Annotated in this window: 101 protein-coding genes, 4 tRNA genes, 1 pseudogene and 1 riboswitch (1 of these 107 only partly in view); of the genes and pseudogenes, 43 read left to right on the top strand and 63 right to left on the bottom strand. The window is 71.3% G+C overall.

Annotated features, from left to right (window positions below; all coding sequences use genetic code 11):
• Positions 1–963, bottom strand: partial view of a septum site-determining protein Ssd gene (gene ssd, locus F9C41_RS20170; protein WP_155388395.1) — the 5' portion only. Its footprint begins 138 nt before the window's first position; the window shows 963 of its 1,101 coding nt (coding positions 1–963); it begins with the start codon at positions 961–963; the stop codon falls past the left edge of the window.
• Between the two features lie 476 nt (positions 964–1,439).
• On the opposite strand from ssd, the gene F9C41_RS20165 reads away from it, so the two are divergent.
• Positions 1,440–2,243, top strand: a complete 804-nt coding sequence (locus tag F9C41_RS20165; protein WP_155388394.1) for an HAD family hydrolase — start codon at positions 1,440–1,442, stop codon at positions 2,241–2,243.
• Positions 2,244–2,541: 298 nt separating this feature from the next.
• Here F9C41_RS20165 and F9C41_RS20160 read toward each other — a convergent pair whose 3' ends face one another.
• The gene (locus F9C41_RS20160) at positions 2,542–3,282 is read right to left on the bottom strand and encodes a Fic family protein (RefSeq protein ID WP_155388393.1); all 741 of its coding nucleotides are present in this window, start codon (positions 3,280–3,282) and stop codon (positions 2,542–2,544) included.
• Positions 3,283–3,424: 142 nt separating this feature from the next.
• On the opposite strand from F9C41_RS20160, the gene acs reads away from it, so the two are divergent.
• The 5 genes from acs to F9C41_RS20135 all read left to right on the top strand — a co-directional run bounded on the left by acs (position 3,425) and on the right by F9C41_RS20135 (position 8,942).
• Positions 3,425–5,377, top strand: coding sequence for an acetate--CoA ligase (gene acs / locus F9C41_RS20155; protein ID WP_155388392.1), 1,953 nt, complete (start codon positions 3,425–3,427; stop codon positions 5,375–5,377).
• Between the two features lie 778 nt (positions 5,378–6,155).
• The gene (locus F9C41_RS20150) at positions 6,156–6,386 is read left to right on the top strand and encodes a helix-turn-helix domain-containing protein (protein WP_155388391.1); all 231 of its coding nucleotides are present in this window, start codon (positions 6,156–6,158) and stop codon (positions 6,384–6,386) included.
• 194 nt (positions 6,387–6,580) lie between these two features.
• A complete protein-coding gene (locus F9C41_RS20145) occupies positions 6,581–7,636 on the top strand; it encodes a helix-turn-helix domain-containing protein (RefSeq protein ID WP_155388390.1) in 1,056 nt (351 codons plus the stop codon).
• 33 nt (positions 7,637–7,669) lie between these two features.
• Positions 7,670–8,299 carry a hypothetical protein gene (locus F9C41_RS20140; protein WP_230689781.1) on the top strand — a complete coding sequence of 210 codons (630 nt, stop codon included), beginning with the start codon at positions 7,670–7,672 and terminating at the stop codon, positions 8,297–8,299.
• A gap of 76 nt (positions 8,300–8,375) precedes the next feature.
• Positions 8,376–8,942 (top strand): hypothetical protein, encoded by a 567-nt coding sequence (locus F9C41_RS20135; RefSeq protein WP_155388388.1) that lies wholly within the window; start codon positions 8,376–8,378, stop codon positions 8,940–8,942.
• Between the two features lie 182 nt (positions 8,943–9,124).
• Here the strand turns inward: F9C41_RS20135 and F9C41_RS20130 are convergent, their stop codons facing one another.
• Complete coding sequence (locus F9C41_RS20130; RefSeq protein WP_230689780.1) at positions 9,125–11,413, bottom strand: immune inhibitor A domain-containing protein; 2,289 nt, start codon at positions 11,411–11,413, stop codon at positions 9,125–9,127.
• A 148-nt stretch (positions 11,414–11,561) separates the two neighbouring features.
• Complete coding sequence (locus F9C41_RS20125; RefSeq protein ID WP_155388386.1) at positions 11,562–12,668, bottom strand: C45 family autoproteolytic acyltransferase/hydolase; 1,107 nt, start codon at positions 12,666–12,668, stop codon at positions 11,562–11,564.
• Between the two features lie 117 nt (positions 12,669–12,785).
• On the opposite strand from F9C41_RS20125, the gene nhaA reads away from it, so the two are divergent.
• The 3 genes from nhaA to F9C41_RS20110 are packed head-to-tail and all read left to right on the top strand — an operon-like array spanning position 12,786 to position 15,115.
• Positions 12,786–14,033, top strand: coding sequence for a Na+/H+ antiporter NhaA (gene nhaA / locus F9C41_RS20120; protein ID WP_155388385.1), 1,248 nt, complete (start codon positions 12,786–12,788; stop codon positions 14,031–14,033).
• 9 nt (positions 14,034–14,042) lie between these two features.
• Positions 14,043–14,189 carry a hypothetical protein gene (locus F9C41_RS20115; RefSeq protein ID WP_155388384.1) on the top strand — a complete coding sequence of 49 codons (147 nt, stop codon included), beginning with the start codon at positions 14,043–14,045 and terminating at the stop codon, positions 14,187–14,189.
• Positions 14,186–15,115 carry an alpha/beta fold hydrolase gene (locus tag F9C41_RS20110; RefSeq protein WP_155388383.1) on the top strand — a complete coding sequence of 310 codons (930 nt, stop codon included), beginning with the start codon at positions 14,186–14,188 and terminating at the stop codon, positions 15,113–15,115. The genes F9C41_RS20115 and F9C41_RS20110 overlap by 4 nt, the downstream gene beginning before the upstream one ends.
• A gap of 13 nt (positions 15,116–15,128) precedes the next feature.
• Here F9C41_RS20110 and F9C41_RS20105 read toward each other — a convergent pair whose 3' ends face one another.
• Together F9C41_RS20105 and F9C41_RS20100 are read right to left on the bottom strand one after the other, a co-directional pair.
• Positions 15,129–15,494 (bottom strand): hypothetical protein, encoded by a 366-nt coding sequence (locus F9C41_RS20105; RefSeq protein WP_155388382.1) that lies wholly within the window; start codon positions 15,492–15,494, stop codon positions 15,129–15,131.
• Positions 15,491–17,566, bottom strand: coding sequence for an SseB family protein (locus F9C41_RS20100; protein WP_407924711.1), 2,076 nt, complete (start codon positions 17,564–17,566; stop codon positions 15,491–15,493). The genes F9C41_RS20105 and F9C41_RS20100 overlap by 4 nt, the downstream gene beginning before the upstream one ends.
• Positions 17,567–17,772: 206 nt before the next feature.
• On the opposite strand from F9C41_RS20100, the gene mycP reads away from it, so the two are divergent.
• Complete coding sequence (gene mycP / locus F9C41_RS20095; RefSeq protein ID WP_155388380.1) at positions 17,773–19,008, top strand: type VII secretion-associated serine protease mycosin; 1,236 nt, start codon at positions 17,773–17,775, stop codon at positions 19,006–19,008.
• Positions 19,009–19,134: 126 nt separating this feature from the next.
• Here the strand turns inward: mycP and F9C41_RS20090 are convergent, their stop codons facing one another.
• From F9C41_RS20090 to eccB, 3 genes are all read right to left on the bottom strand, one after another.
• The gene (locus F9C41_RS20090) at positions 19,135–19,431 is read right to left on the bottom strand and encodes a WXG100 family type VII secretion target (RefSeq protein WP_155388379.1); all 297 of its coding nucleotides are present in this window, start codon (positions 19,429–19,431) and stop codon (positions 19,135–19,137) included.
• A 37-nt stretch (positions 19,432–19,468) separates the two neighbouring features.
• On the bottom strand, positions 19,469–19,759 hold the full coding sequence (locus F9C41_RS20085) for a WXG100 family type VII secretion target (protein ID WP_230689779.1): 291 nt from the start codon (positions 19,757–19,759) through the stop codon (positions 19,469–19,471).
• Between the two features lie 185 nt (positions 19,760–19,944).
• Positions 19,945–21,321, bottom strand: a complete 1,377-nt coding sequence (gene eccB / locus F9C41_RS20080) for a type VII secretion protein EccB (RefSeq protein WP_196279852.1) — start codon at positions 21,319–21,321, stop codon at positions 19,945–19,947.
• 142 nt (positions 21,322–21,463) lie between these two features.
• On the opposite strand from eccB, the gene eccE reads away from it, so the two are divergent.
• The 5 genes from eccE to F9C41_RS20055 all read left to right on the top strand — a co-directional run bounded on the left by eccE (position 21,464) and on the right by F9C41_RS20055 (position 27,538).
• Positions 21,464–23,308, top strand: coding sequence for a type VII secretion protein EccE (eccE, locus tag F9C41_RS20075; RefSeq protein WP_196279851.1), 1,845 nt, complete (start codon positions 21,464–21,466; stop codon positions 23,306–23,308).
• A 138-nt stretch (positions 23,309–23,446) separates the two neighbouring features.
• On the top strand, positions 23,447–23,818 hold the full coding sequence (locus tag F9C41_RS20070; RefSeq protein ID WP_155388376.1) for a phage holin family protein: 372 nt from the start codon (positions 23,447–23,449) through the stop codon (positions 23,816–23,818).
• A 69-nt stretch (positions 23,819–23,887) separates the two neighbouring features.
• The gene (rarD, locus tag F9C41_RS20065) at positions 23,888–24,823 is read left to right on the top strand and encodes an EamA family transporter RarD (RefSeq protein WP_155388375.1); all 936 of its coding nucleotides are present in this window, start codon (positions 23,888–23,890) and stop codon (positions 24,821–24,823) included.
• Positions 24,824–24,951: 128 nt separating this feature from the next.
• Positions 24,952–27,087: a PhoX family protein gene (locus tag F9C41_RS20060; RefSeq protein ID WP_155388374.1), complete on the top strand. Its 2,136-nt coding sequence runs from the start codon at positions 24,952–24,954 to the stop codon at positions 27,085–27,087.
• Between the two features lie 67 nt (positions 27,088–27,154).
• A complete protein-coding gene (locus tag F9C41_RS20055; protein WP_155388373.1) occupies positions 27,155–27,538 on the top strand; it encodes a VOC family protein in 384 nt (127 codons plus the stop codon).
• A 71-nt stretch (positions 27,539–27,609) separates the two neighbouring features.
• Here F9C41_RS20055 and F9C41_RS20050 read toward each other — a convergent pair whose 3' ends face one another.
• From F9C41_RS20050 to paaA, 26 genes and pseudogenes are all read right to left on the bottom strand, one after another.
• Complete coding sequence (locus F9C41_RS20050; RefSeq protein WP_407924710.1) at positions 27,610–28,419, bottom strand: IclR family transcriptional regulator; 810 nt, start codon at positions 28,417–28,419, stop codon at positions 27,610–27,612.
• Between the two features lie 289 nt (positions 28,420–28,708).
• On the bottom strand, positions 28,709–29,749 hold the full coding sequence (locus F9C41_RS20045) for a polyprenyl synthetase family protein (protein ID WP_155388372.1): 1,041 nt from the start codon (positions 29,747–29,749) through the stop codon (positions 28,709–28,711).
• 72 nt (positions 29,750–29,821) lie between these two features.
• Positions 29,822–31,372, bottom strand: a complete 1,551-nt coding sequence (gene nuoN / locus F9C41_RS20040; protein WP_155388371.1) for an NADH-quinone oxidoreductase subunit NuoN — start codon at positions 31,370–31,372, stop codon at positions 29,822–29,824.
• Positions 31,373–31,374: 2 nt separating this feature from the next.
• A complete protein-coding gene (locus F9C41_RS20035) occupies positions 31,375–32,916 on the bottom strand; it encodes an NADH-quinone oxidoreductase subunit M (RefSeq protein ID WP_155388370.1) in 1,542 nt (513 codons plus the stop codon).
• Between the two features lie 2 nt (positions 32,917–32,918).
• Positions 32,919–34,880 (bottom strand): NADH-quinone oxidoreductase subunit L, encoded by a 1,962-nt coding sequence (nuoL, locus tag F9C41_RS20030; protein WP_155388369.1) that lies wholly within the window; start codon positions 34,878–34,880, stop codon positions 32,919–32,921.
• 7 nt (positions 34,881–34,887) lie between these two features.
• Entirely contained in the window at positions 34,888–35,187 is a 300-nt protein-coding gene (nuoK, locus tag F9C41_RS20025; RefSeq protein ID WP_120317851.1) for an NADH-quinone oxidoreductase subunit NuoK, read from the bottom strand.
• Positions 35,188–35,191: 4 nt separating this feature from the next.
• The gene (locus F9C41_RS20020; RefSeq protein ID WP_155388368.1) at positions 35,192–35,980 is read right to left on the bottom strand and encodes an NADH-quinone oxidoreductase subunit J; all 789 of its coding nucleotides are present in this window, start codon (positions 35,978–35,980) and stop codon (positions 35,192–35,194) included.
• The gene (nuoI, locus tag F9C41_RS20015) at positions 35,977–36,504 is read right to left on the bottom strand and encodes an NADH-quinone oxidoreductase subunit NuoI (RefSeq protein WP_373311795.1); all 528 of its coding nucleotides are present in this window, start codon (positions 36,502–36,504) and stop codon (positions 35,977–35,979) included. Before nuoI ends, F9C41_RS20020 begins: the two co-directional genes overlap by 4 nt.
• A 10-nt stretch (positions 36,505–36,514) precedes the next feature.
• Positions 36,515–37,897, bottom strand: coding sequence for an NADH-quinone oxidoreductase subunit NuoH (nuoH, locus tag F9C41_RS20010; RefSeq protein WP_155388367.1), 1,383 nt, complete (start codon positions 37,895–37,897; stop codon positions 36,515–36,517).
• Positions 37,894–40,365, bottom strand: a complete 2,472-nt coding sequence (locus tag F9C41_RS20005) for an NADH-quinone oxidoreductase subunit G (protein WP_155388366.1) — start codon at positions 40,363–40,365, stop codon at positions 37,894–37,896. Before F9C41_RS20005 ends, nuoH begins: the two co-directional genes overlap by 4 nt.
• Before the next feature lie 2 nt (positions 40,366–40,367).
• On the bottom strand, positions 40,368–41,684 hold the full coding sequence (nuoF, locus tag F9C41_RS20000) for an NADH-quinone oxidoreductase subunit NuoF (protein ID WP_155388365.1): 1,317 nt from the start codon (positions 41,682–41,684) through the stop codon (positions 40,368–40,370).
• Positions 41,685–41,710: 26 nt separating this feature from the next.
• Positions 41,711–42,382, bottom strand: a pseudogene (nuoE, locus tag F9C41_RS19995) (NADH-quinone oxidoreductase subunit NuoE); the annotation flags it as partial.
• Positions 42,383–42,399: 17 nt separating this feature from the next.
• On the bottom strand, positions 42,400–43,725 hold the full coding sequence (locus tag F9C41_RS19990; RefSeq protein WP_155388364.1) for an NADH-quinone oxidoreductase subunit D: 1,326 nt from the start codon (positions 43,723–43,725) through the stop codon (positions 42,400–42,402).
• 55 nt (positions 43,726–43,780) lie between these two features.
• Entirely contained in the window at positions 43,781–44,419 is a 639-nt protein-coding gene (locus F9C41_RS19985) for an NADH-quinone oxidoreductase subunit C (protein ID WP_407924709.1), read from the bottom strand.
• Positions 44,416–45,072 (bottom strand): NuoB/complex I 20 kDa subunit family protein, encoded by a 657-nt coding sequence (locus F9C41_RS19980; protein WP_120317843.1) that lies wholly within the window; start codon positions 45,070–45,072, stop codon positions 44,416–44,418. The genes F9C41_RS19985 and F9C41_RS19980 overlap by 4 nt, the downstream gene beginning before the upstream one ends.
• Position 45,073: 1 nt before the next feature.
• Positions 45,074–45,442, bottom strand: a complete 369-nt coding sequence (locus F9C41_RS19975) for an NADH-quinone oxidoreductase subunit A (protein ID WP_155388362.1) — start codon at positions 45,440–45,442, stop codon at positions 45,074–45,076.
• A 79-nt stretch (positions 45,443–45,521) separates the two neighbouring features.
• Positions 45,522–46,790, bottom strand: a complete 1,269-nt coding sequence (locus F9C41_RS19970) for a geranylgeranyl reductase family protein (protein WP_155388361.1) — start codon at positions 46,788–46,790, stop codon at positions 45,522–45,524.
• A gap of 187 nt (positions 46,791–46,977) precedes the next feature.
• Positions 46,978–47,199, bottom strand: a complete 222-nt coding sequence (locus F9C41_RS19965) for a hypothetical protein (protein WP_155388360.1) — start codon at positions 47,197–47,199, stop codon at positions 46,978–46,980.
• A 49-nt stretch (positions 47,200–47,248) separates the two neighbouring features.
• The gene (locus F9C41_RS19960; RefSeq protein WP_155388359.1) at positions 47,249–47,944 is read right to left on the bottom strand and encodes a demethylmenaquinone methyltransferase; all 696 of its coding nucleotides are present in this window, start codon (positions 47,942–47,944) and stop codon (positions 47,249–47,251) included.
• A 54-nt stretch (positions 47,945–47,998) separates the two neighbouring features.
• Positions 47,999–48,808: a hypothetical protein gene (locus F9C41_RS19955; RefSeq protein ID WP_155388358.1), complete on the bottom strand. Its 810-nt coding sequence runs from the start codon at positions 48,806–48,808 to the stop codon at positions 47,999–48,001.
• Between the two features lie 162 nt (positions 48,809–48,970).
• On the bottom strand, positions 48,971–50,161 hold the full coding sequence (mqnC, locus tag F9C41_RS19950; RefSeq protein WP_155388357.1) for a cyclic dehypoxanthinyl futalosine synthase: 1,191 nt from the start codon (positions 50,159–50,161) through the stop codon (positions 48,971–48,973).
• A 62-nt stretch (positions 50,162–50,223) separates the two neighbouring features.
• Positions 50,224–51,273, bottom strand: coding sequence for a 2Fe-2S iron-sulfur cluster-binding protein (locus tag F9C41_RS19945; RefSeq protein WP_155388356.1), 1,050 nt, complete (start codon positions 51,271–51,273; stop codon positions 50,224–50,226).
• 10 nt (positions 51,274–51,283) lie between these two features.
• Entirely contained in the window at positions 51,284–51,754 is a 471-nt protein-coding gene (gene paaD, locus F9C41_RS19940) for a 1,2-phenylacetyl-CoA epoxidase subunit PaaD (RefSeq protein WP_155388355.1), read from the bottom strand.
• 47 nt (positions 51,755–51,801) lie between these two features.
• Positions 51,802–52,506 carry a 1,2-phenylacetyl-CoA epoxidase subunit PaaC gene (paaC, locus tag F9C41_RS19935; RefSeq protein WP_155388354.1) on the bottom strand — a complete coding sequence of 235 codons (705 nt, stop codon included), beginning with the start codon at positions 52,504–52,506 and terminating at the stop codon, positions 51,802–51,804.
• 64 nt (positions 52,507–52,570) lie between these two features.
• Entirely contained in the window at positions 52,571–52,855 is a 285-nt protein-coding gene (gene paaB, locus F9C41_RS19930; RefSeq protein ID WP_155388353.1) for a 1,2-phenylacetyl-CoA epoxidase subunit PaaB, read from the bottom strand.
• A gap of 55 nt (positions 52,856–52,910) precedes the next feature.
• A complete protein-coding gene (gene paaA, locus F9C41_RS19925; protein WP_155388352.1) occupies positions 52,911–53,933 on the bottom strand; it encodes a 1,2-phenylacetyl-CoA epoxidase subunit PaaA in 1,023 nt (340 codons plus the stop codon).
• Positions 53,934–54,156: 223 nt separating this feature from the next.
• On the opposite strand from paaA, the gene F9C41_RS19920 reads away from it, so the two are divergent.
• Both F9C41_RS19920 and F9C41_RS19915 read left to right on the top strand, forming a co-directional pair.
• The gene (locus F9C41_RS19920; RefSeq protein ID WP_155388351.1) at positions 54,157–55,173 is read left to right on the top strand and encodes a serine hydrolase; all 1,017 of its coding nucleotides are present in this window, start codon (positions 54,157–54,159) and stop codon (positions 55,171–55,173) included.
• Between the two features lie 51 nt (positions 55,174–55,224).
• Complete coding sequence (locus F9C41_RS19915; protein ID WP_155388350.1) at positions 55,225–56,169, top strand: serine hydrolase; 945 nt, start codon at positions 55,225–55,227, stop codon at positions 56,167–56,169.
• Between the two features lies 1 nt (position 56,170).
• Here the strand turns inward: F9C41_RS19915 and F9C41_RS19910 are convergent, their stop codons facing one another.
• On the bottom strand, positions 56,171–57,019 hold the full coding sequence (locus F9C41_RS19910; RefSeq protein ID WP_407924708.1) for a menaquinone biosynthetic enzyme MqnA/MqnD family protein: 849 nt from the start codon (positions 57,017–57,019) through the stop codon (positions 56,171–56,173).
• 75 nt (positions 57,020–57,094) lie between these two features.
• Positions 57,095–57,664 carry an ArsR/SmtB family transcription factor gene (locus F9C41_RS19905; RefSeq protein ID WP_230689774.1) on the bottom strand — a complete coding sequence of 190 codons (570 nt, stop codon included), beginning with the start codon at positions 57,662–57,664 and terminating at the stop codon, positions 57,095–57,097.
• 133 nt (positions 57,665–57,797) lie between these two features.
• Between F9C41_RS19905 and F9C41_RS19900 the strand changes: the two genes are divergently transcribed.
• Positions 57,798–59,885, top strand: coding sequence for a HelD family protein (locus F9C41_RS19900; protein WP_155388348.1), 2,088 nt, complete (start codon positions 57,798–57,800; stop codon positions 59,883–59,885).
• Between the two features lie 64 nt (positions 59,886–59,949).
• Here the strand turns inward: F9C41_RS19900 and F9C41_RS19895 are convergent, their stop codons facing one another.
• Positions 59,950–60,147 carry a hypothetical protein gene (locus F9C41_RS19895; RefSeq protein WP_155388347.1) on the bottom strand — a complete coding sequence of 66 codons (198 nt, stop codon included), beginning with the start codon at positions 60,145–60,147 and terminating at the stop codon, positions 59,950–59,952.
• 108 nt (positions 60,148–60,255) lie between these two features.
• Between F9C41_RS19895 and F9C41_RS19890 the strand changes: the two genes are divergently transcribed.
• Positions 60,256–61,575, top strand: coding sequence for an aminotransferase class V-fold PLP-dependent enzyme (locus F9C41_RS19890; protein ID WP_155388346.1), 1,320 nt, complete (start codon positions 60,256–60,258; stop codon positions 61,573–61,575).
• On the opposite strand, the gene F9C41_RS19885 is transcribed toward F9C41_RS19890, so the two are convergent.
• From F9C41_RS19885 to mqnE, 6 genes are all read right to left on the bottom strand, one after another.
• On the bottom strand, positions 61,568–62,335 hold the full coding sequence (locus F9C41_RS19885) for an ABC transporter ATP-binding protein (protein WP_155388345.1): 768 nt from the start codon (positions 62,333–62,335) through the stop codon (positions 61,568–61,570). The two genes, F9C41_RS19890 and F9C41_RS19885, sit on opposite strands and share 8 nt — an antisense overlap.
• Positions 62,335–63,363 carry a FecCD family ABC transporter permease gene (locus tag F9C41_RS19880; RefSeq protein ID WP_155388344.1) on the bottom strand — a complete coding sequence of 343 codons (1,029 nt, stop codon included), beginning with the start codon at positions 63,361–63,363 and terminating at the stop codon, positions 62,335–62,337. Before F9C41_RS19880 ends, F9C41_RS19885 begins: the two co-directional genes overlap by 1 nt.
• Before the next feature lies 1 nt (position 63,364).
• A complete protein-coding gene (locus F9C41_RS19875) occupies positions 63,365–64,297 on the bottom strand; it encodes an ABC transporter substrate-binding protein (protein ID WP_155388343.1) in 933 nt (310 codons plus the stop codon).
• 88 nt (positions 64,298–64,385) lie between these two features.
• A riboswitch (cobalamin riboswitch) is annotated at positions 64,386–64,531 on the bottom strand.
• A 29-nt stretch (positions 64,532–64,560) separates the two neighbouring features.
• Positions 64,561–64,863, bottom strand: coding sequence for a DUF4229 domain-containing protein (locus F9C41_RS19870; protein ID WP_155388342.1), 303 nt, complete (start codon positions 64,861–64,863; stop codon positions 64,561–64,563).
• 58 nt (positions 64,864–64,921) lie between these two features.
• Positions 64,922–65,353 (bottom strand): hypothetical protein, encoded by a 432-nt coding sequence (locus tag F9C41_RS19865; protein ID WP_155388341.1) that lies wholly within the window; start codon positions 65,351–65,353, stop codon positions 64,922–64,924.
• A 4-nt stretch (positions 65,354–65,357) separates the two neighbouring features.
• Positions 65,358–66,527 carry an aminofutalosine synthase MqnE gene (gene mqnE / locus F9C41_RS19860; RefSeq protein WP_155388340.1) on the bottom strand — a complete coding sequence of 390 codons (1,170 nt, stop codon included), beginning with the start codon at positions 66,525–66,527 and terminating at the stop codon, positions 65,358–65,360.
• 149 nt (positions 66,528–66,676) lie between these two features.
• Between mqnE and F9C41_RS19855 the strand changes: the two genes are divergently transcribed.
• Together F9C41_RS19855 and F9C41_RS19850 are read left to right on the top strand one after the other, a co-directional pair.
• The gene (locus F9C41_RS19855; RefSeq protein ID WP_155388339.1) at positions 66,677–68,077 is read left to right on the top strand and encodes a C40 family peptidase; all 1,401 of its coding nucleotides are present in this window, start codon (positions 66,677–66,679) and stop codon (positions 68,075–68,077) included.
• A 339-nt stretch (positions 68,078–68,416) separates the two neighbouring features.
• Positions 68,417–70,195 carry a DEAD/DEAH box helicase gene (locus F9C41_RS19850; protein WP_155388558.1) on the top strand — a complete coding sequence of 593 codons (1,779 nt, stop codon included), beginning with the start codon at positions 68,417–68,419 and terminating at the stop codon, positions 70,193–70,195.
• A 74-nt stretch (positions 70,196–70,269) separates the two neighbouring features.
• Here the strand turns inward: F9C41_RS19850 and cds1 are convergent, their stop codons facing one another.
• Positions 70,270–71,361: an L-cysteine desulfhydrase Cds1 gene (cds1, locus tag F9C41_RS19845; protein ID WP_155388338.1), complete on the bottom strand. Its 1,092-nt coding sequence runs from the start codon at positions 71,359–71,361 to the stop codon at positions 70,270–70,272.
• A gap of 30 nt (positions 71,362–71,391) precedes the next feature.
• Positions 71,392–71,841, bottom strand: coding sequence for an Lrp/AsnC family transcriptional regulator (locus tag F9C41_RS19840; protein WP_120317818.1), 450 nt, complete (start codon positions 71,839–71,841; stop codon positions 71,392–71,394).
• A 224-nt stretch (positions 71,842–72,065) separates the two neighbouring features.
• Between F9C41_RS19840 and F9C41_RS42040 the strand changes: the two genes are divergently transcribed.
• Both F9C41_RS42040 and F9C41_RS19830 read left to right on the top strand, forming a co-directional pair.
• Entirely contained in the window at positions 72,066–72,341 is a 276-nt protein-coding gene (locus tag F9C41_RS42040; protein WP_120317817.1) for a BldC family transcriptional regulator, read from the top strand.
• 204 nt (positions 72,342–72,545) lie between these two features.
• Complete coding sequence (locus F9C41_RS19830) at positions 72,546–73,862, top strand: hypothetical protein (protein ID WP_155388337.1); 1,317 nt, start codon at positions 72,546–72,548, stop codon at positions 73,860–73,862.
• Between the two features lie 15 nt (positions 73,863–73,877).
• Here the strand turns inward: F9C41_RS19830 and F9C41_RS19825 are convergent, their stop codons facing one another.
• On the bottom strand, positions 73,878–74,339 hold the full coding sequence (locus F9C41_RS19825; RefSeq protein WP_155388336.1) for an SRPBCC family protein: 462 nt from the start codon (positions 74,337–74,339) through the stop codon (positions 73,878–73,880).
• Between the two features lie 57 nt (positions 74,340–74,396).
• Here F9C41_RS19825 and F9C41_RS19820 point away from each other — a divergent pair, with 57 nt between their 5' ends.
• Complete coding sequence (locus F9C41_RS19820; protein WP_155388335.1) at positions 74,397–75,038, top strand: UbiX family flavin prenyltransferase; 642 nt, start codon at positions 74,397–74,399, stop codon at positions 75,036–75,038.
• Positions 75,039–75,052: 14 nt separating this feature from the next.
• Here the strand turns inward: F9C41_RS19820 and mqnP are convergent, their stop codons facing one another.
• Complete coding sequence (mqnP, locus tag F9C41_RS19815) at positions 75,053–75,979, bottom strand: menaquinone biosynthesis prenyltransferase MqnP (RefSeq protein WP_230689772.1); 927 nt, start codon at positions 75,977–75,979, stop codon at positions 75,053–75,055.
• Positions 75,976–77,469, bottom strand: coding sequence for a menaquinone biosynthesis decarboxylase (locus F9C41_RS19810; RefSeq protein ID WP_155388333.1), 1,494 nt, complete (start codon positions 77,467–77,469; stop codon positions 75,976–75,978). The genes mqnP and F9C41_RS19810 overlap by 4 nt, the downstream gene beginning before the upstream one ends.
• Positions 77,470–77,571: 102 nt before the next feature.
• Here F9C41_RS19810 and F9C41_RS19805 point away from each other — a divergent pair, with 102 nt between their 5' ends.
• Positions 77,572–78,402: a hypothetical protein gene (locus F9C41_RS19805; RefSeq protein ID WP_230689770.1), complete on the top strand. Its 831-nt coding sequence runs from the start codon at positions 77,572–77,574 to the stop codon at positions 78,400–78,402.
• 65 nt (positions 78,403–78,467) lie between these two features.
• On the opposite strand, the gene ccsB is transcribed toward F9C41_RS19805, so the two are convergent.
• The 7 genes from ccsB to F9C41_RS19770 all read right to left on the bottom strand — a co-directional run bounded on the left by ccsB (position 78,468) and on the right by F9C41_RS19770 (position 85,724).
• Positions 78,468–79,478 carry a c-type cytochrome biogenesis protein CcsB gene (ccsB, locus tag F9C41_RS19800; protein ID WP_155388332.1) on the bottom strand — a complete coding sequence of 337 codons (1,011 nt, stop codon included), beginning with the start codon at positions 79,476–79,478 and terminating at the stop codon, positions 78,468–78,470.
• Positions 79,478–81,031 (bottom strand): cytochrome c biogenesis protein ResB, encoded by a 1,554-nt coding sequence (resB, locus tag F9C41_RS19795; protein WP_155388331.1) that lies wholly within the window; start codon positions 81,029–81,031, stop codon positions 79,478–79,480. The genes ccsB and resB overlap by 1 nt, the downstream gene beginning before the upstream one ends.
• A 120-nt stretch (positions 81,032–81,151) precedes the next feature.
• Complete coding sequence (locus F9C41_RS19790; RefSeq protein ID WP_155388330.1) at positions 81,152–81,931, bottom strand: cytochrome c biogenesis CcdA family protein; 780 nt, start codon at positions 81,929–81,931, stop codon at positions 81,152–81,154.
• Positions 81,931–82,497, bottom strand: coding sequence for a TlpA family protein disulfide reductase (locus F9C41_RS19785; protein ID WP_230689768.1), 567 nt, complete (start codon positions 82,495–82,497; stop codon positions 81,931–81,933). Before F9C41_RS19785 ends, F9C41_RS19790 begins: the two co-directional genes overlap by 1 nt.
• Positions 82,498–82,505: 8 nt before the next feature.
• Complete coding sequence (locus F9C41_RS19780; protein WP_155388329.1) at positions 82,506–83,135, bottom strand: histidine phosphatase family protein; 630 nt, start codon at positions 83,133–83,135, stop codon at positions 82,506–82,508.
• Positions 83,136–83,203: 68 nt separating this feature from the next.
• Complete coding sequence (hemL, locus tag F9C41_RS19775; RefSeq protein WP_155388328.1) at positions 83,204–84,529, bottom strand: glutamate-1-semialdehyde 2,1-aminomutase; 1,326 nt, start codon at positions 84,527–84,529, stop codon at positions 83,204–83,206.
• A gap of 10 nt (positions 84,530–84,539) precedes the next feature.
• The gene (locus F9C41_RS19770; RefSeq protein WP_196279850.1) at positions 84,540–85,724 is read right to left on the bottom strand and encodes an FAD-binding oxidoreductase; all 1,185 of its coding nucleotides are present in this window, start codon (positions 85,722–85,724) and stop codon (positions 84,540–84,542) included.
• A 205-nt stretch (positions 85,725–85,929) separates the two neighbouring features.
• On the opposite strand from F9C41_RS19770, the gene F9C41_RS19765 reads away from it, so the two are divergent.
• On the top strand, positions 85,930–88,053 hold the full coding sequence (locus F9C41_RS19765) for a S9 family peptidase (protein ID WP_155388326.1): 2,124 nt from the start codon (positions 85,930–85,932) through the stop codon (positions 88,051–88,053).
• Between the two features lie 502 nt (positions 88,054–88,555).
• On the opposite strand, the gene F9C41_RS19760 is transcribed toward F9C41_RS19765, so the two are convergent.
• Positions 88,556–90,412 (bottom strand): glycoside hydrolase family 6 protein, encoded by a 1,857-nt coding sequence (locus F9C41_RS19760; protein WP_155388325.1) that lies wholly within the window; start codon positions 90,410–90,412, stop codon positions 88,556–88,558.
• Positions 90,413–90,840: 428 nt separating this feature from the next.
• Between F9C41_RS19760 and F9C41_RS19755 the strand changes: the two genes are divergently transcribed.
• Positions 90,841–90,915, top strand: a tRNA-Lys gene (locus F9C41_RS19755).
• A 48-nt stretch (positions 90,916–90,963) separates the two neighbouring features.
• On the opposite strand, the gene F9C41_RS19750 is transcribed toward F9C41_RS19755, so the two are convergent.
• The gene (locus tag F9C41_RS19750; RefSeq protein WP_155388324.1) at positions 90,964–91,686 is read right to left on the bottom strand and encodes a PP2C family protein-serine/threonine phosphatase; all 723 of its coding nucleotides are present in this window, start codon (positions 91,684–91,686) and stop codon (positions 90,964–90,966) included.
• Between the two features lie 349 nt (positions 91,687–92,035).
• On the opposite strand from F9C41_RS19750, the gene F9C41_RS19745 reads away from it, so the two are divergent.
• Together F9C41_RS19745 and F9C41_RS19740 are read left to right on the top strand one after the other, a co-directional pair.
• A complete protein-coding gene (locus tag F9C41_RS19745; protein WP_155388323.1) occupies positions 92,036–93,025 on the top strand; it encodes a LuxR C-terminal-related transcriptional regulator in 990 nt (329 codons plus the stop codon).
• A 92-nt stretch (positions 93,026–93,117) separates the two neighbouring features.
• Positions 93,118–93,321, top strand: coding sequence for a hypothetical protein (locus F9C41_RS19740; RefSeq protein WP_155388322.1), 204 nt, complete (start codon positions 93,118–93,120; stop codon positions 93,319–93,321).
• A 58-nt stretch (positions 93,322–93,379) separates the two neighbouring features.
• Here F9C41_RS19740 and F9C41_RS19735 read toward each other — a convergent pair whose 3' ends face one another.
• A complete protein-coding gene (locus F9C41_RS19735; protein WP_155388321.1) occupies positions 93,380–93,928 on the bottom strand; it encodes a hypothetical protein in 549 nt (182 codons plus the stop codon).
• Between the two features lie 346 nt (positions 93,929–94,274).
• On the opposite strand from F9C41_RS19735, the gene F9C41_RS19730 reads away from it, so the two are divergent.
• From F9C41_RS19730 to F9C41_RS19695, 8 genes are all read left to right on the top strand, one after another.
• Positions 94,275–97,016, top strand: coding sequence for a cellulose binding domain-containing protein (locus F9C41_RS19730; protein ID WP_155388320.1), 2,742 nt, complete (start codon positions 94,275–94,277; stop codon positions 97,014–97,016).
• Between the two features lie 71 nt (positions 97,017–97,087).
• On the top strand, positions 97,088–99,361 hold the full coding sequence (locus F9C41_RS19725; protein WP_155388319.1) for a WD40/YVTN/BNR-like repeat-containing protein: 2,274 nt from the start codon (positions 97,088–97,090) through the stop codon (positions 99,359–99,361).
• A gap of 168 nt (positions 99,362–99,529) precedes the next feature.
• Positions 99,530–100,957, top strand: coding sequence for a phytoene desaturase family protein (crtI, locus tag F9C41_RS19720; RefSeq protein WP_196279849.1), 1,428 nt, complete (start codon positions 99,530–99,532; stop codon positions 100,955–100,957).
• Positions 100,954–101,505 (top strand): isopentenyl-diphosphate Delta-isomerase, encoded by a 552-nt coding sequence (gene idi / locus F9C41_RS19715; protein ID WP_155388318.1) that lies wholly within the window; start codon positions 100,954–100,956, stop codon positions 101,503–101,505. The genes crtI and idi overlap by 4 nt, the downstream gene beginning before the upstream one ends.
• Before the next feature lie 84 nt (positions 101,506–101,589).
• The gene (locus tag F9C41_RS19710; RefSeq protein WP_155388317.1) at positions 101,590–102,429 is read left to right on the top strand and encodes a polysaccharide deacetylase family protein; all 840 of its coding nucleotides are present in this window, start codon (positions 101,590–101,592) and stop codon (positions 102,427–102,429) included.
• Between the two features lie 129 nt (positions 102,430–102,558).
• Positions 102,559–102,631: transfer RNA gene (locus F9C41_RS19705), tRNA-Glu, on the top strand.
• A gap of 54 nt (positions 102,632–102,685) precedes the next feature.
• Positions 102,686–102,762 (top strand) — tRNA-Asp (locus F9C41_RS19700).
• A gap of 26 nt (positions 102,763–102,788) precedes the next feature.
• Positions 102,789–102,865: transfer RNA gene (locus F9C41_RS19695), tRNA-Phe, on the top strand.
• Positions 102,866–103,010: 145 nt separating this feature from the next.
• On the opposite strand, the gene F9C41_RS19690 is transcribed toward F9C41_RS19695, so the two are convergent.
• On the bottom strand, positions 103,011–103,397 hold the full coding sequence (locus F9C41_RS19690) for a hypothetical protein (RefSeq protein ID WP_155388316.1): 387 nt from the start codon (positions 103,395–103,397) through the stop codon (positions 103,011–103,013).
• A gap of 104 nt (positions 103,398–103,501) precedes the next feature.
• On the opposite strand from F9C41_RS19690, the gene F9C41_RS19685 reads away from it, so the two are divergent.
• On the top strand, positions 103,502–104,029 hold the full coding sequence (locus F9C41_RS19685; protein WP_155388315.1) for a GNAT family N-acetyltransferase: 528 nt from the start codon (positions 103,502–103,504) through the stop codon (positions 104,027–104,029).
• A 45-nt stretch (positions 104,030–104,074) separates the two neighbouring features.
• Here F9C41_RS19685 and F9C41_RS19680 read toward each other — a convergent pair whose 3' ends face one another.
• Positions 104,075–104,464, bottom strand: a complete 390-nt coding sequence (locus tag F9C41_RS19680) for a hypothetical protein (RefSeq protein WP_155388314.1) — start codon at positions 104,462–104,464, stop codon at positions 104,075–104,077.
• Positions 104,465–104,592: 128 nt separating this feature from the next.
• On the opposite strand from F9C41_RS19680, the gene F9C41_RS19675 reads away from it, so the two are divergent.
• The gene (locus F9C41_RS19675) at positions 104,593–105,921 is read left to right on the top strand and encodes an ABC transporter substrate-binding protein (RefSeq protein ID WP_155388313.1); all 1,329 of its coding nucleotides are present in this window, start codon (positions 104,593–104,595) and stop codon (positions 105,919–105,921) included.
• Positions 105,922–105,955: 34 nt separating this feature from the next.
• A complete protein-coding gene (locus F9C41_RS19670; protein ID WP_155388312.1) occupies positions 105,956–106,192 on the top strand; it encodes a hypothetical protein in 237 nt (78 codons plus the stop codon).
• Between the two features lie 120 nt (positions 106,193–106,312).
• Here the strand turns inward: F9C41_RS19670 and F9C41_RS19665 are convergent, their stop codons facing one another.
• Positions 106,313–107,638 (bottom strand): PrsW family intramembrane metalloprotease, encoded by a 1,326-nt coding sequence (locus F9C41_RS19665; protein ID WP_155388311.1) that lies wholly within the window; start codon positions 107,636–107,638, stop codon positions 106,313–106,315.
• Positions 107,635–108,189 carry a hypothetical protein gene (locus tag F9C41_RS19660; protein WP_155388310.1) on the bottom strand — a complete coding sequence of 185 codons (555 nt, stop codon included), beginning with the start codon at positions 108,187–108,189 and terminating at the stop codon, positions 107,635–107,637. The genes F9C41_RS19665 and F9C41_RS19660 overlap by 4 nt, the downstream gene beginning before the upstream one ends.
• Before the next feature lie 107 nt (positions 108,190–108,296).
• Between F9C41_RS19660 and F9C41_RS19655 the strand changes: the two genes are divergently transcribed.
• The 3 genes from F9C41_RS19655 to F9C41_RS19645 form a co-directional block, all read left to right on the top strand.
• Positions 108,297–108,899: an acyl-CoA-like ligand-binding transcription factor gene (locus tag F9C41_RS19655; protein ID WP_155388309.1), complete on the top strand. Its 603-nt coding sequence runs from the start codon at positions 108,297–108,299 to the stop codon at positions 108,897–108,899.
• A gap of 119 nt (positions 108,900–109,018) precedes the next feature.
• Positions 109,019–112,273, top strand: coding sequence for an FtsX-like permease family protein (locus F9C41_RS19650; RefSeq protein ID WP_155388308.1), 3,255 nt, complete (start codon positions 109,019–109,021; stop codon positions 112,271–112,273).
• A partial coding sequence (locus F9C41_RS19645) for an FtsX-like permease family protein (protein WP_155388307.1) occupies positions 112,270–114,894 on the top strand: 2,625 nt, incomplete at its 3' end. The genes F9C41_RS19650 and F9C41_RS19645, both read left to right, overlap by 4 nt.

Raw genomic sequence — 114,894 nt, 5'->3', positions numbered from 1 at the left:
CAGTGCGCGGGCCAGCTCCTCGGGGCTGAGCCGGCCCGGCGCCGGGCCCCGGACGACCACGGACAGTTCCCGCCGGTATGCAGAGACGACGTCGACCACCCGTGCGGCCGCGGCGGCCGCGCGCAACTCGGCGGGCACGACGAGCAGCACCCGGTCGGCGGCCTGCAGCACCACGGCCGCCGCGTCGTCGAGGCGGCGGGGCAGGTCGACGACGATGAGGTCGCGACCGCGCCGTCCGGCGTCGAGCGCGGCGGCCATCGCGTCGGGTGGCAGCTCCGGTGAGCTCGGGGTCTCCTCGTCGGGTACGTCGCGGGCGCAGGACAGCACCACCAGGTCGCCGCGGCTCGGCAGCGCGTCGACGAACGCCGCCGGGTCGACGGGGCCACTGGCCCGGGCGAGTTGCGGCCAGCGCAGCCCGCGCATCTCCTCCCAGCCGAGCAGCAGGTCCGCGCCACCGCCGAGGGGGTCCGCGTCGACGAGCAGGGTGCGCAGCCGGGTGCGGCAGGCGGTGACGGCGAGGCCGGCGGCGAGCACGCTGGCGCCGGCGCCACCCCGGCCGCCGAGCACCGCCAGCACCCGTCCGGCTCCCCGGACCGGCGCGCGGCCGATCCCGGCGAGGCGCTCGACCAGCCAGGATTCGGCTGCGGGCAGCAGTGCGACGTGCTCGGCCCCGAGCGGTTGGGCGTAGTCCCAGGGCCGCGTGTCGGCGCTGTCGCGGCAGACCACGACGACGCCGGCCCGGTGCGGCAATCTGGCCCGTACGCAGCCGGGCACCATGTCGCCGCCGATCAGCACGAGCGGCGCGGGCCCGTAGCGCGGGCGCGCCGCGGGCAGGTCGTGGGCGACCTCGACCTCGGCGCCCGCGGCGGATCCCAGGCGCAGCAGGTCGTCGAGCAGGTCGGCGTCGGCGGTCACCAGCAGGACTCGGGTGGACGCGGGTGGGGCGGCGGGCGAACGGCTCATGCCGGGCACTGTGCGCCGTGACCGGGCCGACCGGACAGCGCCGGCGGGCCGCGCCTGTGGACGGACAGGCGCTTGTGGACAGTACGCCGACCACCGTGTGGATCTGTTATGGCGCAGGGCGGGCGCGTTCAGATGACGACGACCCCCGTCCGGGGAGACGGGGGTCGTCTTGGGGTCCGGCTCTCAGGGGGGATGGTGAGCCGGAGCCCGCTCAGCGGCTGCGGGGGGGGTGGCACCCGCTGAGGGCTGTTGGCGAAAGCATGCCTGACTTGACGGCACGCCGTCGAGAGGGATCGGGGCCGACACGCCACGACACGCCGTAGACCAACCCAAGATCCTACGCTGCGCAATCACTGAGTCGTCGCTCAGTTACCGTGTATTGCGGGCGTTCCCGCGCGCCGCGGTGCGCGCGTCTGCCGGTATCCGACCCACGGGCGGCCACCGCCGGGACGGCGGCCCGGCTACACTTTGCGACCGTGGGCCGTAGCGCCGCGTTTTTCGACCTGGACAAGACCGTCATCGCGACTTCGAGCGCGCTGGCATTCGGCAGACCGTTCTATCGTGACGGCCTGATCACTAAACGTGACGTCGTTAAGACGGCGTTCGCCCAGTTCATGTTCAAGCGTGGCGGGGCCGACGACCAGGCCATGGTGCGCACCCGCGACTACATGGCGGAGCTGGTCAAGGGCTGGCGGGTGGACCAGGTCCGCCAGATCGTCAACGAAACCCTGCACGAGCTGATCGACCCGTTCATCTACGCCGAGGCGGCGACCCTCATCGAGGAGCACCAGGCGGCCGGGCGCGACATCGTGCTGGTGTCGGCGTCAGGCGAGGAGATGGTGCAGCCCATCGGCGCGCAACTCGGCGTCACCGACGTCATCGCCACCCGGATGAAGGTCGCCGAAGGCCAGTACACCGGTGAGATCGAGTTCTACGCCGCGGGCCCGGCCAAGGTCGAGGCAGTGCGCAAACTCGCCGCCGAGCGCGGATACGACCTCGCCGAGTGCTACGCCTACTCGGACTCCATCTCCGACATCCCGCTGCTCGCCGCCGTCGGGCACCCCAGTGCCGTCAACCCCGACAAGGCGTTGCGCCGTGAGGCCAACGAGCGGCGCTGGCCGGTCCTGGAGTTCCGGCACCCGATCCCGCTGGGCCGGCGCCTGCGCAACCGACCGGCCGTTCCGGTCGCGGCCGCGCTCGGCATTGGGGTCGGCGTCGCCATCGGCATCGCGTGGTACGGGCGCCGCAAGCGTGCTCGCGCTGCGGCATCTGTCCTCTGACGGGTGATTTGGACGCCACAACAGCCCCACCTGTCACACATTCCGCCCGAAGTCTGGCCATCACCTTCAAACGGGCGTAGAAAAGTGGTTACGAAAGCATTCTGCAGCTGGAAGTAGCTGGCAGAAGCCGGCTTTCGGGCACGGCCTCCGGGCACCCACGCGCGATCTAGCCGTCGTGAAGGCAAAGTTCCGGTGTGACCCTCGGGTCCACCGTGGGCGGTTGTCCGCAGGTGCACGCCTGGTAACCCGGCGGGACGTGCGCGATGGCGCCGCGAACGTGCGGCGCCATCCATATGTCTCAGCCGACCGAGGCCAGCACGGCGTCACCGACGACGGCGACCTCGGCACAGCCCTGCTCGACCGCCGTGGCGTAGTGGCGCAACCAGGAACGCAGGCCGTCCGGGGTGCCGGTCGCGAACGCGCCGGCGGCGCCGATGTACTCGGGTTCCCGGGCCAGCTGAGCCAGTTCCACCGCGACCAGCCCGCGCGGGTCGAAGCCGCTGCCGACCAGGGTGAGCCGGGCGGCGGCGCGGGCCACGATCCCGTTCACGCCGGGGAACGGCTGTGCCGCCAGCAGTTCCCCGTGCACCACGGCCGCGCGGATCAGCGGGTTGCCCGCCTCGGCGGACACGATCTCCAGCAGGGTGTCCAGCCGGGCCGCGCTGTCCGGAGCGGGCCGGCCGAGCGAGTCGGCGGGCAGCACGCCGGTGCCGGCCAGCAGGTGCAGTTTCGCCAGCACCTGGCGGGGCGCGTGCTGCCATTGCCGGTGCAGGCCGGGCAGCGCCTCGGCGACCCGCAGTGCCCCCTGCAGCACCGCGTCCAGCACCGTGCCGCCGCGCACGTCGCTCAGTTCGTACCGGTGGCCCTCCAGCGCGGCGCTGGCCACCGCACAGCGCAGGCTGATCTCCGCGGCCACCATGCCGCCTTGGCGTCGCAGCGCGCGATGCCGGTACGCGCCGTCCACCGCAGCGCGTGCGCCATTCACCGCAGATTCGACGTCGGCCAGTTTCAACAGCGGTGCCAGCGGATCCATAGTCACAGCCAGAGCGTAACGAAACCGGCTGAGCCAGCCGGAGGAAAATAGTTAGGGACCCTTACTGTAAAGCCGGGTCACCGGCCCGTAACATCACCCGGAGACCCAGGTCACATGGCATGACCATCACCCCTAGGGAGGCGCTGTAGTGAGCGAGACCCTCGAAAACCTGCTGCACGAGTCGCGCCGGTTCCCACCCCCGGCGGAGATCGCCGCACAGGCGAACGTCACCGCCGAGGCTTACGCGCAGGCCGACGCCGACCGGCTGGCGTTCTGGGAGACCCAGGCCAAGCGGCTGGACTGGGCCCGGCCTTGGGACGAGGTACTGGACTGGTCCAACCCGCCGTTCGCGAAGTGGTTCGTCGGCGGGCAGCTCAACATCGCGTACAACTGCCTGGACCGGCACCTGGCCAACGGGCTGGGCGACCGGGTCGCCATCCACTGGGAGGGCGAGCCGGGCGACACCCGCACCATCACGTACGCCGACCTGCACGCCGAGGTGTGCCGGGCGGCCAACGCGCTGACCGACCTCGGGGTCGTCGCCGGTGACCGGGTCGCGATCTACCTGCCGATGATCCCCGAGGCGGCGGTCGCGATGCTGGCCTGCGCCCGCATCGGCGCGACCCACTCGGTGGTGTTCGGCGGCTTCAGCAAGGACGCGCTGGGCGGCCGCATCCAGGACGCCAGCGCGAAGGTCGTGATCACCGCCGACGGCGGTTACCGCCGGGGCGCGCCGAGCGCGCTCAAGCCGACCGTCGACGAGTCCGTGGCCGAGTGCCCGACCGTCGAGAAGGTCCTGGTGGTGCGCCGCACCGGCCAGGACGTCGCCTGGGACGACAGCCGTGACGTGTGGTGGCACGACGTGGTCGGCAACGCCAGCCCCGAGCACGAGGCGCAGCCGTTCGACGCCGAGCACCCGCTGTTCATCCTCTACACCTCCGGCACCACCGCGAAGCCCAAGGGCATCCTGCACACCACCGGCGGTTACCTGACCCAGACCTCGTACACCCACCACGCGGTGTTCGACCTGAAGCCGGAGACCGACGTCTACTGGTGCACCGCCGACATCGGCTGGGTCACCGGGCACAGCTACATCGTGTACGGCCCGCTGTCCAACGGCGCGACCCAGGTCATGTACGAGGGCACCCCGGACACCCCGCACCGCGGCCGGTTCTGGGAGATCGTGGAGAAGTACCGCGTCACGATCCTCTACACCGCACCCACCGCGATCCGCACGTTCGCCAAGTGGGGCGACGACATCCCGGCCCAGTTCGACCTCAGCTCGCTGCGGCTGCTCGGCTCGGTCGGCGAGCCGATCAACCCCGAGGCCTGGATGTGGTACCGCGAGCACATCGGCGGCAACCGGTGCCCCGTCGTGGACACCTGGTGGCAGACCGAGACCGGCGCGATCATGATCTCGCCGCTGCCGGGGGTGACCGACTGCAAGCCGGGCTCGGCGATGGGCCCGCTGCCGGGCATCAAGGCCGAGGTCGTCGCGGACGACGGCTCGATCGTGGGCAACGGCGGCGGCGGTTACCTGGCGCTGACCGCCCCGTGGCCGTCCATGCTGCGCACCATCTGGGGCGACGACAAGCGCTTCCTGGAGACGTACTGGTCGCGCTTCGCCGAGCAGGGCTTCTACTTCGCCGGCGACGGCGCCAAGCGCGACGAGGACGGGGCGATCTGGCTGCTCGGCCGGGTCGACGACGTGATGCTGGTGTCCGGCCACAACATCTCCACCACCGAGGTCGAGTCGGCGCTGGTCGCCCACCCGGCGGTGGCGGAGGCGGCGGTCGTCGGCGCCACCGACCCGACGACCGGTCAGGCCATCGTCGCCTTCGTGATCCTCAAGGGCGGGGCCGAGGTCGGCGTTCCGGAGCTGCGCGAGCACGTCGCCAAGACGCTGGGCCCGATCTGCAAACCGCGCCAGATCATGCTGGTGACCGAGCTGCCGAAGACCCGGTCCGGCAAGATCATGCGACGGCTGCTGCGTGACGTGGCGGAGAACCGCTCGCTCGGCGACGTCACCACGCTGCAGGATTCCGCGGTGATGAACCTGATCTCCGCGGGTATGCAGTCGAGCAAGTCCGACGAGGACTGACCCGGTACGACGACGCAGGGGCGGCAGCCGGTGGACACCGGCTGCCGCCCCTTTCCCGTGCCACGTGCACGCGGTCCCCCGTCACGGTCGGGCCGTCACCGGCCGAACTGTCACGCACGTGCGCCGTGTCTCGCGATGGCGCTGAGAAGAAGATAGAAGGCAGCCACCCGCGCAGCCAAGATCAAAACTGCCGGTTGCAGAAGTATGCAATCGCCGGCGGCCGCGACGCCCCCCGCGCGCGGCGCAGGAGTACGCCACCGCGGCCGGCCGCCGATCCCGCAGCAGCAAGAGAGGGCGACCGCCGTTCGGCGGTCGCCCTCTGTCTCTGTCGCCGGGACGTGGTCCCCCGTGCTTGCCGGAGCGCGACCGCTCCTGCTCGCACGCACGTGCGCGGCGACCCTCGGACGCGACCGCCGGACGGTGCGGACACCGCTGACCTGCTGCGCCTGGTGTTGGTGAGCCCCCTTGCGGGAACGGGCTCGTGCCATCGAGCCTAGGACCCGCCCGGTAGTCGCCAAAGATCGTCATCTTCGGTTGCAGAAAGGTGCAATCGCCCCCGAAGCACTGTTCCGTGCCGTGCGCCATGACTAGGTTTCTCATGTCCGGCCGGGCGTCGCCCCTGCCGGAACAGCTGCCACGGGGAGGCCAGCGCACCGGTCACGAACCCTGGCCTCGGCATGCCCGCCGAGGCCTGCCGGAACGTAGCGGGCGGGTTCACGGCCCTCTTCCCGCGGCGCTGGGACATCGCCGACGACCAGGGCCGTGATTGGACACACCGATGAACCTGACACCACGAGAGCGCATGATCGTGGTGCTGCTGGCCAAGGGCTACACCGACGCCGCCATCGCGGCGAAGCTCGACCTCAGCGTACGCACGATCGCCTACACACTTTCCTCGCTCATGGACCGGTTCGGCGTCTCCACGCGATTCCAGCTCGGCCTGCGACTGGGCGCCGAGGCGTCCACGCACCCGGACGACGAGGGACCGGACGACGACGAGCCCGAATAGCCCCTCCAGCCGAAGCGGACCGCGGTCAGGTGACCGATCGTCCCCCGTTCGGCGTCGACCATGATCGGTATCGCCGATTGCAGAAACATGCAATCGGACGGACGGTGCTGTCGCGGTTTGATCCCGCTGTCTAGGTTGCTCTTGTCGGGCAGGGATGATCCCTGCCGGAGCATGGCTGACACGGGGAGGCCATCATGCTGCAAACACAGTTCGTGCCCTCACTGATGAAGTGGGGCGTCTCGCCGCAGGCAGACCTCGTATACCGCACTCTCATCACCTTCGGGCCCTGGTCCGTGGACAGCATCAGCCGGTCGCTGGAGATGAAGACCCGGCAGGTGCTCAGCGCGCTCGACGAGCTGACCGCGCTCGGCGCCGCCCTTCCCGATCGCGCCGCCGAAGGCGACCAGCGCCTGTGGGCCAGTCGCACCCCTGCGCAGGTGCTGCCCGTGCTGCGGGACCGGCATCGCCGCACCCTGCTCGCCCGGCACCGGCTGCACCGCAGCCTCACCCGGTTGTCGCTGCCGAGCATCATGGCCGACGTCGCGCACTTCCCCCACGAAGGTGTCCGCACCTTCCCGAACCGGGCGGTGTCCCGGCTCAGGTACGCGGAACTGCTGGATTCGGAGCGGCACGAGCACCTCTCGATGAATCCGGACCCCGCCTTCGACAACGCCACGATCAAGCAGGCGGCACCGCTCAGCCGCAGGATGATGGCGCGCGGTGTGACCTCCCTGAGCCTGGGCGTGCCCGCCTCGGCCGAGGACGAGTCGGACTGGTTCGACGACGAGATGGTCAGCCTCGGCATGGAGTACCGCGAGCTGCCTGAGCTGCCCGGCAAGCTCACCATCTGCGACCGCACCACGGCCTATGTGCCCCCGGATCCCTCCGAGAGCTCACGCGGCGCCTGGGAGATCACCGATCCGCGGCTCGTCGCCGACCTCAGGGCGCTGTTCCTGCAGCACTGGGCGCTGGCCAAGGACCCCGGGCGGGACTGGACACCGCCACCGGGCCTGACTCCGCGCGAGAACACCATCGTGATGCTGCTGGCCAAGGGCCACACCGACGCCTCGATCGCGAACAAGCTGGACATCAGCGTGCGCACGATCGCCTACACCCTGTCCGGGCTCATGGAACGGTACGACGTCGTCAACCGGTTCCAGCTGGGACTGCGGCTGGGCGCCGAGGCGGCGCAGCACTCGCCCACCAGCGAGCAGGCACCCGACGGCCTCGACGGGGAGCAACACCAGTAACAGATTCACGCGGACGACGGTTGTCGCCGCTACGTGTCCCGCATACGGCGCCCCGGCAACGCGGCAGGCGCCCATTTCGGCAACCGTAGATTCGAAATCCGACAGGGAGCAGAACCAGTGAGAAGAATCAGGCAGGCGTTCACCGCCACCCTCATCGCGGCGGCCGCCATCCTCCCCGCCGCGCCGGCGGCGGCGGTGACGGATTACCAGTGGCTGTCCTGCCCGCCGGGCAGCACCACGGGGCACATCAGCACCGCTGGCATCCGCTACGACACCGCGAACGCGAGATACGTCGCCGAGCTCGGCGGCGTCCTTGACCTCTGCCGCAAGCCCTCGCCCATGATCGATATTTATGGGCTCGCCCGCTACGGCAGCGGCTCGGCGACGGGCCTCCGTTACTCCTTCGGCACCAACCCCACCCAGCATTACTTCTTCAACGCCGGCCTACCGATCGGGCCCGTCGACCAGGCCGTCTGCGTGGTCTCCGACACGAAGATCCGGGTGGCGTGCGTCTCGATCACCTGGTCCACGATCGACGGCAGCCTGCGACCCGATATCCAGGGCGCATTGCCGATTGACGACCCGGTGGTCAGTAACGAGGTGTACTTCCCCGGCTGGATCCCGCCGCACCTCGGCCCGGGATGCGCTAGCTGCGCAGGCTGAACAGGGCCGAAGGGACCCGGAGTTCGCCAGCAGGACGCACCGATGATCACTCGGCCTGACGGGGGAGAAGAACACGTTGAGAAGACTTCTACGCGCCACATCGGCGATTCTCACGGCGCTGGCGGTCACCGCTGCCGCCGTGCCCGCCCAAGCGGGCTACGAACCGCCGTCGTACCACCAGATCTACAAGTGGCTGCCGTGTGCGCAGGGCACCAGCACCATCGGGCAGATCGACGCTGTCAGCACATACACGGACCACAACGGCTGGCACAGCGTCACCGTGTCGGGCGGGATCGTGACGTGCCGACCGGTGTCGGCAACGGGATACGTGTACGGCCTGGCCGCGTACCACGGTGACTTCGCCCACGGCGAGCCCTTCCCGCACACGCCGAACCAACCGCAGCCGTCACCGTTCGCGAGACAGATCCAGATCTCCCCCGATGTCCACGCGGTGTGCCTCATCGCCGACGAGACGACTCGCCTCGGATGCGTGTCGATCGGCTGGGTGACGGTCGACGGCTTCGCGCTGCCGGTGGTCGAGGGTCCGCTGGCGGTCGAGTCACCACTGGTGGCCGCACCGGCCAGCACCGACATGATGGTGCGCGGCGCTGGCGGGCCCGGGTGTCCGGCCTGCGGCGGATGACGGCGCTCTGCGCCTGAATCGGGGCGGTCCGCTGTCGCGGACCGCCCCGATCCTGTTCAGCACGTGTCGATGCCGAGGATCGCTGTCAGGCTGCCGACCGGCGCGCGGCGAGCCAACGGAGACCGGCGCAACAAAGGGGCCTGCCCTCGCGGGCAGGCCCCTTTGTTGCGATGCGGAACGGGTCAGTTCTTGACCTGGATCAGAGCCACCGGCAGCGTGCCGGGGATCTCCAGCCAGACCGAGATCTTGACGCCGTTGCCGGCCACCTTGACCGAGTTCAGCGGGTTGGCGGCGTTCCAGTACGCGTCCGGGTTCGTGTCGTCGAACGTCGGGATCGCGGCCTGCGGCGCCACCGTCAGCGGAACGCTGTTGCGGTGGAACGTCACGGCGTCGGTCTTCTGCAGACCGAACGTGGCGTCCCACGGCTGGCGGCGGTTGGTGAGCTTGCCGCCGTCCGGCCACAGGGCAACCTGCGGACGGGCGTCGACCGGCAGGACCTCGCCGTGACCGGGGTGGGCAATGGTGTTGTTGTCCGGGTACGCGTAGTTGACGTACCACACCAGCAGACCATCCTGGTACGGGAACCGCTCCACCTTGTCCGGCGTCACGTTGTTGAAGCCGAACTGGTACGGACCGGTCTTGAGGTTCTTGTCGTAGCCGGTGTAAGACCGGTACTCCGCCAGGTAGAAGTGCGGGTAGGTGCCCGTGGTCGAACCACCCATGCGGGTGAAGCCGACCGCGGTCCAGCCGTTCGTCCCGCCCTCGACGTCATCGCTGAGGACGGTGGTGCCGTCCTTGACGATCTTGATGTCGTCGAAGAAGGCACCCTTCGGCGCGAAACCACCGTCGGTGGCGTAACGGAACCGCACGCTCACGGACTTGCCCGTGTACGCGCTCAGGTCCCAAGACACCGGCACCCAGCCGCCGCTCTCGTCCTGGAGGACGTCGCCGACCGAGGTCCAGCCGCTGCCGTCGTTGACCTCGAGGTACAGGTAGTCGTAGCCCGCCTCGATCTCGTACCACGACTGGGCCGACAGCGAGGCCGACGTGGCGCCGGTCAGGTCGACGGTCCGGGTCAGCGTGTTGTTGAGGTCGTCGCCGGAGCCGCTCCACCACTCGAACGAGCCGGAGAACGGCGTGTTGTAGTTCGTGGTGATGACCTGCTCGGGCAGTTCCACGAGGGCAGCCTGCGGCAGGCCCTGCGGCGTGGCCGCCGAGCCCAGCGAGACCATCTTGGTCTTGCCGTCCTTGACCGTCACGTAGTCGAGCCAGCCGAGGAACAGCTTCTCCCACGGGCCCATGTAGCCCGGCGAGGTGCCGATGCTGTTCGGGTCGTGGTTCAGCCACGAGCCGCCGGACATGACCGTCCAGAAGCCCGTGCCGTTGTCGCCGCCGGCGGTGTCGTACAGGTCCGGCAGACCGAGGTCGTGGCCGAACTCGTGCACGAACACGCCCAGGCCGCCGTTCTCGGGCTGGATCGTGTAGTCACCGATCCAGATGCCCGAGTCGCCGATCTGCGTGCCGCCGAGGAGGGCTCCGGCGGGGCCGGTCTTCTCCTTGTCGGTCAGGTACGCGTACCAGCGGTGCGACCAGATGGCGTCCTCGCCCTGCGCGCCGCCGCCGGCCTCTTCGCCCTCACCGGCGTGCACCGCCTGGAAGTGGTCGATGTAGCCGTCCGGCTCGTTGAAGTTGCCGTCGCCGTCCGCGTCGTAGCGGTCGTAGACGTCGAACTTCTTGAGGTACGTCGCGATCTCGGCGGCCGACTTGCCCGCCGCCACCTGCGAGGTGTACCACGCGTTGGCGGTGTCCCGGATGTACTGCCAGTACGTGTACCGGTCGTCCAGCGGGTCGCCGTTGGGGTCCTCGGCGTTCTCCGGGAAGTTGTGCCCGTAGCGCGCCTCGTTGTACGACAGCTTCACCCAGTCGGTGACCTCGGCCTTGGTCGAGTACTTGCCACCGGACTGGTCGTAGTAGAAGTCGGCGACCGACTCACTCTTCCCGTTGTACATCCGGTCGAAGTGGGCCTGGTTGAAGTCCGCCTCCCAGTACGTGGAGTTGTCCACGCTGCGGTCCGGCGCCGCGATCCCGTTGTGCACCGGGCCCGCGCCGCCACCGGTCAGCGGGTCCACCTGGTTGCCGAACTCGGACAGCACGACGAAGATCGGGTCGACCTTGTCGGCCTTCCGCTTCAGCTCCGACCACCGGTTCTTGCCGACCTGCACGACCGTCGATCCATTGCGCTCGACGGCCTTGGCCTTACCCGAGACGACGTCGGCGATGGCCTGCTTGCGCAGCCCGGACCGAGACTCGTCGAGGGGGTTGGGCAGGTTGTCGGGCCGGCTGACCCCCGCCGTCGGCTCCTGCGGGTTGACCGCCTGCTGGGGCGCACCGCTCGCGGGTGCACCCGAGAGACTGGCGGCAACCAGTGCAGCGGTGATCCCGACTGCGCTGCCAATTCTGCGGATTCGCAAAGGGTCCTCCCTCCCTTTGACGGAAACGACCCCGGGCAGCGCACGGCAGGGTGGGCCGGCGGCCCGGGTCGTCAATTGTGAAAGCAGCCTTGCATAACTGAACGTCGCTGTCATCACCTTGCGCCGCACGAGATTTCGGGCGTCCACATCAGAGGGAATAAGTCATGCCTTCTCCGCCCGTACAAGGCGGGCCGGGCACGAGACGGACAAACCGTTCATCCAAATCCATGAAAACGGTCCAAATCGTCTCCGAGCGATCCTCGATCGCATCGCGTTCATCGGCATGACGACAGATGGAGACCGGATGGCTGTGGTGGTCCTGCAGCACCGCCCGCAGATCGGCCGGCGCGAGTGGCCTGGGCACGGCGTCCAGCAGCCGGCGTGCCCGCGCGGACCGGAACAGCGACGAGCCGCCCCAGTCCTTGATGGTGTCGTACACCGGCAGGCCCGTCTCGAAGTGGTTGGCGTGCACCAGCATCCCGTCCACCGGGTGCAGCCAGCCCGCGTCGCCGGGCACCAGCTCCAGGTCGATCAGCTCACCACCGGCCGGATCCGCCTGCCCGATGAGCAGGTTGATCGAGGCCGAGCGCGGCACGCGCATCGCGTTGCGGATCGCCCAGGACAGCGAGTCCGCCTCCAGCACCGACCGCAGCAGCACGTGGTACGGCACCCCGCCGGGCCGGCCGTCACGGTCGCAGCCGAGCAGGTTGACGCAGACCCCGACCCCGGCCGAGTTGAGCCCGGTCTTGGCGAGCATGCCCGCCTCGGTCAGCGTCAGCACCTCGTGACCGCGCTCGTCCCGGGTGATCAGCAGTACGTTGTAGTCGCGGTGGTCGGGGTGCCAGTCCCAGTTCTGCGCGAGCAGGGTGCGCCCGCCCTCGCTGCGCGGACCGAGCACGCCCAGGCTGGTGCACTCGCCCCGGTCGCCCGCGCCCGCGGGCGAGCCGCAGGTCGGCATGCCGTAGAGCAGCTCGGAGCGGGCGTTGATCGCGTAGATCAGCTCGGTCGCGACGGACGCGCCCCGGGCGACCCCGTCGAGCATCGCCGCCAGCCGGGGCAGGTGCGTCCGGGTCGCCTCGCGGAACGCCGCGCCCCGCTCGATCACCGCCGCCCGGTCGAGCCCGGCGGCGCGGGCGAACCGGCCCAGGTAGGCGGTCACGTTGAGGTTGATCAGCTCGGCGGCGGCGCGGCCGTACGCCGTGCCCATCTCCTCGGGGGCGCCGTTCACGTCGACCACGGTCAAGGGGGTGTTCATGCCCGGCCACTCTGCCGCACCCACCGTGCGGCACGCCAGCCGGTAAACCCGGCGATCAGGTCCGCTTCGCGGCGAACCTTCCGGTACGTGCCCCGCGGGAACCGTAGTATCCGGATCATGGGAGACAGCCGGACCCGGCCGAAGTCCAGCCCGCGCCAGAAGCGGATGCAGCGCCGTCGTGCCCAGGCCGCCCGCAGCGCCGCCGCCGAGGTGGTGCGCTTCCTGCGTACGGAGCAGATCGGCGGCCTGGTGCTGCTGGGGGCCACGGCGCTGGCGCTGATCATCGCGAACTCACCGCTGGCCGACGCGTATCAGCGACTCAGCGCGTACACCTTCGGGCCGCAGTCGCTGCACCTCAACCTGTCGGTGGCGCAGTGGGCCCAGGACGGCCTGCTCACCGTCTTCTTCGTGGTCGCCGGGCTGGAACTCAAACGCGAGCTGGTCGTCGGCGAGCTGCGCAGCCCGCGCCTGGCCGCGCTGCCCATCGCCGGCGCGATCGGCGGCATGGTCGTCCCGGCGCTGCTCTGCTTCCTCATCGCGTTCGGCGCACCGGGCGGGTCGGACGCGTGGGCCGTCCCGGTCGCCACCGACATCGCCTTCGCGCTGGCCGTGCTCGCCATCTGCGCCCGCGACCTGCCCCCCAGCCTGCGGGTCTTCCTGCTGTCCCTGGCGATCGTCGACGACCTCGGCGCGATCCTGCTGATCGCCCTGGTCTTCACCGCGCACGTCGCGTTCCTGCCGCTGCTCGGGGCGGCCGCCGTGCTGGTGGTGTACGGCCTGCTCCAGCAGTTCCGCTTCCGCGGCTGGTGGCTCTACCTGCCGCTGGCGCTCGCCGCCTGGGCCCTGGTGCACGCCTCGGGCGTGCACGCCACCATCGCGGGCGTCGCCGTCGGCCTGCTCACCCGGGTCAAACCCGATCCCGGCGAGCACGAGTCACCGGCCGAGGCGCTGGAGCACCGCATCCAGCCGATCTCCGCCGGGATCTGCGTACCGCTGTTCGCGTTCTTCTCCGCGGGCATCGCGATCAGCGCCGGCGCGCTCGGCGCGATCTTCACCGACCGGGCCTCGCTCGGCGTGCTGCTCGGTCTCGTGGTCGGCAAGACCGTCGGCGTGCTGCTCGGCGCGGTCGTGGCGGTGCGGTCGAAGCTGGCGGAGCTGCCCGAGGCGCTGGAATGGCGCGACCTCGTCGCGGTCGCCGTGGTCACCGGGTGCGGCTTCACGGTCAGCCTGCTCATCGCGGAGCTGGCCTTCGATTACGGAGAGCAACAGGCCCGGATCAAGGGCGCGGTGCTGCTCGGCTCCTTGATCGCATCGCTGCTGGCCGCGGCCCTGCTGCGCAGACAGGTCCGGGTGCGCACACGCTAGCCTGCACTCATGAGTGAGCGGAGCGAGCGAATCATCCGGCTCAGTAAACATGCCTTCGACGAGCGCAGCGAGGAGATGGCACGAGCGAGCGGAGCGAGCGAGCCTTCGGCTCAGCAGACTCATGCCTTCGACGAGCGCAGCGAGGAGATGGCATGAGTGAGCGCGCCGGAAACACGTCCGTGGACGAGTCGTGCGTCCTGGACGAGGGACCGTGGACGCACCGGTTCGTCAACGCCAACGGCAGCCGGTTCCACGTCGTGGAGCAGGGCACCGGGCCGCTGGTGGTGCTCCTGCACGGCTTCCCCGAATTCTGGTGGGCGTGGCACCGGCAGCTGCCCCTGCTCGCGGGCGCGGGCCTGCGGGCGGTGGCGGTGGACCTGCGCGGTTACGGCGCGACCGACAAGCCCCCGCGGGGGTACGACGGATTCACGCTCGCCGCGGACGTGGTGGGCCTGATCCGCGCGCTCGGCGAGCGCAACGCCACGGTCGTGGGCGCGGGCGCCGGCGGCCTGGTCGGCTGGTCCGCGGCGGCGCTGCACCCGCGCCTGGTGAGCCGGCTGGTGGTGCTCGGCGCGGCGCACCCGCTGCGGCTGCGCTCGGCGCTGGTCGCCAACGCCGCGCAGCGCCGGGCAGGCCGCGCCCTGCTCCGCTTCCAGCTGCCCCGTTACGAGCACGTGCTGACCCGGGACGACGCCGCGCTGGCCGGTGGGTTGATGCGGGCCTGGTCGTCCCCGGCGTTCCGGCAGACCGCCGACTACGCCGAGTACGAGCGCCGGTACCGGGAGGCGATCCGCATCCCGCAGGCCGCGTTCTGCGCCATGGAGGCGTACCGCTGGGCGTTCCGGTCCACGCTGCGCCTGCACGGTTACCGTTTCCTGCGGGCCATCCGCCAGCCGATCATCTCGCCCACCCTGCAGCTGCAGGGCGCCCTCGACCCGATCACCCTGCCCGCGACGGCCCAGGGCTCCGGCCGCTACGTCCTGGCCGACTACGAATGGCGGCTGCTCGAGGACACCGGGCACTTCCCCCACCTCGAACGCCCCGACCTGGTGGCCGGCGAGATCATCCGCTGGACCAAGTGACCGGCCCGGTGGGTCAGAGGCGGGATTCGCGGAGGTCGGTGACCTCCTGCTTGGGGGCCCAGCCCTGGTAGACGCCGTAGTCGAACTCCTCCAGGCCGAGTTCGGCGGCGACGGGAGCCTTACCCCCGGTGTACTCGACGCGCAGCCAGGCCTCGTGCTCGGCGAGCACGATGAAGGGCTGGCCGCGCCAGTTGCAGACGCTGCGCACGTACGCCAGGTCGTCGACCTCGGCCGCGGGCACCACCCGCACATGCCGGCCGGGCCGGACCTCCTCGAAGCCCTCGGCGGTCTCGGGACGGTAGAGGCGCACGCTGTCGCCGTCGGGGCTGGCTTCGTACTCCCGGCCCAGGTAGCGGGCGATGTAGCCGTCGCGCATCATTCTTCGCCCCCGTCGGTGCGCAGCCAGCGCGGCCCGTCGGCGTCGAGCACCGCGACCATCTCCTCTTTGCCCTCGGCGTCCACGCGCAGCAGGCGCGCGCCGTGCGGCAGCCGGGCGCTGTCCACCTTGAACTCGGCGATGATCTCCGTACTGTCGCCGGGTGCGAAGCCGTTGCCGCGGAACGGGGAGCGCTCGATGACCCAGCCCTCCATGGCCTTCATCGCCGCCTCGTGCTGCCCGCCGTACGGGATCCGGTACAGGCTGGGCCGGTAGGCCGGCCAGCGCAGCACGTAGATCTCCTTGTCGTCCGCCGTGAACGGGGAACCGGTCCAGGTCAGCCCGAGCGCGCTGCGCAGCGCCTGGGGGCCGCGCAGGTGGCCGACCTCGCGGGCGCGGTGCACGAACCCGGAGACCCGGTCGTAACCCCGGTCGAGGTAGTAGCCGATCTGGCTTGGCGCGATCACCTTCTGCATCTCGGTGATCTCCGGGTCGCGGCGGGCCGGCGGCGGCGCGGTGCCCGCCGTCGGCACGGTCACGGCCGATTCGCTCTCGTCGCCGCCGAGGCCCATCTCGGTCGCCCAGCGGGCCAGCTCCAGCAGTTGGTCACCGGGCAGGCTGGCACCGACCGCGGTGCCCGGGTTGACCGCGAACGACCAGGCCGGGTCGGGCCAGGCCGCGATGAGCTTGACGAAGCGCACCGGCACGGCCTCGACCGGTTCGGGCATGATCTGCGCGGACGTGTAGCACACGATGTGCGGCTCGCCGTCGATGTCGCGCGGCTGCCAGGTGTAGCCCGGCTCGCCGGGCCTGGGCACGCTCGATCCGCCCGGCACCGGCACCAGCACCGTCGCGAGCAGCAACGTGGACAGGAAGGCGTCGGTGTTGCCCGCGTCGGCCGCTTCGAGCAGCTGCTCCTCGACGGAGTTCGACGGGGTGAAGTCGTCCTCGGGCCCGCGCGGCCGCTCGTGCCGCGGCCCCGGTTCCCGGACCGGCGGCACGGGCACGTCGGGCATCGTCACCGTCGCGGACACGGGCTCGAACAGCGACCCCTCGCCAGGCCGCGCGACAGGCGCGGGCGGCTCGGCGGTGGGCGACACGGCGACGGTCGACTGCGTGGAGACGGGCTCGAACAACGACCCCTCACCGGGCCGCGCAGCGGGCGCGGGAGGCACGGCGGGCGTCGGGGACACCGGCTCGAACAACGAGCCCTCCGCCGGGCGTCCGGCGGGCTCGGTCACGGCAGGCACGGCGGCGGGCGGGGACGTGGAGACCGGCTCGAACAGCGACCCCTCACCGGGCCGCGCAGCGGGCGCGGCCACGGGCGGCGGCGGCACGGCGGCCGGCGGGACGGGCGGGTGTGCGGCAGCCGGCGAGACCGGCTCCGCGGAGAAGGCCGGGTCTGCCGGGAAGAACCGGCCGCCGGGCTGCGGGGTCGGCGCCGTCACCGGCGACCCGGCGGGCGACTCGAGCGCCAGCGGGGTGTACACCTGCGGCGCGGCCACCGGCCGCACCTCCTCGACGTCGATCACCTCGGCGTCGAGGATCAGTTCCTCGTCGGCGTGCGGGTCGTACGCAGGCTGCTGCGGCCCGCGCGGCTGCATCGGCGGCGGTGCGGTCCGGGCGGCCTTGGCGCGCTCGAGCGCCTCCAGCCGTTCGAGGCGACCGCGGGCGACCGCGGGCGCGCCGGGAATGCGCACGTCGCCGCGGACCAGCTGGGTGACGAACCAGGCCGGCAGGTATCCCTCGATCGGCAGGCCCGGGTCCACGGCCAGCCACCACTCGTGGTTGGGCCACGAGGAGGCCAGCTCCTGGAACGGCACGCGCCGCGCGGGGCCGGCGTGTTCGGCCAGGCAGGCGCGCAGCGCCGCGGACGAGGTGAAGGCGAGCACGTGGGTGCGGTTCTCCGCGGTCCAGGTGCCCCAGCCCGCCGGACCGCGCGCCGCTGCCGCGTCGCCGGCGACCGGCAGCAGCAGTTCCGAACGGCCGAGGATGCGGAAGTAGAGTTCCTGATCCCCGGCGCGCAGGGCGTCACGCAGCGCGATCTCGGTATCGGTGGCCGGCTCCCAACCCATCACGCGCTCACCTCCTGCTGCCGCGAGAGTACTGGGACACAACTTACCTTGCGCCCCGTAGGCGTGTCGCAACCAGCAGTCTAGGTCGGCTCCTTCCAGTAGCATCTGCGCCGGGGTTCAGCCACGCGGGAAACCGCGCAGCGGCGACACGGCGGTCACCCGCCCGTGCGTGCCGCGGTCGACCCGCACGAGCCTGGGGAGGCGACATGCACCGCAGCCGGCCGACGGTGGCCTTCGCGGCCCGCACGGTGGTGTTCAGCGTGGTGTTCGGTTGCGGTGTCGTCGGGATCGCGACAGCGCCCGCCGTCGCGGCGCCGTGCCCGAGCACCGACCGCACGGTGAGCGACGTGATCGCGGCCAAGCCGTGGCCGCAGCAGCGCTGGGACCTGTCCGTGCTGCCCCGCGGCATCGACGGGTCGGGCGTGCTCGTGGCGGTGCTCGACTCTGGGGTCGACAAGGACCACCCGCAGCTGCGTGGGCAGGTCGTGGCGGGCCGGGACATGCTGTCCGGCGGCGGCACCGACGGGCGGCAGGACTGCGTCGGCCACGGCACCGGCGTGGCCAGCGTCATCGCCGCGAAGCCGGTGGCCGGGGTGGAGTTCCGCGGCATCGCCCCGGGCGTGCGGATCCTGCCGGTCCGGGTGAGCGAGCAGCTCGGCGGTCAGGAGAACGCGAGCAGCGCCCGCCAGGCCGACGTGAAGGACATGGCCACCGCGGTGCGGTATGCGGTGGACGAGGGCGCCGACGTGATCAACCTGTCGCTGAGCTACGGCGACACCGCCCCGAACAAGCTGAACGAATTCCGCGAGGCGATCCGCTACGCCATCGCCCGCGACGTGGTCGTGATCGCGGCGGTCGGCAACGCCAAGCAGAAGGGCAACCCGACGCCGTATCCCGCCTCCTGGGACAACGTGTTCGGGGTCGGCGCGATCGACGAGGCGGGACAGCGGCTGCAGGCCTCCCAGACCGGGCCGTACGTGGACCTCGTCGCCCCCGGTGACCAGGTGACCGTGGCGCGCCCCGGCCGCGGGCACGGCAAGGAGAGCGGCACCAGTTTCGCCGCCCCGATGGTGGCCGCCACGGCGGCGCTGGTCCGCCAGGCGTATCCGGCACTCACCGAGTCGCAGGTGCGGCAGCGGCTGCAGGCCACGGCCGACCCGGCGCCGGGCGGCCGCCTCAGCGACGACTACGGGGTGGGCATCCTCAACCCGGTGCGCGCGGTGACCGATGTGCTCGACGGCGCTGCCCGGGTCACCCCGGCCGCGCTCGCGCCGCGGGCCGCCGACCCGGCAGCCGAGGCCGCCGCCGACCGGGCCGCGCAGCAACGCTCGGAGGCGCGGTGGCTGGCGGGCATCGGAGTGATCCTGGCCGGCCTGGTGCTCGCGCTGGCCGTGGCGCTGCCCAACGGCATCCGCCGCCGCTGGCGGGCGGCCGGGAGCTGAAAAAAGCACCGGCGTCGTCGCGATCGCCGGTGCGGTCATGGATCACTGCCGGAACAGCGGCCCGAGCGCCTACGCGCGCAGCCCGGGGCAGCGGCTGTCAGCTGCCCCGGGCTGCGGCGACGTGGGTCAGTGGAACAGCCGGGTGTTGCGGTCCTCGGCGTCCTTGAACTGGACGGCGGCCTCGTCGACCGCGCCCTTGATGTCGCGCAGCATCACGGACAGCTCGTCCGCGGCCTTACGCCACTTGGCCTGACGCTCGTGGTACGCCGTCTGCGCGGCGCCGCTCCACGACGACACCATCGGTCCGGCGTCGCTTTCCAGCTGGCTCAGCGTGGTCTCCAGCTTGCCCAGCGCCGTCTGAATGTGCCCGCTCGCCTCGTGCAGCGAGGCGAAGTTGACGACGAGCCTCTCGCCGTTGCTCATATCGGTCCTCCCCCTTTCGGTCCGTGGTCTGCCGCGCTCACAGGTTCAGCGAGACGCCGCCGGTGTTCTTGGAGGCCACCCGGCCTGCCTGCTCCTCGTCGGCGCGGCTGTACTCCTGGCCTGCCGTGCGGATCGCTTTCGACGTCTCAGCGAGCGCCTGGTGCAGTGCCTTCTGGTCCTGCGACCAGGCGATCTTGACCTGCTCGAAGGAGCTGCCCGCGCGACCCACCCAACTGGTCTGCAGCATCTCCAGCTCGCTCAGCAAGCGGCTGAGCATGGTCTGCAGGTCGTCGTTGGCCGAGTCGAACTTGCCTGCGGTCGAGGCCATGATCGCGGCTTCGGAGGCGGTTTCCGCCATTGTCGTACGTCACCCCATTCCCTTTGTGCAGTTACACATCCACCGTCCTATGCGGAGCATTGGTGGTGGTGCGCCTGTCTCGGTGACGGTAGCGTCCCGCGTCGACTCGTGCCAGCCCGGAGCCGCTGCCTGTGGATAACCCGCGCTGCGGCGGATCAGCCGAGAGCCAGCTGCGCGGACGCGGTCTGCGGGTCCAGGCCGGGTCCCGGCGGCAGCAGGTCGACCAGCGACGAGGGCAGCCGCAGCGGCACCGGGTCGCGGTATCCGAGCATCGGCAGCACGTCCGGGCGGGCCGCGTCATAGCGCACGCCCTGGTCGGTGACCAGGCTCAAGGTGGTGCCCGCCGCCACGATCGCGCCCCGGCCGGAGGGCACCAGCACGTAGTCGGCGTACGAGCCGCCCTCGGCACTGCGGCCCACGGTCGCGATGCGCCCGGACAGGTCCAGCGGCACCTCGGCGCGCACCTCGGTGGTGCCCGCGTCGTCGCGGACCACCGCGCACAGCGCGCCCTGGCCGTAGGTGGCGATGGTCGGCATGTTCGCCGGTGGCTGCCGCGGGTCGCCGGCGTCGGGGACGAGGCTGTCGGGCGAGTCGTCGTACTCGGCGAGCTCGGTCTGGTCGATCTCGATCTCCCGGCCGATGCCGTGCTGCTGGCGGTAGCGGCCGAGCAGCAGCGCGGCCTGCACCGGCGTGATCATCGCCAGGCCGTCCGCGCGGACCACGGCGTACTGGAGGGACTTGCCGTCCAGTCCCTTGATCTTGATGACTTGGCCGTTCTTCAGCTCCTTGACGGACGAGGTCCCGCCCGGTTCGCCGATCCGCGGCTCGTCCAGCGGCTGCCCCTGCGGCATGCCGTTGACGAACGCGGCCGGCACGGCCACCGGCTGCGCGCCGCCGGCCAGGTCGGCGTACTCGTCGTTGTCGGCGTTGTATAGCCGGCCGTGCCAGAGCAGGTAGACAGCCGCACCGGCGCGCACGAACAGCGCGTCGTCGCCGCCCATCAGCCGGCCCTTGCCGGCGAGCACGGTGTCGCCCACCACCAGCACCGAGGCCGGCTTGTCCGACGCGGTCGCCGAGCAGACGGACCACGGCAGCCCGAGCAGGGCCCCCGGGTCGGGCAGCGAGTCCGGCAGGTCCACCACCCCGACGGTGAGTCCGCGCGGCACGTCCACAAGCGACTTGCGGGCCACCGTCACCAGCTTCGGCTGGGCCTGGCCGGAGGCCAGCAGCGCGGAGGTCAGGTTCAGCGCCGGGTGCAGCTTTCCGTCTCGGTACACGAAGTGCGCGCCCGAATCCTCCTCGATGATGACCGTGCCGTCGGCCTTCCAGCCGGTGTCACCGCGGTTGCTGAACACCCCGTACACCCCGTAACCGGCAGCGATGACCACGGCCAGCAGGATGCTGGCGAGGGTGGCGCCGGCGGCGCGGCGAAACGGCGCCTGCGCCGGATCGGTGTCGCGCATCACCAGCGCCGAGACCACTCGCTGCACTGTGAACTGGTACGAGTGCAGTTGGTCCTGTCTCGACGGCATGGGCCCTCCCCACGGGTCAGCCTGCGGCTCTACCATGAGCCGGGCGAAGTGCGGCGGTTCAGCTGTTGGGTTGTCCTCGGCGATCCGCCGCCGGGCGGGCCGCAGGGCCGCCACAAGCTGGAGCCTAGGGGAGGCTATCGCGATGACGGTCGACACGGTTACCGGGCCGACGGCGCGCACCGCCGACGGGGCGGCCGCACCGGCGGCGCACCCGCGCCCGGCCAGGCGTTTCCTCGGTCTCGGCAGCGGCCAGATCGTCGCGGTGCAACTGGCGCTGCTGCTGCTGGTGGCCGCCACGCAGGCGGGGGTCGGCTACCTGCTGCCCGCCGTGCCGGTGGCGGCCGCGCTCATCGTGCTGGCCTGGGGCCGCTGGCGGGGCCGCTGGCTGTCCGAGTGGACCGCCGTCTACCTGCGCTACCGCGGCCGCCGCCGCCGGATCGAGCCGACCGGCGACGCCGCCGAACTGCTGGCCGCGGCCGCACCGGGCAGCCGTCTGTCCACCCTGGACATCGAGGGCGTGTCCTGCGCCGCACTCACCGACGCCGAGGGCATGTGCGTGCTGCTGGAACTCGGCGACCAGGCGGTGATGCCGGCCCGCGCCTGGCACCCGCTGCCCTCGCCGGCCGCGCTGCTGCCCGCGCCCGGCGCGGACACCCCGCCGGTCCGGCTGCAGCTGCTGCTGCACGCCAACGCCGCCAACGGCTCGTCGCCCGCGGCGTCGTCCTACCGCCAGCTGTCCGGCGGGCGGCTGCTGGCCAACGAGCGCGCCGTGCTCGCGGTGCGGGTGCACCGGGCCGAGGGCTGGCAGGAGGCCGACCTGCAGCGCGCGCTGACCGGCGCGGTGCGCAAGGTCCGCGCGAAGCTGGGCGACGTGCCGCACCGCCTGCTCGGCGACGTCGCGGCGCTGCGGGCGCTGGCCGAGGCCGCCGGCCACGACGGCGCGGCCCCCGCCCAGGAGGGCTGGTCCGCGCTGCACATCGGCGGGCTGTACGCCAGCTCGTACGCGGTGGAGCGCTGGCCGACGCCGCACCCCGACCCGGCCCACGCGCTGCTGCCGCGCCTGCTCCGGCTGCCGGCCACCACGGTGTCGGTGTCGCTGACCGCGGGCCCCTGGGCCGACGGCGGCGCGACCGTGCAGGCCGAGCTGACCGTGCGGCTCACCGCACCCGACCACAACTCGCTCGGCAACGCGGGCACGGCCCTGCGCCAGCTGCTGGCCACCGAGCACGCCCAGGCCCGCCGCCTGGACGGGCAGCAGTTCGACGGCCTGACCGCCACCCTGCCGCTGGCCGGACCCGGCCCCGCCGAACTCGGCACGGGCGGGGGCGGCGGCGTCAACCGGCGACCGGCCGCGGTCGCCGCGCTGGCCACGCCGTACGGCGGCAGCGGACTCATGATCGGGGTCAACCGGCACAGCGAGCCGGTCTCCTTCCGGCTGTTCCGTCCGGAGGCCACCCGGGCCGTCCTGATCGGCGGCGTCGCGGTGGCCCAGATCGTGGCCGTGCGCGCCATGGCCCTCGGGGCGTACGTGCTGGTCCAGACGACCCGCCCGTGGGCGTGGGAGCCGTTCAGCCGCGGCCTGGGCTCCGGCGCGCCGCTGGCCGTGATGGCGCCCGGACCGGTCAACGTGCCGCCCGGCACGCCGCTGCGCCCGCTGCTCAGCATCGTCGACGCGGGCCCGGTCGCCGCCGACCGCACGCCGGGCACGCCCTGGCACAGCACCCTGGTGGTGCGCGACGACCTGTCCCCGGTGGACGTCGACGTGCTCGGCCGCGCCGACCTCGCGCTGCTGCAGCCGCTGCAGCCGGCCGAGGCCGCGGTCGCGGTGTCCGTGCTGGGGCTTAGCCGCGACCAGGAGGCGTGGCTGTCCCGCGCCCAGCCCGGCATGATCGGCGTGGTGCACCGCCGCTCGGTGCGCTGGGCGGCGCTGAGCACCACCGGCTACGAGCAGCAGCTGATCAACGCGACGCAGCAGAACGGACGATGAGCGGCGTCACGGCGCTCCGGCTGCCGCCGCCGCGCCCGGTGTCATCCCTGCGCTCCACCGCGGGATGACACCGAGCGGCCGCTCTCGCAGGAGCGCGGGGGGTGCGCACCGGGGCGAATCATGGCACGATGCCGCACCATGGGAATCCTCCTCCGTCTGGCCGCCAGCGCCGCCGCCGTCTGGGTGGCGACCATGCTCGTGCCGGGCATCCGCGTCACGGCCGAGACCGTCCTCGGCACGATCGGCACGTTCGTCGCGATCGCCGTCATCTTCGGGCTCTGCAACGCCTTCATCCGCCCCATCGTCAAGATGGTCGGCTGCGGGCTGTACGTCTTCACCCTCGGCCTGATCGCGCTGGTCGTGAACGGCGCGCTGTTCATGCTGACCAGCTTCATCGCCGGCCTGCTGGACGTGCCGTTCCACGTCGACAACTTCTGGCCGGCCGCCATCCTCGGCGCGCTCGTCGTCGGTCTCACCAGCTGGGCATTGAACTGGTTCATCGAGGACTGAGTCTCACCGGCTGAGCGACCTGGCTCACATGTCAGGAGCCGAGGCGGATCTTCCCCTTACCATTGATCGGTGAGTCAGCTTCGCCTCGGCTACCTGTACGGGTTCGGCGCCTACGCTCTGTGGGGCTTCTTCCCGGCGTACTTCAAGCTGCTCAAGCCCGCCGGCCCGATCGAGGTGCTCGCGCACCGGATCGCGTGGTCGGCGCTGTTCATGGTCCTCGTGCTCACCGCGGTGCGCCGCTGGCGGCAGATCGCGGTACTGCTGCGCAAGCCCGCCACCGTCGCCGGCATCGCGCTGGCCGCCGTCTTCATCGGCGTCAACTGGGGCACCTACATCTACGGCGTGAACGTGGACCGGGTGGTGGAGACGTCTCTCGGCTACTTCATCAACCCGCTCGTCGTCATCGTGCTCGGCGTGCTCGTGCTGGGCGAGCGGCTACGCCCCGCGCAGTGGGCCGCGGTGGGCGTAGGCACGTTCGCCGTGCTGGTGCTGGCCGTCGACTACGGCCACCCGCCGTGGATCGCCCTCACCCTGGCGATCAGCTTCGCGCTGTACGGCCTGACCAAGAAGCGCCTGGGGCTGCCGCCCGCGGACGGCCTGTTCGTCGAGTCCGCCGTGCTGACCCTGCCCGCGCTGGCGGTGCTCGGCTGGCTCGCGTTCTCCGGTGACCTGAGCTTCGGCCAGGTGAGCACCGGCCACACGCTGCTGCTGGCCGCGGCGGGCGTGATCACCGCGATCCCGCTGCTGATGTTCGCCGGAGCCGCCAACCGCATCCCGCTGACCGGTCTCGGCATGCTGCAGTACGTCGCCCCGACCCTGCAGCTCGCGCTCGGCGTGTTCGCCTTCCACGAGCCGATGCCGCCGGCCCGCCTCTTCGGCTTCGGCCTGGTCTGGCTCGCCCTGGCCGTCTTCACCTGGGACGGTCTACGCAACGCCCGCCGCAACCGCCTGGCCCTCGCCACCGGCGACGCCACCCCCCTCGCCCCGGCCGCCACCCGCGCCTGACCGCCCCCGCCCGGCGGCCTGGTGGTGTTCATGCGGCGTTCATCTATGGGATGAACGCGGCTCACTCGGCCTCCCTACGTTCCGGACGACAGCACAACCTGTCGACCCGACGTATGGAGGCAACTCCCATGAACGAATCCCGCCGCCGGCTCCCCCTGCTCGGCGGGGACGGCCACAGTGGAGGCAGCCGGTCGTCCATGACCTGCCTGTACCGCTGCGGCAACGCCTGCGACCACCCGGCCCCGAACACGTCGCCCAACGAGTACTTCGGCGACGTCGTGCAGGCCGAGGTCTCCCGGCGCGGCATGCTCAAGGCCGGCTCGGCCGGCGCCATCGCGCTCGGCTTCGCCGGTGCGGTGGCCGGCGCCACCGCGGCCACGCCGGCGTTCGCCGAGGGCGGCGAGGCGGGCGCGGCCGAGGAGTTCTCCGTGGACGCGCTGACCCGCACCGGGAAGCCGACCGCGCTGACCTTCTCGCCGATCCCCCCGAACACCCTGGACAACCTGGTGGTGCCCAACGGGTACGACCACAACGTGATCATCCGCTGGGGCGACGAGGTCGTCCCGGGCGCGGCCGACTTCAACCCGGCCAAGCAGACCGCGGCCACCCAGTCCAAGCAGTTCGGCTACAACAACGACTTCGTCGCGGTGCTGCCGCTCGGCCGCGGCGGCGACCGCGCCCTGCTGGTCTGCAACCACGAGTACACCAACGAAGAGCTGATGTTCCCCGGCTTCACCGGGCTCGACGCGCTCACCGCCGACCAGATCCAGGCCACCATCGCCGCGCACGGCATGTCGGTCGTCGAGCTGGAGCGGGTCGGGCGCACCGGGCAGTGGGTCGTGGTCGGCAAGGGGCGGCGGCCGTACAACCGGCGCATCACCGGCCTGTCCACGGTCTTCGCGATGACCGGTCCCGCGGCGGGTTCGGCACTGCTGAAGACCGCGGCCGACCCGAGCGGCCGCAAGGTCGTCGGCACGTTCAACAACTGTGCGGGCGGCGTCACCCCGTGGGGCACCGTGCTGTCCGGCGAGGAGAACTGGAACCAGTACTTCGTCGGCGGCGAGGGCGCGCCCGAGGCGAACAAGGCGTCGCTGAACCGCTACGGCGTCTCCACCACGGCCCGCTACCCCAGCGGTTCGCGCAAGTGGGACCGGGTCGACGCCCGGTTCGACCTGACCGCGACCCCGAACGAGATCCACCGCCACGGCTGGATCGTCGAGGTGGACCCGTTCGACCCGGGCTCGACCCCGCGCAAGCACACCGCGCTGGGCCGGTTCAAGCACGAGGGCGCGAACGTGATCGTGGCCGACAGCGGGCACGTCGTGGCCTACATGGGCGACGACGAGCGGCACGACTACATGTACAAGTTCGTGTCGCACAAGAAGTTCACCCGCGGCAACTCGTACTGGGCCCGCAAGCAGAACATGTCCCTGCTGGAGTCCGGCGACCTGTACGTGGCGCGGCTCGGCTACACCAGCGCCGCCGAGATCGACGGCACCGGCAAGCTGCCCAGCGACGGCGCGTTCAACGGCACCGGCGTCTGGATCCCGCTGGTCAAGGACAACAAGTCGATGGTGCCGGGCTGGACCGTCGAGCAGATCCTGGTGCACACCCGCCTCGCGGCCGACGTGGTCAACCCGACCAAGATGGACCGCCCCGAGGACGTCGAGCCGAACCCGGTCACCGGCAAGATCTACGCCGCGCTGACCAACAACACGGCCCGCGGCACCACCGGCGGCCGCAATGCGCCGGCCGACGAGGCCAACCCGCGCAACGGCAACAAGCACGGGCACATCTTCGAGATCACCGAGGACGGCGGCAACCACGCGGGCACCACCTTCACCTGGGCGGTCCCGATCGTCTGCGGCGACCCGGCGGACCCGTCGACCTACTTCATGGGATACGACAAGACCAAGGTCTCGCCGATCTCCTGCCCGGACAACCTGGCATTCGACGGCGCGGGCAACCTGTGGATCTCCACGGACGGCAACGCGCTGCTGTCCAACGACGGCCTCTTCGCGACCGCGCTGAGCGGCCCCGAGGCCGGGCACCTCAAGCAGTTCCTCACCGTGCCCCGCGGGGCCGAGGCCTGCGGCCCGTTCATCAGCGTGGACAACAAGACGGTGTTCGTCGCCCCGCAGCACCCGGGCGAGATCAGCGGCGCGTCCATGGAGAAGCCGGCCAGCACCTGGCCCGACGGCGACTACGCCAAGCCGGGCATCGTCGGCGTGTGGCGGCTCGACGGCCGCGCCGTCGGCAGCTGACCCACCGGCACCAGCGGCGTCTGCGGCCTCCGGGCCGCAGGCGCCGTTCCTGTCTAGGCTGGCCGGTATGACCGAGAACAAGCCCCGGCTGGAGCTGTCCGGCATCGTGCTGGACACACCCGATGCGCAGGCCCTGGCCGCCTTCTACGAGCGGCTGCTCGGCTGGTCGCGGGAGCAGGACGAACCCGACTGGGTCAAGCTGCGCGGGCCCGGCGGCGGGCCGGGCCTGTCGTTCCAGACCGAGGTGGCGTACGTCCGCCCGGTGTGGCCCGCCGGCCCCGGTGATCCGCAGATGATGGTCCACCTCGACATCGCCGTCGACGACCTGGCGAGTGCCGGGGCGCACGCGGTCGCCGCGGGGGCCACGCTCGCCGCCTTCCAGCCGCAGGAGGACGTCCGGGTCCACCTCGACCCCGACGGGCACCCCTTCTGTCTCTTCCTCGCCGACTGATCGGGCCGCGGGCAGCCGACGCCCGCCGCCTCCTGCCGTACGACTGGGCGAGCGACGGGTCGCCGGGTGGGTCAGGCCGCCGCCGCGCCGGGTGCGGCCGCCAGCGGAGCGTTGAGAGCCGATTGGAGCGCCCGGGCGGTGGCGTGCAGCCGCTCCCGGATCACCGGCGCCTGCTTCACGAGGTCGACCGCGGGCAGCGCGCAGGCCACCACGTAGCGCTGGCCGAGGTCGCCCGCGGTCTGCACGGAGACCGACGCGCAGGCCACGCCCTGCCGGAACTGCCCGATCTCGACCTGCATGCCGCGCCGCATGCCCGCCGCGATGTCGGCGTCGAGCGCGGTGTGCGAGCGCAGCGTGGCCTGGGTGAAGGCGCGCATGCCGTGTTCCTTGAGGTAGCGCTCGCGCTGCACCTGGTCGAGGGTGGCCAGCAGGTTCTTGCCCAGGGCGGTCGCGTGCGCGCCCTCGTCGAACCCGGGCACCAGGTCCTCGACGTGCGGCGAGCGGAAGCCCTCGGCCACCGCGGTGATCGCGATCCGGCCGTCGACGAAGCTGCCCAGGTAGTGGCTGTAGCCGATCTCGGCACTGGCCCGGCGCAGCACCGAGCCGACCTCGGCCGGCCCGCGCATCGCGCTGACCAGCTCCCGGAACCGGTCGGCCACCGCCAGCCCCAGCGTGTACGCCCCGTCGGCGCGGCGCATCACGTAACCCTGGTGGGCCAGGGTGCGCAGCATCCGGTACGCGGCGGCGATGGTGATGTCGCACCGGCGGGCGATCTGCTTGGGGGACAGCCCCGCGGGCGATTCGCCCACGACCTCCAGCACCCGCAGCGCCCGCGCGACGCTGCTGACCATGTCCGAGGGCGGAACCGCTGAATCTCGCACCGTCACCTCCATGCAGTCGCACCTACGATATGCAAATGCACGCCCGCCGTGAAGAGCCCCGACGTAACGAAATCCCTCGATCCATTTCAGACGGTCTCCACCCCCACCCGCCAGCGCATCAACACACCGCACCGCGACCGGCCCGCTCACCCGCCACCGCCCTCAACATAGACGTTGGCCTATCTGGGTGAAGAATCGATGATCAGACTCATCCAGATAGGCCAACGTCTATGCAAAACGGGGTGGGACCACGGGTGGCGCGGCGGTCACCGGGGCACCGCGGGGCAGGTCAGGCGATGCGGTCGGCGATGACGTCGCAGAGCGACTCGAGCGCGTCCCGGGCCGCGTTGCGGGGCAGTCCCTGCAGCTGCGCGCGGGCCTGCTCGGCGTAGCCGCGCACCGTCTCCCGGGCGCGCTTGAGCGCCACGCTGTCGCGCAGCAGCTCCAGCGCCTCGGCGTGCAGCGCGTCGTCGGTGACCGGGCCGTCGGCCAGGATCTGCCGCAGCCGCACCGCGGCCGGGTCGCTGTCGTCGGAGGCCAGCGCATACAGCACGGGCAGCGTGGGCACGCCCTCGCGCAGGTCGGTGCCGGGCGTCTTGCCCGAGTCCGTCGAGTCGCTGGAGATGTCGAGCAGGTCGTCGGAGAGCTGGAAGGCCAGCCCCAGCGTCTCGCAGTACGTGGTGAGCGCCGCGGTAGTCGTGGGTGACGCGCCGGAGAACATGCCGCCGAACGTGCCGCAGGTGGCCATCAGCGACGCGGTCTTGCCGTCGAGCACCTTGAGGTGGTGCTCGACCGGATCGGCGTCGCGCGGGCCCACGGTCTCGGCGATCTGGCCGTGCACCAGCTGGGCGAACGTCTGCGCCTGGATGCGCACCGCGTCGGGGCCGAGGCCCGCGGCGAGCTCGGCGGCCCGGGAGAAGAGGAAGTCGCCGACGAGGATGGCCAGCGAGTTGCCCCAGCGGGCGTTGGCGCTGGGGGTGCCGCGGCGCACGAGCGCCTCGTCCATGACGTCGTCGTGGTAGAGCGTGGCGACGTGGGTCAGCTCCAGCACCGCCGCCGCATCCACGAGTTCGGGCGCGTCGGGGTCGCCGAAGTGCGCGCAGACCGCGACCAGCATCGGCCGGAACCGCTTGCCTCCGGCCTCCAGCAGGTGCTTGGCGGCTTCGGTGACGAAGGGGTCCGCGGACTCGACGCACTCGCGCAGGCGGTCCTCCACCAACGCCAGGTGCGCCATCACCGAGGCCTCCAGGGCGGGGTCCTCGAACCGGACTCCGGTGCTCCGGGCAGTACGACCGTTCACGCTGCTCACCACGTCCTCACGATGCCACATGGCTGTCACATGATCGAAGCTCCCCCCATGTCCAAGGATCGGTCGTGGGGGGAGCTTCGGATTTACGACTACCTACCGGATGAAGTTGGACACGTTGGTCGTCAGGTCCAGCAGCGGGCTCGGCCAGACCCCCAGCACCAGCGTGACCAGCACGCCGATCATGAGGGCGGTCGAGGTCAGCGCACCCGGGATGGACACGCTCGGGGTGGTCTCGCCCGGCTCGTTCAGCCACATCAGCACCACGACCCGGATGTACGGGAAGGCCAGGATGATGCTGCTGAGCACGCCGAAGAGCACCAGCCAGGTCTGGCCGCCGGCGATACCGGCCCCGAACACCGCGAACTTCGCCACGAAACCGCTGGTGAGCGGGATGCCCGCGAAGGCCAGCAGCAGGAAGCTGAAGACACCGGCGAACAGCGGCGACCGCTTGCCCAGCCCCGCCCAGCGGGACAGGTGGGTGGCCTCCCCGTCGGCGTCGCGAACCAGCGTGAGCATGCCGAAGGCCGCGATCACGAGGAAGCCGTACGCCACGAGGTAGAACAGCATGCTGCTCAGGCCCTCCTTGCCGCCGCCGAGCAGACCGACCAGCAGGTAGCCGGCGTTGGCGATCGACGAGTAGGCCAGCAGCCGCTTGAGGTCGGTCTGGGTGACCGCCAGGATCGCGCCGACCAGCATGGTCAGCACCGCGATGACGCCGAGCACCGGCGTGAACTCCCAGCCGAGCCCGTCGAAGCCGACGTAGAGCACGCGGGCCAGGGCGCCGAAGGCGGCGACCTTGGTGCAGGCCGCCATGAACGCGGTGACCGCGGTCGGCGCACCCTGGTAGACATCCGGCGTCCACACGTGGAACGGCGCCGCGGCGGCCTTGAACAGCAGGCCGATCGACAGCATCGCCAGGCCGACGATGAGCAGCAGGACGTTGTTCGGCGAGTTGTTCACCGACGCGTGGATCGCCCGGAAGTCGACCGCGCCGGCGAAGCCGTACACCAGCGCCAGGCCGAACAGGAAGAACGCCGAGGCGTACGCGCCGAGCAGGAAGTACTTGAGCGCGGCTTCCTGCGACAGCAGCCGCTTGCGGCGGGCCAGCGCGCAGAGCAGGTACAGCGGGAGCGAGAAGACCTCCAGCGCCACGAACATGACCAGCAGGTCGTTCGCGGTCACGAAGAGCGTCATGCCGGCGATGGCGAACAGCGCCAGCGGGTAGACCTCGGTCGCTCCCGACTCCTTGGCCGCCTGCTTGCGGTCGAGTTCGGAGCCGACGGTGATCGCCGCCTGTGCCACGAACGGACCGCCGGTCTCCAGGGTCCGCTCACCGATCAGCAGCATCGACACGATGCCGAGGACGATGATCGCCCCCTGGAGGAAAAGACCCGCCTGGTCGATCGAGACCGCGGCGGCCGCCGTCTGCGCGTTCTCCGCGGTCACCTTGCCCGCCCGCAGCACCACCATGATCAGCGCGGCGATCAGCGCCAGCAGGCTCAGGACCAGCTGGACGGCGTTGCGCGCGCCCCGCGGCACGAAGGCCTCGACGAGCACCCCGGCGCAGGCCGCGGCGAAGAGGAGGAGCATCGGCGCCAGCGCCGGGTAGGCGAGCGCGGGCAGGTTGAGCACTAGTTCGCCCATGGTCACTTTCCTGCTTCCACAGTGGAGGTGGCGGGCGCCGGGTCGGCCCGCTCCGGGGTGACCACGTCAGTAAGCGTGGCCTGCACCGCCGGGTTGATCACGTCGAGCACCGGCTTGGGGTAGAAGCCCAGCACGATCAGCAGCACGATCAGGGGCGCCACCACGATGCCCTCGCGCAGCGACAGGTCGCGCTTCATCGGCGCGAGGTCGTGCAGCACGGGGTTGGTGTTGCCCTGGGTGGTGCGCTGGATCATCCACAGCACGTACGCCGCGGCGAGGATGATGCCGACCGTCGCGATGACCGCCACCGGCTTGTTCACCGTGAACGTCCCGATGAGCACCAGGAACTCGCTGACGAACGGGGCCAGGCCCGGCAGCGCCAGCGAGGCCATGCCCGCGATGAAGAAGACGCCCGCCAGCAGCGGCAGCAGCTTGCCCGCGCCGCCGAAGTCGGTCACCAGGGTGCTGCCGCGGCGCGCCACGAACATGCCCACGACCAGGAACAGCAGGCCGGTCGCGAGACCGTGGTTGACCATGTACAGCACCGCGCCGGAGCCGGCCTGGTAGGTGAAGGCGAAGATGCCGACGCCGATGAAGCCGAAGTGCGCGATCGAGGTGTAGCTGACCAGGCGCTTGAGGTCCTTCTGGCCGATCGCCACGAGCGCCGCGTAGATGATGCCGATCAGCGACAGCCCGATCGCCCACGGCGCGAACCAGCGCGACGCCTCCGGGAACAGCGGGAGGCAGTAGCGCAGGATGCCGAAGGTGCCGACCTTGTCCATCACGCCGACCAGCAGCGCGGCGGCGCCGGCCGGAGCCGCCCCACCTGCGTCGGGCAGCCAGGTGTGGAACGGGAAGAACGGCGCCTTGATGGCGAACGCGACGAAGAAGCCGAGGAACAGCCACCGCTGCACGGTGGTGGTGAACTCGACGTCGGTCAGCGTCTGCCAGTCGAAGGTGTGGCCGCCGTACACCCACATGCCGATGACCGCGGCCAGCATCAGCAGACCGCCGACCAGCGAGTAGAGGAAGAACTTCACCGCGGCGTACTGGCGCTGCTTGGCCGGCACGTCGGTGCCGAACGAGCCGATGATGAAGTACATCGGCACCAGCATGACCTCGAAGAAGAGGTAGAACAGCAGCACGTCGGCGGAGGTGAAGGTGCCGATCATGGTGCCTTCGAGCGCCAGCAGCAGGGCGAAGTACGCCGGGACGCTGCGCTTGCTCTTCTCCGCGTCGTGCCAGCTGGCAAGGATCACCAGCGGCACCAGCAGCACGATCAGCGCGATCATCACCAGCGCGATGCCGTCGACGGCGAAGCTGAACTTCGCGCCCCACGCCGGAATCCAGGTGTAGGACTCCTGCAGCTGCAGGCGCGGGCCGTTGGGCTTGTACGCGACCCACGCCGCGACGCCCACCGCCAGCACCACGATCGACCAGATCAGTGCCAGCCGCTTGGCCAGCTCCGGCTTGGCGCGCGGGACGAACGCGACCGTCAGCGCGCCGACCAGCGGCACGAGGGTCAGGAGTGACAGGTATTTCATCGTTATCCCATCCAGCCGAGCTGCACCGCGACGAAGGCGCCGAGCACCAGCACCCCGCCGAGAAGCATCGAGAGCGCGTACGACCGCACGAAGCCGGTCTGGAGTCGGCGCAGCCTGCCCGAGCCCCCGCCGACCAGCGCGGCGAGCCCGTTGACGAGTCCGTCCACGCCCTTGTTGTCGACGAAGACCAGCGCCCGGGTGAGCCACTTGCCCGGCTTCTCGAACACCGCCTCGTTGAAGGCGTCGGTGTAGAGGTTGTTGCGGGCGGCGGTGACCACCGGTCCGGCCGGCTGCGGCGCCAGCGCCGTGCCCTTGCGGAACAGCGCGTACGCCAGGCCCGCACCGGCCACCGTCAGCACCAGGCTGAGCACGGTGATGGTGAGGTGCCCCATCTTCGGGTGCTCCTCGGTCGGCGGGCCCAGCACGGGGGTGAGCCACTGCGCGACCGGGGTCGCCATGAGCATGCCGGCGAAGATCGAGCCGAGCGCCAGGAAGATGAGCGGGATCGTCATCACAGGCGGGGACTCGTGCGGGTGCTGGTCGACCGAGCCCTCCTTGGCGGTGGTCCACCGCTTCGGGCCGTGGAAGGTGAGGATGAACAGCCGGGTCATGTAGAACGCGGTGAGGCCAGCGCCGATCAGCGCCGCCAGGCCGTAGAGCCAGCCGGTCCAGCCGGGGCGCGCGAACGCGGCCACGATGATCGGCTCCTTGGTGAAGAAGCCGCTCAGCGGCGGGATGCCGATGATCGCCAGCCAGCCCATCATGAAGGTGAGCCAGGTGATCTTCATGTACTTCCACAGCGCGCCGAAGCGGCGGATGTCCACCTGGTCGTTCATGCCGTGCATGACCGAGCCCGCGCCGAGGAACATGTTGGCCTTGAAGAAGCCGTGCGCCAGCAGGTGGATGATGGCCAGCGCGTACGCGCCGCCGCCCAGCCCGACGCCGAGGAACATGTAGCCGATCTGCGACACGGTCGACCAGGCGAGCACGCGCTTGATGTCGTCCTTGGCCGAGCCGATGATGCAGCCCAGCAGCAGGGTGAGCGCGCCGACGCTGACCACGACCGTCTGCAGCGTCGTGTTCGCCGAGAAGATCGGGTTGGAGCGGGCGATCAGATAGACACCGGCGGTCACCATCGTCGCGGCGTGGATCAGGGCCGAGACCGGGGTCGGGCCCTCCATCGCGTCGGGCAACCACGCCTGCAGCGGGAACTGGCCGGACTTGCCGGTCGCGCCGAGCAGCAGCAGCAGGCCGAGCACGAGGATCGTCGTGGTCGGCATCAGGCCGGCGTTGCTGAACACCACGTCGTAGTTGACCGAGCCGAGTTGGGCGAACATCAGGAAGATGCCGAGCACCAGACCCGCGTCACCGATGCGGTTCATGATGAACGCCTTCTTGCCGGCGGTGGCCGCGGACGGACGGCCGTACCAGAAGGAGATCAGCAGGTAGGACGCGAGACCCACGCCTTCCCAGCCGAAGTAGAGCATCACGTAGTTGTTGCCGAGCACCAGCAGCAGCATCGCCGCGATGAACAGGTTGAAGTACCCGAAGAAGCGGCGGCGGCCCTCGTCGTGGGCCATGTAGCCGGTCGCGTACACGTGGATCAGGAAACCCACGCCCGTGATCAGCAGCACGAAGCAGGCGGTCAGCGGGTCGAACAGGAACCCGAAGTCGACCTGCAGGTTGCCGACCGGGATGAAGCTGTAGAGCTCCTGCTGCACCGCCCGGTTGGGCAGGTCGCGCAGCCCGAAGAACATGCCCGCGCCCAGCACGAAGGAGAACAGCACCGACGCGCAGCCGAGCCAGTGGCCCCACTTGTCGGCCCATCGGCCGGTCGTCAGCAGGATCAGCGCGCTGACCGCCGGGACGGCGATCAGCAGCCACATGTACGACAGCAGGCCCGTGGCGGGGGCGAAGACGACGGGCGCCTGTGCCGCGTCGGCCAGCATTAGAGTTGGTTCCATCTCCGCCTCAGTACTTCAGCAGGTTCGCGTCGTCGACGCTCGCCGAGCGTCGCGTGCGGAAGATCGACATGATGATGGCCAGACCGACGACGACCTCGGCTGCCGCGACCACCATCGAGAAGAACGCCATCACCTGACCGTCCAGCGTCCCGTTCATCCGGGCGAAGGTGACCAGGGCCAGGTTCGCGGCGTTGAGCATCAGCTCGACGCACATGAACAGCACGATGGCGTTGCGGCGAATCAGCACGCCGACGGCGCCGATGCTGAACAGCACAGCCGACAGCACGATGTAGTACATGGGGGTCATCGAGTCACTTCCCCTCGGTGTGCTTGTTGGCGATCTCCGCCGAGGTGAGCTCGCGCGTCGGCAGGATCGGCGAGATGCTCCGCTCGGCGGGGGTGCCGTCCGGCAGCTTCGCCGGGGTGGCCACCGAGGTGGAGTTCGCGAAGACACCCGGGCCGGGCTTGGGGCCGGGGTAGTTGCCCGGCTCGAAGCGCGCCCGCATCTGCGCGACCTGGCCGACCCGCTCGCCCTTGGCCCGCTCGCGGTGGGCCAGCAGCATCGCGCCGACCGCCGCGGTGATGAGCAGCGCGGAGGTGACCTCGAAGATCCAGATGTACTTGGTGAACAGCAGCGAGGCGATGCCCTGCACGTTGCCGTTGGCGTTGGCCAGGTCCAGGCCGGCCACCGGCATGTTCCGGGTGGCCTGGTGGACGCCGGTGCCGAGCAGGCCGGCCAGGCCCAGGCCCAGCAGCACCGCGACGACCTTCTGCCCGCGCAGGGTCTCGATCACCGAGTCCGACGCGTCGCGGCCGACCAGCATCAGCACGAACAGGAAGAGCATCATGATCGCGCCGGTGTAGACGATGATCTGCACCATCCCGATGAACGGGCCGCCCTGCACGATGAAGAAGACACCGAAGCTGAGCATGGTCAGTACCAGCCACAGCGCGGAGTGCACCGCGTTGCGCGCGATCACCATGCCCAGCGCGCCGATGACCGCGAGCGGAGCCAGCAGGAAGAAGGTCCACTTCTCCCCGCCGGACACCTGGCCCGCCGTCTCGGCCGCCGCGGCGAGCACCTGAGTCGAAAGGGTCATCGGGTCTCAGCTCCCGCCGACGTACCCGGGTTGGCCGGAGCCCCCAGGTAGTAGTCCTTCTCGGTGTCGCCAAGCCGCATCGGGTGCGGCGGCTGCTCCATGCCGGGCAGCAGCGGCGCGAGCAGCTGCTCCTTCGTGAAGATCAGGTCCTGCCGGTTGTCCCGGGCCAGCTCGTACTCGTTGCTCATGGTGAGCGAACGGGTCGGGCAGGCCTCGATGCACAGGCCGCAGAAGATGCACCGGGCGTAGTTGATCTGGTAGTTGGCCGCGTACCGCTCACCGGGCGAGAAGCGCTCGGTGTCGGTGTTGTCGCCGCCCTCGACGAAGATCGCGTCCGCCGGGCAGGCCCACGCGCACAGCTCGCAGCCGATGCACTTCTCCAGGCCGTCCGGGTAGCGGTTGAGGATGTGCCGGCCGTGGTAACGCGGGGCCGTCGGGTCCGGCTTCTCCGGGTAGTGCGTGGTGACGGTCTTCTTGAACATGTGAGAGAACGTCACGCCGAAGCCCTTGACGGCATCCGTCATCGAACCCACGTCACACCTCCTTGTATACGTCGTCGGTGGCGGGCACGGTCTCGCGCTCGGCGGTCAGCCGGTTGGCGCGAGGGCTCACCGGCACCTGCAGGTCGATCGGCGGCAGCGGGAAGCTGCCCTCGGGACGCCGGGCCACCTGCTCCTCGACGGGCAGGGCCGGCTCCTCCCTCTTCTGCGGCCACAGCAGGGCCAGCAGCAGGATCACGACCAGCGGCACAGCCACGAACCAGACCTTGGTCCAGCCGTCCATCTGCTGCTTCTGCATGGTCTTGATGAAGGCCAGGGCCAGGATCCACACCAGGTTGACCGGGATGAGGACCTTCCAGCCGAAGCGCATGAACTGGTCGTAGCGCAGCCGGGGCAGCGTGCCCCGCAGCCAGATGAAGACGAACAGCAGCAGCAGCACCTTGATGGTGAACCACAGCAGCGGCCACCAGCCCGAGTTGATGCCCGGCCAGAAGCTCTCGAACGAGGTCGGCGCGCGCCAGCCGCCCAGGAACAGGGTGGCGCACAGACCGGAGACGGTCACCATGTTGATGTACTCGGCCAGGAAGAACAGCGCGAACTTCAGCGACGAGTACTCGGTGTGGAAGCCGCCGACCAGCTCCGACTCGGCCTCGGGGAGGTCGAACGGGGCCCGGTTGGTCTCGCCGACCGCCGAGATCGCATAGATGACGAAGCTCGGCAGCAGCAGCAGGAAGAACCAGCTCGGCGCGGTGAACTCGAACCCGCCCAGGTTGACCGGCGCGCCCTGCGCCTGCGCGTTGACGATCTCCGAGGTGCTCATCGTGCCCGCGGTCATGAAGACGGCCACGAACGACAGGCCCATCGCGACCTCGTACGAGATCAGCTGAGCGCTGGAACGCAGGCCGCCGAGCAGCGGGTAGGTCGAGCCGGAGGCCCAGCCGCCCAGCACGATGCCGTAGATGCCCATGCCGGAGCAGGCCAGCACCAGCAGCACCGCCACCGAGATGTCGGTCAGCTGCAGCGGCGTGCGCGTGCCGAACATCGACACGAACGGGCCGAACGGCATGATCGAGAACGCGGTGAAGGCGCACACGGTCGAGATCACCGGCGCCAGGAAGAAGACCGCCTTGTCCGCCTTGAGCGGCATGATGTCTTCCTTGAACGCCAGCTTCAGACCGTCGGCCAGCGACTGCAGCAGACCGAAGGGACCGTGCCGGTTCGGGCCGGGACGCACCTGCATCCGGGCCACCACGCGGCGCTCGTACCAGATGGTGAACAGGGTCATCACCACGAGGAAGACGAAGACGCCGACCACCTTGATGAGGACGATCCACCACGGGTCATGCCCGAAGTCGACCAGCGTCGGATCACCGGTTGCCGGGTCCTCGGCCAGGAAACCGATGGGGGCGAGGATCATTTGCTTCCTCCGCTCACGGTCACGACCGCACCCGGGTTCGCGCCGAGCGTGCGGCGCAGCGTGGAACCCGGGGAGTTGGTCGGCACCCAGACAACGTCATCGGAGATCTCGGTGATCGCGGCCGGCAGGGTGATCGCACCCCGCGCGGTCCCGACGGTCACCGGGTCGCCGTCGGCGACACCCAGCGCGGTCGCGCGGGCCTTCGACAGGCGCACCACCGGCGGGCGCGCGGTGCCGGCCAGCACCTCGTCGCCGTCGGTGAGGCTGCCCAGGTCGATCAGCTGCGCCCAGCTGGCCAGGATCGCCTCGTTCTGCTTCAGCGCGGGCGCGGCCGCGCCCACCTCGGCCGGCGCGGCCGGGCGCTGCGCGCCGGTCGCCGGCAGGCTGCCCAGCTCGCGGCGCACCGCGAGCACGTCGCCGGTGCCCAGCGTGACGCCCAGGCGGGCGGCCAGCGCGTCGAGCACCCGGGCGTCGGTCAGCTTCGCGCCCGTGTTCGGGGTGTCCAGCGCCTGCTCGTAGGTGCGCAGGCGGCCCTCCCAGTTCACGTACGAGCCGGCCTTCTCGGCCGGCGCCGCCACCGGGAACACCACGTTCGCGCGCCGGGACACGGCGCTCATCCGCAGCTCCAGCGAGACCAGGAAGCCGACCTTGTCCAGCGCCTCCTCGGCAACCTTCGGGTCGCTCAGGTCGGCCGGGTCGACCCCCGCCACGACCAGCGCGCCCAGCTTGCCGGAGGCGGCCGCCGCCAGGATCGCGTCGGTGTCCCGGCCGGTCTGGCTCGGGATCACGCCCGCCGCGACGCCCCAGGCCGCCGACAGCTCGGCCCGCGCCGCCGCGTCGGCGACCGAACGGCCGCCCGGCAGCAGCGTGGGCAGGCAGCCCGCGTCTACCGCGCCGCGGTCACCCGCGCGCCGCGGCACCCAGGCCAGCTTCGCGCCGGTACGCGCGGCCAGGCTCGCCGCCGCGGAGAAGCCGCCGCGGACCGTGGCCAGGCGCTCGCCGACCAGCACGACCGTGCCCGGCTCGACGCCCTCCAGGTTGGACAGGACCGCCGGCTCCTGGCCGGGCACGCACCGGGCCAGCGTCGCGCCGGCCTTCTCCGCGCCGCGGGTCAGGAACGGGGCCACCGAGGTGACCTTGAGCTTGCCCTTGGCCGCCGCCTTGCGCAGGCGGAGCAGGATGATCGGGCTCTCCTCCTCCGGCTCGAAGCCGACCAGCACCACGTGCTTGGCCTGCTCCAGGTCGGTGTAGGTGACCGACTGCTCGCCGACGACCGACGAGGCCAGGAACTCGGCCTCCTCCGCCGACAGCGGGCGGGCCCGGAAGTCGATGTCGTTGCTGCCCAGCACGATGCGGCTGAACTTCGCGTACGCGTAGGCGTCCTCGACGGTCAGCCGGCCGCCGGTCAGCACGCCGACGCCGTACGCGCCGTCCCGCGCCGCCCGCAGTCCCTCGGCCGCGACGGTGATCGCCTCGGTCCAGGAGGCTTCACGCAGCTCGCCGCTCTCGGCGTCGCGCACCAGCGGGGTGGTGAGCCGGTCGAAGGCGGTGGCGTAGCGGAAGCCCCACCGGCCCTTGTCGCAGTTCCACTCCTCGTTGACCTGCGGGTCGTTGCCGGCCATGCGGCGCAGCACCTTGCCGCGGCGGTGGTCGGTGCGCATGTCGCAGCCCGATGCGCAGTGCTCGCACTTGCTCGGCGAGGAGACCAGGTCGAACGGCCGGGCGCGGAAGCGGTACTGCTCGCTGGTGAGCGCGCCGACCGGGCAGATCTGGATCGTGTTGCCGGAGAAGTACGAGTTGAACGGCACATCGCCGGACTCGGGGTCGTCCTGGTCGTAGGCCAGCTCGTCGATCGTGCCGTGCTCGTGCGAGTGGCCGAACGAGGCGTCGCGGTAGATGCCGATCTGCTCCGCCGACGACCGGTCCATCAGGTCGATGAACTTGTCACCCGCGATCTCGTCGGAGAACCGGGTGCAGCGCTGGCAGAGCACGCAGCGCTCACGGTCCAGCAGCACCTGCGAGGAGATGTTGATCGGCTTCTGGTACTCGCGCTTCTGCTCGTGGAAGCGCGACTCCGGCCGGCCGACCTGCATGGCCTGGTTCTGCAGCGGGCACTCGCCGCCCTTGTCGCACATGGGGCAGTCCAGCGGGTGGTTGATGAGCAGCAGCTCCATCACACCCTCCTGGGCCTTGCGGGCGACCTCGGAGGTGAGCTGCGTGCGCACCACCATGCCGTCGGCCACCGTCTGGGTGCACGAGGCGACCGGCTTGCGCTGGCCTTCCACGTCCACCAGGCACTGGCGGCAGGCGCCGGCCGGGGCCAGCAGCGGGTGGTCGCAGAACCGCGGGATGTCGATGCCCAGCCGCTCGGCGGTGCGGATGACCAGCTCGCCCTTGGGCGCGGTCACCTCGATGCCGTCGATGGACAGGGTGACGGTGTCGGTGTGCTTCTGTACTTCCTGGCTCATTGTCAGTGCGCTCCTGCCAGGGCGTGGGCGCTGAGCTTCGGCGCCTTGCGACCCTCGATGTAGTCCAGGTAGTCCTGCTTGAAGTACTGCAGGGAGGAGGTCACCGGGCTGGTCGCGCCGTCCCCGAGACCGCAGAAGGAGCGGCCCAGGATGTTGGCCGCGGTGTCCAGCAGGGTGTCCAGGTCCTCGAGCGTGCCCTCACCGGACAGGATGCGCCGGTAGACCCGCACCATCCAGTAGTTGCCCTCGCGGCACGGGGTGCACTTGCCGCACGACTCGTGGTGGTAGAACTCCAGCCACCGGTAGGTCGCGTAGACCGGGCAGTCCTGGTCGCTGAAGAGCTGGACGGCGGTCGTGCCGAGGATGGAACCGGCCGCCGCCACGGACTCGAAATCCATCGCGGTGTCGATGTGGTCGCCGGTCAGCAGCGGCGTCGACGAGCCGCCCGGAGTCCAGAACCGCAGCTGGTGGCCGTCCTGCATACCGCCGGCCAGCTCGATCAGCTCACGCAGCGTGATGCCCATCGAGCACTCGTACTGGCCCGGGTTCTTCACCCGGCCGGACAGCGAGTAGATCATCGGGCCGGACGACTTCTCCGTGCCCATCGTCTTCCACCAGGCGGCCCCGCCCAGCACGATGTACGGCACGCTGGCGATGGTGCCCACGTTGTTGACGACGGTGGGGCTGGCGTAGAGGCCGTGCGTCGCAGGGAACGGCGGGCGCAGCCGCGGCTGGCCGCGGAAGCCCTCCAGCGAGTCCAGCAGCGCCGTCTCCTCGCCGCAGATGTACGCGCCCGCGCCGGAGTGCACCACCAGGTCGAGGTCGTACCCGGTGCCCAGGATGTTCTTGCCGAGGTAGCCGGCCTTGTACGCCTCGGCCACCGCGTGGCGCAGCCGCCGCGCGGCGTGCACCGCCTCACCGCGGATGTAGATGTAGGCGCGGTTGGCGCGGATCGCGTACGAGGCGATGATGACGCCCTCGACCAGCGAGTGCGGGTCGTGGGCCATCAGCGGCAGGTCCTTGCAGGTGCCCGGCTCGCCCTCGTCGGCGTTGACGACCAGGTAGTGCGGCTTGCCGTCGTTCTGCGGGATGAAGCCCCACTTGAGCCCGGTCGGGAAGCCCGCGCCGCCGCGGCCGCGCAGGCCGGAGTCCTTGATCAGGGCGATCAGGTCGTCGGGGTGCACGGCCAGCGCCTTGCGCAGGGCGGCGTAGCCGTCCAGACGCTCGTAGACGTCGAGCCGCCAGGCGTCCGGGGAGAGCCAGCGCTTGGTGAGGACGGGGGTGAGCTTGGCCAGGGTGCCGGCACTAGGAGTGCTCACTTCGCCGCCTCCTTCGAGGGAGTCGGGATGGGCGTGTTGATGTCGAAACCGGCCGGGCTGATCCCGTGCTGCTGCGCCAGGCGCACGCCGCGCAGCGTCGAGTCGCCCGCCGGGCCGTCGGCGACCGCGCCCTCGCGCTCGTCGGCGAAGCCCGCCAGCTGCAATGCCGTCTCCTTCAACGAGCACAGCCGCGCGCCGCGGGTCGGCGCAGGACGCTGCCCGGACTTGAGCTTGCCGACCACGTCGAGCGCGCTCTCCGGGGTCACGTTGTCGAAGAAGTCGTAGTTGACGGTGAGCACCGGGCCGTAGTCGCACGCGGCGAGGCACTCGGCGTGCTCCAGCGTGATCTTGCCGTCCTCGGTGGTCTCGTCGTGCCCGACGCCGAGGGTCTCGGACAGCGTGTCGTAGACCTCCTGCCCGCCCAGCACGTTGCACAGGGTGTTGGTGCAGACGCTGACCAGGTACTCGCCGGTCGGGCGGCGCTTGTACATGGTGTAGAAGGTGGCGACCGCGCCGACCTGGGCCTTGGTCAGGTTGAGCTGCTCGGCGCAGAACGTGACACCGGCCGGGGACACGTACCCCTCGACCGACTGGACCAGGTGCAGCATCGGCAGCAGTGCCGAACGCTCCTTGCCCTCCGGGAAGCGCGCGACGATCTCACGCGCCAGCTCCCGGGTCTTCTCGTCGAACACGTCCACCGACTTCTGCGGCGCTGTCATCGGTCACACCCACCCATCACCGGGTCGAGGCTGGCCCCGCCCGCGATCACATCTGCCAGCAGGCCGCCCTCGGCCATGGCCGGGATTGCCTGCAGGTTCACGAAGCTCGGCTCCCGCATGTGCACCCGGAACGGCCGGGTGCCCCCATCCGAGATCACATGCGCGCCCAGCTCGCCGCGCGGGCCCTCGATCGGCACGTAAACCTGGCCGGCCGGGACCCGGAAGCCCTCGGTGACCAGCTTGAAGTGGTGGATCAGGGACTCCATGGACTGGCCCATGATGTGCGCGACGTGCTCCAGCGAGTTGCCCAGGCCGTCGTTGCCGAGCGCCAGTTGCGCGGGCCACGCGATCTTCCGGTCCTCGACCATGATCCGGCCGGGCTTGAGCCGGTCCAGCGCCTGCTCGACGAGCTTCAGCGACTCCCGCATCTCCGCCAGGCGCACCAGGTAGCGCGCGTACACGTCGCCCTCGGGCTGGGTCGGCACGTCGAAGTCGTAGGTCTCGTAACCGCAGTACGGCATGGTCTTGCGCAGGTCCCAGGCCAGGCCGGAGCTGCGCAGCACCGGGCCGGTGACGCCGAGCGCCACGCAGCCGGTCACGTCCAGCACCGCGACGCCCTGGGTGCGCGCCTTCCAGATCGGCTGGCCGGAGAGCAGGTCCTCGTACTCCTTGATGCGCTTGGGCATGAAGTCGAGGAACTCGCGGATCTTCACGATCGCCGTGTCCGGCACGTCCTGCGCGACGCCGCCCGGGCGCACGTAGGCCATGTTCATGCGCAGACCGGTGATCATCTCGAAGATGTCGAGGATGAACTCACGCTCGCGGAAGCCGTAGATCATCATCGACAGCGCGCCGAGTTCCATACCGGTCGTGGCCAGCCACACCAGGTGCGAGGAGATCCGGTTGAGCTCCATCATCAGCACGCGGATGGTGTTGGTGCGCTCGGTGATCTGGTCCTCGATGCCCAGCAGCTTCTCCACCGCGAGGCTGTACGCCGTCTCGTTGAAGATCGGGGCGAGGTAGTCCATCCGGGTCACGAACGTGGAGCCCTGCGTCCAGGTGCGGTACTCCATGTTCTTCTCGATGCCCGTGTGCAGGTAGCCGACGACGAGGCGGGCCTCGGTGACGGTCTCGCCCTCCATCTCCAGCACCAGGCGCAGCACGCCGTGCGTGGACGGGTGCTGGGGACCCATGTTGACGACGATGCGCTCGTCGTGCATCGGGTCGACGCCCGAGACGATGGAGTCCCAGTCGCCACCGGTGACCGTGAAGACCTTGCCCTCGGTCGTCTCGCGCTCCTGCGCGTATCCAGCGTTGCTCATCGGTGCCTCCTGAAGGTGGCGCTTGCGGTACTACGCTTCGCTTCGTTCCTCGCGCTCACCGGTACGCCCTCCGTGAGTCGGGCGGCGGGATCTCGGCGCCCTTGTACTCGACCGGCACGCCACCCAGCGGGTAGTCCTTGCGCTGCGGGAAACCGTCCCAGTCGTCCGGCATGAGGATGCGGGTCAGGTTCGGGTGGCCGTCGAAGACGATGCCGAACATGTCGTATGCCTCCCGCTCCTGCCAGTCCGCGGTCGGGTAGACCGAGGTGACGCTGGGCAGGTGCGGGTCGGCCGCGGTGACCGCGCACTCCAGGCGGATGCGGCGGCGGTAGGTCATCGAGGTGAGGTGGTACACCGCGTGCAGGCGGCGCTCCTCGGCGATGTAGTCCACGCCGGACACCGACGAGCACAGCTCGTAGCGCAGCGACAGGTCGTCGCGCAGGATCTGGCACACCTCGGCGATCTTCGCCGGGACGATGTGCAGGGTCAGCTCGCCGCGGTCGATGACGACGCGCTCGATCGCGTCGGAGAAGCCCGGGTAGGCCTCCTCCAGCGCGTCCACGACCTCGTCGTACCAGCCGCCGAGCGGCCGCTGCGCGTCCAGCTGCACCGGCCGCTTGCGGACCAGGCCGCCCATGCCGGAGGTGTCACCGGTGCCGGTGACCCCGAACAGTCCTTCACCCTGGGTGGTCACCGGTGGTTCCCCCGCTCCATCCACTTCGTGATCCGCAGCTGCTCCTCGCGGCCCTCGGCGACGGCCTGCTCCCACTCGGCGCGCAGCGCCTTGTTGTAGCGGTAGCTCGACGGCATCGCGCCCGGGGCGACCACGGGCTTGCCCTCGCGGGCCTCCTTGGCGGCCAGCATCTTGCGGCCGCCGGCGCCCAGCGGCTCGGCGAGGATCTTGTCGTGCAGCTTGAGGATCGCGTCGAGCAGCATCTCCGGCCGCGGCGGGCAGCCCGGCAGGTACATGTCGACGGGCACGATGTGGTCCACGCCCTGCACGATCGCGTAGTTGTTGAACATGCCGCCCGACGAGGCGCAGACGCCCATGGACAGCACCCACTTGGGGTCGGGCATCTGGTCGTAGATCTGGCGCAGCACCGGGGCCATCTTCTGGCTCACCCGGCCGGCCACGATCATCAGGTCGGCCTGGCGGGGCGACGCCCGGAAGACCTCCATGCCGAAGCGGCCCGAGTCGAATCGGGCCGCACCGGTGGCCATCATCTCGATCGCGCAGCAGGCCAGGCCGAAGGTGGCCGGCCAGAAGCTGGCCTTACGGGTCCAGTTGACGAGCCCCTGGACGGTGGTGAGCAGCACCCCGGAGGGGAGCTTCTCTTCGAGTCCCATGTCAGTCCCAATCCAGGCCACCGCGACGCCATACATAGGCGTACGCGATGAACACCGTGCCGATGAACAGAAGCATCTCGACGAAGACGAACCACCCCTGGAAGCTGTCGAAGGTGACAGCCCAGGGGTAGAGGAAGATGATCTCGATGTCGAAGACGATGAAGAGCATCGCGGTCAAGTAGAACTTGATCGGGAAGCGCCCGCCGCCGATCGGCTGCGGGGTCGGCTCGATGCCGCACTCGTAGGCGTCGAGCTTCGCCTTGTTGAAGCGGCGGGGTCCGATGAAGGGCGCGGCCGTGACCGAGAAAAGCCCGAAGGCCGCGGCCAGCGCGAAGAGCCCAACGATGGGCACGTACGCGGAGAGCGACACCTGCCTACGTCCTTTCTTCCCGGTTGATTAGTGTTTCGCCTGCTTGCAGCTCGGATTATGATCCTCGCCCCGCGGCCCGCTACACCGCGGGTGCCACGCGGGACATGGCATTGATGATCCGGTCCATGGAGTCGCCGCCCCGCGGATCGGTGAGGTTGGCCAGCAACTTGAGCACGAACCGCATGAGCGTGGGATGCGGCATGCCGTGCTTCGTGGCCACCTTCATGATCTGCGGATTGCCGATCAGCTTCACGAAGATCCCGCCGATTCGGTAGTAACCGCCGAACCGGCGCTTGAGCTCGCTCGCGTATGCCGCCAGCGCCAGCTCCCGGGCCGGGCCCGCCGGGCGCGCCAGGGCCTGGATCAGGACCTCGGCGGCCAGCTGGCCGGACTCCATCGCGTACGCGATGCCCTCGCCGTTGAAGGGGTTGACCATCCCGCCCGAGTCGCCCACCAGCATCATGCCCCGCGTGTAGTGGGGCGTGCGGTTGAACCCCATCGGCAGGGCCGCGCCGAGGATCTTGCCGTCGGCGTTGGCCTCGTTCAGGCCCCACTCCTCGGGCGTGCTGCCGATCCAGTCGGTGAGCATGTTCCGGTAGTTCGTCGCCTGGTAGGCCTTGGAGGAGTTCAGCACACCCAGGCCCACGTTCACCCGGCCGTCGCCGAGCCCGAAGATCCAGCCGTAGCCGGGCAGCTGCGCGGCGCCGGCCTCGCGGCTGCGCAGTTCGAGCCAGGACTCCAGGTAGTCGTCGTTCGCCTTGGCCGGGCAGTGGTAGTAGCGGCGCACCGCGACGCCCATCGGACGGTCCTCGCGCTTGGCCATGCCCAGCGCGAGCGCGAACCGGCCGGACACGCCGTCGGCGGCCACCACCAGGTGCGAGCGCAGCGTCTTGTCGCCCTCGGGCGTGCGCACCTCGACGCCGACCACGCGGCCGTCGGTGTCGAGCACCGGGCCGGTGACGTTGTGGCCGGTGCGCAGGTCGGCGCCCGCGGCGACGGCCCGCTGGGCGAGCATGTCGTCGAAGTCCAGGCGCGTGCGCACCAGGCCGAAGTCGGGAAAGCTCGCCAGGTCGGGCCAGTCCAGCTCCAGCCGGACGCCGCCGCCGATGACACGCAGGCCCTTGTTGTGCAGCCAGCCGGCCTCGGGGCTCACGTCGACGCCCATGTCGATCAGCTGCTTGACCGCGCGGGGGGTCAGTCCGTCGCCGCAGACCTTCTCCCGCGGGAACTCGGTCTTCTCCAGCAGCAGCACCTTCGCACCATGCTTGGCAAGGTGATAGGCGGCGGCGGAGCCACCGGGACCGGCTCCAACGACGATCACATCCGCATCGACATCGGTCGGTGTCATGCTCACCTCCACCTCGGCCTTAACGCTCGTTCGGGGCTCGTGAAAGTCTTCACAAGCAAGTCCGGCGAGCAGTCTAGAACTGCGTCAAGGACCCGTAGTGGTTAGGTGAACCTAACTGCACATTCGGCCCGGCCGCGCTCCCAGAGCGCGCGCAGGACCTAGGCGAGCCGGACCGACCGCGGCCGCGTCAGGGCGGGCCGGGCTGGGGGTCGGGGGTCGGGTCAGGGACCCGGTCGGGATCCGGTTCCGGGGGCACACCGGGATCCGGGGCGGGCGGCGGCACGGGATGCGTCGCCCGGCGGGCGGCCGACCTGCGCCGGGCCGCCTCCTCCAGCTCGGCGACGCGCACCGGCGGCTCGCCGTAACCGCCGCCGAGGACGCCGATGACCGCGCTCTCGTCGTACCGCATGGTTCGATCCTGCGGCGGCGGGGCGCGCCGTGTCCGGCGAACGCGTGGATCAGGCGGGCTTGACGGCCTTGTGCAGCGCCACGATGCCGCCGGTCAGGTTGCGGTACTTCACCTGGGTCCAGGCGTTCTCGCCAATGATCTTGGCGAACTCGTTCTGGTTGGGCCACGCCCGGATCGACTCGGCGAGGTAGACGTACGCCTCGGGGTTGCTGGAGACCTTGCGGGCCACCGCGGGCAGCGAGCGCATCAGGTACTGCAGGTACACGGTGCGGAACGCGCCGTTGACGGGGTGCGAGAACTCGCAGATCACCAGGCGGCCGCCCGGCTTGGTGACCCGGGCCAGCTCGCGCAGCGCGGCCGGGGTGTTCGCCACGTTGCGGATGACGAACGACGTGGTCACCGCGTCGAAGGTGTGGTCGGGGAACGGCAGCGCGAGCGCGTCTCCGGCGACCAGCGGCACGTGCGGCCGGTCGCGGCGGCCCACCGCCAGCATGCCCAGGGACAGGTCGACGCCGACCACGTACGCACCCGAGCGGGCCAGTTCCTCGGTGGAGACGCCGGTGCCCGCGCCCAGGTCGAGCACCTTCTCGCCGCGCTTGAGGCTCAGCGCGGCCCGGGTGGCGCGACGCCAGCCCTTGTCCTGGCCGAACGACAGCACGGAGTTGGTCTTGTCGTACTTCTCCGCGACGCCGTCGAACATGGCGGCGATCTCGTACGGCTCTTTATCCAGGTCTGCGCGGCTCACAGCGCCACTCTGCCAAACGCCGTCCGGGCGCGCTGCGGCGGCCGCCACACTGCGCTACCGGATCACCTGTGTGGCGTCCATGTCGTGGCCGCCGTCGTCGCCGCCGTCATCGTCGCGACCGGCGCGCACGCGCCACAGATACACCGCGCCGCCCAGCCCGACCAGGCCGAGCAGCACGACACCGAAGCCGATCAGCATCAGCCCGCTCAGTGTGGCGCTGCCGGACGCCGGCGGCTCCGACGGCTCGGCCACGGCCGGTGCCGTCGACTCCTCGGCGGACGGCTCCGCCGTGGCCTCGGGCGTCTCGCTCGGCGTCGCCGACGGGCTGGGTGTCGGCGACGCGGAGGCCGACGGCTTCGCCGACGGAGTTGAACTCGGCAGTGGCTTGGTGACGCCGTTGAGCACGATGTTCGTCGCGTTGTTCGACTTCTTCGCGTCGCACCCGCAGGTCACGCTGAACGCGCCGGGAGCGGTGATCTTGCGGTCGATCCGCAGGTCGAGGTTGCGGTTGACGAACTCGCCGGGCTTGAGGGTGAGGGCACCGCGCCAATCGGCGCCGAGCTGGCAGCGCGCCGTGGTGCGAGCCACGTTGTACACGCAGTTCGTCGCGCCGTTCGCCCGGATGATCACCGCACCCGCCGGAGCCCGGTAGGACACCGTCACCGGCTTCGCCGCGATCGGGTCGGGGCCCTTGTTGGCGAGGCCGACCGGCACGCTCACGGTCTGCCCGACCTCGCCCTCGCGGCCGTCCGCCGACTGCACCGCGAGATCCGATCCGGCGGCCCACGCGGGAGAAGCGGCGAGCCCGAGCCCGGCCAGCAGTGCCGTCAGCACCGCCGCGAGCCTCATCACGTGCCGTTCCATCGCCGTCCTCCCACGAATCGCCAACCCTGGACGGTAACCGCGAGTCCAGCCGGCGGCCCATAGGCCGAACAGTCACGCACAGCGTGGGATTGATCACGGGTTCGTGTCAGAAAGTGCGGTCCGGTCGCACTCTCTGACACGAAACAGCGATCTTGCAGCCGATCAGCGGGCGTCGACCAGCGGGAGCTGCTTGCCGACGCCGCCGCCGGCGATGGCGGTCGAGGAGAAGTGCGAGGTCACGCGCTCGTCGGTGGGGTCGTCGGCGGGAGTCCAGTGCACGTTCAGGTGCCGGTAGAGCGTGTCGCGCTGGGCGGGGATGCGGCCCGCGGTGCGGATGAGCTGGACCAGGTCGTGCAGGTTGGAGCGGTGCTTGGCGCCCGCCGAGGAGATGACGTTCTCCTCCAGCATGATCGAACCCAGGTCGTCCACGCCCATGTGCAGCGCGACCTGGCCCACGTCCTTGCCGGTGGTCAGCCAGGACGCCTGCAGGTGCGCCACGTTGTCGAAGAACAGCCGGGCCACCGCGATCAGGCGCAGGTACTCCAGCGAGGTCGCCTGCGTACGCCCCTTGAGGTGGTTGTTCTCGGGCTGGTAGGTCCACGGGATGAAGGCGCGGAAGCCTCCGGTGCGGTCCTGCACGTCGCGGATCATGGTGAGGTGCTCGATGCGCTCGGCGTTGGTCTCGCCGGTGCCCATCATCATCGTCGCGGTGGACTCGACCCCGTGCCGGTGCGCCACCTCCATGACCTCCAGCCAGCGCGCGCCCGACTCCTTGAGCGGGGCGATCGCCTTGCGCGGGCGGTCGGGCAGCATCTCCGCGCCGGCGCCGGCGATCGAGTCGAGCCCGGCCGCCTTGATGCGGACCACGGCCTCCTCGATGGAGACGCCGGAGACCTTGGCCATGTGCAGGATCTCGCTGGGCCCGATCGAGTGGATCATGAGTTGCGGGTACGCCTGCTTCACCGAGGCGAACATGGTCTCGTAGTAGTCCACGCCGTACTCGGGGTGGTGGCCGCCCTGCAGCATCACCTGGGTCGCGCCGAGCTCGACCGCCTCGCCGCAGCGGCGCAGGATCTCGGCGGTGTCGTGGGTCCAGCCCTCGCTGTGCTTGGGGGCCCGGTAGAAGGCGCAGAACTTGCACGCCGTCACGCACACGTTGGTGTAGTTGATGTTGCGGTCGATCAGGTACGTGACGACGCCGTCCGGGTAGCGGCGGCGGCGCACCGCGTCCGCGGCCTCACCGAGCGCGTGGAACGGCGCGTCGGTATACAGCAGCAGCGCCTCCTCGGAGCTGATGCGGCCGCCGTCCGCGGCCCGCTGCACAATGCTGTCGATCTCCCGGTTCGCACTCACGCCCCCGAGACTATCGGGTCGCCGCCCCGCCGGGCCCGGCTGGTCCGTCACACCCGGCCTGCTCAGGCGTCGAAGTCGAGCACCAGCTCCTCGCTCGTGGGGCTGGACTGGCACGTCAGCACGTATCCCGCGGCCAGCTCATCGGGCTCCAGCGCCCAGTTCGCGGCCATCTGCACCGCGCCGGAGACCACCTTCGCGCGACAGGTCGAGCAGACCCCGCCCTTGCACGCGTACGGCAGCTCGCCGCGGTGGCGCAGCGCCGCGTCCAGCACCCGCTCGGACCGGTCCATGGTGAAGTCGGTCGACCGTCCGTCCAGGACGATGGAGACCTCCACGTCCCCGCCCGCCACGTCGACGACCGGGGGCGCGACCTCTTCGGCGTGGAACAGCTCGACGTGCACCTTGCCGGTCGCGTCCACCGCCGCCAGCGCCTCGCGGGCCGCGCGCACCACGCCCAGCGGCCCGCACAGGAACCACTCCTGCACCTCGGCCAGCTCGAACTCCTTGAGCAGCATGGTCACCCGGTCCGCGTCCAGCCGGCCGGAGAGCAGCTCGCTGGGCTGCATCTCCCGCGACAGCACGTGCACCAGCTGCAGCCGCCCGGGGAAGCGGTCCTTCAGGTCGGCCAGCGCGTCGGCGAACATCACCTCGGCGCCGCTGCGGTTGCCGCAGAGCACGGCGAACGTGCTGCCCGGCTCGGTCTCCAGCGCCGCCGACACCAGCGACAGCACCGGCGTGATCCCCGACCCCGCCACGATCGCGCCGTAGCGGCGGGCGCGGGCCGGGTCCAGCTCGGTGGTGAAACGGCCGAGCGGCGGCAGCACCGGCAGCGTCTCGCCCGCCGCGAGCGCCTGCGCCCGGGTCGAGAAGACCCCGCCCGGCACCCGCTTCACGCCGATCGTCAGCGTGCCCCGCTCACGCAGCTGCGCGGGCGTCGAGCAGATCGAGTACGAGCGGCGCAGCTCGTCGTCCAGGCGTACGGTGACGTGCTGTCCCGGCCGGAAGGCGAAGGCCTGCCGCAGCTCGGCGGGGACCGCGAAGGTCAGCGCCACCGCGGACGGGGTCAGCTGCTCCACCGCGGTGACGGTCAGCTCGTGGAAAGTCGTGCTCACAGCGGCGTGCTCACAGTTTCTTGATCGCGTTGAAGGGTTCCAGGCAGGAGCGGCAGCTCCACAGGCTCTGGCAGGGCGTCGAGGCGTACCGGCTGATCTGCAGCACCGGCGTGGGCTGCCCGCCGTGCGCGTGCGCGCAGCGCGGGCAGGCCGGCGTGCCGGACGCACCCGGCGCCGCGATGCCGGTGCGCTCCAGCGCCGCCCAGCCCGATTCGGTGATCATGTCGGTGGACCAGGCCGGGCTGAGCACGGTCTTGACCTCGACGTCGGCGAACCCGGCCCCGGCCAGTGCGGCCCGGATGTCGTCGCGGATCGCGTCCATCGCCGGGCAGCCGGAGTAGGTCGGCGTGATCGTCACCGTGACCCGGCCGTCCGCGAGCTCCGCGCCGCGCACGATGCCCAGCTCACCGATGGTGACCACACGCAGTTCCGGATCGGGCACCGCACCGGCGATCCTTGCGATCTCCGTCTGCGCCGTCATCACGCCCTCCCTCCGGTCGCCCCGCGCCGCCGTGGCGACGGCCGTGCTCACCACTGCGCCCCGGGGTGCGCCCGATGCAGCGACTGCATCTCTGCCAGCAGGAAGCTCAGGTGCTCGGTGTGCCGCCCCGCCCGGCCGCCGTCGGGCCGCCAGCGGTCGGCGGGGCGGGTCAGGCCCGACTCCGCCAGCACCGGCTCGACCAGCGCCAGCCAGCGGTCGCGGATGCCCTCGGTCAGCTCGTGGCCGTAGGGCCAGAGACCGTCCAGCGCCTCCTGCACCCGGCGGTGCGACTGCTCGGTGCCGCCGCCCAGCCGCAGCATCCACTGGGTGGCGTGGTCGAGGTGGTAGGTCGACTCCTTGACCGCCTTCGCCCCGATGCCCGCCGCCTGCTCGTCGGCGCCCGCCGCGAGGTCGGTGTAGCGCAGCAGCTGCGCCGCCGACAGCATGAGCAGCCAGGTCATCGTCCAGCCGAAGTCCAGGTCGCCGCGGGCCGGCCCGAGCGGCAGCTCGGCCAGCAGACAGTTGCGGAACCCCTGGTCGTCACGCCGGTATGCCAGCTCGTCCTCGTCGCCCGCGGTGGCCAGCAGCATCCGGGCCGCGCCGAGCTGGTCGAGGGCGATGTTGGCCAGCGCCACGTCCTCCTCCAGCGTGGGCGCGCGCGACACCCATTCGGCCAGCCGCTGGGCCGCGATCAGGGCGTCGTCCCCGAGGGCCAGCAACTCCACCTCGGTGCGCTCAGCAAGCTCGCTCACGCCCGCTCCTCGCTTCGCTCGTCACCGGCGGGCACCGCGCCCATGGTTCGCTCGCTGCGCTCGCTCACAGGTGTGCCACCCCCTCGGGCAGCTCGTAGAAGGTCGGGTGCCGGTAGATCTTGTCGGCGGCCGGGTCGAAGAAGGAGTCCTTCTCGTCCGGGCTCGACGCGGTGATCTCCGTGGCGGGCACCACCCAGATGGAGACGCCCTCCTGGCGCCGGGTGTAGAGGTCACGCGCGTGGCGCAGGGCCATGTCCGCGTCCGGCGCGTGCAGGCTGCCGGCGTGGGTGTGGGACAGCCCGCGCCGGGGCCGGACGAACACCTCCCACAAGGGAACGTCGCTGGTCACGCCCACTCCTCGCTGCGCTCGTCGCCGGCGGCCGCCGCGCTCATGGTTCGCTCGCTCACGCCAATACCTTCCTGTTCTTCGCCGCGTACGCCGCGGCCGCCTCGCGCACCCAGGCGCCGTCCTCGTGCGCCCGGTTGCGGTGCGCCAGCCGCTGGCGGTTGCAGGGGCCGTCGCCCTTGACCACCCGCATCAGCTCGTCGAAATCGGGAGACGTGTAGTCGTAGTGGCCGCGCTGCTCGTTCCACTTCAGGTCGGGGTCGGGCAGCGTGACGCCGAGGATCTCCGCCTGCGGCACGCACATGTCGACGAAACGCTGGCGCAGCTCGTCGTTGGAGAAGCGCTTGACCTTCCACGCCATGGACTGCGCCGAGTGCGTGGAGTCCGCGTCCGGCGGCCCGAACATCGCCAGCGACGGGTACCACCAGCGGTCCACCGCGTCCTGCGCCATCGCCCGCTGCGCGGGGGTGCCCTGCGCGAGCACGTACAGCGACTGGTAGCCCTGGCGCTGGTGGAAGGACTCCTCCTTGCACACGCGGATCATGGCGCGCGCGTACGGCCCGTACGAGCAGCGGCACAGCGGCACCTGGTTCACGATCGCGGCGCCGTCCACCAGCCAGCCGATCGCGCCCATGTCGGCCCAGCTGAGCGTGGGGTAGTTGAAGATCGAGCTGTACTTCTGCTTGCCGGTCAGCAGCGCGGCGTCCAGCTCCTGGCGGCTGACGCCGAGCGTCTCCGCGGCGGCGTAGAGGTAGAGCCCGTGCCCGGCCTCGTCCTGCACCTTGGCCAGCAGGATCGCCTTGCGCCGCAGCGAGGGGGCGCGGCTGATCCAGTTGCCCTCGGGCTGCATGCCGATGATCTCGGAGTGCGCGTGCTGGGCGATCTGGCGGATCAGCCCCGCCCGGTACGCGTCGGGCATGGCGTCGCGCGGCTCGATCTTCTGATCGGCGGCGATCACCGCGTCGAACGACGCCTCGCCGTCCAGCGCCCGTTCGGCGGCCTCCCGCAGCGCGGCCTCGGCCTCCTCGACCTCGCCGAGCAGCCTTTCCGCGCCAGCAACCCCTGGCATACCGGTCTCCATGCGGCCAGTGTTACAGCTTTGCGCGTATCGGCGCAACAACTGTCACAACCAGCCGCACGGCGGCCGCCCCACCGTGACCTGCATCACTGCTGGTACCCGGAATGAGCGCGAGCAAGACTCGGAAATGGCAGCTCACGCAGGTACGACCTACCGTTGCTGCCAATCCGGGACCACCCCATACCCGGGCGACCCACGACAATGCCGTCAACGGGAGCACCCCCATATGCGCCGCCGCACACCTCTCACCGCCGCGACGACCGCGCTCGGCGTACTGGTCCTCGCGCTGGTGGCCCCTACCGCCACCACGGCTCTCACCGGCTCGCAGAATGTCCAGGTGAGCGCAGAAGCCGCGGGCACCCCGCCGACCCCGGCCCCGATCGCCGTGCCCGGCGCGGCCCCCAAGACCACCGCCACGCCCGTCCCGAACGCGGGTGCCGCCTCGCCGACCGCCGACGCCGCCAGCCAGCGCGCCTCCTCGCGAGCCGCGGACCGGCCGACCCGGTCGCTCACCGCGGGCCGGGTCAACCTGGCCTTCACCGGCGACTTCGTCGGCTACGCCATGCTCGACCGGCGCACCGGCCAGATCGTCGCGTCCCGCAACGCCACGCAGACCAGCAGCACCGAGTCGATGATCAAGGTGTGGCTGGTCGCCGACCACCTGCGCCGTGCCGCCGAGTCGGGCCAGCCGGTGACCCCGCAGGAGCTGGCCCAGGCCAGCGCCGCGATCAGGCACTCCGACGACGGCGCCGCGCAGGCCCTCTACCGGGCCGGCGGCGGCAACGAGGTCGTGCAGCGGATGATCGACGTCTGCGGGCTGACCGACACCACACTGTTCGACCAGTGGTGGAGCCGCACCCAGATGTCGCCTCGGGACGCGGTCCGGCTGGCGCAGTGCGTCGCCGACGGCACCGCGGCGGGCCCGCGGTGGACCGGCTGGGTGCTCACCGAGATGCGCTCGGTGAGCGGTTCCACCGCCGCCGAGGAACAGTTCGCCACGACGGGCGGCGGCCGGTGGGGCATCATCGACGGCGTACCCGACACCCTCGCCCGCACCCTCGCCATCAAGAACGGCTGGACGGCCATCGGCGCCGACGGCAACTGGCACCTGAACTGCCTCGCCATCAGCGATGACTGGATCATGAATGTGATGACCCGCTACCCCGTCGAGAGCGGCCTGCAGTACGGGGCCGACGTGTGCGCCTCCGTGGCGCGACAGCTGGTGACGCCACCGGCGACCTGACCTTCCGGCGGACACCCCTCCGCGCCCCGCCCACCCCCGGAGTTCCCCCTCATGACAGAGCTGTTCACCCGTCGCCGTGCGCTGCTGGCCGGCACCGCCGGACTGACCGCGCTGGCCGGCGGCGGTTTCTGGCTGGCCGGTCGCGGCAGCGGCGACCCCGCCGTCGCCGCCAACTGGCAGGACCCCGCCGTGTCGCCCAGCGCCGCGGCGAGCCCCGAGTCCGCGGTCGCGCGCAGCGTGCCGGTGCAGCCCGGGCCGCCCGGCCTGGAGCAGGGCGCCGTGGACGTGCTGGCCGCCCCCAACCCGGGGGCGCTGGTCAGCGTGCAGACGAGCGCCTGGTGGAGCTGGGCGCTGATGGACCGGAAGACCGGCAAGATCGTCGGTTCGTCGAACTTCAACCAGACCAACATGACCGCCTCGATGATCAAGGCCTGGCTGGCCGCGGACTACCTGCGCCGCGCGGCCGAGGCCGGGCAGACGCCGAGCGCGACGCGGATGAACGAGATCCGCACGATGATCCGCGACAGCGCCAACCCACCCGCCGCCACGCTGTACGAGGAGCTGGGCCGCTCGGCGACGATCGCGCGCCTGATCGACGTCTGCGGGCTGACCGACTCCAAGGCGGGCGACGGCTGGAGCACCACCCGGCTGTCCGCCCGCGACACCTGCCGCATCGCGCACGCCATCGGCAGCGGCAAGGCGGCCGGACCCACCTGGACCAGCTACCTCGTCGGCGAGATGCGGGCGGTGCGCGGCACCGGCAACTTCGGCATCCGCAAGGCGTTCCCGGCCGCGGAGCAGTCCGGCATCGCCATCAAGAACGGCTGGGTCGACCGCCAGGCCACCAAGGAGTGGAACGTCAACTGCCTGGCCCTGGGCGACGACTGGACCATGGCGGTGCTGACCCGGTTCCCGCTGAGCACCGCCTGGACGCACGGCGGCGAGATCGCCAAGTCCGTCGCCACCCAGCTGCGCACCAAGACCGACCTGGTCTGAGCTACAGCTCCATGAACTCCGGGCCGCCCTCGGGCAGGGCCGGGGCCCGGCCGGCCAGCGCGGCCCGGCGGGCGAACTCGCGCAGGCCGTTGATCTGCCGACCGCCCAGCGAGAAGTCCAGCACGCGGAAGTACGAGGCGAGCGTGGCGGCGTCGAAGGGCTCCCAGCGGGCCGCCGACGCGGCGACCTCGTCCAGGTTGTCCACGCACAGGTCGCGCGAGCGCAGGAACGCCTGGTGCACCTCCTTGACCAGGCCGGGGTGCGCGGCGGCGAAGTCACGCCGGACCGCCCACACCGCGAACACCATCGGCAGGCCGGTCCACTCGCGCCAGGCCTGGCCCAGGTCGGTGACGGTGAGCCCGCGCCTGGGCGCCTCGAACAGCGCGCGCAGCGCCGTGTCGCCGATGAGCACGGCCGCGTCGGCCTCCAGCAGCATCTGCGTCAGATCGGGCGGGCAGGTGAAGTAGTCCGGGCTCGCGCCGTAGCGCTCCAGCAGCAGCATCTGCGCCAGCAGCACGCTGGTGCGCGAGGTGCTGCCCAGCGCGACCTTCGTGCCGTCGAGTTCGTTCAGCGGCTTGGTGGAGACGACGTTGACCGACAGCACCGGGCCGTCCGAGCCGACCGCGAGGTCGGGCAGCAGCAGCAGCTCGTCCGCATGGCGCAGGTATTCCACCAGCGAGATCGGACCGATGTCCAGGTCGCCGGCGACGAGCGCCTCGCTGAGCCGGTCGGGGGTGTCCTTGTGCAACTCGACGTCGATCAGGGCGCCTGAGCGCATCAGTCCCCAGTAGATCGGGAGACAGTTCAGGAACTGGATGTGCCCTACCCGGGGACGCTGCACCGCGTTCATGATCAGGGAGCCTACCTGCCGCGGGCGACCGCTCGGGCGATGCCCGCGGAAGGTGTGACCTGTGAGGCTCGCCGGTCAGTCCACCGGCACCGCGCGTATCTGGCAGGTGACGCGCCGTGCGTCGGCGGGCACGTCCTTGCGCTTGCTCACCTTGTACGGCTCCAGCAGCCCGGCCATCTTGTCGGTGAGCGCGGTCAGCTCGTCGGCGGTGATGACGATGCCGAACTCGCTCATCAGCGCGGCGTCGAACCACTGCGTCGTCTCCTCGTGCGAGCGCGACAGCCACCGGCGCACCCGCTCGTCGCCCTGGGCCAGGAAGACCCCGGCCACGGCGCTCTCGGCCGCGCGGGCGTCGGAGCCGCCGTCCGGCCCGATCTCCAACGACCAGCCGCGGGTGCGGGCCCGCCACACCCGTTCCCGGCCGTCGCCCCGGCTCGGCGCATCCTCGATCAGCCCCGCCTTGGCCAGCGCCCGAAGGTGGTAGCTGGTCGCGCTGGGGGACAGGCCGACCATCTCCGCACACTCGGTGGCCGTCGCGTCCTCACCGGTGGCGGAGAGATGATCCATGATCGCAATACGGGCTGGGTGCGCCAGCGCCCGCATCACCGACGGGTCGGTGATCTTCAGCAGTCCCTCGGAGCTCACCGGTAAAGAAAATCACGTGACCGCCCGTCGATGACAGCTACCATGGTCGGTCGATTGTGAAGGGCACTGCCGACAGCGCTCATCCAGGAGCGCAGCGCCGGGCGGCCGATCTTTCTCGCCCGAGAGGACGGCCATGACCGCCGTAACCCCGACCGCCAACGAGACCCCCACCGCACCGACCGCCGACGAACTGTCCGCCGAACGCGCCCACCTCACCGCCTCGCGCGCCGCGTTGAAGGCCATGCGCGAGCGCGCCGAGCAGCTGTTCACCGTCGGCGACCAGGTCGCCGGCGACGCGTACACCGCCGAGCAGCTCGGCCGGCAGATGGCGCAGCGCATCAAGGAACTCTCCGACGACCCGGCGGTGCCGCTGTTCTTCGGCAAGCTGACCATGGCTGCCGCTGGTGGGGAGCCGTCCGCTGGCGGATTGCCGGAACGAGCCACCAGCGGTGCCGAGCGCTGGCACATCGGCCGCCGCCACGTCTCCGACGCCGTCGGTGAGCCGATGGTGCTCGACTGGCGCGCTCCCATGTCGCGCCGGTTCTACCAGGCCAGCGCCCGCGACCCGCAGGAGGTGGCGGTGCGCCGCCGGTTCGGCTGGTCGCCCGCCCCGGCCCGCGGCAGCACGGTGCTGACCAGCTTCGAGGACGAGCACCTCGACCACGGCCAGGAGCTGGGCACCGGCAGCGCCATCCTCACCGCCGAGATCGAACGCCCCCGCGTCGGCCCGATGCGCGACATCGTCGCGACCATCCAGCCCGAGCAGGACGAGCTGGTGCGCGCCGATCTCGAGGACACCATCTGCGTACAGGGCGCGCCCGGCACCGGCAAGACCGCGGTCGGCCTGCACCGCGCCGCGTACCTGGTCTACCTGCACCGCGAGCGGCTGCGCCGGTCCGGCGTGCTGATCATCGGGCCGAACCGGGCGTTCCTGCACTACATCTCCGCGGTGCTGCCCGCCCTCGGCGAGCTGGAGGTCTCCCAGGCGACCGTGGCCGAACTGCTCGACCAGCTGCCGGTGCGCGCCGAGGACGGTGTCGCGGCCGCCACCCTCAAGCACGACCAGCGCATGGCACAGGTGCTGCACCGCGCGCTGTGGGCCCGGATCGCCCGGCCCACCGGCCCGATCACCGTCTCGGACGGCTCCTACCGCTGGCGCGTCGACGAGGGCGTGCTGCGCCGGGTCGTCGACGAGGTGCGCCGCGAGCAGCCGCCGTACGCCCTGGGCCGGGAGCGGGTGCGCGCCCGCGTGGTGGGGCTGCTGCAGCGACAGTCCGAGGCCCGCCGCGGCGACTCCCCGCCGGACACCTGGCTGCGCAAGATGGGCAAGGTCAAGGCCGTGGCGGAGCTGCTGGACCACTGCTGGCCCGCGGTCACCCCGCAGCAGCTGCTGGCCGACCTCTACACCGACGCCGAGGCGCGCAGCCGCGCCGCCGACGGGCTGCTCACCCCCGAGGAGCAGGAGCTGCTGCACTGGGCCAAGCCGCCGCGCAGCCTGCGCAGCGCGCCGTGGACCGCGGCCGACGCGGTGCTCGCCGACGAGGTCGCCGGCCTGCTCGACCGGCAGGCGGGCTTCGGCCACATCGTCATCGACGAGGCGCAGGACCTGTCCCCGATGCAGGCGCGGGCGCTGGCCCGGCGCACCGGCCACGGCTCGCTGACCGTGCTCGGCGACCTCGCCCAGGGCACCACGCCGTGGGCCGCCCGCGACTGGCGCGACCTGCTCGGCCACCTGGGCCGCCCCGACGGCCGCATCGTGCCGCTGAGCACCGGTTTCCGGGTGCCCGCCGTGGTCGTCGCGCTGGCCAACCGGCTGCTGCCCGCCCTCGACGTGGCGGTGCCGCCGGCCCGCTCGCTTCGGCGGGACGGCTCGCTGGAGGTAACCGAGTCCGCCGACGTGGTCACGGCGGCCCGGACCGCGCTGACCCGCGAGGGCTCGGTCGGCGTGATCGCGGCCGACGCGGCGGTGCCCGCGGTGCTCGACGCCCTGCGCGCGGCCGGTCTCGAACCGTCCGACCTGGACGGTGACGGCCGCCTCACCGTCGTGCCCGCGACGCTGGTCAAGGGCCTGGAGTACGACCACGTCATCGTGCTCGAACCCGCCGCCATCGTCGCCGCCGAACCACGCGGCCTGCACCGCCTCTACGTCGCCCTCACCCGCGCCGTGACCAGCCTCATCGTCCTGCACACCGAACCCCTCCCGGACCCGCTGCGCGACTGACGGACACCCGAGAGCCCCGCACGACCGATCCGCACGGGGCTCTCGTGGTCAACTCAAGTTGCGTCTAGGCGGCAAGCGGCGTGGCCTCCCACGGCTTGTCCATGGCCTCCAGCCTGCGGACATGCGCCCAGTGCTGCCGCGCGGCAGCGATGCGGCCTTCGGCATCGGCAGTCTCCGCCCAGCCACGAACCTGGGCGATGTACTCCTCATGATCCGCGCGCATGAACCCATGGAGCGCTGCGATGTGCTCATCCACGTTCATGACCGGCCTCCAGCCTTTCGTCAAGCCTGCCGAGGTGACGGGCTCTGGCGTTAGGACCCGGCCCTGTTACGGATAGCGGACTGAGGACGGTCGTGGTCCCATATGGCGATGGGTGAGCTTTCTGTCAGCCGTCGGGGGCTGCTGGGCGGACTGACCGCCACCGCCGCGCTGGGCGCACTGTCGGCGTGCGACGCCGACCCCGTCATGGAGACCCCGCGACCCACTCCCGGCCCACTGGACCCCGGCAGCTGGGACAGCGTGCGGCAGCAGTTCCTGCTGGACACGGCCAAGGCGCAGTTCGCCGCGTTCGTGTTCGCCAGCCCACCCGCCGACGTGCGGGCAGCGATCGCAAGGCACCGCGACGGCCTGGACCGGGACACGGTCGGCTACCTGCACGCCCAGGAGGAGAACGCGCGGCAGCGGCTGCACCTCGCGGCCGGCAAGTACCTCGGCGGGTCCGGCGACCACGTGTACTTCACCGACTCGACCACGATGGGGCTCGGCCTGCTCTACGGCGGGATCGCGCTGCGGCCCGGCGACGAGGTGCTGACCACCGAGCACGACTTCTACTCCACGCACGAGTCGCTGCGGTTGCGCGCGGCCCGCGACGGCGTGACGGTGCGCAGAGTGCGGCTGTTCGCCGAGCCCGCCACGGCGAGTGCCGACCAGATCGTGCACACCCTCACGAAGTCCCTCACTCCGGCCACCCGGGTGGTCGCGGTGACCTGGGTGCACTCCAGCACCGGACTCCGGATGCCGATCCGCGCCATCGCCGACGTGCTCGCCGCGCACAACCGTGACCTGCCCCCGGACCGGCGGGCCCTGCTGTGCGTGGACGGGGTGCACGGCTTCGGCGCGGTCGACGCGGGGCCGGCCGAGCTGGGCTGCGACTTCCTCGTCTCCGGCTGCCACAAGTGGCTGTTCGGGCCGCGCGGCACCGGGCTGGTGTGGGGCCGGCCCGAGGCGTGGGCCAGGTTCCGGCCCGCGATCCCGACCTTCGAGCAGGCGGGATTCGCGAACTGGCTGGGACTCGATCCCGCGCTGCCCGCCCCGTCAGCGTCACCGGGCGGTTACCACAACTTCGAGCACCTGTGGGCGCTGGAGCAGGCGTTCGACCTCCACGCCGCGCTGACCCGCCGCCGCGTCGCCGAGCGCACCACCGCCCTCGCCACTCGGCTCAAGGAGGGCCTGGCCGGCATCGACGGCGTCAAGCTGATCACGCCGAAGTCGGCTGAGCTGTCCGCAGGGCTGGTCTGCTGCGAGCTGAAGTCGATGAGCCCGGCGTCGGCCGTCTCGGCGCTGCTGACCAAGGGGATCGTCACCAGCACGACCCCGTACAACCCGTCCTACCTGCGGTTCGGGACGAGCATCGTCACGAACGAGGCGGACGTGGACCGGGCGGTCGCGGCGGTACGCGAGATCAGCTGAGCCGCACGGGGACCACGATCGGGCCGAACTCGCCCGCGATGACGCGGACCCGGGCGCGGTAGTGCCGCGCGAGCAGTTCCTCGGTCAGCACCTGCGCGGGCGGGCCGTCGGCGGCGATCCGGCCCTCGGCCAGCAGCACCAGCCGGTCGGCGTACTCGCCCGCCACGGACAGGTCGTGCATGGTGGCCAGCACGGTCAGCGCGCGTTCCTTGCGCAACCGGTCGACCAGCTCCAGCACCTCCTGCTGGTGGCCGATGTCCAGCGCCGAGGTGGGCTCGTCGAGCAGCAGCAGCGGCGCGCCCTGGGCCAGCGCGCGGGCCAGGAACACCCGCTGGCGCTCGCCGCCGGACAGCGTCTCCAGCTCGCGCCCGGTGAACCGGCGCAGTTCGAGGGAGTCGAGCACCTGCTCCACGATGGACAGATCCTGCGCCGACTCGCGGCCCAGCGGGGCGATGTACGGCGTGCGCCCGAGCAGCACGTAGTCGAGCACCCGCATGCCGGGCGGCACCACGGGCTGCTGGGCGACCGTGGCCACCAGCTGGGCTCGGCGACGGCGCGGCAGCGCGCTGGTCGGCGTACCGTCGATGATGATCTTTCCATGGCTCGGCACCGCGCCGCCCACGGCCCGCAGCAGGGTCGACTTGCCCGCGCCGTTGGGCCCGATCACGGTGACCCACTCGCCGGAGGCCACGGTCAGGTCCACGCCGTGCAGGATCTCGGCGTCGCCCAGGGTCACCCGGACGCCCTCGACGGCCAGCATCAGACGCTCACCCGCCGGGTCGAGCGCAGCACCAGGATGAAGAACGGCGCGCCGAAGAACGCGGTGACCACCCCGATCGGCAGCTCGCCCGGGGCGATCAGGGTGCGCGCGGCGAGATCGGCCAGGGCCAGGAAGGCCGCGCCGAACAGCAGCGACAGCGGCAGGATCGACCGGTACGAACCACCGGCCAGCAGCCGCACCACGTGCGGCACGATGATGCCGACGAAGCCGATCAGGCCGGACACGGCGACCGCGGCGGCGGTGCCCAGCGAGGCCGCGGCCAGCAGGATCATCCGGGAGCGCTGCGGGTGCAGGCCCAGGCTCGCCGCCTCGGTGTCGCCGACGCTGAGCACGTCCAGCTCCCGGCGCAGGGCCAGCACCACGACCGTGGTGACCACCACGTACGGCAGCAGCAGCGTCACCTCGTGCCAGCCGTTGGTGGCCAGCCGCCCGAGCAGCCAGGAGTACACCTCACGGATGGTGTCCACGTTGCGCTGCAGCAGGTAGGTCTGGATCGCGGCGAGGAAGCTCGACACGGCCACCCCGGCCAGGATGAGCGTCGCCGACGAGCGGTCCCGCCCACCGGCCACCCCGAGCAGGTAGGTGACCACGACCGCGATCCCGGCCCCGGCGAACGCGGCCAGCGGCAGGAACGGCCCGGCCCGGAACGCGATCGCCATGGTCGCGCCGAGCCCGGCGCCCGCGGCGACGCCCAGCAGGTAGGGGTCGGCCAGCGGGTTGCGGAAGACGCCCTGGTAGCAGCCGCCGGCCAGGGACAGCATCGCGCCGACCAGCAGGCCCAGCACCACCCGCGGCAGCCGCAGCTCGGTGATGATGGCGATCTCGCGCTCGTTCAGCCCCGACGGCAGGTCCACGCCGGGGATCAGGTTGAGCAGTTCCGCCGCGACCGAGCCGGGCGGCAGCGTCACCGGGCCCAGGGCGACCCCGGCGACGAGCGCGACCAGCACGGCCCCGATCCCGGCGGCGAGCCACCCGGGACGCAGCCGTGCCGGTCGCAGCGTCGTCACGTCAGGCCGGGACCTTGTTCGCGGCGTCGACGATCGCGCGGATCAGGTCCACGACGCGCGGGCCCCAGCGCGAGGCGATGTCGTCGTCCAGCGCCACGACCTGGCCCTTGCTGACGGCGGTCATCCCGGCCCAGCCGGCCCGCGCCTGCACCGCGGCCAGGTCCTGCTTGCAGCACTTGGTGTCGGCCAGGAAGATCAGGTCGGGGTTCGACTTGACCAGCGACTCGGCGGTGAGCTGCGGGTATCCGCTGCCCTTGGTGTCGGCGGCGTCGGCCACGTTCTTCAGGCCGGCCAGCTCGAACAGCGAGCCGATGAAGGTCTTCGAGGTCACCGAGTACAGCGTCGGGTCCAGCTCGTAGTAGTAGGACAGCGGCGTCGCCCGCTTCGGCAGGTCCTTGACCAGCTTGGCGACGTCGTCCTTCATCTGGCCGGCGAGCGCGGTCGCCTCGGCGGTGTGCCCGGTCAGCGTGCCCAGCTCGGCGAGTTGCCGGTAGGTGTCCTCCAGGGTGACCGCGGCCGGGGCCACGTACACCGGGATCTTCAGAGTGGTCAGCTGGGCGACCACGTTGTTGGCGTCGGTGCTGAGCACGACCAGGTCGGGGCTCTTGGCCGCGACGGCCTCGGCGTTGGGCTGGAAGCCGGACAGCTCGGTCTTCGGCGCGTTCGCCGGGAAGTTCGAGTTGTCGTCGACGGCGACGACCTGGCCGCCGGCGCCGATCGCGAAGAGCATCTCGGTGGTGGTCGGCGACAGCGACACGATCTTCACCGGCTGCGCGGGCAGGGTCACCGAGCCGACGGTCACCGGGTACGCCGCGGCGGCGCTCGACGGGGCAGGGGTCGCCGGGTCGTTCGTCGCGCAGGCCGCGAGCGCGGCCACGAGGCCGGCGGCGGCGAGCGCGCCAATGGCGCGGCGGGAAAGGAAACGGGTGCGCACTGATCCTCCTATCGGTCGAGGCAGGTCCTTCGCCGACAGGGCCCGATCAGGTGGGGCAGCCCGGTCCGCGAGACGCCCTTCCTCGAGAGCGTGGTTCGCGACTGCCGCAGGCGACCTGGCTCGCCCACCCGAGCAGGGGTGGGATCACAGTTGCGGGACAGCGCCGGGTTCGCACCGGCTTCGCTGCGGGACAGTCAGGCGACACCGTAATACACACCCGTGCCGATACACGCGACGCGGAGTGGAGGATGTGCGCAGGCTCATCACGCCTGGGTCTTGTGGACCTCTTCGACGGCGGCGGGCACGTCCTCGGTGGGCTCAGTCTCGCCGGCCAGGGCGGCGCGCAGCCGGTCCTTCTCGGCCTTGCGGCGGTCCACCGCGCTCTCGACCTGGGCGGTCACGTCGTCACGGAGGTTGCGCAGCAGGAACCAGCTCGCCGCGGCCGAGACCAGAATCGCGATCATCAGCTTGAGCAGCAGGCTCAGGTTCGGCACGAACCACAGGGCGGCGAAGACGGCCAGGAAGAGGACCAGCCTGGCGAGCGTGTACTTGACAGCAGGACTCACCGGTCCAGGGTAGCCGCCGAAGCTGCCGGTCCTCGGTCAGCCCCGCTCGGGACGCGGGTCAGCCCCGGTCGGCGACCGCCAGCCCGAGGTGCCAGAGCACCGCGTACACCACCGTGGTCACCAGCGCGCCCAGCCCACCGGAGACCAGTGGCGGGAAACCGGACGCGACGCCCACGGCGAGCACGCCCAGCACCACCGCGAGCAGGCCGGCGGCCGGGGCCACGGCGAGCCGCCCCCGGTGGCCCGCCGCCGCCTTGAACTGCTCCACGAAGATGATCGCCGGGAAGATCACCGCGAGCCAGCCGGTGAGGTCACCGAACTCGCCCATGCCCAGCAGCGCGAACAGGCCGTCGAAGGCGACCATGCCGAGCACGCTGATGACGTACCCGGCCAGCGCGTACGCCACCAGGTCGGTCAGCGCGACGATGCGCCCGGACGCGTCCCGCCGCGGGCCTTTGCGCTGCTCGTCGGCCGGGCTGGAGTCGGCCACCCCGTCAGGCCCAGACCTGCTGCGGCTCGCTGCGCCGCTCGGCCATGCTGACCGGCGCGTCGTACTCCTTGACGACCTGGTAGCGGGTGTCCCGCTCGACCGGGGTGAACCCGGCGTCCCAGATCAGGTGGAGCAGGTCGTCGCGGTGCATGGTGTTCGGGGTGCCGTACGAGTCGGCGTCGTGCGTGATCTTGTACTCGACGACCGAGCCGTCGAGGTCGTCCACGCCGAAGTTCAGCGACAGCTGGGCCAGCGACAGGCCGTGCATGACCCAGAAGCACTTGATGTGGTCGAAGTTGTCCAGCATCAGCCGGGACACCGCGAACGTCTTCAGCGACTCGGCCGGGCTCGCCATGGTGGTCTGCGCCTGGATCCGGTTACGGATCTTGCCGTCCGCGCTGTCGTGGAAGTCGTGCTGGTAGCGCAGCGGGATGAAGACGGTGAAGCCGCCGGTCTCGTCCTGCAGCTCGCGCAGGCGCAGCACGTGGTCGACGCGGTGCCGCGGCTCCTCGATGTGGCCGTAGAGCATCGTCGAGGGGGTGCGCAGGCCCTTGCTGTGCGCCAGCCGGTGGATGCGCGACCAGTCCTCCCAGTGGCAGGCGTGGTCGACGATGTGCTGGCGGACCTCCCAGTCGAAGATCTCGGCGCCACCGCCGGTCAGCGACTCCAGGCCGGCCTCCATCAGCTCGTCGAGGATCGCGTCGGCGGTCAGGCCGGAGATCTTCTCGAACCACTGCACCTCGGTAGCGGTGAACGCCTTCAGCTTGACGTTCGGCAGCGCCTGCTTGAGCTCCTTGAGCACGCGCGGGTAGTAGCGCCACGGCAGCGTCGGGTGCAGACCGTTGACGATGTGCAGCTCGGTGAGCTGCTCGTCCTTCATCTCCAGCGCCTTGGCGACGGCCTGCTCCACCCGCATGGTGTAAGCGTCCTTCTCGCCCGGCTTGCGCTGGAACGAGCAGTACGCGCAGCTGGCCGAGCAGACGTTCGTCAGGTTCAGGTGCCGGTTGACGTTGAACATCACCCGGTTGCCGTTCTTCTCGGTGCGCACGTGGTGCGCGAGCCGCCCCAGCCAGGCCAGATCGTCACTCGCGTAGAGCGCCTCACCGTCTTCGCGGCTGAGCCGCTCTCCGGCATAGACCTTCTGCTCCAGCTCACGCTTCAAACCCACGTCCATGGCAGTGAGCCTACGACGTGCCGCCAGAGTGCCTGTTGCTGCCCTTGACAGCCGTTGTTCAACCAGACGCCACCGGGACAGAAGGGTCGACATCGAACCTGATTTCCGGTAGGAACTCTGTGGGACCAACGGGGAGGGCGGGGCCACTGATGTCCAAGCGTCGAAGCGGGCAAGCGCGTCGGCAGAGCCAGCTTGCGGTCGGCTCGGCCGTCCTCAGCGCGCTCATCGCCGGTGGCATCGCCGTGCCCGCCGCCGCGGACCCGCCCGTCGGTTCGAAGATCACCGCGATCCCGGACGCGGGCCTGCGCCCCCAGCCCGACGGGCTGCCGACCCTGCCGCTCGGCTCGCTCAGCCAGCCGCGCACCCAGCCGCTGACGGCACAGGCCGCACTGCTGGCGCAGTACAGCGCCGCCGAGCTGGAGCTGTCCGTGCTCGGCGCCCGCCGCAGCGACCTCTACCAGGCCTACACCAACACGGTCGTGGCCAAGGCGATGGCCGACTACGCCTGGCGCGCCACGGCCGACACCCTGCGCACGGCCAAGGAGGCCGCCGAGGCCGCCGCCGTCGCCGAATACCAGGCCGCCGTGAAGGCGCCGCCGCACCTGGGCGACTCGCTCGGCGAGCTGGGGCAGCTGATCCCGCGCACCGCCTCGACGCCGGAGACCGAGGCCGTGCTCAACGACCTCGCCACCGCGCAGCAGGAGGAGCGCCAGGCCTACACGGTGCTCACCACGGCCATCACCGCCGAGCAACAGGCGTCCACGGCGTATTCGGCCGTGGAGAAGGAGTTCAAGCGCAAGGAGACCGCCTTCCTGGAGCTGAAGCGGCGACTCGCCGAGCTTCAGTCCGAAGCGGACCGGCTGCGCGAGGTCCAGGAGCAGAACCTCGGTTCCGCCTACAGCCCCGGCAAGAGCAACGCCGGCCTGGTCGCGGCCGCCAAGGCGCAGCGGGCCGTCCTGTTCGCGCTGAGCCAGCGCGGCAAGCCCTACCGCTGGGGCGACGAGGGTCCGAACACCTACGACTGCTCGGGTCTGATGCTGGCGTCATACAAGGCGGCCGGGATCACCCTCAACCGGGTCGCCAAGGACCAGTACTACGGCACCCGCGCCAAGACCGTGAGCAAGTACGCGCTGCTCCCCGGCGATCTGGTGTTCTTCGCCACCGACCCGAACGACTGGCGCACCATCCACCACGTCGGCATGTACCTCGGCGACGGCAAGATGGTCCACGCGCCCCGCACCGGCGACGTGGTGCGACCCGCGACGGTGAGCCTGGGCAGCATCGACTTCGCCACCCGGGTGGTGGACGCGCTGCCGGCCCCGAACCAGCCCGCCCCGACTCCGACCGCGAGCCCGTCGCCCACGAGGACTGCCTCACCGAGCCCGACGGTCGGCGCCTCGCCGTCGAGCAGCAGCTCGCCGAGTGCCCCGCCGGCCGAGTCGCCGTCCCCGGAACCGGAGGAGTCGCCGTCCCCCGAATCGCCCGCGGCGGAGAGCCCGAAGGCCAGCCCGTCGCCGTCGCCGACCCCCACCCCGACGCCCTCGGCGTGACCCAGGTCACCCCGCCGAAACAGGGCTGCGGGGTGACCCCCACTACACCGCCGTGTTATTCGCGGGGCGGTGGCGGCGAATACCGGTACACTCAACGGGTTGTTCTGGGCGCGCTAGGCGCGCCCTCGAGCGTTCCTGCGGGTGACTTGCAGCGGCACGAGGCCGCGCGGCGCGGGGATGCGCCACCCGAGAGGTTTCGCTTTGACTCAGCACGACCCTGCCCTGTTCCCGTCCGTCTTCGAGATCAACATCGATGTCGAGGGCAAGGCCGCGGCCGCGAAGGCCGCCGCCGAGGAAGCCGCAGCGGCGACCACCACCACCACGGATGTCGTTGACGTCGTGGCCGTCGTCGAGGCCGCGGACTCCGCCGCCGCCACCGATGAGGACACCACCGAGCACGTCCCGAGCTTCGCCGAGCTCGGTGTGCCGCGCGCCCTGGTGCGCGAGCTCACCCGCGCCGGCATCACCCAGCCCTTCGAGATCCAGGCCGCCACCCTGCCGGACGCACTCGCCGGACGCGACGTGCTCGGCCGCGGCCAGACCGGTTCCGGCAAGACCCTCGCTTTCGGACTGCCGCTGCTGGCGCGCATCGCCGAGGGCAAGCCGGCCCGCCCGCACCACCCCAAGGCCCTGATCCTGGTGCCCACCCGTGAGCTGGCCATGCAGGTCGCGGACGCACTGCGCCCGCTGGCCAAGGCGATGGACCTCTACACCGGCACCGCGGTCGGCGGCGTGCCGTACGACCGGCAGATCCTCGGCCTGCAGCGCGGTCTCGACCTGATGATCGCCACCCCGGGCCGCCTCGGCGACCTGATCCAGCGCGGTGCCTGTGCGCTGGACGACATCGAGGTCACCGTCCTGGACGAGGCCGACCAGATGGCCGACATGGGCTTCCTGCCCGACGTCACCGAGCTGATGGCCAAGACCCCGGCCGGCGGGCAGCGCCTGCTGTTCTCCGCCACCCTCGACGGTGACGTGGACACGCTGGTCAAGCGGTTCCTGAACAACCCGGTGACGCACTCGACCAACCCGGCCGAGGCTTCGGTGTCCACCATGGACCACATGATGCTGCTGATCCCGCCGCAGGAGAAGTTCAAGGTCACCGCGGCGATCGCGAACCGTCCGGGTCGGACGATCATGTTCGCGCGCACCCAGATGGGCGTGGACCGCCTGGTGGACCAGCTGCGCGAGGTCGGCGTGCGGGCCGGTGGCCTGCACGGCGGCAAGACCCAGAGCGTCCGTACGCGGACCCTGGCGCAGTTCAAGGAGGGCCGGATGAGCGTCCTCGTCGCCACCGACGTCGCCGCGCGCGGCATCCACGTCGACGGCGTCTCGCTCGTCGTGCACATCGACCCGCCGAAGGACCCCAAGGACTACCTGCACCGGGCCGGCCGCACGGCCCGGGCCGGCGAGTCCGGCGCGGTGGCCACCCTGGTGCTGCCCAAGCAGCGCCGCTCCACCATCTCGATGATGGAGAAGGCCGGCGTGGCCAAGCCCGCCGAGCACCGGCTGCGCGTCGACGACCCGAAGCTGGTCGAGCTGACCGGTGCCGTGGAGCCGTCGGGCCAGCCCGTGGTCGAGGAGCCGGAGCCCCGGTTCCAGCGCGGCGGACGCCGCGACTCGGGCCGAGGCGGCTACGGCGACCGCGGTGGCTACGGCGACCGCGCCCCGCGCCAGTACGGCGACCGGCCCTTCCGCGGCGACCGCCCGCAGGGTGACCGGCCCTTCCGGGGCGACCGCCCGCAGGGTGACCGCCCGCAGGGTGACCGGCCGTTCCGCGAGCGCACCTACGGCGACCGCCCCCAGGGTGACCGGCCGCCGTTCCGCGGCGAGCGCTCGTTCGGTGAGCGCCCCCAGGGCGACCGCCCGCAGGGTGACCGCCCGTTCCGCGAGCGCACCTACGGCGACCGCCCCCAGGGTGACCGGCCGCCGTTCCGCGGCGAACGCTCCTTCGGTGACCGTCCGCAGGGTGACCGGCCCTTCCGTGGCGACCGCCCGCAGGGCGACCGCCCGGTCCGTGCCGACCGGCCGCAGGGTGACCGCCCGTTCCGCGAGCGCGCCCACGGCGACCGCCCCCAGGGTGACCGCTCCTACGGCGATCGCCGCAACGCGAGCTGAGCAACAGCTGACACGAAGGCGTCGCGCCTGCCGTCACCACGGCGGAGCGCGGCGCCTTCGCCGTTCCCGGGCGATCAGTCCTGCCAGGCGCCTGTGGCCAGGAAGTGGCGGACGGTGGTCAGCGGATCGGCCAGCTCGAGGCCCTGCCCGGCCAGCCAGCCGTCGTCGTAGTAGGTGTGCGCGTAGCGCTCGCCGCCGTCGCACAGCAGGGTGACCACCGAGCCGGTCTCACCCCGCGACAGCATGTCGGCGATCAGGCCGAACGCTCCCCACAGGTTGGTGCCCGTCGAGCCGCCCACCCGGCGGCCCAGCACCTCGGAGGCGACCCGCATCGCGGCCAGCGAGCCCGCGTCGGGCACCCGCACCATCCGGTCGACGACGTGGGGCTGGAAGGACGCCTCCACCCGCTGCCGGCCGATGCCCTCGATCCGGGAGCCCTTGCCGGTCGTCAGCGTCGGATCGCCCGACTCGTAGGACGGGTAGAAGGCCGAGTTCTCCGGGTCCACCACCAGGATCTTCGTGCAGTGCCGCTGGTAGCGGACGTACCGGCCGATGGTGGCCGAGGTGCCGCCGGTGCCCGCGCCGATCACGATCCAGGACGGCACCGGGTGCCGCTCCAGCTCCATCTGCTGATAGATCGACTCGGCGATGTTGTTGTTGCCGCGCCAGTCGGTCGCCCGCTCGGCATAGGTGAACTGGTCCATGAAGTGGCCGCCGCGGTCCTCGGCCAGCCACTTCGCCTCGACGACCACCTGCGCCGGATCGTTGACCAGGTGGCACTCGCCGCCCTGGAACTCGATCAGCTCGATCTTCTCCTTGCTGGTGGAGGCGGGCATGACCGCGATGAACGGCAGCCCCAGCATGCGCGCGAAGTACGCCTCGGAGACCGCGGTCGAGCCCGAGGACGCCTCGACGACCGTCGTGCCGGCCCGGATCCAGCCGTTGCACAGCGCGTAGAGGAACAGCGAGCGGGCCAGCCGGTGCTTGAGCGAGCCGGTGGGGTGCACCGACTCGTCCTTGAGATAGAGGTCGACGCCCCACGACACGGGCAGCGGGAACGGCAGCAGGTGGGTGTCCGCGCTGCGGTTGGCGTCCGCCGCGACCTTGCCGATCGCCTCGGTCACCCACGCCCGGTCGTCGTCACAACACCTGTCCAGCTGCTCCATGCCCGGACCGTAGCATTCCGCGAATGAGCTTCAGCTGAGCAGCGGCCTCGGGCGGCCCTCGAAGGTGGTGGACAGCGCGATGGCAGTGCGGGTCCGGGCCACCCCGCGGGTGCGCGAGAGCTGCACGATGAGCTGCTCCAGCTCCGCGATGGTGCCGACCCTGGCCTTGACCAGGTATGACTCCTCGCCGGCCATGAAGTAGCACGACTCGATCTCCGACAGGCCCTGCAGCGCCGCGGAGACGTCCTCCATGTCGACGGCAGGGTCGGCGACGATGCCGATCAGCGCGGTGACGCCTAGGTCGATGGAGCTGGGCTCCACGTCCGCGTGGTAGCCGCGGATCACGCCCGACGACTCCAGTTTGCCGACGCGGTCGTGCACCGCCGGCGCGGAGAGGCCGACCTGTCGCGCGAGCTCCGCGTACGAGAGGCGGGCGTTGTTGCGCAGCAGGTCAAGCAGGTTGCGGTCGATCGCGTCCACACAGAGCACCTTAGAGGCAGTTTCTTCCAGAGTGGGCACGGAGGGGCGCATCTTCGGGCAATATACGAATGAGGTTCGCAACATATGGATGTGAACCCCCCAAAAGGTGCATACGACCAATTTAGGGACATCGGCTAATGATGATGCTCTAATTGGGCGTACGTCCCAGCGGAGGCGGCAACCGGGTGCGCCCGAACCAACTCCGTCGACGCAAGGAGGTGGGCGTGGACACAGGAGATCGCCTGTTGACACCTGGCGAGGTGGCCGCGCTGTTCCGGGTCGACCCAAAGACGGTGACCAGGTGGGCAGCGGCCGGACGCATCGGCAGCATTCGCACGCCGGGCGGCCACCGCCGGTTCCGCGAGTCGGAGGTGCGGGCACTGCTCGAGGGCGAGGGCGAGTTCGACGAGGACAACCCGCCGGGCAGCCCCAGCCCCGCGTCGCCGCCCGGCGCGGGCGCGACACCGCGGGCGGCGGGCAGCCGGCCGGGCGGATACTGACCGCAGCGGTCCAACCAGGACCTCTACCGAGCGGTACGACACGGCGGTCGTAATGGTCGTACCCTCATCAGCGGCGCTGACCCGGCGCCAGGAACACGGCACGTCCCGGCGCTCGCCTCCGTCCGCGGGAAGGGACTCACCACGTTCCTTGAACGGGCCACCGAACCGTGTGGCCCGTGCCGGACCCGAGGATCGAGTCGCCGCATGCCAACCAACCGGCGCGCCGCCCAGCTGCTGGCCGCGACGTGCTCGGCGCTGACCGAGACCACCCGGCGGCACATGCCCGCCGGCCCCTACCGGGACTTCACCACGTGGGCCTATTCGGCGGACAATCCCCGGCGGCACGAATACCTCCAGAGCACCGGCGTCGTCCAGCTCGTCACCATGAACATCAGGATGCTCAGCGGCCTGGTCGAGGAGGACGACTGGCCGGCCATGCTGCAGCACGCCGGTCTGATGAACGCCTACCAGGTGTTCGAGGTCGTCTCCGACGACCTGGCCATCGGCCTGGGACACCCCCTGCTCGACGCCGCCCAGACCCGCCGGCTCGAGCTGATCGGCGCGCTCAACCGGTCCATGCTCCAGGCGCTGGTCCCCGGCCGGAACACCCCCGCCATGCTGCTGCTGTCCGGACCGGCCCGCGAGGCCGCCCGCCACGCCTCCGGCTTCGAGCAGAGCCTGGTGAAGGGCAAACGCGCCGGCATGGCCGAGGACTACGCCCGCCACGTCGGCGCCGATGCGCCGCTGCTGCAGGACGTCGAGTACGGCCTGTGGGCCGCACTCGTCGCCAACGTGGAGAGCTGCCGCGACCTGGTCGACGGCATCGACGGCGCGCCCACCGCCTCGCTGGTGCGGCAGGGCCTGGCCGACCGCTACCGGGCCGTCGAGCGCACCCTGCGCGCGGAGCATCTGTCTCGGCTCGACCTGGCCGCGCTCGGCGGGCAGAGCATCCTCGTGCTGCCGACGCTGGGCTACTTCGTCTGCGTGCTGAACGACGTGCTGGCGCCGGTGCCCGCGCAGCGCGCGGTGCTCGCCGACGGCACCCTCAGCGACCTGCTGTCCGATGCCGCGCTGCTGGTGCGGCTGCAGAACGACCTGGGCACCCGGCTGCTGCGGATGCCCGCGGTGCAGCAGCACGCGCTGATCAACCGCATCGTGCGGGCCTGCGACGCCGGCGGGCCCGACACCGCCGAGGGCGCCCTCGACCGGCTCGCCGTCGACCCGGACGCCGCGTTCAACCGCCTGCAGAAGGACATCGTCAACGGCGAGGCCAACGTCGCGCTCTGGCACGCCCGCCGCGCCGCCGACGCCACCGGCGCGCTCACCGCCCTGGCCGACAGCCTGGCCTACTACTCCGGCCTGTACGCCCTGCACAGCGCGCGCCTCGCCGCCGGCCTGGCCGCCCTCGACGCCCGCCTCGACGACCGCCGCGCCACCACCCTGATCGACCGGTTCGTCCGCTTCCACGAGCGGATGTACTCCCACGCCCACACTGACCCCCTGGGCGAGTACGCCATCTGACCCAGGCCTCGGCGGTCAGGCGGGGGTGGCGGCTTCGATGATCGCGGGGACGCGGCGGAAGTAGCGGCGGGCGAGCAGGGAGAGCAGCGGGTTGAGCAGCGGGCCGAACCAGGCCCAGGGACGGACGGCACCGATCTCGGCGACCAGCCGGAAGCGGGTGCGAGCAGGGGCCAGTTCCGTCCACTCGTAGTGGGCGGTGTACGGCAGCGGGCCGCTGCGTACCGCGATCGTCTGGCTGCGCTGCGGCTCCTGTGCCGTCACCTCGATCCGGGTCTGGTGCCTCACCCGCAGCAGCGTGGCGTCCAGCTCGTACATCGTGCCGACGCCGCCGTCGCCGGCGGTCCGGCGGGCGGAGTGGATCCCTCTCCACCACTGCTGATCGTTGCGTACATCGGACAGATAGGCGAAGACCTGGGCCACGGGCCGGTCCACCACGATCTCGACCGCGATCCTGACTTCGGCTGACGGGGCTGACATGCGCTGAGGCTAGGCAGCCGTGTCCAGTCGGTCAACCAACCCGGCTAGGGTCAGGGTGTGCCTGCCGACGAAACGCCGCGTAAGCCCTGGATCCTCGGGGTCTCGGGGGCTTCGGGAACCCCGTACGCCGCCGCGGTGCTGCGGGCGCTGTGCGCGGCGGGCGAGGCGGTCGACCTCGTCGTGTCCCGCGCTGCCCGGCTGACCATCCTCGACGAGACCGGGCACGCGTTCCGGGACGCGCACTGGCGCGAAGACCTCGCCACCTGGCTCGACGCGCCGCTCGACGACGCCGACCTGCGCTACTGGCCCGCCGGTGATCTCGCGGCGGGACCGAGCAGCGGTTCGTACCGGGCCAAGGGCATGATCGTCGTCCCGGCCTCGACGGCGGCCTGCGCCGGCATCGCGCTGGGCCTGTCCAAGGATCTGCTGCAGCGGGCGGCCGAGGTGAACCTCAAGGAGCGCCGCCCGGTCGTGATCGTGCCGCGGGAGACCCCGGTGACGCGCAGCCACCTGCTGCACCTGGTCGAGCTGATCGACTCGGGCGCGGTGGTGCTGCCGGCCAGCCCCGGCTTCTACGGCAGCGGCGCGAACGCCCAGGCCCAGCAGCTCGTCGACTTCGTCGCCGGCAAGGTCCTCGACGCCGCCGCCGTCCCGCACACCCTGCTCACCCGCTGGACCGGCCACCTCGGCCACCGCTGACCCGCGCCAGCGGGTCAGACCAGAAGGGCGACCACCGCGAAGACGAACAACCCGATGGCGACGAAGCCGTTGGCGGTGAAGAAGGCGCGGTTCACCTTGGACAGGTCGGTGGGGGTCACGATGACGTGCTGGTAGCCGAACGCGGCCGCGGTCAGCGCCAGGCCGATCCACCAGGGCCAGCCCAGGCCGACCCACGCGCCGAACCAGACGAACAGCGCGAACGTCACCACGTGGGTGAGCGTCGAGATCAGCAGCGCGTTGCGCACGCCGAAGCGGGCGGGCACGCTGCGTACGCCGATCTGCCGGTCGACCTCGGCGTCCTGGCAGGCGTAGATCAGGTCGAAACCGCCGATCCACAGCCCCACCGCGAGGCCGAGCAGCCAGGCCGGGCCCGACCCGGCGAAGGTCCCGGTGACCGCGAGCCAGGCCCCGATCGGGCCGACGGCCTGCGCCAGCGCGAGGATCGCGTGCGGCCAGTCGGTGAAGCGCTTGCCATACGGGTACAGCACCAGCGGCACCACCGCCAGCGGCGCCAGCAGCGCGCACAGCGGGTTGAGCGCGAGCGCCGCGCCCATGAACACGACCAGGGCGACCGCCGCGCCGAGCCAGGCCGTGCGCACGCTCACCGCCCCGGTGACCAGCTCACGCTGGGCGGTACGCGGGTTGCGCGCGTCGATGTGCCGGTCGATGATCCGGTTCGCGGCCATGGCGAAGGTGCGCGCCCCGACCATGGCGACCGTGATCAGCAGCAGCGTGAGCCAGTCCACGCGGCCGAGGGTCCGATCCATCGCGACCAGCGCGGACAGGTACGCGAACGGCAGCGCGAACACGGAGTGCTCGATCGCGACCAGCTTCAGGAACGCCTTGACCCGGCCCGGCTCTCCGAGCGCGGGGCCATCGGACGCGGTGACGCCGACGGAGTCCTGCGAAGCGGTGCTCACTTGCCCCCACCCTTCCGCGACGGGTTCTCGCCGAACCCGTACTCCTTCCATCGCTTGTCGACCTTCGCGACGATCTCGGGGGCCATCCGCATCTCCTCCGGCCAGCCGCGCGTGTAGCCCTCGGTGGGCAGCTTGCGGGTGGCGTCGACGCCGGCCTTGCCACCCCAGAACTGCTGGTACGACGCGTGGTCGAGGTGGTCGACGGGCCCCTGAGTCAGCACCAGGTCGTGCGCGTAGTCGACGTTGCCGAAGGCGCGGAACGCGACCTCCCGCAGGTCACGCGGGTCGCAGTCGTCGTCCACCACCACGATCAGCTTGGTGAGGCTGAGCAGGTGCGCGCCCCAGACCGCGCTCATCACCTTCTGCGCGTGCTTCGGGTAACGCTTGTTGATCGCCACGACCAGGCAGTTGTGGAACACACCCGCCTCGGGCATGTGGTAGTCCACGATGTCCGGCACCAGGATCTTGATCAGCGGCAGGAAGATGCGTTCGGTGGCCAGACCGATCGGCCCGTCCTCCTGCGGCGGCTTGCTGGTGATGATCGAGTGGTAGATCGGGTCGCGGCGCATCGTCATGCACTCGACGTGCAGCACCGGGAACGGCTCGACCGGCGTGTAGAAGCCGGTGTGGTCGCCGAAGGGGCCCTCGGGGAGCCGCTCGCCGGGCTCGACCCAGCCTTCGAGGATCACGTTCGCGGTGGCGGGCACCTGCAACGGCACGGTCAGGCAGTCGACCAGCTCGACCCGCTCCCCGCGCAGGAACCCGGCGAACAGGTATTCGTCGATGTCACCGGGCAGCGGCGCGCTCGCCGCGTACGACACCACCGGGTCCGCGCCGAACGCGATCGCGACCGGCAGCCGCTCGCCGCGGCGCTCCGCGACGGCGTGGTGCGCGGTCGAGTCCTTGTGGATCTGCCAGTGCATGCCCACGCTGTTGTGCGAGTGCTGCTGCAGCCGGTAGAGACCCAGATTGCGCTTCCCGGTTTCCGGGTGCTTGGTATGGGTCAAACCGTAGTTGTGGTAGATGCCGCCGTCGCCGGGCCACATGACGAGGCCGGGCAGCATGTCGAGGTCGACCTCGTCGCCCTTGAGCACGACCTCCTGGCAGGGCGCGCTCCGGACCTTCTTCGGCGGCAGCGACTTCAGCTGCATGATCTTGCCGAGGCCGTCCATCATGCCGCTGAACCCCTGCGGCAGCTCCGGCTTGGCCAGCTCGCCGATCCGGGCGCCGATCTCGTCGAAGTCCTGCACGCCCAGCGCCATCGCCATGCGGCGGTCGCTGCCGAAGATGTTGATCGCGAGCGGCATCATGCCGCGGGTCGGCTTCTCGAACAGCAGCGCCGGGCCCTTGGCCCGCACGGTACGGGTGACGATCTCGCTGATCTCCAGCGTCGGATCGACGGGGGTGGTGACCCGGTGCAGCTCACCGGCCCGCTCCAGCGCGCCGAGGAAGCCCTGCAGGTCGTCGAACGGGAAACGCGGTGCCGCCATGCTGGCATCCTCGCATCCGCCCCGTCACTCCGCCGGGGAGGGGCGACGCGCTGCGGCGTACGCCATCGTCACCCGCATCCGGCTCGACCGGTTGACCCGGATGTGAACCCCCGCCTCACCCGCATTCTCGCGGCGGCACTGCTGGCGCTGGTCGCCGGATGCACCGCCGGGACGGCCACCGGCGCCATGCCCGACTGCCCCACCGGCCGTCCCGCCTCCACCACCGTGCCCACCGGGCCACCCAGCCTGACCGCGCCGAACGCGTGCCGCTCGTACGCCACCGTCGTGCAGCCGGTCGCGCACGCCGTGCCCAGCCCCGGCTACCACCACCTGGGCGCTACTACGCGGGGCCGCTGGTCCGGCGTGCTCGGGCGGATCGAGGTCGGCGACACCGGGGTGCGGCAGGGCACGTACGACTTCGTCGCCGCCCGGTTCATGGCCAAGGCCGGCCAGGGCAGCGAGCAGGCCTGGCTCGAGGTCGGCTGGACCGAGACCGGCTGGTCCGGCAACGCCCGCCAGCGTGTCTACACCTACGACACGGCCACCCGCGCCTGGGCCTTCTACGACCAGTACGCGGTGGCCCCCGGCGACCGCCTGTGGCTGCACCTGCAGACCGAGGCCACCGGCGACCGGCCGTCCTGGCAGGCCTGGCTGTGGTGGGGCGACAGGTGGAACCTGCTCACCAGCCGCCCGCTGCCGCTGACCGGCCAGGCCGAGATCGAGCAGTACGTCGAGGTCCACGCCGACCCCGCCGACCCCGGCACGGTCGTCATCCCCCGCCTGGCCATCGACAACGTCCAGCTCAAATCCGCCCCCGACGGCTCGCTCCGCCCCTGGAACGCCGAAGTCCCCACCGCCCCCGGCGCCGACTTCGCCACCTACTGCCTCGACTGGCAGCGCCCCTACACCTCCTGGACCACCACCACCTGCTGACCTGGACAAACGGAAGGGCACCTTCAACAACGCGGAGCGTTGAGAAGGTGCCCTTCCGTTTGTCTTTAGACGCCGCCGTAGGAGTGGAGGCCGGTGAAGAAGATGTTGACGCCGAACAGGTTCATCATCATCGTCAGGAAGCCGATCACGGCGATCCAGGCGGCCGTGGATCGCTTGATGCTCGGCGTGGCCCGCGCGTGCAGGTAACCCGCGTAGACGACCCAGGAGATGAACGCCCAGACCTCCTTCGGGTCCCAGCCCCAGTACCGGCCCCAGGCGACCTCGGCCCAGATCGCGCCGGCGGTGACGCCGAAGGTCCAGATCGGGAACGCGAACGCGTGCAGGCGGAAGGAGAGCCGCTCGACGGCCTCGGCGTTGGCCAGGCGGCCACCGAAGGCGTAAAGGAACCCGCGCTTGCCGTTGTCGTAACCGGTCCGCACCAGGTACATGATCGACGCGGCCCCCGCGACCATGAACAGGCTCGACGAGGTGATCACCGCGCCGATGTGGATGCCGAACCAGTACGAGTCCAGCGCCGGGACCAGCGGCCCGACCGGGGTGTAGAGGACCATGCCGGCCACGCCGACGAGCAGCACCTCGAACAGCATCACGAACAGGCCGAGGTGGCGCACCTGCCGCTGGAAGTACAGCGTGCCCAGCCAGATGACGCTGCCGAGCGCCGTGATCGACAGCACGAACTCGTACATGTTGCCGAACGGCAGCCGCTCGGCGGCGATACCGCGGGTCACCACGGTGATCACGTGTGCCGACGCGCCGAGGATCGTCGCGGCGACCGCCGCGGGGCCGAGCCATCCGGCCCGCGACCGGGTGCCGCCTGCCGCACCAGCGGCCGCGTCGTCGGTCCCGGTGACACTCGGGGCCGCGTAGGCGTGCGGCGCCTCGGTGACGACCGGCGCACCGGCCCCGACCAGCTCCCGGGCCGGGGCAGCGAGGGAAGCGGCCGCGTTGGCGATGCGCCCGCGGTCGCCGAACGCGTACTCGCCCGCGTGCAGCAGCATCGCGGCCAGGTACGAAAGCAGGGTGACGACCAGAAGGCCGTCGGACAGTTCTGCCACTACCGTTGCCACCTCTCGACCAGGGAACGGAACTCGTCTTCGAAACCGGGGTATTCGGTGCGGGGCAGGCCGCCCGCCGCGGCGGTGCCGTCGGGGCGCAGCCGCAGCCAGACCCGGCGGCGCTTGCCGTACAGCGACAGCGGCAGGCCGACCAGCAGCAGCACCGCGCCGGTGAGCACGATCGGCTCGCCGGGGTCGTGCCGGATGGACACCGTGATCCACTGCCGGGTGCCGACGAACTCGACCCTGCTGCCGTCCTCCAGCGTCCAGGTCTCGCCGACCCGCATCAGCTTGGGCTCGCCGTACTTCTTCAGCCGGCCGGCGTCGAGCTGGCGCTGGTCGAGGTCGTAGACCGAGCTCGGGATGCCCGCGTCCAGCCCCAGGTCCCCGCGGTAGGCGGTGAGCATCAGCGCGGGGTTGCGCTCCTCGGGGTGGTCCGAGCGCAGGTAGGGGGGCCCGTCCTTGGTCGGCAGGTAGGTGCCGGAGAACGCCATCTGCTTGGTCTTGTCGCTGCCGTTGGCGTCCGGGAACGCAGCCACGCCCTGGCTGGTCAGCGTCGGGTCGGTGTACGGGAACGGCGCGACGGTCTCCTGGGTGACCCCGGCCGCGTCGGTGTAGCGCAGCACCGGGGCGTACCCGTGGCCGAGCAGGTACACGTTGGCGCCGTCGAGCCGCAGCGGGTGGTTGACCATGAACGTGTGCCGGCCCAGGTCACCGTGCGCCGAGTCCGTGGCGGTCACGTCGGCCGCGAACGAGACCGGCATGCCGTCGGCGCGATACTCGGCGCGGAAGTCGGTCAGCTCCAGGCAGAAGTCGGGCAGGTCGCCCGCGCCGACCCGCGGGCCGAGCCCGAAGTCGTCGTACTGCTGCACGGTGTTGCAGAAGACCTGCTCCGGACCGGCGACGATGAGCCGCCCGGCGTGCCAGCCCCATAGCGAGCCGAGCCCGACGCCGACCAGGATGACCAGCAGCGAGCTGTGGAACAGCAGGTTGCCGGCCTCCTTCAGGTAACCCTTCTCGGCGGCCAGGGTGACCGTGCCGTCGGCGTGCTCGCGGCGCACGGTCCGCCACCCGCGCAGCGCGGCCTTCGCCGCAGCCTCGTCGACGGCGGTGTCGAGCACGGCCGACTGCGGCAGCCGCTCCAGGCGCTTGGGCGCGTCCGGCGGGGCGGTGCGCAGCGCCCTCGCGTGGTCGCGCAGGCGCGGGGTGATGCAGCCGATCAGCGAGGTGAAGAGCAGCAGGTAGATCGCGGCGAACCAGGGCGAGGCGTACACCTCGAAGCCCCACAGCCGGTCCAGCACCGGGGCCAGCCGCGGGTTGGCGGCATAGAACCGCTGCACGTCCTCGACCTTCACCGAGCGCTGCGGCAGGACCGACCCGGGGATCGCCGCGACGGCCAGCAGGAACAGCAGCATCAGCGCGGTGCGCATGCTGGTGAGCTGCCGCCAGCCGTTGCGTGCCGCGGCCCACACGGCCGCGACGAGACGGGGGGTACGCCGACGCGGCGGCTCGCCCATGGGCGGGTTCTCGACGGCGGCTTCGGTGACACTCATGCCGTCTCCTCGCTGCGCTCGTCGGCGGCATGTCCCAGAGCCTGCATGATTCGCTCGCTGCGCTCGCTCATGCGGCGGACCCGGGGCCCGTGGCGACGCGACGGGTCGTGCTGCACCCGCTCATATGGAGATCTCCCCGGCCCCGAAGGTGACCCGCAGCCAGATCACGAAGTCGCCCCACGCGCCGGTGATCAGCGCGAGGCCGACGAGGATCAGCAGCGCGCCGCCGAACCGGGTGACCCAGCGCGAGTTGCGCCGGATGAAACCGACCACGCCGGTGAGCTTGCGCATGCCCAGCCCGAGCACCAGGAACGGGATGCCGATGCCCAGGCAGTAGGCCAGCCCCAGCACCACGGCGCGGCCGGTGTCGCCGTACGCGCCGGCCAGCGCGCCGACCGCGGCGAGCGTCGGGGACAGGCACGGCACCCAGCTCAGCGCGAACACCGCACCGAAGACGGGCGCGCCCCACAGCCCGGCCTGGGGCAGCCGCTGGATGCGCTTCTCGTTGTCCAGGCCCGGGATGACCCCGAGGAAGGCCAGGCCGAACAGCACGATCAGCACGCCGATGCCGACCTGCAGCGCCCGCTCGTAGGTGAGCAGCAGGCGGCCGACCTGGGCCGCGACGATCGTGGTGGTCAGGAAGACGGCGGCGAACCCGGCGATGAACAGCAGCACCCCGGCCGTCACCCGGCCGCGGCGGGCCCGGCCCAGGCCGGTGCGGTCGTCGCCGAGGGTGGCGTCGAGGTCCGCGCCGACCAGGCCGGTCACGTACGACAGGTAGCCCGGCACCAGCGGCAGCACGCACGGCGACAGGAAGCTGGCCAGCCCCGCGAGCGCGGCGACGGCGACGGCCAGCACCAGCGGCCCGCCGTTGACCACGGCGGCGAAGTCCGCACCCATCAGCCGGCCTGCTCGGCGGCGATCTCGCGCACGATCGGGCCCAGCTCGGCGGCGTTGGTCGCCTTGCGCAGCACGGCGGCGACCCGGCCCTGCCGGTCGATGATCAGCGTGGAGGGGGTGGACACCGGGGGCACGTCGACGAAGCGCAGCGACAGCCGGCCGCCCGGGTCGAAGATGCTCGGGTACGAGTTGCGGGCCGCCACGAACGCCTTGGCCTTGTCCCGGTCGTCGCGGTTGTTGATGCCGAGGAAGGCCACGCCCGACGCGGCAGTGTCCTTGGCGACCTGCTCCAGGTCGGCGGCCTCCAGCCGGCAGGGCGCGCACCAGCTCGCCCAGAAGTTCACGACGACCACGCTGCCGCGCTCGCTTGCCATGTCGTAGGCACCGCCGTCGAGCAGCTCGCCGGTGACCGCGGGGGCCGCCTTGCGCTCGGTCGGCGGGAAGCGCAGCACGTCGCCGACGGCGGGCGGTCTCTCGTCGTCACCGCAGGCCGCCAGCCCTACCGCGGCCAGCCCGGCCACGGCGGACGCCAGCACGGCGCGGCGGGTGCGGGGGCGTGATGTCACGCGCCCCATCATGCCCCGCGCCCGGCTCCGGTCCCCAGGTGGGCTGCCGGCTCGGAGTATGTGATCTGCGCCAACTGATCACCTTCGAAGACGAACGAGGTGAGGCTGGCCAGCCCGCACTCGCGGCGGCGCGGGTCGTGCCACAGCCGCCTGCCCTCCATGGCCATGCGCAGCGTCCAGATCGGAAGCTGGTGCGACACGCACACGGCCTCGTGCCCGCGGGCGTGCTCGCGCGCGGCGTCCATGGCCAGGATCATGCGGGCAGCGATCAGCTGGTACGGCTCGCCCCAGCTGGGCGTCAGCGGGTTGCGCAGCACCCACCAGTGGCGCGGATCACGCAGCGCGCCGTCGCCGGCGCCGACCCGCATGCCCTCGAAGTAGTTGCCGCTCTCGATCAGGTTCGGGTCGATGTGCACGTCGAGTCCGAGCTGCTCGGCGAAGGGCAGCGCGGTCTGCTGGGCCCGCTCCAGCGGGCTGGACACCAGGTAGGTGATGTCCCGGTCGGCCAGCGCCGTGGCGGCCGCCTTCGCCATCTGCTGGCCCAGGCCGCTGAGCTGGAAGCCCGGCAGCCGCCCGTACAAAATCTTGGCGGGGTTCTGCACCTCACCATGCCGCAGCAGGTGAACGATCGTCCGCATCGTCGATCACGCTCCGCGCGATCGACGATGCGGAGCCGACGGCGACATGATGCTCTCGCTGCGCTCGATCATGACTGTGCTGCCGCCGCCGCCCTGGCCGCGCCCGGCAGGGCGGCGGCGATGTGGTCGAGTGCGTCGTCGTCGATGGCGCCCGAGACGAACCACGACTCGAACGCGCTCGGCGGCAGGTACACGCCCTGCGACAGCATGCTGTGGAAGAACGCCTTGAAGGCGGCGGTGTTCTGCCGCCGGGCGTCGTCGTAGTCGCGCACCTCGGCGTCGGTGAAGAAGATCGAGAACATGCTGCCCGCGGTGGCCAGCCGGTGCGGCACACCGGCCCCGGCCAGCGCCTTGGCCGCCAGCTGGCCGATGGTCGCGGCGGTGGCGTCGAGCCTGGCGTACAGCGCGTCGTCGGCCAGCCGCAGCGTGGCCAGACCCGCGGCGCAGGCCAGCGGGTTACCGGACAGGGTGCCGGCCTGGTAGACCGGCCCGGCCGGGGCCAGCTTCGACATGACGTCGGCGCGCCCGCCGAACGCCGCGGCGGGCAGGCCGCCGCCCATCACCTTGCCGAACGTCCACAGGTCGGCGTCGACCGGGTCGAGGCCCTGCCAGCCGCCGCGCGACACCCGGAACCCGGTCATCACCTCGTCCATGATGAGCAGCGCGCCGTGCCGGTGCGCGATCTCGGCCAGGCCCGCGTTGTAGCCGGGCAGCGGCGCGACCACGCCCATGTTGCCCGCGGCGGCCTCGGTGATGACCGCGGCGATGTCCTCGCCGTGCGTCTCGAACGCCTGGGCCACCGCGTCGAGGTCGTTGTACTTGAGCACGATGGTCTCGGACGCGCCCGCGCCGGTCACGCCGGGCGAGTCGGGCAGCCCCAGGGTCGCGACGCCGGAACCGGCCGCGGCCAGCAGCGCGTCGACGTGCCCGTGGTAGCAGCCGGCGAATTTGACGATCTTCGAGCGGCCGGTGAACCCGCGGGCCAGCCGGATCGCCGACATCGTCGCCTCGGTGCCCGAGTTGACCAGCCGGACCTGCTCGGCGGCGGTGCGCGAGACCAGTTCCTCGGCCAGCTCGACCTCGCCCGGGGTGGGCGTGCCGAAGCTGGTGCCCCGCGCCGCGGCGGCCTGGATGGCGGCGACGACCTCGGGGTGGGCGTGGCCGAGCAGCAGTGGGCCCCACGAGCAGACAAGGTCCACGTAGCGGCGGCCGTCCGCGTCGAAGAGCCAGGGGCCCTCGCCGCGGACCATGAAGCGCGGGGTGCCGCCGACGGCGCGGAACGCCCGTACGGGCGAGTTCACACCGCCTGGCACGATCGCCGCCGCCCGGTCGAAAAGCTCCTGGGAGGCGGGTGCGTCTGCCGGATAACCCACCGGCTCGTTGAAGTCGATCACAGCGTACGAATTATGGCACGCGGTACGGCGCCAGCAGCTCACGCAGGTGCGGTGGGGCGGCCTGCACCACAGCGGAGCCGCTGCGCGCCAGCAGCACCTCCCGCAACGTCTCCAGCACCGACACCAGCCGTCCCGCGGGCAGCTCGCCGGGCACCGCGGCCCACGCCTGCCCGACGCCGATGCTGCCGCGCACCGGGACCGGCGACCCGATCGCGTCGACCAGGGTGTAGCAGACCGAGTGCAGGTCGCCCTCGGGCGCGTAGAGGCGCACCGCGACCTCGTCGGGGCGGAACGGGTACTTGCCCCACCACAGGGGGGCCTGGGTGGTCAGGTAGGCGTGCCCGCCGAGACGGCGCACCAGCAGGCGGCCTCGGTCGGCCAGGCCGATCGACGAGCCCTCCAGCAGCACCGCCATCACCCCGGTGGCGTCGCGGCGGCCGCCCGCCTGGGGGGTGCGGCGCACACCGGGCATGTCCAGCTCGATCGCGGCGGGGGCCAGGTTGGCGGCCAGCACGTCGTCGCGCAGCGTCGCGACCTGCAGCGGCTGCAGCACCGGACAGACCACCCAGGCCGCGGCGGGCGCGAGCGGGTAGGTCCGCAGCGTCACCTCGACGATCAGGCTGGCCGGATGCAGCCCGCCGGGGTGCGTCCAGCGCAGGTCGAAGATGCTGGACCCGAGCAGGCGGGCCCGGTCGGCCACGGTGGTCACCGTGCCGTCGGGCAGCACCACGGTCGCGTCCACCACCTGCACGGCGGGCGGCCCGTAGAGGTGGGTCAGCGGGCCGAACTCGGCCGCGGCCAGCACCCCGCCGAACGTCGCCCGCGCCGACGGCGGGTCCAGCGCCAGCCGGCGGCCCGCCCGGGCGAGCACGTCCTGCGCGGCCGCGACCCCCGCTCCCGCGCCGACGGTGAGCTGCTCGGTCGCGGGGTCGTAGCGAAGCGCGGCGAGGTCGGAGAGGTCGACCAGCAGGTCGATCACCGGCGGCGGGTCCAGCCAGCCTGCCTTCGAGCCGTTGCCGCGGGGCAGCACGGTCAGGCCCAGCTCGTGGGCACGTCGCATCAGTGCGGCGGCCTCCGTGCGGTCTCGCGGCACGGCCACCCAGCGCACCAGCGCGCCGTCGACCGCGTCGAGCATGCCCGCCGGGCGCGCGGCACAGCCCAGACGCAACCCGTCCAGCTCGGATTCCTCACGCACCGGTGCCGTCATCCCTCGCTCCAACCGAATTGAAGGTGCCGCTACTGACAGTTCACCCCGTGCGGGGCGGGCTGGCGACCCGTGAGACGGAAATCTTCACGCAGCGCCAAAAGCCAATTCGTACGTATGTTCGATCCTAGTCATCCGCAACGGTTCCGGCAATGACCGCTGCCTTCTCACCCGGCCTGCCGGTAGCGTTACCGCCATGACTTCCGATCTCCCCAACGGGCCCGCCACGGCCCCCGTCGCACCGCGGATCGCGAGCACGCGCAGCCATCACGGCGACGACGTCATCGACGAATATGCCTGGCTGGAGACGAAGGACGACCCGGCGGTCACCGCTTACCTGGAGGCCGAGAACGCCTGGACCGAGCGCGCCACCGCACATCTGAGCGGGCTGCGCGAGACGCTGTTCGGCGAGATCAAGGGCCGCACCCAGGAGACCGACCTGTCGGTGCCCGTCCGCAAGGGCGCCTACTGGTACTACGCGCGTACCGAGGCCGGCAAGCAGTACGGCATCCAGTGCCGCCGCCCGGTCGCCGCGGGCGAGACCGCCCCGCCGACCCCCGCCGCAGACGGCACGGCGCCGGCCGACGAGGAGATCCTGCTCGACGGCAACGAGCTGGCCGCCGGCCACGACTTCTTCGCCCTCGGCACGCTCGACGTGAGCCCCGACGGCCGGCTGCTGGCGTACTCCACCGACTACACCGGGGAGGAGCGCTTCACGCTCCAGATCAAGGATCTGGCCACGGGCGAGATCCTGCCCGACCGCATCGAGGGCGCGTTCTACGGCAGTGCCTGGTCGATCGACGGCTCGCAGCTGTTCTACCTGACCGTGGACGACGCCTGGCGCCCGCACCGGGTGTGGCGGCACGCGGTCGGCTCGACCGGCGACGACGCGCTGGTGCTGGAGGAGGCGGACGAGCGCTTCTGGATCGGCGTCGAACTGACCCGCTCGCAGCGCTTCATCCAGCTCGACATCCACAGCAAGATCACCAGCGAGGTGTGGCTGATCCCGGCCGACGAGCCCACCGCCGCGCCGACCGTGGTCACCCCGCGCGTGCAGGGCCTGGAATACTCCGTCGAGCCGCAGGGCGACCGGCTGCTGATCCTGCACAACCGCGACGCCGCCGACTTCACCCTGGCCCAGGCACCGGTGTCCGACCCGGCCGACTGGCAGGAGCTGATCGGCCACACCCAGGGCGTACGCCTCGAGGGTGTGGACGCCTTCGCCGACCTGTACGTGGTGTCCCTGCGCCGCGAGGGCCTCACCGGTCTCCGGCTGTTCCCGACCGCCGGGGAGCCGACCTCCAAGCCGCGCGACATCACCTTCCCGGAGCCGCTCTACACGGTCGGACTGTCCGGCAACCCCGACTACCAGACCGACCAGCTGCGCCTGACCTACACCTCGATGGTCACCCCCGACTCGGTCTTCGACTACGTGGTCGCCACCGGCGAGCTGCTGCTGCGCAAGCGCAAGCCCGTGCTGCCGGGCCCGGACGGCGAGCCGTTCGACCCGGCCCGCTACGAACAGCACCGGGTCTGGGCGACCGCCGACGACAACACCGGCGTGCCGATCTCGCTGGTCTGCAAGGCGGGCACGCCCGTCGACGGCAGCGCGCCGCTGGTGCTCTACGGCTACGGCTCGTACGAGTCGAGCATGGATCCGTGGTTCTCCATCCCGCGCCTGTCGCTGCTCGACCGGGGCGTGGTGTTCGCGGTCGCGCACGTGCGCGGCGGCGGCGAGCTGGGCCGGCACTGGTACGACGACGGCAAACTGCTGGCCAAGCGCAACACGTTCACCGACTTCGTCGCGTGCGCCCGGCACCTGGCCAAGAGCGGGTGGACCAGCCCCGACCGCATCATCGCGCGCGGCGGCTCGGCCGGCGGCCTGCTGATGGGCGCGGTCGCCAACATCGCGCCGGAGGCGTTCGCGGGCATCGTGGCACAGGTGCCGTTCGTCGACCCGCTGTCGTCGATCCTCGACCCGTCGCTGCCGCTGACCGTCACCGAGTGGGAGGAGTGGGGCAACCCGCTGGAGTCCCCCGAGGTGTACGCGTACATGAAGGCCTACTCGCCGTACGAGAACGTCGCCGATCTGGACTACCCGGCGATCCTCGCGGTGACCAGCCTGAACGACACGCGCGTGCGCTACAGCGAGCCGGCCAAGTGGATCGCGGCGCTGCGGCACACCGCTCCCCGCGGCGAATACCTGCTCAAGACCGAGATGGGTGCCGGCCACGGCGGCCCGTCGGGACGCTACGACGCCTGGAAGGAAGAGGCGTTCGTCACCGCCTGGATCCTGGACCGGGTCGGCCTGACCGGCTGACCGGCTGACCGCCTCCACAGCGGCGGGGGGGGGGCCCCCCCCCCCCCCCCCCCCCCGCCGCTTCTTCATGCCCACCCTGCGAAACGACGCCCGGCCACATTGGAGAACCTGCAGGTGTGGTCCGATTTATACCTCTTACAGATCAGATCAGAATTTGGCGTAGGATAAGTCGTATTGCGACAGTCAGTGGGTCGGCGCGACCCTTGGCCGGATCGTCGACAGCTCTGGAGATCTTCAGGCCTCCTGGATGGACGCTCGGCCAACCGGGAAGCCGCCTGGCCGATCGTCCTATACCTACCGTATGTCGGTACTACACGTTGGACGGCCATTATGTCCGATTCATGGTGGGCAGCGATACATGGCAAAACTTGCCATCACGCATGCCCCGGAGGTCGACGAACGTCGAATGGTTCCGGTCCCCGGAAACAAGGAGGGGCGTCCCCCGCGACATGTCGCGCGGAGGACGCCCCTTGGCGGAATCGCCGGAACCATCTGTCGCCGATCAGGAGAGCGGCGGGTAGGCGTTCGCCATCAGTTCGGCGAACTGGGCCGAGAACCACGCGCCCGAGATCGGGGCGTTGGGCAGGGCGCCGGTGAGGTTGTTGCCGTTGAGGCCGTTACCGGTGTAGGTCGGGTCGCACATCCGGTCGAAGCCCTTGCCCTCGTTGTTCGGGATCAGCGACGAGGAGCCGTCGGACTCGCCCGGGGGCTTGACCCACACGTAGGCGTCGATGCCGGTCGCCGGGTTGGCCCGGGGCCGCTCGCCCAGACCCGCGCCGGACTGGTTGCACCAGTTGCCGGCGTGGATGCGGCGGTCGATCCGCGACTGGTTGATGAACGTGTCGACCGCCGTGGAGGTCGACGCCGCGGTGGGCCGGTTCGCGCCGCCCCAGCCGTTGCGGGACGTGTCGATCAGCATGCCGATGTTCGACGGGAAGCCCTCGGACACCAGGCGGGTGCGGAAGGCCTGCGCGAACGACTGCTCGTCGACGTACTGGTTCCAGTCCACCCACTTGCTCTGCCGCACCGAGGTGCCGTTCACCGAGGTGCCGATGGTGAAGTACGGCTCGGTCAGCGCCGAGTAGTTGGCCGTGTTCGCGATGAAGCCGTGCACCTTGTCGACGGTGCTGCCCTCGGCGGTCGCCGCCTCCTTGAACTTCAGCGCGGACGGGCCGAAGTTGGTGTCCCAGCCGATCCAGCCGTGGTGCGCGGCGTCGATGTAGTTGTAGACGTTCGAGATCGCGCCCAGCTTGTTCAGCGCGTACCCGATGCCCTTGACGTAACCGCCGTTGTTGTTCATGGTCTGGCACTTGGCGATGTTCAGGTTCGTCACCAGGTTCGGCAGCGAGTCGATCTCGATGATCGCCACGATGCGCAGCGCCGCGTACTTGGCCTGACCCATGATCGCCGCGATCGGGTCGATGTACTCCGACTTGTACCGCGGCAGGTCGTCCACGCCCAGCTCGCCGTTGGAGGCGAGCGCGGCGCAGTCACGGCCGGGCAGGTTGTAGATCACGAACTGGACGGTCAGCGGCCCGCTGCCCGCGTTGGCCTGCCGCAGCGCCTCGTCGAGGTGGTCGGCCAGGCCCATCGAGCCGTTCGAGCTGCTGCCCGACGTGCCCGCGATCGCCGCGATCCGGTCCAGCCAGACGGCGGTCGAGATGTTGGAGACCCGGCTGCCGCCGGACACGGAGGCCGCCTTCGCGCTCCACTCCGGGTTCACGTAGCCGCGCGCCCCCGAGTAAGGGTTGTCGACCTTCACGCCGGGCACCGTCGGGCTGGCACTCGGGCTCGCCGGCGCGCTCGGGCTGGCACTCGGGCTGGCCGGGGCACTCGGGCTCGCGCTCGGGCTGGCCGGCGCGCTCGGCGACGCGCTCGGGCTGGCGGGCGTGCTGGGGCTCGCGGTCGGGGTGACCCCGCCGACGGTGCACGCGACGTTGTTCAGCGTGAACGCGGTCGGCTTCGGGTTGCTGCCGGTCCACCGGCCGTTGAAGCCGATGCTGGTCGACGCGCCGGTGCCGAGGCTGCCGTTCCAGGACAGGTTGGTCGCGGTGACGTTGGCGCCCGAGGCGGTCCAGTTCGCCGACCAGCCCTGGGTGAACGTCTGCCCGCCCGGGAAGGCGAACTTCAGGGTCCAGCTGGTGAGCGCGTCACCGGTGTTCTTGACGACCACGGTGCCGGTGAAGCCGCCGGTGCCGGCGCCCTCGCTCCAGTCGTTCGTGGTGTACGTGATGTCGCAGCCGGGGGCGGCGTGCGCCATGGTCGCGGGAATCGTGATGAGGCCGGCGACCACGAGGGTGCTCGCGCCGGTCAGCGCAACGAGTTTGCGCCGGCCGGACAGCCGGATCGGGAATTTCATACCATCTCCTTGGGCGGTGACCGTGGCCCGATCAGGGCACGGTGTCGACCCGCGCGCACGGCGCAAAAGGGATGGCCGCACAGAGGGTCGCAGGTGGTACGTACGCCCGGCCCGGCGGGCGCGATCTGATCGACCGGATCGCTCCGGTGGTACCTCCGCCGTCCCGGTGACCCGGGTGCCCTCGGCGGCAAGATCGCATGGGCGCGCTCCCATACGCGAACGGGCTTATGTTTGCACAGTCGTAACGCCCACACAACACTCCCGTCGATTAATCTGGAAGCGCTCCCATTGATCGGGACCGACGCCACTGGCGTCGACTCGGAGGGTGACGCCGCACCGCGGGCGCGCCTCGGCGAACACGCTGCGGCCCGCCGGGGAGAGATACCCCACGACCCGCGAGCGGGCGATCCGGTAGCCTGAGCGGTCGAGGGCTGCTAGCTCAATGGCAGAGCTGCGGACTTTTAATCCGTAGGTTCAGGGTTCGAGTCCCTGGCGGCCCACCACTGCACAGCTCAGAGGCCCCTCCAGGCGATGGAGCGGGCCTTTGGTCTTCAGAAGGCGTACGCCGTGACGTCCGCGACGACCACGGTCACGTTGTCCGGCGCCCCGGCGGCGAGCGCCAGCTTGATCAGCCGATCGGCGACGGCCTCCGCGTCGGTGTACCCGCCCACCACCTCGGCCAGCGCCTCGTCGGTGACGATGTCGGACAGGCCGTCGCTGCACAGCAGCAGCCGGTCCCCGATCTCCAGGGTCAGCGACGTGACGGTCGGCGTGAACTCCCGCCCCTGCACCGCCTGGGTGATGATCGAGCGGTGCGGGTGGTGCCGGACCTCCTCGGGGGCGAGCAGGCCGCGCTCGACCATCGCCTGGACCAGCGTGTCGTCCACGGTGAGCTGGTGCAGCCTGCCGCCGCGCACCAGGTAGGCCCGGGAGTCGCCGACGTGCAGCAGCGTCGCGTTGTCGGGGCCGAGCAGCACCGCGGTGAGCGTCGTGCCCATGCCGTCGATCGCGGGTTCGGCCTCGATGGCGTCGCGGATGCGGCGGTTGGCCACGGCCAGTTCGGCCAGCAGCACGTCCGCCCCGTGCCGGGTGCCGTCCTGCTCCAGCGGGGCCAGGGTCTCGATGACGATCCGGCTGGCCACCTCGCCTGACGGGGAGCCGCCGACGCCGTCGGCCACCGCCACGAAACGCCTGCCCGCGAACGCCGAGTCCTCGTTGTTCTCACGGACGAGTCCGGCATCGGTGCGGGCGACGGCGTGCAGGCTCAGGGTCATGGTGCATAGCCTGCCTACTGAGACGCGGTTTGTCTTTAAGCAGTAGTACTTATCCCTGCCGAACCCGACCGCCGGGTCCCCGCCGCACTCCGGCAGGTGTCGCACTGATCCACTCTGAGCTGCTTCTTTGCCAAATGTCGGCCGCTGCTGTCGGGTCCGGGCGGGTTCGGTTCTGTCCGGGGCCGGCCGTTCACGGCGTGTCCGAGGACACGACTCCGGCGGGCAGCGGGTGCCGTGGTCGCGCCGAGGCGGCCGGCCACCCGCTCCGCCGGCTTGCGCTCGACCGGTAGGACGCGAGCGCCTGCAGGTCAGCGGGAGTGCCCGTGACGTTGGTACGTATGGTGAACCGATGACGCCGGTGCCGATGGTGGGACGCGCGGCCGAGCTGGCGGAGCTCGTCCGGCGGTGGTCACAGGTCCGCCGGGGCGGCCCGACGCCCGCCGCCGTGGTGTCGATCACAGGGGCGGCCGGCATCGGCAAGTCGCGCCTGGTCGCGAGCGCGCTCGCGGCGTTCTCGCCGGCCCCGGACGCGGTGCTGTACGGCGTGGCGCGGCTGCACACGCCGGCGCCGTACGACTGGCTGGCGGCGGTGCTCAGCGGCCGGGACACCCACGACCTGCCGGTGCCCGCCGACGGCCTGGCCTGGCTGGCGCAGGACCCGCACGCGCCGAGCGAGCGGTACGCGCCCGGCGCGCTGCTGCGGCTCGCGGTGCGGACCGTGCGGGCGCTGGTCGGCGCAGGTCCGGCGGTGCTGGTGGTGGAGGATCTGCACGCGCTGGACCCGGCCAGCCTCAACCTGGTCGGCGAGCTGGCTGCCGCGCCCGACCTGCCGGCCCTGCTCCTGGTGACCAGCCGCCCGCCGGACGCCGCGGAATCGCCGGAGCTGGTGGCCCGGACGCTCGCCCGGCTGTCCGGCGCGCGGGGGGCGATCCGCCAGCACCTGGGCCCGCTGGGGCCGGCCGAGGTGGCGGAGGTCGTCACGCAGGTGCACGGCGTGATCCCGGAGCACCTGGCCGGGGCGGTCTGCGAGCGGACCGGCGGCAACCCGTACTGGCTGGTCGAGCTGCTCGCGGCGACGGCCGGGCGGGGCCCGCAGGCGCTGCTCGACGAGCCGCTGCCCGGCCATCTGCGACCGGCCGCCGGGCCGGAGCCGGCCGAGCTGACCGCGCGCGAGCAGGAGGTGCTGCGCTGCCTGGCGGCCGGCATGTCGAACAAGCAGATGGCCCGGACGCTGGACATCTCCATCCGCACGGTGGCGGTGCACGTGTCCAACCTGCTGCGCAAGACGGGCTCGGCCTCGCGGACCGAGGCGGCATTGTGGGCGGTGCGCCGAGGTTGACCGGAACAACGCGGGAACGTCCGGCCTACGCGATTTGCACCATTTCCTTCGCTAAGCTGACACGCGCCCGTGCCGTCTAGCCAGGGGGATCAGTGCAGCTCACGTTCATCCGCAAGACAGTGCTGTCCGGAGACACCAACTGCCCGTCGCTGTACCGCACCGACCGGGACACGTTCGTGGTCCAGGGGTGGCGGGTCACCGATCCGGAGGCGCTGGGTCAGCTCGACGTCCCGGCCCACGAGACCGTCGTGGAGGTCCCCTCCGACGTGCTCGCCGAGATAGCCCGCAGCCTGTAGACGTGAAGAAGGGCACCTTCTACAACGCATAGCGTCGTGAAGGTGCCCTTCCTTTGGCTCAGTCTTCGAGTTCTTCGACGAGGTCTTCGTCGGAGCGGCGGCTGCGGCGACGGCGGCGGAGCGACGGCATGGCCATCACGAAACCGACCTCGCGGCGGCGGCGGTAGTAGTGGCGGCGGCGCGGGCCGGCGATGGCGTACACGATCGACGTGATGACGCCGAAGACGACGTAGATGCCGAGGATGAAGATGCCGCCGGCGTCCTTGATGCCGAAGACGGAGCCGTCGCCGAACAGCGGCAGGATCAGCATCGCCAGCACCAGCCAGGTGATCATGCCCCAGACCAGGCCGACACCGACCGCGGGGATGATCTGTCCGCGGATGAACTTGCCGACGAACGCGCCGAACAGGCCGCCGGCCGCGCCCGCGACCATCAGCACCATCACCCATGCCGTCGAGGCCTCGACCTCGCCGACGAGCTGGGCATACGGCTTGATGTGACCGGTGATCTGCAGCGCGAGGGCCAGGAACAGGCCGCCGGCGACACCGCCGACCACGCCGGCGCCGGCACGGCTGACGAAGTTCACCTGAGGGGTGTATTCACTCATGATCGAGCTCCGGAGGGGTTGAGGGATCGCGGGCAGACCTTACAACGCCCGGGCAAGCCGCACCTAACCATTGTCTCCTATGTGATCTAAGCCCGGCGGGGTCCCGGACGCCTCTCGACCGGGCACATCGGACACTAGTTCGTTGGCACATTAAACTATTGACATGCCTGTGACGGGCGTGTGAACCTCTCCACGGGACCGGTGCGCGCAACCGAGGGCAGTCCCGCGCCACGCATTCGCACGTTCTGTCGCCGTTGCCGGCACAGGCGGTGCGGCGGTGAGCACTGCCCGGGCCCGCCCCGCTACCTGTGCGCCAGCGGCACCGTCCCCCACTGGAGTGCCACAGATGCAACCCCGTGCCCGAAGAACCCGCACCCTCGCCGGGACCCTGGCCGCCACGCTGACGGCCGGCGCGCTGGCGGTCGTCACCCAGCTGGCCGGGGGCACCCCGGCCGCGGCGGCCTCGTCCGAGCCGTACACCTGGAAGAACGTCCGTATCGACGGTGGCGGGTTCGTGCCCGGCATCGTCTTCAACCCGACCGAGCAGAACCTGATCTACGCCCGCACCGACATCGGCGGCGCCTACCGCTGGAACCAGTCCACGAGCAGCTGGATCCCGCTGCTGGACTTCGCGGGCTGGGACCACTGGAACTACAACGGCGTGCTCAGCCTCGCCACCGACCCGGTGCAGACCAGCAAGGTGTACGCCGCGGTCGGCATGTACCTCAACAGCTGGGACCCGAACAACGGCGCGATCCTGCGCTCCTCCGACAAGGGCGCCACCTGGGCCGCCACCACGCTGCCGTTCAAGGTCGGCGGCAACATGCCCGGCCGCGGCATGGGCGAGCGCCTGGTGATCGACCCGAACCGCAACAGCACCCTCTACTTCGGCGCGGAGGCCGGCAACGGCCTGTGGCGCAGCACCGACTCGGGCGTGACCTGGGCGAAGGTCACCAACTTCCCGAACGCCGGCAACTACGTGCAGGATCCGGCCGACACGAACAACTACCTGAACTTCAGCCAGGGCATCGGCTGGGTGGCGTTCGACAAGTCCACCGGCACCGCCGGCAACACCACGCAGACGATCTACGTCGGCGTCGCGGACCTGCAGAACACCGTGTACCGCAGCCTCAACGGCGGCACCAGCTGGGAGCGCGTCGCGGGCCAGCCCACCGGCTACCTGGCGCACCAGGGCGAGATCGCGGGCGGCTACCTCTACATCACCACCAGCGACAAGGGCGGCCCGTACGACGGCGGCCACGGCGACGTGTGGAAGATGCAGCTGTCCACCGGCACCTGGACCCAGATCAGCCCGGTCCCGTCCAGCGACACGAACAACAACTACTTCGGCTACTCGGGCCTGTCGGTCGACCGGCAGAACCCGAACACGCTGATGGTCACCGGCTACAGCTCCTGGTATCCGGACACGTTCATCTGGCGCAGCACCGACGGCGGCGCGACCTGGCGGCAGTTCTACGACTACGCCTGGCCCAACCGGACCAACCGCTACACCCTGAACATCTCCGGCGTGCCGTGGCTGGACTTCAACGAGCAGAAGTCGGCCCCGGAGCAGCAGCCGAAGTTGGGCTGGATGACCGAGGCGCTGGAGATCGACCCGTTCAACGCCAACCGGATGCTGTTCGGCACCGGCGCGACGATCTACGGCACCACCAACCTCACCGCCCTGGACACCGGCGGCACGGTCGCCCTGAGCCCGTTCGTCAAGGGCCTGGAGGAGACCGCGGTGCTGGACCTGATCAGCCCGCCGACCGGGACCAGTCCGCTGATCTCCGGCGTCGGCGACATCGGCGGTTTCCGGCACACCAGCCTGGACGTGGTCCCGGACATGTTCGACATGCCGTACTTCGGCAGCACGAACAGCCTCGACTACGCCGAGCTGAACCCGAGCTACGTGGTCCGGGTCGGCAAGGGCGCACGTACCGCCAACGGGCAGACCAACATCGGCGTGTCCTCCGACGGCGGCGCGAACTGGTGGTCGGGCAGCTCGCCGAGCGGCGCGCAGGGCGGCACGGTCGCGCTGAACGCCAACGGCACCCGCGTGGTGTGGAGCACCGAGGCCAACGGCGTCTTCTACGCCACCAGCTTCGGCGGCGGCTTCAGCCAGGCCAGCGGCGCGCCCGCCACCGCGAAGGTCGAGTCGGACCGGGTCAACCCGAACAAGTTCTACGCCCTCTACAACGGCACGTTCTACGTCAGCACCAACGGCGGGCAGAGCTTCACCAGCACCGCCACCGGGCTGGGCGCGACCGGCAACTTCAAGGCGATGCCGGGCGTCGAGGGCGAGATCTGGCTGGCCGGCGAGACCGGCGTCTACCGGTCGACCAACTCCGGCACGTCGTTCACCAAGTTCGCCGCGTCGGCCAGCGGGGTCGGCATCGGCTTCGGCAAGGCGGCGCCGGGCCGCACCAACATGGCGGTCTACACCATGGCCACCATCGACGGCGTACGCGGCGTGTACCGCTCCAACGACGTCGGCGCGACCTGGGTCCGCATCAACGACGCGCAGCACCAGTACGGCAACGCCGGTGACGCCATCACCGGCGACCCCCGCACCTACGGCCGCGTCTACCTGGGCACCAACGGCCGCGGCATCATCTACGGCGACGCCACGGTGACGCCGTCGAGCCCGCCCGCGAGCCCGTCGGCGTCGGCTTCGGCCTCCCCGTCGGCGTCGGCCTCCCCCAGCGCGTCGCCGAGGCCGTCCGCCTCGGTGACGCCGTCGCCGTCGGCCTCGCCCAGCCCGTCCGGGCAGGCCGGCAAGGCGTGCACGGCGACGTACCGGGTGCTCAACTCGTGGCCGGGCGGGTTCTCCGGCGAGCTGAAGGTGACCAGCACCGGCACGGTCGCCACGACCGGCTGGCGGGTCAACTTCACCTTCACCGCCGGACAGGTGATCTCGCAGATGTGGGGCGGCATCAAGACCCAGACCGGGTCCGCGGTGCAGGCCGTCAACGAGGGCTACAACGGCGTGCTCGCGCCCACCACCAGCACCACGGCGGGCTTCAACGCCTCCTGGAACAACAGCTCCAACCCGATCCCGTCGCCGGTGACCTGCACGGCGCTGTGATCGCCCCCTGAGAACCGAGGCGTCCCTCCCCGGCGGGAGGGGCGCCTCACTCGTGCGCAGAGAGGAAGCAGATGAACGAGGCACGGATCTCCCGCCGCGGCCTGCTGGGAGCGGCGGGAGCCGTCGGCGCCGCCGCCGGAGCCGGTCTGCTCGGCGGGCCCGCGCTCGCCGGCGAGAAGGGCTACCGCTGGGACAACGTCGAGATCGTCGGGGGCGGCTTCGTTCCCGGCATCGTGTTCAACCAGTCCGAACCCGGCCTGGTGTACGCCCGCACCGACATCGGCGGGGCGTACCGCTGGCAGCCGTCCACCGGCCGCTGGGTGCCCCTGCTCGACTGGGTGGGCTGGGACAAGTGGGGCTGGTCGGGGGTGGCGAGCCTGGCCACCGACGCCCGCGACCCGGACCGGGTCTACGCCGCCGTCGGGACGTACACCAACGACTGGGACCCGAACAAGGGGGCGATCCTGCGCTCGCGTGACCGGGGCCGCACCTGGAAGGTCACCGAGCTGCCGTTCAAGCTGGGCGGCAACATGCCGGGCCGGGGCATGGGCGAGCGCCTGGCCATCGATCCGAACCGGAACGAGGTCCTCTACCTGGGCGCGCCGAGCGGGCACGGGTTGTGGCGCAGCACCGACCACGGCGAGCGCTGGGCGCGGGTGACCGCGTTCCCGAACCCGGGGACCTACCGTGCGGACCCCAACGACACCAGTGGCTACTCCAACGACCTGCAAGGCGTGGTCTGGGTGGTGTTCGACCCGCGCACCGGCGGGCGGCGGCGGCGCACGCAGACGATCTACGCGGGCGTGGCCGACAAGGACAACCCGCTGTACCGCTCCACCGACGGCGGGACCACCTGGGCCGCGGTGCGGGGCGCGCCGACCGGGCACGTGCCGCACAAGGGCGTGCTCGACCACGTGGGCGGGTTCCTCTACCTGGCCACGAGCGACACCGGCGGCCCGTACGACGGGGGTTCGGGCAGGGTCTGGAAGCTCGACACCGCCACGGACGCGTGGACCGACGTCACGCCGGAGAACGGCGGCTGGGGCTACTCCGGCCTGACGATCGACCGGCAGCACCCGGGCACGCTCCTGGTGGCCACGCAGATCGCCTGGTGGCCGGACGTGGTGTTCTTCCGCACCACGGACGGCGGCGTGACCTGGACCCGGTCCTGGGACTGGGGCGCCTGGCCGAACCGGGTCAAGCGCTACGACCTCGACATCACCGACACCCCGTGGCTGACCTGGAACGCGACCCCGGCCCTGCCGGAGGAGGCGCCGAAGCTGGGCTGGATGACGGAGTCCCTGGAGATCGACCCGTTCGACTCGGACCGGCTGCTCTACGGCACCGGGGCGACGATCTACGCGACGGACGACCTCACCGCCTGGGACACCGGTGGCACCGTGCACATCGAGGTGCGGGCCCGGGGCCTGGAGGAGACCGCGGTGCTCGACCTGGTCAGCCCGCCGACGGGCGCGCAGCTGATCTCGGCGCTGGGGGACGTGGGCGGTTTCGTGCACCACGACTTCGCCAACCCGGGCCTGATGTTCGCCAATCCGACCCATGGCAGCACTACCGGCCTGGACTTCGCGGGGCTCGTGCCGGGCACCGTGGTGCGGGTGGGCAACCCGACCGGCGAGGAGCGCTTCGGCATCTCGTACGACGGCGGCGCGACCTGGACCCCCGCGGCGTCGCAGCCGGACGGCGTCTCCGGCGGCGGGCGGGTCGCGGTGAACGCCGACGGCACGCACGTGCTCTGGTCGCCCGACGGCGCGGCGGTGTTTCACTCCACCGACGGCGGCGCGACCTGGACCCCCAGCTCCGGGGTGCCGGCCGGGGCGCGGGTGGAGTCCGACCGGGTCGACCCGGCCCGGATGTACGCCTTCGCCGCCGGGACCTTCCACGTCAGCACCGACGGCGGGGCCACCTTCACGGCCGCGGCGACCGGCCTGCCGGCCGAGGGCGACGTGCGCTTCCAGGCGGTGCCCGGGCACGCCCGCGACATCTGGCTGGCGGGCGGCAAGACCGGCGGGGTGTACGGCATGTGGCGCTCCACCGACGGCGGCGACACGTTCACACAGGTCGCAGGCGTGGACGAGGCCGACAACGTGGGCTTCGGCAAGGCGGCTCCGCACCGGTCCTACCCGGCCGTCTACACCAGCGCCAAGGTGCGCGGGGTCCGCGGGATCTTCCGCTCGGACGACGGCGGCCGCCGCTGGACCCGGCTGAACGACGACCGGCACCAGTGGGCGTGGACCGGAGCGGTCGTGATCGGCGACCCGCGGGTCTACGGCCGGGTGTACGTCGGCACCAACGGCCGCGGCATCATCGTCGGCGAACCACGCTGACCTGCATGAATACCCGCCACCGCACACGGATCGCCGGTCGGCTCGACCGGTATCGCATCGATCCGCGTGCGGTGGCGGGGTTTTCCGGACTTGTCAGATATCGGGCAAACGGCACACATCGCCAGCTGTTTGGCGTGTCAGTCCGGCCGAACGTGCCACCATGATTTCGTGCGAACCGTAATGGGGCCGACAAATCATGTGATTGTCGTCGGCGCAGGGCTGGGCGGACTCTCCTGCGCGCTGCACCTCGCCGGGGCAGGCCGCGAAGTGACCGTGATCGAACGCTCCGGCAACCCCGGCGGCCAGGTCGGGGCGCTGGAACTCGACGGGCACCGGTTCGACACCGGCCCCACGATGATCACCGCGCCGGACCTGCTGGCCGAACCGCTGGCGGCGGTGGGCGAGCACCTGCACGACTGGATCGAGCTGATCCGGCTCGACCCGGCCTACCGCGCCCACTTCCCCGACGGCACCACGCTCGACGTGCACGCCGACACCGACAAGATGGTGGCGGCCATCGCGAAGCTGTGCGGCGGCAAGGAAGCCGCGGGCTACCTGCGCTTCCTGCGCTGGGCGCGGCGGCTGCAGCAGTTCGAGCGGCGCGACCCGGCCGGCCACTGGCGCACCCTGGCCACCGAGGGCGCCCGGCGGCGGCTCACCGACTTCTTCGCCGACCCGCGTACGCAGCGGCTGTTCTCCTTCCGCAACCTGTTCACCGGCCGCGACCACCAGGCGGCGTCCTACCTGGACACCGTCACCGAGGTCTGGTATCCGCGCGGCGGCATGAACGCGGTGCCCCGGGCGCTCGCCGCGGCGGCCGAGAAGCACGGCGTGAACTTCCGCTACCACACCGACGTGACCTCGGTGGAGACCCGCGCGGGACGGGCCGTGGCGGTGCACACCGCCGACGGCGAGCGGCTCACCGCCGACACCATCGTGCTCAACCCCGACCTGCCCGCGGCGTACAGCCTGCTGCCCGGCCTGCCACCGGCCCGGCTGCGCCGGCTCACCCCGTCGCCGTCCTGCGTGGTGCTGCACCTGGGCACCCGCGACGACCGCGGCGGCTACCAGCGCATCGCCCATCACAACCTGCACTTCGGCCGCTCCTGGCGGCAGACCTTCGACGAGGTGGTCAACCGCGGCGAGCTGATGAGCGACCCCTCGATCCTGGTCACCAACCCGAGCCGGACCGACCCGACGGCCGCCCCCGTGGGCCGCCAGACCTACCAGGTGGTCGCACCGGTGCCCAACCTGCGGACCGCGCCGGTGCGCTGGGACGGCCCGGTCGGCCGCCGCTACGCCGGGGAGCTGATGGCCACCCTGGAGGCCCGGGGCTACCTCGACCTCGGCGGGAACCTGGCGCTGTCCTATGTGGTGACGCCCGACGACTGGGCCCGCCAGGGCATGGCCCACGGCACGCCGTTCGCCAGCGCCCACACGCTGCGTCAGAGCGGCCCGCTGCGACCGGGTAACCTTCATCCAACCCTGAGTAACGTCGTCTTCACCGGTTCGGGCACCCGCCCCGGCGTCGGCGTGCCCATGGTGCTGATCTCGGGCCGAGCCGCGGCCCGCCGAGTGGTCGGAGCGCGCGCATGAGGTCTCGCGAAGAAGATCTGGTCGAGCTCGTCGACGAAAACGGCGCACCCTGCGGCAAGGCGACCGTCGCCCATGCACACACCGCCCCCGGCATCCGGCACCGCGCCTTCTCCGTGCACCTGCTCGACTCGCAGGGCCGGCTGCTGCTGCAGCAGCGGGCCGCTGTGAAGACCCGCTTCGCGCTGCGCTGGGCCAACGCGACCTGCGGCCACCCCGGCCCGGGCGAGGACCTGGTCGCCGCCGCGTCCCGCCGCCTGGCCGAGGAGATCGGCGTGCGCGGCGTCGCACTCACCGAGATCGGGGTGTACGCCTACCGCGCCGTCGACCCGTCGACCGACCGCGTCGAGGACGAGTACGACCACGTGCTGCTCGGCATCGTCGGCCCCGGATCGGAGCCCCCGCGCCCGGACCCGGCCGAGGTCGCGGCGCTGCGCTGGGTCCACCCCGCCGACCTGCTCCATTCGCTGGACGAGCGGCCCGACGACTTCGCCCCCTGGCTCGCCGGGGTCACCGCGGTGGCGGTCCCCGCGCTCGGTGAGGTGTCCTGAACCGGGCCTGCCGCCCCATTTCGCCACGGGCCTGACTGTGGCACCCTGAGGTCTCCACGGGGGTGGACCGACCTGGGGAGCGCGATGGCGCTGCGGCGTACCCACGGCCTTGTCGTCGTGGTGACCGGTTTCACACTCCTGCTGGCCGCAGGCTGCGGCGGCGAGACGCCCACGGCCACGTCGTCGGCATCCCCCACAGCCTTGCCTTCGACCTCGCCCTCGCCGAGTCCGTCGCCGAGTCCGTCGCCGAGTCCCAGCCCGAGCCCGAGCCCGTCGGCCAGCCCCACCCCGAGCAAGTCGCCGACCACGCAGCCCGTCACCGAGAAGTCGTACGTCCTGCAGCGCACCAGCGGCTCGTCCGGAGTCGCGCTGACCTTCGACGACGGGCCGCACCCCACCTGGACCCCGCGGGTGCTCGCGGTGCTGCGCGCCAAGGGCGTCAAGGCGACCTTCTGCCTGGTGGGCACCCAGGTCAAGGCACACCCGGCCCTGGTCCGGCAGATCGTCGCCGAGGGCCACACCCTGTGCAACCACAGCTGGAACCACGAGTTCAAGCTCGGCACCTGGTCCGACGCCAAGATCAGCTCGAACATGCGGGCCACCAACAACGCGATCCACGAGGCCGTGCCCGGCGCACCCATCCGCTACTTCCGGCACCCGGGCGGAAACTGGACAGCGGCCGCCGTACGCGTCGCCCGCAGCCTCGGCATGAGCCCCCTGCACTGGACCGTCGACCCGCAGGACTGGCGCCGCCCCGCCGCCTCCACCATCTCCAGCCGGGTCGTCAAGGGCACCCGCGCCGGGGGCGTGGTGCTGCTCCACGACGCCGGCGGAGACCGCGCGCAGACCCTGTCCGCGCTGCCCGGCATCATCTCCGGCCTGCGCGCCAAGTACGTCCTGATCCGCCTGCCCGACACGCTCTGACCCCGATTTGGCGGAACGGCTGCTGGTCACATATGCTTTCCGAGCCTCCGGCGGGGCCGGATGGGAGCAACAGCCACCATTACAGGCAGCTGCAAGCTTTGAGCAGCTGTGTGCGATGATGGTTCGGCCGCCCTCATCGTCTAGCGGCCTAGGACGCCGCCCTTTCAAGGCGGTAGCACGGGTTCGAATCCCGTTGGGGGCACGAACCGGGACCTGATAAGGTCTCCGGGAGCAAGAAGAGCAAGTGCAAGTGCAAGGTCCTGTGGAGCAGTTGGAGTGCTCGCCGCCCTGTCAAGGCGGAGGTCGCGGGTTCAAGTCCCGTCAGGACCGCCAATGATCGACCATCCCCGGGTGGTATCGGCCAGGTAGCTCAGTTGGTACGAGCGTCCGACTGAAAATCGGAAGGTCGGCGGTTCGACCCCGCCCCTGGCCACCAAAGCTCTTCGCCGGGCTTTGTAGCCCCGACCTGCGCCTGAGTAATCGGGCCGCGGTTCGGGGCTTTTTCGTGTGCCGATCCGGTGGCTGAAAAGTTGTTCGCCGCCCATTCCGGGCCGATCTCGATGTCGAGTCAGGTCGCTGGTCTACTCGGTTGCGGGGAGGGCGAACACGTCGTCACCTCGTAGGCAGTCCCCACCGGGTCGGAGGGGGTCGGGCTCGTTCGCGATCAGCTGCGCCCGCCACCCGGCCAGCCCCAGGCCGTCTGCTTCTCGAGCTGCAAGCTTGGCGTCGAGGGCGTCGCCGATGAGTCCGTCGCCTTCCAGAATCGTGAAGACGGCATCGGCCGCGTCGACGACCGCGGCTTCGGCGTCCTCTGTCGTTGCCGTGGGATTGAGCTCGAGGTACACGCGGCGTGCCGCGGCGAGCAGGCGCGCAGCGTCGGTCACCACGAAGTCACGCCGGAGACGGACGGAGATGTTCATGCCGTCGGTCAGGGGGTCGTCACCGATGATCGTGCCGTCGTCGCTCACGCCGACACGATAGGCCGATCCGGCCACCTGTTCCAGGTGAAGGTCCTGCCCGGCGCCCGGCAATTCCGTGGCGACGCGGACGCTGCCCCCACTAGGGTCGGCGCATGGCTGACCTGGTGGCCCCTACCGTCCTGCTGCACCGCGCGTGGCTCGACGCGCGCGACGAGTGGGGGCGCGACGTCGTTCAGCACGGCAGCGGGCTGCACCACGCGACCGACGTGGACACCCCCGAGGGATTCGCCGCCTGGGTGCACGCGCTCAACGAGTCCGCGGACGAGTCGGTGCCGATGCCGGAGGAGCTGGTGCACGCCACCTACTGGTGGATCGTGGAGGACGGCACGGTCGTCGGCTCCATCACGCTGCGGCACCGGCTGACCGACCACCTGCTGCACGCGGGCGGTCACATCGGCTACTCGGTGCGTCCGACGGCACGCAAGCGCGGCCTGGCTGCCTGGGCCCTGGGGCAGGTGCTGACGCACGCTCGCCAGCTGGGACTGGACCGGGTCCTGGTCACCTGCGACGACACCAACGAGGCCTCGGCGCGCACCATCGAGCGCAACGGCGGCGTGCTGGAGGACGTCCGGGACACGGAGCTCGGCCGGACACGCCGCTACTGGATCGTGCTGGCGTAGCTCCGCGGCGGACGGCCGGGCAGGACCCGGCCCGCACGGCACAGGTCAGGATTCGCGGCGGCGTTTGGTGGCGACGGTGGAGCCGGCCAGGGTCAGCAGGCACTGGGGGAGCTGGCCGTCGGCCAGGGCGGCCCCGATGAGGGCCTCACCGGTGGGCTCGTCGCGGTTGACGTACGCGCTGACGAAGCGGGCCACCCAGCGGGCGTCGTACGCCGCCTCGTCTATGCCGGGGAAGTCGAGCGCCCAGGCGCCCGCCCGGACGCCGTCGCCGGCCAGTTCGCCGGCCAGGCACCAGGCGACGTTGTAGGCGCCGGAACTGCCGTCGCGCTTCACCACCTCGTCGAGGGTGCCTGCCACCGCTCTGCCGTCCCCGGCTAGTGCCTGGTCAAGCACGAGAGCGGCGTCCTCGAACGAGTGGTCTGGATCGACGGTCACGCTGGGAGCCTAACGGGCGGCGGCAACCGTACCGGAGCACTCGCCACCCATCGGGCGTATTGGCCCCTCCCCCAATCCCGGGAACAACGCTAAGGTGCCCGTTGGACCATCGCCATGGAGGCACCCTCATGCGTTTTTCGCGAGCTGTCATCGCCGCTGCCTGCGTATCGCTGCTCAGCCTGTCTGCCTGCAGCTCAGGGCCGGACGATTCCCAGGACCCGGCGTACCAGGGGGCGTACCTCTACGGCACCGACGGCAACATGGCGAATGAGTTCGGCGCGATCTTCAAGGAGCAGCCCGGCCTGCTCAACGGCATGAAGGGCACGATGCCGCTGACCGAGCTGGACGACTCGTTCCTGCAACGGCTCAGGTCGGTCAAGCCCGGCCTGAAGGACCTGCTGTTCGCCGGTGAGGCGTACGACGCGGTCGTGATCAGCGCGCTGGCCGCACAGCAGGCCGGCAGCACCGAGCCCAACAAGATCGCCCAGTACATCAACGCGGTGACCGTGGGCGGCACCATCTGCCGCAGCATCAAGCAGTGCCTCTCGCTGGCCGAGGCAGGCAGGGCGATCTCCTACCGGGGCGTCACCGTGCGCTACGGCTTCGCCGAGGCCGGCGAGCCGGCGACCACCAGCTACGGCACCGTGCACTTCGACTCCGCCAACGCGCTCGACAACGGCAAGACCGAGTACCTCGGCACCGGCAACGAGCGCGACGTGACCGCGCAGAAGCCGCCGACCCCGGTGAAGAACGGCTCGACCGAGAAGCAGCTGATCTTCGGCGGCCTGCTGCCGAAGACCGGCGCGCTGGCCTACACCACGCCGCCGATGGAGGCGGGCGCCCTGCTCGCGGTCGCGGAGATCAACGCCGCGGGCGGTGTGCTCGGCAAGCCGGTGAAGTGGATCGACGGCGACGACGGCACCTCGCCGGTCAAGGCCAAGGCCACCATCGAGAGCCACCACGCGGCCGGGGTCCAGGTGCTGATCGGCCCGGGCGCGTCCGGTGTCGCGCTCGCCTCGCTGCCGGACTCGATCAAGTACGGCATGGTCATGTTCTCGCCCTGCAACACCTCGCCCGACCTGACCGGCTACGAGGACAAGGGCCTGTACTTCCGCACCGCGCCGTCGGACGTGCTGCAGGCGCGGGCGCTGGCCGACGTGATGCTGCGCGACGGCCTGCAGAAGATCGCGATCGTCACGCACAGCGACAACTACGGCAAGAAGCTTGCCGAGGGCGTCACCAAGGAACTGGTCAAGGCCGGTGTCAGTGAGGTCGCCGTGCAGACGTACGTCTACCAGATCACCGACGGCGGCGAGGTCAAGGACGAGGCCGAGCTCTCGAAGATCGCCAACCAGGTCGTCCCGACGCAGCCGGACGGGGTGCTGGTCATCGGCTACTCCGAGTCGGCGGGAGCGATCAAGGCGCTCGCTGCGGCCGGCGCGAACATCCGGCACTAACGTGTTGCGGTACGACCCCCGTTAAGGAGAAGTCATGAGCGAGTCCGTGGAGACCCGCGGCGACGACCGCCGCGACCTGATCAAGGGCGACACCGACAACGACGGCCGCACCGACGTGTGGGTGTCCGACACCGACGGCGACGGCAAGGCCGACCTGTTCCAGTTCGACACCGACCACGACGGCGAGGTCGACATCACCCTGGTCGACCTCGACCAGGACGGCACGCCGGAGACCACGGTCGACGGCGACGGCGGCCACGCCCCCAGCTGACCCGTCGCGCCTGCACCTTTCATGGACGTTGGCCTATCTGGATGAGTTCGATCGCGAATTCCTCATCCAGATAGGCCAACGTCTTTCTGTGCACGGGGCGGGGTGCGGGCGCGGCGATGGTCATGCGGCGTTCATGGTGCGGATGGCCTGCCAGATGAGCAGGAACAGGACGACCGCGAAGAGGGCCCCGAGGACCACCACCCGGGGCACGGCGGGCCGCATGGGGGAGACGACCGCCTCGGGGTGGCCCAGGTCGGCCAGGCGCTGCCGCTGGGCCAGCACCTCGTCGCGGCAGTGCACCAGCAGCGCGTCGCCGGGCGCGATGTGGTCGACCCGGCTCAGCTCCACCGCGAACCGGGCCTGGGCGGTCTGCAGGCCGCGTACCGCGCGCTCGCCGGCCCGGCCACAGCGGGCCTTGCCGTAGCGCCGGGCATCGGCCCGCAGGTGGCCGTGGCCCATGATCTGCAGCTCGCCCGGGGTGGCGATCTTCGGATCGTGCAGCCGGGCCAGCTGTGCGACGTAGTAGTGGGCCTCGCGATGTCGGGCCACCCACAGCAGGGCCAGCACCATGGCCAGCGCGGGCAGCCCCTTGCCGAGCATGCCGAGCAGCACTCCGGCGGCCCCGGAGCCCAGGCCGTCGGCGAACAGCGGCGAGTTCCACACGAAGTGGGTGAGCCAGGCCAGCCCCAGTCCCAGGCAGAGGCCGCCGAGACGCCACCACATCGGCTTGTCGGTGCGCACCACGAACCAGGCGATGCCCGCCCCGGCGAGCGCGGTGAACAGCGTGTGGCTCCACAGCCCGGCGAGGAAGCCGCGCAGGAAGAACGTGGCCACCACGGGGCCGACGCCGTCGCCCTGGCCGCGCAGCGCGACCGCGTTGACCGCGAAGACGATGTCCTCGACCACCTGGTAGCCCAGCCCGATGAGCGCGCCGTAGACCATGCCGTCGAGCACGCTGTTGATCTGTTTGCGGGCCACCAGCACGATCATCACCACGCCGAGCGCCTTGAGCAGTTCCTCGATGGTCGGCCCGGCGATGGCCGAGCCCCAGGTCGCGGCGAAGGCGGGCGAGATGAGCTTGGCGATCAGGTCGTGCGCGGCCTGGGTGCCCGGGATGGCCGCGGTCGTGGCCACCGCGCCGCCCCAGGCGAACGCGGTCGCCATGAGCAGCGGCGGTTCGCGTTCGAGGAAGTCCATGGACGCGATGAACAGCCAGAACGGCACCGCGTACAGGGCGAACAGGAGCACCGCCGAGGTGGTGGCGACGGGGAACCGGGCCAGGTCGGCGCGCAGGATCTCCAGCAGGCGCAGCACCCCGGCCAGCATGATCAGGCCGAGCAGCCAGAACGCCGGCAGCTGGAGCGACTTGAGCGCACGCGCCGCGCGGGGCGTCGGGCGTACGGAGAACCGCCAGCGCCGCCCGCCGGAGCGGCCCGCGACCGTCACCGGACACCGCCGTACCGGATGGAGCTGATCGAGTCGTCGATGCCGGCGAGTTCCCGCTGCAGTTCGAGCTGCGCGCCGCTGACGGTGACCTCGATGGACCGGCCGTCGGCGAGGAACACGGCATACCGGCCGCACCGTCCCGGGGCGGTGTACCCGCCGGACAGGCCGGCCAGCCCGCTGACCGTGTCGACGGCACCCTCGTCACCGGTGACCTGGTAACCCTGTGTCGCCTTGATCTTCGTACGGAGCTTGTCCGCCGCCTCGGCGATCTGCCCGCCGAACGGCTGCACCACGATCGCGTAGCGCACGTCGCCGACCAGGAACAGCACGGCGGCGCGCTCGTCCCCTGGACGGGTCTTGCTGGCGTCGACCCGGGCGCCCGGCGGCGGCTGGACGCTGACGCCCGCGCCCACCTCGTACAGCCGCCCGGCCAGGGAGCGGTCGGTCGGCACCGCCCGGTTGATGGCCGGCAGCCCGAAGACGACCAGCAGCAGGGCAGCTAGGACTGCTGCCCCTCCCAGCAGGTTCCGCACCAGCCGATGGGCGACCATGGTCCGACCGTAGTCGGGCATAGAACTTGAATGCTGCTATATCGACTAACCCCGCGGTCGCCGGTCGGGACTTTGACGGTGCGCACCGACGCCTTCAGGATGAGTGAATGACCGGACGGGTGCTCAACCGGCGGGAACAGCACAAACAGCACACCCGCGTGGCCCTGGAGGACGCGGCGCTGGCGCTGTTCGCGCGGCAGGGCTACGAGCAGACCACGGTCGAGGAGATCGCCGCCGAGGCGGGCGTCTCGGTGCGCACCTTCTTCCGCTACTACTCGTCCAAGCAGCATGTGCTGTTCGGCGACGTCGCCCACGAGCGCGTCGACGGGATGCGCCGCGCGCTGGCCGCCCGCCCGGCCGACGAAGCGCCGCTGGATTCCGTCCGCGCGGTGCTGGACGGGATCGACATCACCGACGAGGCCGACCTCGCCCAGATCCGGGCCCGGCTCAGCCTGCTCAACGCGCAGCCGTCCCTGCTCAGTGCCTATCTGGTGATCAGCGAGGAGTTGCGCGGGCTGGTCGGCGCCTTCGTCGCGGCGCGCTGCGGGGTGCCCGAGTCGCATCCGTACCCGCTGCTGGTCGCCGGGGCGGCCCGGGCCGCCTGGGACAGCGCGCTCTGGTCCTGGGCCGCCGGGCACAGCCCCGACCTCGCCGGCGTACGCCGTTCGGCATTCGCGCAGCTCACTGTCGGTATTCACCCACCGGGGTGAAAGGGGCATACCACCCCGCTGGTCATCACATTCAGGTAACAGCCGTCACTAACTGCGAACCTGCGCCCTGTCGTCTCAACTCATACAGAGGTTGAAGCGCAAACGATCAGGGAGGCGTCATGCTGGCACGTCGGCGGGCCTACAGCGCGAAAGGCCTGTTGACTGCCGCCGCGGCGGCAGCGCTGATCTCGACGACGCTCCTGGTGGGGCTGGCGAGCTACAGCGGGGCGGTGATCGAGGCGGGTGGCCGGGCGGCCGTCGCCGCGGCCCCGCCGGACGAGCGCGCCGTGCAGGTGCGCCTGCCGTCCCGCACCGGGGGCAGCGGCTGGTCCTCCAGCGGCGCCGAGGTCAGCAAGTCCTTCTCGGCCGAGTCCTGGGCCCAGACCGATGCGAAGCTGCGAGCGGCCTTCGCCGCCCGCTTCGGCGACACCGACCTCGCCGTGTCCTCCGCCGGGTACGCCAGTGGCCTGCGGTTCACCGGTGACACCGGCGCCGCGACACCCGACAGCTACGGCGTCGTGTACGCCCGCGTCATGTTCCTCGACGAGCTGGCCGAGCACGCCCACCTGGTCTCCGGCAACTGGCCGGCGGCCGGGGCGAACCCGGCTCAGGTCGTCGTGGGCGAAGCCGCCGCGCAGGCGCTGGGCCTGCAGGTCGGCTCGGAGATCCCGCTCGCCAACGGCATCACCAAGAAGGCCGTGCGGGTCACCGTCAGCGGTGTCTTCGCCGCCGACCGCGCCGAGGACCCGTACTGGCTGCTGGTGCCCGAGATGGCCGAGGGCGTCGAAGCCGGGCGCAGCACGTACGGGCCGCTCGTGCTGCCGCGCGAGGACTTCTTCAGCGGCTGGTCCTACCTGGGCAACAGCGGCTGGGTGGTGACCCCGGACCTGTCCCGGGCCGAGCTGTCGCAGCTCACGGCCGCCCGCGCGGCGGTGAGCACCTTGAACGAGGTGCCCAAGGAGCTGGGTTACGGCGACGGCGGCCAGGCGGGAACGCACTTGGAACGACTCGTCGACCGGATCCAGCAGGCCAGCCTCGTCGGCCGGTCGGACCTGCTCACCCCGCTGCTGCTCATCTCGATCCTGGGCGGATACGCGCTGCTGCTGCTCGCCGCGCTGCTGACCGAGGGCCGCCGGCCGGAGACGGCGCTGCTGCGCGCCCGCGGGGCGTCCCGCGGCCAGCTCGCCGGGCTGGCCGCCCGCGAGGCGCTGCTGATCGCCGCGCCCGCCGCCGTGCTCGCCCCGCTGCTGACCGGCCCGCTGCTCGGCCTCGTCGAGCGGCTGCCCGCGCTGAGCGCCGTCAGCCTGCGCCTGGAGGCCGGGATCACCCCGACCACCGTGGCCGTGGCTGCGGCCGCCGGGCTGGGCTGCGTACTGGCGATGCTGCTGCCGGCCATGCGCGGTGGCGGCACCTATGTCGCCGACCTCGCGGCCCGGTCCCGGCCGAGCCGCGTCGCCGCGGCCCAGCGCACGGGCCTCGACCTGGCGCTCATCGCCTTCGCCCTGCTGGCCTGGTTCCAGCTGCAGCAGTACGAGTCACCTCTGTCCGGCCTCGGCGGGCAGCTCGGCATCGACCCGCTGCTGGCCGCGGCCGGTCCGCTCGGCGTGCTCGCGGGCGCGGTGCTCGCGCTGCGCCTGCTCCCGCCGCTGACCAGGCTGCTGGAGCGGCTGGTCGACCGCCGTCCGTGGTTCGCCGCGCAGCTGGGCGTCTGGCAGGCCGGGCGCCGCCCGCACGCCGGCCCGGTGCTCCTGCTGGCGCTGAGTGTGGCGGTCAGCACGCTGGCCTGGACGCTCGCCGCGACCGCCCGGCAGTCGCAGATCGACCAGGCGGACCACACCGCCGGCGCGGACCTGCGGCTGGTCGAGACCGCCTGGTCGGTGCCCCCGCTACGGGTGGACCAGGTCACGACGCTGCCCGGTGTCATCTCGGCCCTGCCGGCCTGGCGGACCCGGATGGACACCGGCGAGAAGGCCACGCCGACCACGGTGCTCGCGCTCGACAGTGCGGCCGCCGACGGCGTGCTGCGGCTGCGGGCCGATCTCGGCGACGCGTCCGCGCTGCTGGCCGCCGCGGCTGCGGAGAGCCACCGCCAGCCGGGCCTGGAGCTGCCGGCCGGCACCACCGCGCTGCGCGGCTCCGTGCGCGTGACCGTGCTGAACCCCGTGACCAAGCTGAACGAGGATTTCCTCGCCCAGCCCCGCGAGGCGACCTCCGCCGTGTTCACCGACGTGCACGGCGCGGTCCACCGGGTGTCGCTGGCGGGCGGGACCGGCACGGACGCCCGCGCCTTCGAGGTCCCGGTGCCGCGCACCGCAGGGATGCGGCTGACCGGGTTCGCCGTGGAGGGGCCGGACATGCCATTCGGCGTGCCGATCGCGTGGGAGCTCAGCGGCCTCGCGACGGTCGGCGCGGGCGGCACGGCCACGCCGCTGGACCTGGACGCCGCCGGCGGCTCGCGCTGGGGCCTGCCCACCACGACCTCGGACGTGCAGACGTCGATCAAGGGCGACACGGCCCGGGTCGAGCTGACGAGCGTGGGCTCGTTCGGCGAGTTCCCGCGCTACTCGTTCATGCTGCGCCAGCAGGCCGACCCGGTCACCGTCCCGGCGCTGGCCACCGCCGAGGCGCTGGCGTCGCTGCACACCGAGGTCGGCGCGAAGCTGACCATCCCGCTGTGGGGCAGCAAGACCGACGTGCACATCGTCGGGCAGCTCGCCGCGCTGTCCGGTGACGTGGACCCGGCCGGGCTGCTGCTCGACATGCCCGCGCTGAGCACCCAGCTCCAGCAGACCGGCTGGCGACCGCCCAATGTCACCGAATGGTGGGTGCAGACCGATCCGGCGGCGCATGCGCAGGCCGCCGCCGCGGCGGCCCCGCTGCCCAACCTGCAGGTGATCGACCGGCAGGCGCTGGCCGTGCACGCCGCGGACGACCCGTTCGGCGTCGGGGCCCGGATCGCCCTGTTCATCGCCGCGCTCGGTGCGATCGGGCTGGCCCTGGTCGGCGTGGCCGTCGACGTGCGGGCGACCGCCCGGCGGCGGGTGGCCGAACTCGCCGTGCTGAACACGCTCGGCGCCACCCCGCGCCTGCTCGCCCGCGCTCTGATGATCGAGCAGGCGTTCCTGGCCGGACTGGGCGTGGCGGTCGGCCTGGTGGTGGGCCTCCTGGTCGCCCGGACGACCGGCCCACTCGTCATCCTCACCCCCAGCGCGAGCCGTCCGGTGCCGCCCGCGCTCACCACGACGGACTGGCTGCCCGTACTGGGCACGGCCGCCGTACTGCTCGCCCTCACCCTGGTGATGGCCGGGCTGGTGGCCACCACGATGCAGCAGCGGCTGGCCGCGGCCCAGCTGCGGATCGGAGCTGACCGGTGAAAGGTTGGATCGCCCGGGTACGGGCCACGGCCGGGCCGCTGGCGCTGCTCGGCACGTTGACACTGCTGGCCGGGATCCTGGTGGTCGGCGCGCCCCGGATGGCGAACCGGCTGACCGACGCGGGCCTGCGCAACGACATCTCCCAGCTGTCCTACACCGCCCGGGACCTCACCTACCGCGGGGTCAAGGACATCACCGCCAACTGGCGGCCCGCGGACAAGCTGAAGGACCAGCGGGCGCTGCTCTACCCGGCGGTGCAGGAGCGGATCGAGCAGTCCTGGTGGGCCGCGTCGACGACGCTGGAGGAGTCCTGGGTGACCGGGACCCCGCTGCCGGGCGGGAACAAGCAGGGCGCCGTGCTGTTCAGCGTGCGCGCCGGCAGCGGGCTGGAGGAGCAGGTCGACCTCATCGAAGGCCGCTACCCGCAGACCAAGCAGGGCACCGCCGGCCCGATCGAGGTCGTGCTCACGGAGTGGAACGCCGAGCGGCTGGAGCAGCACGTCGGCAGCAGGTTCCTGTTCCAGCGCACGGTGCCGGTGGAGGTCGTCGGCATCGTACGGCCGCACGACGAGAACGGCACCTTCTGGGAGCCGATGCCCTTCGGGCTGCGCGCGTACCTGCCCAACGAGGACGGCGACCCGTTCCGGGCGGTCGTCTTCTCCGACGAGCCTGGCCTCGACCGGCTGAAGGACTTCATCGGGATCGTCTACGAGTGGCGCTACCGGATCGACACGGCGAAGCTCGACATGGGCGTGCTGCCCGACGTGGTCGAGGGGGTCACGGTGGCCCGGCGGCAGGGGCTCGACAGCACCCTGCTGACCAGCCTCGACTCCCAGCTGGCGAAGTTCGCCGACAAGGCTCGCGCCGGGGCGGCGCTGCTGGCCGTCGTACAGGTGGGCGCGCTGGTCACGCTGGCCGGGCTGGTGCTGCTGGCGGCCCGGGTGGCCGTCGCCCGGCGGCGATCCGAGTTCGCGCTGCTGCGGGCACGCGGCGGGGCCATCGTCACCATCGGCTCGTACACCCTGCTGGAGTCACTGCCGGTGCTGCCCGCGGCGGTGGTCGGTGGGCTGCTCGGCGCGCTGGTGCCGGGGCGGCCCGCACTCACCTGGCCGATCCTGGTCGCGTTCACCGCGATGGCGGCGCTGGCCGTGCCGGTGATGACCATGCGGACGGCGCGCGAGCCCTCCTTCTCGGGTGAGCGCTCCGACATGGCCGTGGCCCGGGTGGGCCTGAAGCGGCGCACCGCCGAGCTGAGCCTGCTGGTGCTGGCCGGGCTGGGCGTGTGGCTGCTGCGCGAACGCGGGCTCAGCGGCGCGGACGGCGTAGACGTCTACCTGGCCGCGGTGCCGGCGCTGCTGGCGGCCGGTGCGGCGGTGGCGATGGTGCGGCTGGTGCCGCCGGTGGTGGGCCGGCTTGGCCGGCTGGCCGCCCGTGGTCGCGGTGCGGTGAACTTCCTCGGCCTGTCCCGGGCGGGACGCACCGCGGGCGCGGTCATCGGGCCGGTCGCGGTGCTGGTCGTCGCGGTCAGCACGGCGGTGTTCAGCGTGGCGGTGGCGGGCACCATCGACGAGGGCCGCGACCGGGCCACCGACCTGCACATGGCCGCCGACATGAAGGTCGACGGCTACTACTTCGACGACAAGACCCTGGCCGAACTGGCCGCGGTGCCCGGCGTCGAGGCGGTCACCCAGTACATGGCCGACGGGGCCAGCGACCTGGTGGTCGATCAGAAGCGGCTCGGCTCGGTGTACGCGCTGGTGCTCGACGGGCAGGCGTACGCGCGGGTGGTCTCCGCCTCGGATGTCGACTTCACGGCGCCGAAGGTGTTCACCGAAGCCGCGCCCGGCTCACCGGTGCCCGTGCTGGTCTCCCCGGGCGTCGCCAAGCTGCTGGGCACCGACCACGGCAGTGTCTCGCTGCGCGGCCGGACCTACCCGTTCCGCGTCGCCGCGGTGGTGGACGGCTTCCCGCCGATCGCCAACGGCGCGTCGAACTTCGTCATCGTGCCGTGGCAGGCCGTCCCGGCCCAGGCGCAGCAGGCGCTCAACCCGAACGGGTTCCTGCTGGCCGGCGACCCCGACCCGGAGAAGGTGCGCGAGGTCGGTGACGCCGGGCAGGAGCGCTGGGCCAGCGAGGGCTTCCGGCCGCGCGCGTACGAGTCGGTCACCGAGGTGACGACATGGGAGCAGGCCCGCGCGGAGCTGGACAACTCCAGCATCAACGCGGTGGTCAGCTTCGCGTACGGCATCGGCGCGGGCGCCGGCGTGGCGCTGGCGCTGCTGGCGATCGCCTTCGCGGTGGTGGCCGGGGCTCGGGGTCGGGGCACGGTGCTGTCGCGGCTGCGGACGATGGGCCTGTCCCGTGGTCAGGGCCGCCGCCTGCTGCTGGTGGAGTTGATGCCGGTGGTGGCGGTGGCGGTGCTGACCGGTGCGGTGGTCGGGATGGCCGTGCCTCATTTGATCGCCCCGGCGCTGGGGCTGTCGACGTTCACCGACGGCCTGACGGTGGGTGTCACGTTCGACCCGCTGGTCATCGGTGCCTCGCTGGTGCTGGTGCTGGTGGGTATGTTGACCGCGCTTGCGGTGGAGACCCTGTTCAACCGCCGGTTGCGCCTCGGTGAG

Origin of the sequence: Catellatospora paridis (assembly GCF_009720365.1) — a bacterium.
GTDB lineage: Bacteria > Actinomycetota > Actinomycetes > Mycobacteriales > Micromonosporaceae > Catellatospora > Catellatospora paridis.
This window is presented reverse-complemented; position numbering and strand designations above follow the sequence as displayed.

Excerpts from the sequence above, each read along its gene's own strand:
- F9C41_RS20150 (WP_155388391.1), top strand. The coding sequence starts at position 6,156 with ATGAACCTGACACCACGAGAGCGCATGATCGTGGTGCTGCTGGCCAAG.
- F9C41_RS20145 (WP_155388390.1), top strand. The coding sequence starts at position 6,581 with ATGCTGCAAACACAGTTCGTGCCCTCACTGATGAAGTGGGGCGTCTCG.
- F9C41_RS20125 (WP_155388386.1), bottom strand. The coding sequence starts at position 12,668 with ATGAACACCCCCTTGACCGTGGTCGACGTGAACGGCGCCCCCGAGGAG.
- nhaA (WP_155388385.1), top strand. The coding sequence starts at position 12,786 with ATGGGAGACAGCCGGACCCGGCCGAAGTCCAGCCCGCGCCAGAAGCGG.
- F9C41_RS20115 (WP_155388384.1), top strand. The coding sequence starts at position 14,043 with ATGAGTGAGCGGAGCGAGCGAATCATCCGGCTCAGTAAACATGCCTTC.
- F9C41_RS20110 (WP_155388383.1), top strand. The coding sequence starts at position 14,186 with ATGAGTGAGCGCGCCGGAAACACGTCCGTGGACGAGTCGTGCGTCCTG.
- F9C41_RS20105 (WP_155388382.1), bottom strand. The coding sequence starts at position 15,494 with ATGATGCGCGACGGCTACATCGCCCGCTACCTGGGCCGGGAGTACGAA.
- F9C41_RS20100 (WP_407924711.1), bottom strand. The coding sequence starts at position 17,566 with ATGGGTTGGGAGCCGGCCACCGATACCGAGATCGCGCTGCGTGACGCC.
- mycP (WP_155388380.1), top strand. The coding sequence starts at position 17,773 with ATGCACCGCAGCCGGCCGACGGTGGCCTTCGCGGCCCGCACGGTGGTG.
- F9C41_RS20090 (WP_155388379.1), bottom strand. The coding sequence starts at position 19,431 with ATGAGCAACGGCGAGAGGCTCGTCGTCAACTTCGCCTCGCTGCACGAG.
- F9C41_RS20085 (WP_230689779.1), bottom strand. The coding sequence starts at position 19,759 with ATGGCCTCGACCGCAGGCAAGTTCGACTCGGCCAACGACGACCTGCAG.
- eccB (WP_196279852.1), bottom strand. The coding sequence starts at position 21,321 with ATGCCGTCGAGACAGGACCAACTGCACTCGTACCAGTTCACAGTGCAG.
- eccE (WP_196279851.1), top strand. The coding sequence starts at position 21,464 with ATGACGGTCGACACGGTTACCGGGCCGACGGCGCGCACCGCCGACGGG.
- F9C41_RS20070 (WP_155388376.1), top strand. The coding sequence starts at position 23,447 with ATGGGAATCCTCCTCCGTCTGGCCGCCAGCGCCGCCGCCGTCTGGGTG.
- F9C41_RS20060 (WP_155388374.1), top strand. The coding sequence starts at position 24,952 with ATGAACGAATCCCGCCGCCGGCTCCCCCTGCTCGGCGGGGACGGCCAC.
- F9C41_RS20055 (WP_155388373.1), top strand. The coding sequence starts at position 27,155 with ATGACCGAGAACAAGCCCCGGCTGGAGCTGTCCGGCATCGTGCTGGAC.
- F9C41_RS20045 (WP_155388372.1), bottom strand. The coding sequence starts at position 29,749 with ATGTGGCATCGTGAGGACGTGGTGAGCAGCGTGAACGGTCGTACTGCC.
- nuoN (WP_155388371.1), bottom strand. The coding sequence starts at position 31,372 with ATGGGCGAACTAGTGCTCAACCTGCCCGCGCTCGCCTACCCGGCGCTG.
- F9C41_RS20035 (WP_155388370.1), bottom strand. The coding sequence starts at position 32,916 with ATGAAATACCTGTCACTCCTGACCCTCGTGCCGCTGGTCGGCGCGCTG.
- nuoL (WP_155388369.1), bottom strand. The coding sequence starts at position 34,880 with ATGGAACCAACTCTAATGCTGGCCGACGCGGCACAGGCGCCCGTCGTC.
- nuoK (WP_120317851.1), bottom strand. The coding sequence starts at position 35,187 with ATGACCCCCATGTACTACATCGTGCTGTCGGCTGTGCTGTTCAGCATC.
- F9C41_RS20020 (WP_155388368.1), bottom strand. The coding sequence starts at position 35,980 with ATGACCCTTTCGACTCAGGTGCTCGCCGCGGCGGCCGAGACGGCGGGC.
- nuoI (WP_373311795.1), bottom strand. The coding sequence starts at position 36,504 with ATGACGGATGCCGTCAAGGGCTTCGGCGTGACGTTCTCTCACATGTTC.
- nuoH (WP_155388367.1), bottom strand. The coding sequence starts at position 37,897 with ATGATCCTCGCCCCCATCGGTTTCCTGGCCGAGGACCCGGCAACCGGT.
- F9C41_RS20005 (WP_155388366.1), bottom strand. The coding sequence starts at position 40,365 with ATGAGCCAGGAAGTACAGAAGCACACCGACACCGTCACCCTGTCCATC.
- F9C41_RS19990 (WP_155388364.1), bottom strand. The coding sequence starts at position 43,725 with ATGAGCAACGCTGGATACGCGCAGGAGCGCGAGACGACCGAGGGCAAG.
- F9C41_RS19980 (WP_120317843.1), bottom strand. The coding sequence starts at position 45,072 with ATGGGACTCGAAGAGAAGCTCCCCTCCGGGGTGCTGCTCACCACCGTC.
- F9C41_RS19970 (WP_155388361.1), bottom strand. The coding sequence starts at position 46,790 with ATGACACCGACCGATGTCGATGCGGATGTGATCGTCGTTGGAGCCGGT.
- F9C41_RS19965 (WP_155388360.1), bottom strand. The coding sequence starts at position 47,199 with ATGCGGTACGACGAGAGCGCGGTCATCGGCGTCCTCGGCGGCGGTTAC.
- F9C41_RS19955 (WP_155388358.1), bottom strand. The coding sequence starts at position 48,808 with ATGGAACGGCACGTGATGAGGCTCGCGGCGGTGCTGACGGCACTGCTG.
- paaD (WP_155388355.1), bottom strand. The coding sequence starts at position 51,754 with ATGACGGCGCAGACGGAGATCGCAAGGATCGCCGGTGCGGTGCCCGAT.
- paaA (WP_155388352.1), bottom strand. The coding sequence starts at position 53,933 with ATGGAGACCGGTATGCCAGGGGTTGCTGGCGCGGAAAGGCTGCTCGGC.
- F9C41_RS19920 (WP_155388351.1), top strand. The coding sequence starts at position 54,157 with ATGCGCCGCCGCACACCTCTCACCGCCGCGACGACCGCGCTCGGCGTA.
- F9C41_RS19915 (WP_155388350.1), top strand. The coding sequence starts at position 55,225 with ATGACAGAGCTGTTCACCCGTCGCCGTGCGCTGCTGGCCGGCACCGCC.
- F9C41_RS19910 (WP_407924708.1), bottom strand. The coding sequence starts at position 57,019 with ATGAACGCGGTGCAGCGTCCCCGGGTAGGGCACATCCAGTTCCTGAAC.
- F9C41_RS19900 (WP_155388348.1), top strand. The coding sequence starts at position 57,798 with ATGACCGCCGTAACCCCGACCGCCAACGAGACCCCCACCGCACCGACC.
- F9C41_RS19895 (WP_155388347.1), bottom strand. The coding sequence starts at position 60,147 with ATGAACGTGGATGAGCACATCGCAGCGCTCCATGGGTTCATGCGCGCG.
- F9C41_RS19890 (WP_155388346.1), top strand. The coding sequence starts at position 60,256 with ATGGGTGAGCTTTCTGTCAGCCGTCGGGGGCTGCTGGGCGGACTGACC.
- F9C41_RS19885 (WP_155388345.1), bottom strand. The coding sequence starts at position 62,335 with ATGCTGGCCGTCGAGGGCGTCCGGGTGACCCTGGGCGACGCCGAGATC.
- mqnE (WP_155388340.1), bottom strand. The coding sequence starts at position 66,527 with ATGGACGTGGGTTTGAAGCGTGAGCTGGAGCAGAAGGTCTATGCCGGA.
- F9C41_RS19855 (WP_155388339.1), top strand. The coding sequence starts at position 66,677 with ATGTCCAAGCGTCGAAGCGGGCAAGCGCGTCGGCAGAGCCAGCTTGCG.
- cds1 (WP_155388338.1), bottom strand. The coding sequence starts at position 71,361 with ATGGAGCAGCTGGACAGGTGTTGTGACGACGACCGGGCGTGGGTGACC.
- F9C41_RS19830 (WP_155388337.1), top strand. The coding sequence starts at position 72,546 with ATGCCAACCAACCGGCGCGCCGCCCAGCTGCTGGCCGCGACGTGCTCG.
- F9C41_RS19825 (WP_155388336.1), bottom strand. The coding sequence starts at position 74,339 with ATGTCAGCCCCGTCAGCCGAAGTCAGGATCGCGGTCGAGATCGTGGTG.
- F9C41_RS19810 (WP_155388333.1), bottom strand. The coding sequence starts at position 77,469 with ATGGCGGCACCGCGTTTCCCGTTCGACGACCTGCAGGGCTTCCTCGGC.
- resB (WP_155388331.1), bottom strand. The coding sequence starts at position 81,031 with ATGAGTGTCACCGAAGCCGCCGTCGAGAACCCGCCCATGGGCGAGCCG.
- F9C41_RS19790 (WP_155388330.1), bottom strand. The coding sequence starts at position 81,931 with ATGGGTGCGGACTTCGCCGCCGTGGTCAACGGCGGGCCGCTGGTGCTG.
- F9C41_RS19780 (WP_155388329.1), bottom strand. The coding sequence starts at position 83,135 with ATGCGGACGATCGTTCACCTGCTGCGGCATGGTGAGGTGCAGAACCCC.
- F9C41_RS19765 (WP_155388326.1), top strand. The coding sequence starts at position 85,930 with ATGACTTCCGATCTCCCCAACGGGCCCGCCACGGCCCCCGTCGCACCG.
- F9C41_RS19760 (WP_155388325.1), bottom strand. The coding sequence starts at position 90,412 with ATGAAATTCCCGATCCGGCTGTCCGGCCGGCGCAAACTCGTTGCGCTG.
- F9C41_RS19750 (WP_155388324.1), bottom strand. The coding sequence starts at position 91,686 with ATGACCCTGAGCCTGCACGCCGTCGCCCGCACCGATGCCGGACTCGTC.
- F9C41_RS19745 (WP_155388323.1), top strand. The coding sequence starts at position 92,036 with ATGACGCCGGTGCCGATGGTGGGACGCGCGGCCGAGCTGGCGGAGCTC.
- F9C41_RS19735 (WP_155388321.1), bottom strand. The coding sequence starts at position 93,928 with ATGAGTGAATACACCCCTCAGGTGAACTTCGTCAGCCGTGCCGGCGCC.
- F9C41_RS19730 (WP_155388320.1), top strand. The coding sequence starts at position 94,275 with ATGCAACCCCGTGCCCGAAGAACCCGCACCCTCGCCGGGACCCTGGCC.
- F9C41_RS19725 (WP_155388319.1), top strand. The coding sequence starts at position 97,088 with ATGAACGAGGCACGGATCTCCCGCCGCGGCCTGCTGGGAGCGGCGGGA.
- idi (WP_155388318.1), top strand. The coding sequence starts at position 100,954 with ATGAGGTCTCGCGAAGAAGATCTGGTCGAGCTCGTCGACGAAAACGGC.
- F9C41_RS19710 (WP_155388317.1), top strand. The coding sequence starts at position 101,590 with ATGGCGCTGCGGCGTACCCACGGCCTTGTCGTCGTGGTGACCGGTTTC.
- F9C41_RS19685 (WP_155388315.1), top strand. The coding sequence starts at position 103,502 with ATGGCTGACCTGGTGGCCCCTACCGTCCTGCTGCACCGCGCGTGGCTC.
- F9C41_RS19675 (WP_155388313.1), top strand. The coding sequence starts at position 104,593 with ATGCGTTTTTCGCGAGCTGTCATCGCCGCTGCCTGCGTATCGCTGCTC.
- F9C41_RS19670 (WP_155388312.1), top strand. The coding sequence starts at position 105,956 with ATGAGCGAGTCCGTGGAGACCCGCGGCGACGACCGCCGCGACCTGATC.
- F9C41_RS19660 (WP_155388310.1), bottom strand. The coding sequence starts at position 108,189 with ATGGTCGCCCATCGGCTGGTGCGGAACCTGCTGGGAGGGGCAGCAGTC.
- F9C41_RS19655 (WP_155388309.1), top strand. The coding sequence starts at position 108,297 with ATGACCGGACGGGTGCTCAACCGGCGGGAACAGCACAAACAGCACACC.
- F9C41_RS19650 (WP_155388308.1), top strand. The coding sequence starts at position 109,019 with ATGCTGGCACGTCGGCGGGCCTACAGCGCGAAAGGCCTGTTGACTGCC.